The sequence below is a fragment of the Mycoplasma marinum genome, from assembly GCF_004335975.1.
In the GTDB taxonomy this organism is placed as follows: Bacteria; Bacillota_I; Bacilli_A; order Mycoplasmatales; family Metamycoplasmataceae; genus Mycoplasma_K; species Mycoplasma_K marinum.
In genome coordinates this window covers 1-91,812 of sequence record NZ_PSZO01000002.1, presented here as the reverse complement: position 1 = coordinate 91,812, position 91,812 = coordinate 1, and the positions used below count along the sequence as shown (strand labels likewise).

The 91,812-nt window shown below is 29.5% G+C and carries 77 protein-coding genes, 3 tRNA genes, 2 rRNA genes and 1 riboswitch; of the genes, 71 read left to right on the top strand and 11 right to left on the bottom strand.

The window, feature by feature from the left end; genetic code table 4:
- The first annotated feature begins 197 nt into the window (after window positions 1–197).
- Window positions 198–273, top strand: a tRNA-His gene (locus tag C4B24_RS00830).
- Between the two features lie 33 nt (window positions 274–306).
- Here the strand turns inward: C4B24_RS00830 and C4B24_RS00825 are convergent.
- Window positions 307–885, bottom strand: a complete 579-nt coding sequence (locus C4B24_RS00825) for a thymidine kinase (RefSeq protein ID WP_131598420.1) — start codon at window positions 883–885, stop codon at window positions 307–309.
- Window positions 886–1,194: 309 nt separating this feature from the next.
- On the opposite strand from C4B24_RS00825, the gene C4B24_RS00820 reads away from it, so the two are divergent.
- Both C4B24_RS00820 and ychF read left to right on the top strand, forming a co-directional pair.
- Window positions 1,195–1,437 carry a hypothetical protein gene (locus C4B24_RS00820; RefSeq protein WP_131598418.1) on the top strand — a complete coding sequence of 81 codons (243 nt, stop codon included), beginning with the start codon at window positions 1,195–1,197 and terminating at the stop codon, window positions 1,435–1,437.
- Between the two features lie 9 nt (window positions 1,438–1,446).
- Window positions 1,447–2,550, top strand: coding sequence for a redox-regulated ATPase YchF (gene ychF / locus C4B24_RS00815; RefSeq protein ID WP_131598416.1), 1,104 nt, complete (start codon window positions 1,447–1,449; stop codon window positions 2,548–2,550).
- 48 nt (window positions 2,551–2,598) lie between these two features.
- Here the strand turns inward: ychF and C4B24_RS00810 are convergent, their stop codons facing one another.
- Window positions 2,599–3,663 (bottom strand): endonuclease/exonuclease/phosphatase family protein, encoded by a 1,065-nt coding sequence (locus C4B24_RS00810; RefSeq protein WP_131598414.1) that lies wholly within the window; start codon window positions 3,661–3,663, stop codon window positions 2,599–2,601.
- A 64-nt stretch (window positions 3,664–3,727) separates the two neighbouring features.
- Between C4B24_RS00810 and C4B24_RS00805 the strand changes: the two genes are divergently transcribed.
- Window positions 3,728–4,684: a DHH family phosphoesterase gene (locus C4B24_RS00805; protein ID WP_131598412.1), complete on the top strand. Its 957-nt coding sequence runs from the start codon at window positions 3,728–3,730 to the stop codon at window positions 4,682–4,684.
- An 8-nt stretch (window positions 4,685–4,692) separates the two neighbouring features.
- Entirely contained in the window at window positions 4,693–5,658 is a 966-nt protein-coding gene (locus C4B24_RS00800) for a DHH family phosphoesterase (protein ID WP_131598410.1), read from the top strand.
- 34 nt (window positions 5,659–5,692) lie between these two features.
- Here the strand turns inward: C4B24_RS00800 and C4B24_RS00795 are convergent, their stop codons facing one another.
- Window positions 5,693–7,471 (bottom strand): M3 family metallopeptidase, encoded by a 1,779-nt coding sequence (locus C4B24_RS00795; protein WP_131598408.1) that lies wholly within the window; start codon window positions 7,469–7,471, stop codon window positions 5,693–5,695.
- Between the two features lie 247 nt (window positions 7,472–7,718).
- Here C4B24_RS00795 and C4B24_RS00790 point away from each other — a divergent pair, with 247 nt between their 5' ends.
- The 9 genes from C4B24_RS00790 to C4B24_RS00750 all read left to right on the top strand — a co-directional run bounded on the left by C4B24_RS00790 (window position 7,719) and on the right by C4B24_RS00750 (window position 19,305).
- Entirely contained in the window at window positions 7,719–9,701 is a 1,983-nt protein-coding gene (locus tag C4B24_RS00790; RefSeq protein WP_131598406.1) for an alpha-amylase family glycosyl hydrolase, read from the top strand.
- 28 nt (window positions 9,702–9,729) lie between these two features.
- The gene (locus tag C4B24_RS00785) at window positions 9,730–10,233 is read left to right on the top strand and encodes a hypothetical protein (protein ID WP_131598404.1); all 504 of its coding nucleotides are present in this window, start codon (window positions 9,730–9,732) and stop codon (window positions 10,231–10,233) included.
- Between the two features lie 2 nt (window positions 10,234–10,235).
- The gene (locus tag C4B24_RS00780; protein WP_131598402.1) at window positions 10,236–10,646 is read left to right on the top strand and encodes a hypothetical protein; all 411 of its coding nucleotides are present in this window, start codon (window positions 10,236–10,238) and stop codon (window positions 10,644–10,646) included.
- Between the two features lie 72 nt (window positions 10,647–10,718).
- Window positions 10,719–13,310, top strand: a complete 2,592-nt coding sequence (locus C4B24_RS00775; protein WP_131598400.1) for a carbohydrate ABC transporter permease — start codon at window positions 10,719–10,721, stop codon at window positions 13,308–13,310.
- Window positions 13,310–14,695 (top strand): sugar ABC transporter permease, encoded by a 1,386-nt coding sequence (locus C4B24_RS00770; RefSeq protein WP_131598398.1) that lies wholly within the window; start codon window positions 13,310–13,312, stop codon window positions 14,693–14,695. The genes C4B24_RS00775 and C4B24_RS00770 overlap by 1 nt, the downstream gene beginning before the upstream one ends.
- Before the next feature lie 2 nt (window positions 14,696–14,697).
- Window positions 14,698–15,789 carry an ABC transporter ATP-binding protein gene (locus tag C4B24_RS00765; protein ID WP_131598397.1) on the top strand — a complete coding sequence of 364 codons (1,092 nt, stop codon included), beginning with the start codon at window positions 14,698–14,700 and terminating at the stop codon, window positions 15,787–15,789.
- Between the two features lie 130 nt (window positions 15,790–15,919).
- Complete coding sequence (locus tag C4B24_RS00760; protein ID WP_131598395.1) at window positions 15,920–17,314, top strand: hypothetical protein; 1,395 nt, start codon at window positions 15,920–15,922, stop codon at window positions 17,312–17,314.
- Between the two features lie 888 nt (window positions 17,315–18,202).
- The gene (locus C4B24_RS00755) at window positions 18,203–18,937 is read left to right on the top strand and encodes a hypothetical protein (RefSeq protein WP_131598393.1); all 735 of its coding nucleotides are present in this window, start codon (window positions 18,203–18,205) and stop codon (window positions 18,935–18,937) included.
- Complete coding sequence (locus tag C4B24_RS00750; RefSeq protein ID WP_131598391.1) at window positions 18,937–19,305, top strand: hypothetical protein; 369 nt, start codon at window positions 18,937–18,939, stop codon at window positions 19,303–19,305. Before C4B24_RS00755 ends, C4B24_RS00750 begins: the two co-directional genes overlap by 1 nt.
- A 377-nt stretch (window positions 19,306–19,682) precedes the next feature.
- Here the strand turns inward: C4B24_RS00750 and typA are convergent, their stop codons facing one another.
- Window positions 19,683–21,488: a translational GTPase TypA gene (gene typA / locus C4B24_RS00745; protein WP_131598389.1), complete on the bottom strand. Its 1,806-nt coding sequence runs from the start codon at window positions 21,486–21,488 to the stop codon at window positions 19,683–19,685.
- A gap of 105 nt (window positions 21,489–21,593) precedes the next feature.
- Between typA and C4B24_RS00740 the strand changes: the two genes are divergently transcribed.
- From C4B24_RS00740 to lpdA, 14 genes are all read left to right on the top strand, one after another.
- Window positions 21,594–22,520 carry a DHH family phosphoesterase gene (locus C4B24_RS00740; protein WP_131598387.1) on the top strand — a complete coding sequence of 309 codons (927 nt, stop codon included), beginning with the start codon at window positions 21,594–21,596 and terminating at the stop codon, window positions 22,518–22,520.
- Window positions 22,521–22,620: 100 nt separating this feature from the next.
- A complete protein-coding gene (locus C4B24_RS00735; RefSeq protein ID WP_131598385.1) occupies window positions 22,621–23,061 on the top strand; it encodes an LSm family protein in 441 nt (146 codons plus the stop codon).
- Entirely contained in the window at window positions 23,061–24,461 is a 1,401-nt protein-coding gene (gene nusA / locus C4B24_RS00730) for a transcription termination factor NusA (RefSeq protein WP_131598383.1), read from the top strand. Before C4B24_RS00735 ends, nusA begins: the two co-directional genes overlap by 1 nt.
- Window positions 24,442–24,717, top strand: a complete 276-nt coding sequence (locus tag C4B24_RS00725; protein WP_131598381.1) for a YlxR family protein — start codon at window positions 24,442–24,444, stop codon at window positions 24,715–24,717. Before nusA ends, C4B24_RS00725 begins: the two co-directional genes overlap by 20 nt.
- Complete coding sequence (gene infB / locus C4B24_RS00720) at window positions 24,707–26,509, top strand: translation initiation factor IF-2 (RefSeq protein WP_131598379.1); 1,803 nt, start codon at window positions 24,707–24,709, stop codon at window positions 26,507–26,509. Before C4B24_RS00725 ends, infB begins: the two co-directional genes overlap by 11 nt.
- A complete protein-coding gene (rbfA, locus tag C4B24_RS00715) occupies window positions 26,509–26,850 on the top strand; it encodes a 30S ribosome-binding factor RbfA (RefSeq protein ID WP_131598376.1) in 342 nt (113 codons plus the stop codon). Before infB ends, rbfA begins: the two co-directional genes overlap by 1 nt.
- A 99-nt stretch (window positions 26,851–26,949) precedes the next feature.
- Window positions 26,950–27,771, top strand: a complete 822-nt coding sequence (gene truB / locus C4B24_RS00710; protein WP_131598374.1) for a tRNA pseudouridine(55) synthase TruB — start codon at window positions 26,950–26,952, stop codon at window positions 27,769–27,771.
- Window positions 27,771–28,595 (top strand): FAD synthase, encoded by an 825-nt coding sequence (locus C4B24_RS00705; protein WP_131598372.1) that lies wholly within the window; start codon window positions 27,771–27,773, stop codon window positions 28,593–28,595. The genes truB and C4B24_RS00705 overlap by 1 nt, the downstream gene beginning before the upstream one ends.
- Before the next feature lie 88 nt (window positions 28,596–28,683).
- Window positions 28,684–28,953 (top strand): 30S ribosomal protein S15, encoded by a 270-nt coding sequence (gene rpsO, locus C4B24_RS00700; protein WP_131598370.1) that lies wholly within the window; start codon window positions 28,684–28,686, stop codon window positions 28,951–28,953.
- Window positions 28,954–29,123: 170 nt separating this feature from the next.
- Complete coding sequence (locus C4B24_RS00695; RefSeq protein ID WP_131598368.1) at window positions 29,124–30,476, top strand: FAD-dependent oxidoreductase; 1,353 nt, start codon at window positions 29,124–29,126, stop codon at window positions 30,474–30,476.
- Window positions 30,477–31,583 carry a pyruvate dehydrogenase (acetyl-transferring) E1 component subunit alpha gene (pdhA, locus tag C4B24_RS00690; RefSeq protein ID WP_131598366.1) on the top strand — a complete coding sequence of 369 codons (1,107 nt, stop codon included), beginning with the start codon at window positions 30,477–30,479 and terminating at the stop codon, window positions 31,581–31,583.
- Window positions 31,576–32,565, top strand: a complete 990-nt coding sequence (locus C4B24_RS00685) for an alpha-ketoacid dehydrogenase subunit beta (protein WP_131598364.1) — start codon at window positions 31,576–31,578, stop codon at window positions 32,563–32,565. The genes pdhA and C4B24_RS00685 overlap by 8 nt, the downstream gene beginning before the upstream one ends.
- A gap of 7 nt (window positions 32,566–32,572) precedes the next feature.
- Window positions 32,573–33,472 (top strand): 2-oxo acid dehydrogenase subunit E2, encoded by a 900-nt coding sequence (locus C4B24_RS00680; protein ID WP_131598362.1) that lies wholly within the window; start codon window positions 32,573–32,575, stop codon window positions 33,470–33,472.
- 12 nt (window positions 33,473–33,484) lie between these two features.
- Window positions 33,485–35,323 carry a dihydrolipoyl dehydrogenase gene (lpdA, locus tag C4B24_RS00675; RefSeq protein WP_131598360.1) on the top strand — a complete coding sequence of 613 codons (1,839 nt, stop codon included), beginning with the start codon at window positions 33,485–33,487 and terminating at the stop codon, window positions 35,321–35,323.
- A gap of 583 nt (window positions 35,324–35,906) precedes the next feature.
- Here lpdA and C4B24_RS00670 read toward each other — a convergent pair.
- Both C4B24_RS00670 and C4B24_RS00665 read right to left on the bottom strand, forming a co-directional pair.
- Complete coding sequence (locus tag C4B24_RS00670) at window positions 35,907–36,662, bottom strand: alpha/beta fold hydrolase (RefSeq protein WP_168388302.1); 756 nt, start codon at window positions 36,660–36,662, stop codon at window positions 35,907–35,909.
- Between the two features lie 2 nt (window positions 36,663–36,664).
- Entirely contained in the window at window positions 36,665–37,645 is a 981-nt protein-coding gene (locus C4B24_RS00665) for a lipoate--protein ligase (protein WP_131598356.1), read from the bottom strand.
- A 145-nt stretch (window positions 37,646–37,790) separates the two neighbouring features.
- Here C4B24_RS00665 and C4B24_RS00660 point away from each other — a divergent pair, with 145 nt between their 5' ends.
- Window positions 37,791–38,948 carry a coiled-coil domain-containing protein gene (locus tag C4B24_RS00660; protein WP_131598354.1) on the top strand — a complete coding sequence of 386 codons (1,158 nt, stop codon included), beginning with the start codon at window positions 37,791–37,793 and terminating at the stop codon, window positions 38,946–38,948.
- Complete coding sequence (locus C4B24_RS00655; RefSeq protein ID WP_131598352.1) at window positions 38,917–39,318, top strand: coiled-coil domain-containing protein; 402 nt, start codon at window positions 38,917–38,919, stop codon at window positions 39,316–39,318. Before C4B24_RS00660 ends, C4B24_RS00655 begins: the two co-directional genes overlap by 32 nt.
- A gap of 117 nt (window positions 39,319–39,435) precedes the next feature.
- Here C4B24_RS00655 and C4B24_RS05230 read toward each other — a convergent pair whose 3' ends face one another.
- From C4B24_RS05230 to C4B24_RS00635, 4 genes are all read right to left on the bottom strand, one after another.
- Window positions 39,436–40,146, bottom strand: a complete 711-nt coding sequence (locus C4B24_RS05230) for a lysoplasmalogenase (protein ID WP_210725190.1) — start codon at window positions 40,144–40,146, stop codon at window positions 39,436–39,438.
- A gap of 62 nt (window positions 40,147–40,208) precedes the next feature.
- A complete protein-coding gene (locus C4B24_RS00645) occupies window positions 40,209–41,435 on the bottom strand; it encodes a hypothetical protein (protein WP_131598348.1) in 1,227 nt (408 codons plus the stop codon).
- Between the two features lie 221 nt (window positions 41,436–41,656).
- A complete protein-coding gene (locus tag C4B24_RS00640; RefSeq protein ID WP_131598346.1) occupies window positions 41,657–43,615 on the bottom strand; it encodes an ABC transporter permease in 1,959 nt (652 codons plus the stop codon).
- Window positions 43,608–44,339: an ATP-binding cassette domain-containing protein gene (locus C4B24_RS00635; protein ID WP_131598344.1), complete on the bottom strand. Its 732-nt coding sequence runs from the start codon at window positions 44,337–44,339 to the stop codon at window positions 43,608–43,610. Before C4B24_RS00635 ends, C4B24_RS00640 begins: the two co-directional genes overlap by 8 nt.
- Before the next feature lie 276 nt (window positions 44,340–44,615).
- Here C4B24_RS00635 and rpsP point away from each other — a divergent pair, with 276 nt between their 5' ends.
- The 31 genes from rpsP to C4B24_RS00480 all read left to right on the top strand — a co-directional run bounded on the left by rpsP (window position 44,616) and on the right by C4B24_RS00480 (window position 76,446).
- Complete coding sequence (gene rpsP / locus C4B24_RS00630; protein ID WP_131598342.1) at window positions 44,616–44,879, top strand: 30S ribosomal protein S16; 264 nt, start codon at window positions 44,616–44,618, stop codon at window positions 44,877–44,879.
- A 9-nt stretch (window positions 44,880–44,888) separates the two neighbouring features.
- Window positions 44,889–45,560: a tRNA (guanosine(37)-N1)-methyltransferase TrmD gene (gene trmD, locus C4B24_RS00625; RefSeq protein WP_131598340.1), complete on the top strand. Its 672-nt coding sequence runs from the start codon at window positions 44,889–44,891 to the stop codon at window positions 45,558–45,560.
- A complete protein-coding gene (rplS, locus tag C4B24_RS00620) occupies window positions 45,550–45,903 on the top strand; it encodes a 50S ribosomal protein L19 (protein WP_131598338.1) in 354 nt (117 codons plus the stop codon). The genes trmD and rplS overlap by 11 nt, the downstream gene beginning before the upstream one ends.
- A 99-nt stretch (window positions 45,904–46,002) precedes the next feature.
- Complete coding sequence (gene ffh / locus C4B24_RS00615) at window positions 46,003–47,352, top strand: signal recognition particle protein (protein WP_131598336.1); 1,350 nt, start codon at window positions 46,003–46,005, stop codon at window positions 47,350–47,352.
- Complete coding sequence (locus C4B24_RS00610; RefSeq protein ID WP_131598334.1) at window positions 47,353–48,183, top strand: hypothetical protein; 831 nt, start codon at window positions 47,353–47,355, stop codon at window positions 48,181–48,183.
- A gap of 35 nt (window positions 48,184–48,218) precedes the next feature.
- The gene (locus C4B24_RS00605) at window positions 48,219–49,055 is read left to right on the top strand and encodes a hypothetical protein (protein WP_131598332.1); all 837 of its coding nucleotides are present in this window, start codon (window positions 48,219–48,221) and stop codon (window positions 49,053–49,055) included.
- 56 nt (window positions 49,056–49,111) lie between these two features.
- Window positions 49,112–49,939 carry a ribosome biogenesis GTPase YlqF gene (gene ylqF, locus C4B24_RS00600; protein WP_168388300.1) on the top strand — a complete coding sequence of 276 codons (828 nt, stop codon included), beginning with the start codon at window positions 49,112–49,114 and terminating at the stop codon, window positions 49,937–49,939.
- A gap of 553 nt (window positions 49,940–50,492) precedes the next feature.
- Window positions 50,493–52,334: a tRNA uridine-5-carboxymethylaminomethyl(34) synthesis enzyme MnmG gene (gene mnmG, locus C4B24_RS00595; protein ID WP_131598328.1), complete on the top strand. Its 1,842-nt coding sequence runs from the start codon at window positions 50,493–50,495 to the stop codon at window positions 52,332–52,334.
- The gene (locus C4B24_RS00590) at window positions 52,324–52,758 is read left to right on the top strand and encodes a 23S rRNA (pseudouridine(1915)-N(3))-methyltransferase RlmH (RefSeq protein ID WP_131598326.1); all 435 of its coding nucleotides are present in this window, start codon (window positions 52,324–52,326) and stop codon (window positions 52,756–52,758) included. The genes mnmG and C4B24_RS00590 overlap by 11 nt, the downstream gene beginning before the upstream one ends.
- 106 nt (window positions 52,759–52,864) lie before the next feature.
- Entirely contained in the window at window positions 52,865–54,835 is a 1,971-nt protein-coding gene (cysS, locus tag C4B24_RS00585) for a cysteine--tRNA ligase (RefSeq protein WP_131598324.1), read from the top strand.
- A gap of 51 nt (window positions 54,836–54,886) precedes the next feature.
- Window positions 54,887–55,564 (top strand): 23S rRNA (guanosine(2251)-2'-O)-methyltransferase RlmB, encoded by a 678-nt coding sequence (gene rlmB / locus C4B24_RS00580; RefSeq protein WP_131598322.1) that lies wholly within the window; start codon window positions 54,887–54,889, stop codon window positions 55,562–55,564.
- A gap of 11 nt (window positions 55,565–55,575) precedes the next feature.
- On the top strand, window positions 55,576–56,112 hold the full coding sequence (locus C4B24_RS00575) for a hypothetical protein (protein ID WP_131598320.1): 537 nt from the start codon (window positions 55,576–55,578) through the stop codon (window positions 56,110–56,112).
- A gap of 27 nt (window positions 56,113–56,139) precedes the next feature.
- Window positions 56,140–56,283, top strand: coding sequence for a 50S ribosomal protein L33 (rpmG, locus tag C4B24_RS00570; RefSeq protein WP_131598317.1), 144 nt, complete (start codon window positions 56,140–56,142; stop codon window positions 56,281–56,283).
- Complete coding sequence (secE, locus tag C4B24_RS00565; RefSeq protein ID WP_131598316.1) at window positions 56,283–56,513, top strand: preprotein translocase subunit SecE; 231 nt, start codon at window positions 56,283–56,285, stop codon at window positions 56,511–56,513. Before rpmG ends, secE begins: the two co-directional genes overlap by 1 nt.
- Complete coding sequence (gene nusG / locus C4B24_RS00560) at window positions 56,514–57,065, top strand: transcription termination/antitermination protein NusG (RefSeq protein ID WP_131598314.1); 552 nt, start codon at window positions 56,514–56,516, stop codon at window positions 57,063–57,065. It begins immediately after the preceding gene.
- A 149-nt stretch (window positions 57,066–57,214) separates the two neighbouring features.
- Entirely contained in the window at window positions 57,215–58,912 is a 1,698-nt protein-coding gene (locus tag C4B24_RS00555) for a hypothetical protein (protein WP_131598312.1), read from the top strand.
- Window positions 58,913–58,915: 3 nt separating this feature from the next.
- On the top strand, window positions 58,916–60,322 hold the full coding sequence (locus C4B24_RS00550) for an endonuclease (protein ID WP_131598310.1): 1,407 nt from the start codon (window positions 58,916–58,918) through the stop codon (window positions 60,320–60,322).
- A 79-nt stretch (window positions 60,323–60,401) separates the two neighbouring features.
- Window positions 60,402–60,485: transfer RNA gene (locus C4B24_RS00545), tRNA-Tyr, on the top strand.
- Between the two features lie 3 nt (window positions 60,486–60,488).
- A tRNA-Gln gene (locus C4B24_RS00540) sits at window positions 60,489–60,563 on the top strand.
- Window positions 60,564–60,742: 179 nt separating this feature from the next.
- Window positions 60,743–61,969 (top strand): APC family permease, encoded by a 1,227-nt coding sequence (locus C4B24_RS00535; protein ID WP_131598308.1) that lies wholly within the window; start codon window positions 60,743–60,745, stop codon window positions 61,967–61,969.
- Window positions 61,947–62,255, top strand: coding sequence for a hypothetical protein (locus C4B24_RS00530; RefSeq protein WP_131598306.1), 309 nt, complete (start codon window positions 61,947–61,949; stop codon window positions 62,253–62,255). Before C4B24_RS00535 ends, C4B24_RS00530 begins: the two co-directional genes overlap by 23 nt.
- Before the next feature lie 165 nt (window positions 62,256–62,420).
- Window positions 62,421–63,005, top strand: a complete 585-nt coding sequence (gene rplK, locus C4B24_RS00525) for a 50S ribosomal protein L11 (protein WP_131598304.1) — start codon at window positions 62,421–62,423, stop codon at window positions 63,003–63,005.
- The gene (gene rplA / locus C4B24_RS00520) at window positions 63,005–63,694 is read left to right on the top strand and encodes a 50S ribosomal protein L1 (RefSeq protein WP_131598302.1); all 690 of its coding nucleotides are present in this window, start codon (window positions 63,005–63,007) and stop codon (window positions 63,692–63,694) included. The genes rplK and rplA overlap by 1 nt, the downstream gene beginning before the upstream one ends.
- A 54-nt stretch (window positions 63,695–63,748) precedes the next feature.
- Entirely contained in the window at window positions 63,749–64,258 is a 510-nt protein-coding gene (locus tag C4B24_RS00515; RefSeq protein WP_131598300.1) for an adenine phosphoribosyltransferase, read from the top strand.
- 782 nt (window positions 64,259–65,040) lie between these two features.
- Window positions 65,041–65,199, top strand: a riboswitch (Lysine riboswitch).
- A gap of 114 nt (window positions 65,200–65,313) precedes the next feature.
- Entirely contained in the window at window positions 65,314–67,146 is a 1,833-nt protein-coding gene (gene pepF, locus C4B24_RS00510) for an oligoendopeptidase F (protein WP_131598298.1), read from the top strand.
- A gap of 30 nt (window positions 67,147–67,176) precedes the next feature.
- A complete protein-coding gene (locus tag C4B24_RS00505; protein ID WP_131598296.1) occupies window positions 67,177–69,705 on the top strand; it encodes an OppA family ABC transporter substrate-binding lipoprotein in 2,529 nt (842 codons plus the stop codon).
- A 10-nt stretch (window positions 69,706–69,715) separates the two neighbouring features.
- On the top strand, window positions 69,716–70,828 hold the full coding sequence (locus C4B24_RS00500; protein WP_131598295.1) for an ABC transporter permease: 1,113 nt from the start codon (window positions 69,716–69,718) through the stop codon (window positions 70,826–70,828).
- Window positions 70,828–71,949, top strand: a complete 1,122-nt coding sequence (locus C4B24_RS00495) for an ABC transporter permease (protein WP_131598293.1) — start codon at window positions 70,828–70,830, stop codon at window positions 71,947–71,949. The genes C4B24_RS00500 and C4B24_RS00495 overlap by 1 nt, the downstream gene beginning before the upstream one ends.
- 8 nt (window positions 71,950–71,957) lie before the next feature.
- Window positions 71,958–73,196 carry an ABC transporter ATP-binding protein gene (locus tag C4B24_RS00490; RefSeq protein WP_131598291.1) on the top strand — a complete coding sequence of 413 codons (1,239 nt, stop codon included), beginning with the start codon at window positions 71,958–71,960 and terminating at the stop codon, window positions 73,194–73,196.
- The gene (locus tag C4B24_RS00485) at window positions 73,183–76,002 is read left to right on the top strand and encodes an ATP-binding cassette domain-containing protein (RefSeq protein WP_131598289.1); all 2,820 of its coding nucleotides are present in this window, start codon (window positions 73,183–73,185) and stop codon (window positions 76,000–76,002) included. Before C4B24_RS00490 ends, C4B24_RS00485 begins: the two co-directional genes overlap by 14 nt.
- A 6-nt stretch (window positions 76,003–76,008) precedes the next feature.
- Complete coding sequence (locus C4B24_RS00480; RefSeq protein WP_131598287.1) at window positions 76,009–76,446, top strand: DUF3899 domain-containing protein; 438 nt, start codon at window positions 76,009–76,011, stop codon at window positions 76,444–76,446.
- 157 nt (window positions 76,447–76,603) lie between these two features.
- Here the strand turns inward: C4B24_RS00480 and C4B24_RS00475 are convergent, their stop codons facing one another.
- Window positions 76,604–77,791 (bottom strand): acetate/propionate family kinase, encoded by a 1,188-nt coding sequence (locus tag C4B24_RS00475; RefSeq protein ID WP_131598285.1) that lies wholly within the window; start codon window positions 77,789–77,791, stop codon window positions 76,604–76,606.
- Between the two features lie 219 nt (window positions 77,792–78,010).
- Here C4B24_RS00475 and C4B24_RS00470 point away from each other — a divergent pair, with 219 nt between their 5' ends.
- From C4B24_RS00470 to C4B24_RS00425, 10 genes are all read left to right on the top strand, one after another.
- Window positions 78,011–78,739, top strand: a complete 729-nt coding sequence (locus C4B24_RS00470) for a type III pantothenate kinase (protein ID WP_131598283.1) — start codon at window positions 78,011–78,013, stop codon at window positions 78,737–78,739.
- The gene (locus tag C4B24_RS00465; protein WP_131598281.1) at window positions 78,729–79,352 is read left to right on the top strand and encodes an ECF transporter S component; all 624 of its coding nucleotides are present in this window, start codon (window positions 78,729–78,731) and stop codon (window positions 79,350–79,352) included. The genes C4B24_RS00470 and C4B24_RS00465 overlap by 11 nt, the downstream gene beginning before the upstream one ends.
- 513 nt (window positions 79,353–79,865) lie before the next feature.
- A complete protein-coding gene (locus tag C4B24_RS00460; protein ID WP_131598279.1) occupies window positions 79,866–80,669 on the top strand; it encodes an Hsp33 family molecular chaperone HslO in 804 nt (267 codons plus the stop codon).
- A gap of 191 nt (window positions 80,670–80,860) precedes the next feature.
- Window positions 80,861–81,808: a phenylalanine--tRNA ligase subunit alpha gene (gene pheS, locus C4B24_RS00455; protein WP_246005062.1), complete on the top strand. Its 948-nt coding sequence runs from the start codon at window positions 80,861–80,863 to the stop codon at window positions 81,806–81,808.
- The gene (locus C4B24_RS00450; RefSeq protein ID WP_131598275.1) at window positions 81,808–83,970 is read left to right on the top strand and encodes a phenylalanine--tRNA ligase subunit beta; all 2,163 of its coding nucleotides are present in this window, start codon (window positions 81,808–81,810) and stop codon (window positions 83,968–83,970) included. The genes pheS and C4B24_RS00450 overlap by 1 nt, the downstream gene beginning before the upstream one ends.
- 32 nt (window positions 83,971–84,002) lie before the next feature.
- Window positions 84,003–84,416, top strand: coding sequence for a CinA family protein (locus C4B24_RS00445; protein ID WP_131598273.1), 414 nt, complete (start codon window positions 84,003–84,005; stop codon window positions 84,414–84,416).
- A gap of 78 nt (window positions 84,417–84,494) precedes the next feature.
- The gene (gene recA, locus C4B24_RS00440) at window positions 84,495–85,463 is read left to right on the top strand and encodes a recombinase RecA (protein WP_131598271.1); all 969 of its coding nucleotides are present in this window, start codon (window positions 84,495–84,497) and stop codon (window positions 85,461–85,463) included.
- A gap of 157 nt (window positions 85,464–85,620) precedes the next feature.
- Window positions 85,621–86,406 (top strand): TIGR00282 family metallophosphoesterase, encoded by a 786-nt coding sequence (locus C4B24_RS00435; protein WP_131598269.1) that lies wholly within the window; start codon window positions 85,621–85,623, stop codon window positions 86,404–86,406.
- Window positions 86,407–86,715: 309 nt separating this feature from the next.
- Window positions 86,716–88,247 (top strand): 16S ribosomal RNA (locus C4B24_RS00430).
- Between the two features lie 523 nt (window positions 88,248–88,770).
- A 23S ribosomal RNA gene (locus C4B24_RS00425) occupies window positions 88,771–91,686 on the top strand.
- Together the 16S and 23S rRNA genes form the textbook arrangement of a ribosomal RNA operon.
- The last annotated feature ends 126 nt before the right edge of the window (window positions 91,687–91,812 follow it).

Below are 91,812 nucleotides of genomic sequence, written 5' to 3'. Positions count from 1 at the left end.
CAATTGTTTTAATGCCCACAATTTATCTTTAAATTTATAATGTTTCATAAAAGACACCACCCTTTCCGAGTTGTGTCTTAAATTTTTATCCTAATATACAAATAAATTAAGGTTTTTTTATTATTTTTTTGTAAAAAAATCAATGGTTTAATATTTTTTATGTATAATAATAAAGCAATTAGTTTGCAAATAAAATGGCGGATGTGGTGAAGTGGTTAACACATCGGTTTGTGGTACCGACATTCGCGGGTTCAATTCCCGTCATCCGCCCCATTTTTTTTACCCATTTTTTGAATATAAAAGACGCTATTGAGCGTCATTTTTTTTCTCATTTGTACCCTTGAAATGGCAACTTCTACATCTTGCTTCATATTCTTTATCACCAACAACAACAGTCTCTTGAGAGTCAGTCTTTCGATATGTCATAGATGCTGCGTACCCACATTGGAAGCATACTGCTTGTAATTTAGAAACAAACTCAGCAACTGATAATAATTGTGGCGAACTTGCAAAAGGTTTTCCTTGAAAATCGGTATCTAGACAAGAAACAATAACCCTAACTCCTTGGTTAGCAAGGTTAACTGCAATATCAACGATTTCTTTGCCGAAGAATTGAGCTTCGTCTATTGCTATGGCCTTATAGGATTCATCTCAATACTCTAAAATTTCTTTAGCTGTTTTGGCTTGTGTGGTATCAACAGATACTCCAGCTCTAGAAATAATTTTTCCCTTTTCCCATCTATCATCAATTGATGGTTTTATAACAAGTGTCTTAACTTTGGCAAATCCAAGAGTTTTAATTCTTTTAATTAACTCTTCTGATTTACCAGAAAACATTGGTCCTGTAATAACCTCTATATGGCCCTCTGCAAATACTCTATACATTTTCTCTCCTTTTAAATATCTCGATATTAATATCAAGATTAATCAAATATTTTTATGCTATTTTATATTTATTTTTTGATAATTAACAATATAACCAAAACATTATACATCATATAAAAATCTTGGAAATTTAAAAAAATATAGCATAAACATTGTTTAAAAACTAAAAAAATATGCATTACATTTTTTAGCCATTTTTTTATAAAAAAAAGTGCCTTTTCAACAATATTTTTTAATTGCAAAAATTAACGATGAAGTATCCATTATATTATAAAAATAATAATTAGTGCATTTTGCTATAATATGTTTATGAATGATAATGATACAAAATTAAACAAAAAACAAAAGAAAGAAAAATTATTAATAAGTAATAAAAAACATAAGATATATAAAATTATTTTGCCTATAGTTGTAATAGCAATTACTGCATCAATGGCAATAGGGATTTCTTTTGCAATAAAAAATGTAAAAAAACAAGATGATAAAACCGGTCAACTTGGAACAAGTGCAACTTATAGTAGAATTATCAAACCAAAAAATATTTATAAATAAGGAGAAAATATGGCATTAACAGCAGGAATTGTTGGACTACCAAACGTCGGTAAATCTACATTATTTAACGCAATTACAAATTCACAAGTTGAAGCAGCAAACTACCCATTCGCAACAATCGAACCAAACGTCGGAGTAGTAAATGTTCCGGATAAAAGATTAGAATCATTGGCAACATTTGTAAAACCAGAAAGAATTTTACCAGCGACATTTGAATTTACTGATATAGCAGGATTGGTTGAGGGAGCATCAAAGGGTGAAGGGCTCGGTAATAAATTTTTAGCAAATATTAGAGAAACAGATGCAATTGTGCAAGTGGTTAGATGCTTTAATGATGAAAATATTACTCATGTTTCTGGGAGTATTGATCCAGTTAGAGATATGGAAGTAATTAATTTAGAATTATTATTTGCGGATATGGATACAGTGCAAAATGTTTTAAAAAGAGTTGAAAAAAGAGCTTTAGCAACAAAAGATAAAGTTTTGATGCATGAACTTACAGTTGCAAAAAAACTAGAAGAAGCCTTTGTAAAAGAAATCCCAGCTCGTAAAGTAGAATTAACTGAAGAAGAATTTAAAACAGCTAAAGGCTATAATCTTCTTTCTTTAAAACCAATAATTTATGTTGGTAATGTACATGAATCATTTGTTGCAAATCCTGAAGATGCTCCATTATTTAAAGAATTAAAAATAGAAGCAAAAAAACAAGGTGCAGGAGCAATTGGTATATCAGCACAAATAGAACATGAGTTATCTCAACTTGAAGGTGAGGACAAGCAAATGTTTCTTGATGATTTAGGAGTTGTTGAATCTGGTTTAGATAGATTAATTCAAGCTACTTATGCTTTATTAAATCTTGCAACATACTTCACAGCTGGTGTTCTAGAAGTTAGGGCTTGAACATTCAAAAACGGAATGTCAGCACCAGCTTGTGCTGGAGTAATTCATACTGATTTTGAAAAAGGATTTATTAGAGCTGAAGTCATTGCTTATCAAGATTATATTGATAATGGTGGAGAACAAGGTGCAAAAGATGCAGGTAAAGCTAGATTAGAAGGTAAGGATTATATAATGAACGATGGTGATGTTTGTCATTTTAGAATTAATAAATAAAATAGAGTAAATAAAATAGAGCAACAAAGCTCTTTTTTTATTTGTTATTTATGAAAATTTGTAGTCTGCAAAAACTGGGCAATGATCAGATATACCTGAACTAATGATATTTTTATATTGAGTTTGTCTTGCAGCCATAATTTCTTTTCTAAATTCAGATTCAACTAATATTTTATCTTGAAATACATTGTATAGAGGATAATGATTTCCATTATGGGCATTTTTAATATTTGTAAATATTTTGTCATAGGTATTTGAATATTTATTTTTAGTTTTTCCTAATGAAGTTTCAAAACCTTTCCCTGTTTTTAAAAGCGGTTTATACCCACTTTTTATCAATGGTATAAATGGTTCATTATTATAAGATGTTTTTATGTTTGTATCACCCATAAAAATCATGTTTTTATTTTTTCCATCCAATGAATCAAATCATTCCATAACTTCTTTTGTTCTTTGTGCTTCTCAAACTTCTTGGTATCCATTCCCATGATGATCTTTTTTCTCATGTCTCTTATTATTTTTACCTGGGCCATCTAAATGAGTTATGACTGCAGTAAATTCAGATTTTTTAGTTTTGAATTTAACTCCATAAGGTGGTCTTTGATATTCCATTTTATTTGTTATTGGATTCGAATATATTTGACCAGGAGTTTGTGTATTTTCAAAATTCTCAGGGGTATATAAATCAGAACGATAAACAAAACCATAATCTTCTTTTACACTAGGTCCAGCATCAGAAGCGCCTGACTTTTTCTTTGTGTAAATAGCTTTCCAAGGGTTTTGGGTATATTCTGATAAATACTCTGCAATTGTTTTAACTGCGACAGTATCATCTATTTCTGCAAGACCTACCAATGTCATCTTGGTATATTTTATAACCTTCGCAATAGCTTTATTTTTAAAACCTTTGTCCTTTCCGTCATTTAAAACATTTCAAAATCCTATTTTATATTCTTTTGAATCATCTAAAGTTGGAGCTATTGTTGGCTGTGATATTACACCCTTATCTGGTGATTTTATTTCTTTTTTAGTAGTAGTTCCACAAGAAATCGCTACTATTGGCAATGCTAAAAAAGTAGTTGTAAGTACTGCTAATTTAATTTTATTTTTCATGCAAATATTATAACCATTTTAAATATATCTTTGGGGTATAATTTAATAGCATTTAAGGAGAAATATGATAAAAAAAATAATTACTGAAATTAAAGAATCTGAAAAGATTGCTTTATTTCATCACAAGTTCCCTGATGGAGATACGTTATCTTCTTCATATGGGCTTGCATTAGCTTTAAGAAAAGCCTTTCCTGAAAAAGAAATAAAAGTAGTTGCAAATAAGTTTGATTTATTTAGGAGATTTCCTTTTATAAATTTTAAAGAAGAGGTATTTATTGATGAAATTGATGAAACTTGGATTACTATAGTTGGAGATACTTCTGACATTTCAAGGATAGATCGCAATGAAGAATATTTAAAAGGTAAAACAAAAATTTGTTTTGACCATCACCAGAATAATCCAACTATGGAATATGATATTTTTTGAAAAGAATCTTCATGAATAGCTTCATCATTACAAGCGGTTGAAATTGCTAAAGTTTCAGGTGTTGAATTCGATAAGGAAATTGCCTTTCATTTAGCAATTGGGATTCTTACTGATTCTGGTAATTTTGCATTTTCACTAGGAGACCCAATGCCGTTGGAATCATATGGTTTCTTATTACAATTTATAGAGGATTCACAAATAGATCACTTGTTTAACTCAATGAGAAAAAGAACTAAAAAAGATATTGAGATTGAACAATTTATGTGAAACAACGTTCAGTATAAAGAAAATTTAACTTACTTAAAAGTTACAAAACAAAATTTAGAAGAACTTGGTATTGAAGAAAAAGATATTAAAATAAAAGTGAATAGATTGGGTAATATTGAAGGTTTTGATAGATGAGCAATCTTTACAGAAGTTGATGACGAAGAAGGGAATCCTTATATTAAAGGTTCTACAAGATCGCTTGGGTGCGATGTTTCTAAAGTTGCTATGAAATTTAATGGTGGCGGACACAAAAGAGCTGCTGGTGTTAGGGCAAGAGATTGAAATGAAGCAGAACAAATCATGGAAGCGCTAATTGCTGCTAAATAGGAGATAAAATGAAACAAGAAATTATAAAAAAACTTAAAGAAGCCGATAAGATTGCTTTATTCCACCATATTAATCCAGATGGTGATACACTTTCATCTTCGTATGGTCTAGCTAAAGCACTTAGGCAAGCATTCCCGGAAAAAGAAATTGCTTGAGTAATTAATAGAGAAGCAATTATTGATAGGTTTCCATGGATAGAACTAGATGAATCTTTAATTAAAGAAGAGATTGATGAAACATGAACAACAGTTATTGGGGATACTTCTGCCTTTAATAGAATTGACAGGAAAGAAGAATTTGCAAAAGGTAAAACAAAAATTTGTTTTGACCATCATAGAAATACACCAGATTATGATTATGATGTTACATGAATTGAATCTTCATGAATAGCTTCATCATTACAAGCTGTTGAAATTGCTGAAGAACTTGAAGTCGAATATAATGAAGATATTGCTTTCCATTTAGCAATTGGTATTCTTACAGATTCTGGGAACTTTGTTTATTCAAGGTCTAACCCACATCCAGTTTTATCATTTGGAAAACTACTACATTTTATTTCAAATGAAAAAATGGATTTCTTGTACCAACAGCTAAAAAGAAGAACACAAGATGATATTGAGATTGCACAATTTATCCTTAACAATATGCAATTTAAAGATAATTTAACATTTTTAAAAGCTGATAAAACTGCTTCTGAAAAATTTGGTGGTAAAAATCTTAAGATTAAAGTTAATCAAATGGCTAATATTGAAGGTTTTGATAGATGAGCAATCTTTGTAGAAATGTCTGATAAAGATCCAGAAGAAGGAATTATAGCTGAATTTAGATCGTTGGGATGCAATACATCAGAAGTTGCTATTTCCCATGGTGGCGGCGGACATGTTCGTGCTTCTGGTTGTCCTCCAAAATCTTGAGAAGAAGTAGATCAAATTATTGATGAATTAATTGCTTTACCTTCTAAATTTGAAGAGTAACAAATATAAAAAATAGGACATAAATCCTATTTTTTTATTTGTTGATAATGTATTCTGTAATTTCTTCAACAGTTTTTAAAACAACATCCTTAACTTCTTTTGATGTAATATCAATATTAACCATTTCCAATATATGATTTGTTGAATATTCTTCAGCACCCATATTTAGAATTTTAATAAATGTTGAAGTATCTCCTTTTCTAATTTGATCTGCTAAATAGATAGCCATAATGAATGAGATAGTATAACTTGAAAAAGTATAATGGCTTCCAACTGAGAAATATCTCATTGTTGATAATTTTTTTGTTATATTTTCACCATCGACAATGATAGGATTACCATCTGGTCTAAATTGCATTCTAAAGTCATATGCAAATTTTGCAATATCTTCTTTAAGGATTTCTTCACCTTTTCATCCTTTAACATATAGAGCATCTTCTGCTAATGTATTATATGAAAATGCACTTGTAACTTGCATTAGTCTTGCAAGTGCCTCATAAGCAATAGTTTTTGCATATGGAGCACCTTTATCCATTGAAGCAAAAGCAAACAACATTGAGAATGTATCTGCAATACCTTCACCAATTGCAAGTGAGAATCTAGCTTCTTCAACTTGTTTATTAAGTTTTGCTGCAACGATATGCATTGTATGACCAATTTCATGTGCCAGTGTTGAGGCTGAATAAGGAATGCTTGCAACATAACTTTGAGTTACATAGTAAGTATTATTTTTACCTGTTCAAGTTGCGGCAGCTCCATTATATTTGTGTTCACTCTCGATAATTGCAAGTGTTCCTTTTTTAGAAAAATTATCTATAATATATTGACTTTCTTTAGGGAATATATCCTTGATTTCATTTTGATAGAAATTAATTATTTCTTGATAAGGAATATCAACAATTTCTGAAGGATAAGATAATTCATCTCAAGGCATAATTGTATCTCAACCAAATTTTTGTTTTCTATAATCATTTAATCTTGAAATATATTTAGAGTGAATTTCTTTGAAAAGTTCCTTTGAAGAAAGCATTATATTTTTTGCAAACAAAGGTTCTTCATCTCTTGATATTCCAACAAATTGATCATATGAACTATATCCAAACATTTTTAGGTATTCTATTCTTTTATTTGCATATTCAGCAATCATCGTTTCGATTTCTTCCCTATTCTCTCTCTTATCTAAAGTGTTGTGCATGAATATTTTTTTTCTTAAATCCCTACTAGTATTCGGGTTTAGTGCAAGGACATTACTTTCGTCATCTGTGTATTTTTTACCTTCATGTTCAAAGTGATGAACAAGGGGTTTGTTACCAAGTTTTTCAGCTTCAATACTCATTTTTGTAAATTCTTTCTCTCTTTTTTCTTTTTCTTTAGTTTCATCTTTATTTAAAGATTTAACTTGCGATCTTAGTAACTGAGAAAATGTTTCTTTTCAAATTTTCAATTCTTCACACTCTTCAATTATTGCCATTGTTTTCTCTTTACCAAATTCAACTAATTTATCTGTAAATGTATCCACTTTAATTCCTAATGAATCGCTTAAATCTAATAATTCTTGTGCTTCATCCATTATTTCAGTTTTTCTTGTGTCTGAATGGAATTGTACAAAAAGATATGTAAATAAATACTCCATTTTTCCTCTTATTAAGTTTAAAGACTCATTAAAATCAATTAAATTAAGTTTATTAATTGGCAAGAAATCCTTTTTAGAAAACTCTTTGTACGCCTCTCTTAAAATTACTAAATCACTCTCATATTCTTTCTTATTCTTATAAGATAATTTCACATCTGCAACTAATACTGGTTCAATCATAATTACCACCTTTCAATATACTTTATTATATATGTAAAGTTCGCTTTTTAAAAGTATTAAACTTTATAAAGAAAACTTTTATAAAAGGTATATTCATTTGTCACTTCATTTGTGTTTACCAATATATAAGAAATAATAATTAAATCAAGTTTCACTTAATAGATACAATATTTTTTTCTTGTTATAACATGTATTAATAATTATTATCAAAGATATAATTTTATTAATACAAACCAAAGGAGTAGATATGAAAAAATGGGAACAATATGAAGAATTAGCAGATTTAAGTACTAAATATGGTGCTAATTTAATTGAGGGTACATGGAATGTTAATTTATGACATCCCTTTGCACAACAAGTTGATTTAATAATTTATGATAAAAATAATCAAGAAGAAATAATTGAAACAATTAAAGGTACCTTTGATAGTCCTAATTGAACTTGAAGAATTACAAAAGATATTGATGGCTATTTCTATCATTATAAAATTACTCAAGAAGATGGTTCTACTAATTTAGCGCTTGATCCATATGCAAAATCAATGTCTGCATTTGATTGAAAAGGTAAAAATACTGAAATTGGAAAAGCTGCATTTGTGAATTTTGAAAAAACCAATAAATTATTCAAACTTAATGAAATAACGAAACCACAACCAATAATATATGAAGCCCACATTAGAGATTTAACATCACTTAGAAAAGATGTTGCAATTCCTGGTTCATTTAATGCGCTTAAAGAAATTAAATTTGCAGAACACTTGAAGGAATTAAATATTACACATGTTCAATTTCTCCCTATTCATAATTGTTACGCATTAAATGAAAAAAATAAATCAATTTTATTAAAAGGGGATGGTAGTGGTTGAAACACTAACTATAATTGAGGGTACGATCCACATAATTATTTCTCTATAAATGGGTGGTATTCAACAAATCCAGAAAATCCTTATTCAAGAATGAAGGAATTTAAAAATTTGGTTGAATATATGCATGAAAACAATATTAAAGTTATAAATGATGTTGTTTACAATCACTTATTCCACAATTCAATACTTAACAATGTAATCCCTGGATACTACTTTAGAAAAGGTGGTGAAATTAAACCGGTTGATCAACCTGCATTTGCATCCGAAAGAAAAATGGCAAGAAGAATAATTGTTGATTCTCTTATTCACTTTGTCGAAACTTATGATGTTGATGGATTCAGATTTGATCTTTCATGTTTTACCGATCGAAAAACTATAGAAATATTAACGAAAAAATTAAGGAAAATCAAACCTAACATAATTCTTCACGGTGAAGCTTGACCTTGAAGTGATATCCCTTATGAAGATGGTTTAATAAAGGGTCATTCTGATAATGAATTTGACTTTGCATATTTTAATGATACAACTAGAAATTCTATTAAAGGAGAAGATGACGGTGATGGATTTGCATTAGGAGTTATTGGAGGTAATTTAAAAGAATTTCCTAATTATTTGGCCTCTATTATAGGTAATGTTAAGGATTTTAAAGAAGCACCATCAAATATCGCTACTGGAAAATATGAAAGATTCACTAACAATACAAGTGTTTTATTAAATTACACAGCGTGTCATGATGGGCATACAATGTGAGACAAAGTAAATTTAACTGTCAAAGGTGATAAAGTAACAAAATTTGAATATTATAGACAAGTAGTGATGATGCAACAATTCTTACAAGGCCGTTCTCTCTTTTTAGAAGGAACTGAGATGCTTTATACAAAACCAAATGATATTTCAGGACAAGATTATGAAAGAGTTCATAAAACCGATTTAGCAATAGATATTTTCAACTTAGGGACAACTGAGTTTAATGAAAATACCTATAAAACTACAGATTACGTAAATGGATTGAGATGGGAAAATTTAACAGAAGAAATCAAAAGAGATATATTTGCCTTTATATCTGAAATTAATAAATTTAAACTAAGAACATCATTCTTCAATTTAAGTAATTCAGAAGAAATCAACGAAAGCTATACTTTTAACTATGTATCAATGGAGAAAGGGGTTATTGATTTTAATATAAAAACATCTGAAGGGAAAATCCGTATAATTCATAATTTTAGAGAAGAGAAATATATTTATGAATCAAGTGGTCAAATTATTTTTGATAACAAACTTAAAAATAAAAATAAAATAGGCATTGCAGAGCCCAATTCAACAATTTTAATTAATACTAAAAAAAGTGATAGATCATTTTATTAAATAAATATTTTTTGACTATAATTGATATATGTCAATAATACTTAAAAAAGATACATATAAATTACACTTCGACAGAAAAATGGCTATTTTTACTATGATTTTAGTAGGTCTTACTATAACTATGCTAATAGTTGCTAATGTGTATTGAATAAATACTTATGATATTAAAGAAGTGGAAAAAATAGTTATAAGTTCCGGGAAGAAGCCAACGATTGATAATATGAATGCGTATGTCAAATTTAGAGCTATTTTTACAATTATTGGTAATACTCTTGTCATGGGTTTGTTTATGATTATTTTATGAATGGGGATATCTAAATTTAGATTAGGTCTAGGTTTTGGTGTTTTTTGAGTTATTTTATTTATAAGTAATGCTATTTCAACACCGTTTTATACTGTACAATCAGATGCCTTTGCAATTATTGTTGGTATCCTAAATGGTATTATTGGTATTTCAGTTCTTATATGATTATCTCAATTAATTTCTTATAGGCAAAGATTAAGACAAGAATTAGCTAACAAAAGAAGGTAAATGTGAAAAGAGTAGTCCCATATTCTAGAAAAAAATTTAGAGCAACATTATTTGTCTTGACATTAGTCACTATTTTTTCAGTATTCCAAATTATTATGACGTGGCTGCAACCTTTTATTTTTTCATGACACCTTATCCCAATTGAATCACTACCAGGAAATGAAAATACAAAAATTATTTCACTAAAAATTGTATCAATGGCAATAGAAATAATAGTCCTTTTAATAGTTGTTTTATTAGGAATTAAATCAAAGAAATCACTAGATAGAAAAGTATATATGAGTTCATGGATTAATGGATTAGTATTAGTTATTGCAACATTTATATTATTCTTTTTAATACCATCAGCAACACCAGTTAATTATTTATTACCTATAGTTGTTTTGTTTTGATATGTAGTTAGTTTATTTTAGGTGTATATACATCTATTTTTTTTATTCGAATATAATATAATTTGAATATATAAATTTGAGCAAAGGAGAAATATGAATAGAACACTTGTGAATGGTCTTGGTCAAGCTAAAGAGTCAAGAACTCTTGGTAATAGCCCTATTTCAGAACAAAAGTTTTTATGAAAACATAATTTTAAAAAAATTGATAATTTAAGAATCAAAAAAGAAATTAGTATTTATAAAGACAATGCTGAAAAATCTAAGGCTACAAATACGAATTATAAAATTTGGAAAAAAGGAAACTTAAAACTTAAAAAACTTTATTTCAATGCTTTCCATAAAGTAGAAGGTGAGTTAGTTTCAAAAGGGGTTTTAACTATTGCTCATGTTGGGGATGATGTAATTAAAAATATTTCTTCTTCAGATGCAAAAAAGAAAATCTCTGAATTCACTAATAAATTTAACTTAGTAAATGAGAAACTTGAGGTTATTTCAAATGAATTAGTTGCTTTATTGCTAATTCAAACTAAAAATTACGAAACTAATGAATTAGAAATACATAAAAATAAAATATCTCAGATAAAGTTAGATATTAATAATATTGTTGAAGAATTTAAAGCATATGCAAATGGATTTTGTAAAGATTTTATTTCTATACAATCTGTAAAATTAGATGAATCTTCTAAAGTAATAACTGATAGAGAGATATTAAAATCATTAAAAAAATCATTAAAAGAAAATGGCGAAAATATTAAGACTGAAATCATGAAAAGTATGGATGAATTTCAAGAAAACAAAAATCTAAATTGACTAGATAAATTAATATTAAAACCTAGAAAAAATGCTAAAAGAATGGCAAAAAGCAATATAGTTAAAGATACACTTAAAGACAATATTACAACTTCTTATGAAACTGAATATCAATATAATCAATCTCTTGTTTATCTTAAGTATGAAAATGAATTAATTGCCCAAAAACTTACTTTTAGTAAAGAACTAAATAAACTTATTGAGGAAAAAAATACAATTAAAGAACAAGGCTTCAATAAAGAAAAATATAAAAATAAAAAGGCTGAAATAGCCAAAATGAAAAAAGAAGCATGAAATGCTAAAAAGATTGAAATGAAAGCCGGTTCTTCTTCAAAAAGAGCAAAGACTGTTGAGAAAAAAAGTATTTTTAATCATTATGCAATTATGCAAAGGGATGCAAAAATCGAACTTAATCCAAAGTTCAAAATAAAAAACGCTATCGGTGCACTGAGAAGTAAGATCAAAAATGATTTAAAATTTCAAACCGAGGTTAGAGAAAATGAACTTAAGGATGTACTTCGCAAAACACCTGTTGAAACTTCAATAATTAAATATTGAATTGGTATTATTGCTGGAACAATATTCCCAGGTCTTGGAACCTTAATAATTGGAAAAAAAGTAAAGGGTGCTCTTCAATTAATGGGAACACTTTTGGTAATAATTATTTTAATGTGAATATTTGGTGCATTTCCATCAAGTTCTGGAAATGGATTATTTGGTCTTAGCAGTTTAGGGTATGATCCTAAAACAGCAACATCAAATTCTATTGGTATGTCTGGCGGAACTCCAAATGATGGTAGGTTTTATCTAGTTACAGGTACACTTGCTATTATTATGTTAGGTACTATTATTATGTATTGAATTATTTCTATTTTAGATAATATTAATCAACTTAATGCTGCAAGAATAGGGATGAGACCTTCAAATTGAAAAGAACAAAAGAAATTATTGAAAACACAAGGATTGCCTTATTTACTTTCTTTACCAGCAATGATATTTATTATTTTTATCGTTCTACTACCATTGATGGCTACAATTCTTATATCATTTACTGATTTTGGACAAAAAACATGAGAACCAGCTACAAAATCTTGAACAACATCAAATGGTGTTACTAATAAAATAAATTGAGTTGGTGGAGAACAATTTAAATTAATTTTCACTGTAATGGGTCCTGAAGTAAAATCAGTTCTTCTATGAACAATTATTTGAACTGTTGGCGCAACACTTACATTATTAATTATCGGTACTTTCTTTGCTTTGGTTGTTAACCAAAACAGAATAAAATTTAAAAATGTATTTAGAATTATTTATATTCTTCCATGGGCAGTGCCTGCATTCATCACAATTCTTTATTTCTCTATATTCTTTAGTCAAGATGGAGTATTCAATGAATTGTTTGGATCTAATATTAGGTGAGCGCACTCTGGAAGTAAAACGAAAATACTTATGATTTTTATGCAAGGTTGATTAGGTCATTCTTACATATTCTTATTAGTAACTGGTATGTTACAATCAATACCTAAGTCATTGTATGAAGCATCAAGAATTGATGGAGCTTCAAGTTTTAGACAATTTAGAACTATTACAGCCCCTATTATTGTTTCCAAGATCGCACCATTGCTAATTGGTCAATTTGTTTTTAACTTTAATAACTTTGGGTTGATTTACCTATTCAATGGTGGTGGAGATGTAATTGGAGCAGGAACAGCTGGACAACAAGATATATTCATTTCATGAATTTATAAACTTGTTTCTGGAACAGATTCTAGACCAGGTGCTGCAGCTGCAATGTCACTATTCATTTCAGTATTTACAGTTACCCCATCAGCATTTATGTTTGTACGAAGTAAAGCATTTAAAGGAGGTAGATAATGGCTGAACATAATTTTAAAGAAATAGCAACTCTTAATGAAGAATTAGACTATAAATATAAACCGTCATTAAATATCAAGCAAAATCAAGATGCTTTAATATCAAAAATTAAAAAAATAATTTTTTCTAAAATACTAGATTTCAGAAAAATTAATGATGAAAAATTAAAAGAAGAATTAAAAGTTGAATTGGAATTATTAGTTTCAAATCCTTTGAAAAAAATTACTTCATGAGAAGAAATTGAATTAAAAAAATTATATGTATCCTCAAAAGAGATTAAAGGGATTAAAGAAAGACTTAATTTCCCGGAAAAATCAAGAGAAATGCAGATATTATATAAGAAAGAATTAGTTGCAATTGAGGCAAAAAAAGCCAAAGTAATTGCTAAAAAAACCAAATGAGAAGATAAGACGGGATTTTTAGCTAAAAAAATGAATAAATCTTTTGAGATTAAATTAGCAAAAATAAACATTAGGGAGAAAGATTTAAAAAGTTTTATTAAAAACAAGTCTATTCTTAAAAAAGTTTATCTTTCAGATGAACCTCCTCTTACACCTGCTGGGTGAGTTAAATTATTTTTATCATATGGGTTTATGTTATTGTGAGCATTAATAATATTATGACCACTTGCAGAACTTGTTAAAGCAACATTAAATAACAATGCTATTAAGACATTGAATACATCAAGTTATGAATTTGGTTTTGATTCATTTTCTCGTTTATTTGGGAAAACTGATTTCGTTAACTGAATGACAAATACACTAATTATTGCTGGTATAACATCAGCTGCTACCGTATTCCTAGCATTGCTTATGGGATATGCATTCTCCAGATTTAGATTTAAAGGTAAAAAATCATCGCTAATATCAGTTATGTTATTACAAATGGTTCCTTCATTAGCTGCACTTACAGTTTTCTATGTTCTATATACAATATTGAATCAAAAATTTAACTTAAGTGGTTCAGTTGTCCTTATATTAATTTATGTTGGTGGTGGTGTGGCTGGTAATACCTTTATTATGAAAGGGTATATGGATTCAATTTCGACAGAAATTGATGAAGCTGCAAAAATTGATGGGTTGTCACAGTGAAGGATATTTACAAGAATTATTGTTCCATTAACTAAACCAATGATTGCTCTTGTAGGTCTATGATCATTTATCGGTCCATTTGGTGACTATATTTTGCCGGGATTATTATTATCAGATTCCAAAACATTTACTTTAGCTAAGGGTCTTCAAACATTAGCTTCTGATCCTAAAACAATGGATCAAGGTGCATTTGCTGCAGGTGCTATACTTGTTGCTGTGCCTGTATCATTACTATTCATCTCCTTAAGAAAATTCTTAGTAGGTGGAATAACAGCCGGGGGCGTGAAAGGATAATTATGGATATAAAATTTAAAAACATTGCAAAAAGATATGAGGGTAATATTGATTACACTTTGGAAGATATTAACTTAGATATAAAATCAGGAGAATTTGTCGCTCTTTTAGGGCCTTCTGGATGTGGTAAAACTACTCTTTTAAGAATGGTTGCCGGTTTAAATTCAATCACTAAGGGAGAATTAGTATTCGGTAATACGAAAGTAAATAACTTAGAACCAAAAGATAGGAATCTAGCTATGGTTTTCCAATCTTATGCACTCTATCCACATATGACTGTTTATAAAAATATGGCGTATTCACTCCAAATAAAAGGAGTTAGAAAAGAACAAATCGATAGAAGAGTTAAGGCTGTTGCTAAAATTTTAGAAATTGATCATTTACTTTTCAACAAACCATCAGAAATTTCTGGGGGACAAAGACAAAGGGTTGCCTTAGGTAGGGCAGTAGTTAGAAAACCAGCCATATTTTTAATGGATGAACCTTTATCTAACCTTGATGCTAAATTAAGAGAATCAATGCGTGTTGAATTGGTTAAAATTCATAAATTAGCAGGTTCAACAACTCTATATGTTACACATGATCAATTAGAAGCTATGACTATGGCTGATAAAATTGTACTATTTAATAATAGAAAGATTCAACAAGTGGGTTCTCCTTCAGAGTTATATAATAAACCAGCAAATTTATTTGTTGCAAACTTTATAGGATCACCTTCAATGAATTTTATAGATATTATTCAAAATGACGAAAAATTATCTATTGTTGCTACAAAACAAGCAATTACATTGCCTAAAAAACTTTCATCACTAATGGCACAAGATGAATGTGTATTAGGTATTAGACCAGAAAATTTAGAAATTCACAAGACAAAACCCGCAAAAGTTAAGAACGCTATTGAAGTTGTTGTTATAACTTCAGAGTTATTGGGTAAAGAAACTGTTGTGATAGGTGAATATTCAGCTAAAAAACAATTAAAAGTTGTTATTCCTCATCAAGAAAAATTTGTGATTGGTGATAGAATATGAGTTACTTGAGATGCAAACAGGTTACATTTATTTAACAAAGAAACAACTGAAAGAATGAATAAATAGGGTTTCCTATTTTTTTATTTTTTTAAAAGGTGTATATACATGTATAAGCGCATTGTTTGGAAGCGTAAAATATAATTAGACACAAATAAAGAGAAGTGTCGGTTTAAAACCAATTTAATTAGGAGAAAATATGACAAACACCAAAAAAATCGTATTAGGTGGACTTACAGCACTAGCAGCAGTGGCGGCGCCAATCGCTACAGTTGTTTCATGCGGTAGCTCTTCAGAGGGAGAGATGGATAGTACAATCGTAATACAAGCCGAGAAAGAATGAACATCTGCATATAAAACAATTATTTCTGACTTTGAAAAAAGTGATACAGGTAAAAAATTAATGAAAGATAACGGAATTGATAAAATTAAAGTACAAGAAATGGGTTCATTTGATGTAGAACCTCAGTTCCAAAATAAAGGTATAAATGATGCAACAACACCAGATATATTCTTATTCGCCAATGATAAATTTGATTTTTACAGATCAAATAAATACCTAAAAGCATTTAATGAAAAAACAGCTGATGAATTCCTAAATAACCATGCCAAAGGTGAAAAATTTGTTGCGGGTACATCAGCAAATATTTCACAATCAAAAATGTATGGAATTCCTGAAAATGTTGAAGCTATGATTAAACTTTATGATGAGAAAAATAAAGATGTTTCAAAACTTAAAACAGTTACAAAATATGGTAACTTATGAATGTCAGCTGGTTACTTTAACTTAACAGCAGAACAAGGTAAATCAAAAGATGCAAAAATATATGGTTCTGATGGTTTTAACTTAAGAGACATTGTTTACACAGGTGACAATGGCAAATTCTTATCAGTATTAAATGATGATAAATATAAAAAAGATACAATTGCAACTAAAGCTGAAGCTAAGGCTGCTATTGAATCTGGATTTAAGAACATTTTAACTAAAATTAAAGAATTGCCTAATGGATTGCCTGCTGATGCATTAGTTGGTAAAACTGAAAATGATGAAGTGAATAAATTCTTCACTAAAAACATTGATAAACTTTCTACATTTGATGGACCATGAGCAATTTCCGCTTTAGAAAAAGATTCAAAATCTACTATTAAAGCTGAAGCTCCTACAACTACTGATGCATGAACACAATGAGGTGGTGGATGATCTTATGGAATGAATGCAAGAGTTTCAGATGGTAAAGCAAAAGTTATGGAAGCATTAATTGGTCAATTTTACAATGACAAATATGCAGAATTACTATTTAAAGAAGCTGGAAAAGTTTCTCCAACTGAATCTGGTAAAGCTAAATTAACTACAAAAGACTATATAACTAAAACTTCTACAGTTCCTCAAGCTATTTACAAAACTAGTGTATTACCTAAACCTGTTGACGGTGCATTTAACTCAGCTGGTGTTTGAACAGTATATTCAAACTTAATGAGTGCTAAGGCTAGTCAAATTACCGCTGGTAAAATTACAAGCAAAGAATTATCCAATGAATTCATTAATAATTTAACAAAATCAATTGCAAATGCTAACGCTAAAAACGGTAGATAATATATTAAAATCAATTTATAATGCTATACTTAAACTTAAAATTTAAGTGCAGCATTTTTTTATTCCATTAAATTAAATTTTGATATCAGAGCATATACAAAATATTATTATAAATTTATTTATTTTTGTATCTTCAGGTTTATATCAAAATAAAAGTAACAAATTTAATACTTCATTAAAGGAGTGTGTATTTTATACCAAAACATATTCCAAAGTAATAAATAAAATTATTTGAAACTTATGAGTTACTAATGAAATAACAAAAGAGTATTTTAAATCTATAAATTTAAAGGAAACAAAAAGTTCAAATACAAAAAAGATGTCGCAATTATTTAATTATGAAATTAGATAAGGAAGTCTAGATTTATCTATATTATAAAAAAATGAAAAATGATTGATAACAACTTTTATAAAAGTAATCATATTTATCTGTCTGTTGCAATAAGTCCTAAAACAGAATACAACAATACCAAATTAGGGTTTTGATATGTTAAGGAATTTAAATAGATGACTTCGTTATTTGTGGCAAAAACATACCTCGATATTCCATGTATTTAGTTCAAAATATAAAAGTTATAGCTTTTATTGGTAGAATCGATAATTCTTTGAATAATAGATAATTCAAGAAATTATTTTGTCATTTAAAGGGAAAATACTTGGATTATATGGAAACTCAAAAATATATAAAGGAATAGAAAGCACATCTCTTAGTGCATCTAAAAAAAGCACAATGAAAAGTATCGACTCTCACCATTACTTATGAAATCTAAAAATTGTTTACAATAACATATTAACTTTTCTTAATTGTTAAGAACAATATTAAAAACAAGTATTTTATATAATTTAGTTGGGTACATATATGTACTGTAATTAGATTAAGGGGTAAAAATGAATAAAAATAAATTACGTTTGACACTTGGTGTGCTTTCAAGTTTTGCAATTATCACCATCCCTATAGCTACAGTCATTTCTTGTGGAGAAGATAAAAAAGAAATAACTACCTTGAATATAATGAGCGATGAAGGAATGAATGCTATTAAAAAGGAAAAAGAAATTGTTTTAGAGGTAGATAGTGTTTCAAAAGCTAGCGTAGATAAAGTTGTTGCACTAATATTAAATTCAGTTCCAGATGAAAATATGCAAAATGATGGCATCTTAGATGCTGATGGAAAAACTATAAATATATTAAGCGAAAAAGATCAAACTATATATTTTAATAGTTTGGCTACTTTCACAAAAAAAGATAATTCCAAAGGAAGAACAAGAGAACTTTATGAAGGTTCATATGCTTCCTTGACAAAAGACGCTTTAGGTATAAAGAATATTACTTTTAGCTGAACTAATGGTGAAACTTTTAAAATTGAAATAGACAATAAAATGAGTAATAAACTAAAAAACTTACATTCATTTATAGTTAGAAAAATGTCTACTATTGAATTCGCAAAGATGATTGAATATACTAAAATCATTAAAGAAACTTCTGATCAAGATATAAAAGATGAATATACCGAGAAATTAGATAAATTAAAAACAGTCGTTGAAAACGATCATAAAGAAATACAAGCAAGAAAGCAAGCTTTGTTTAACTTTATAAGTGCGCAAGTTAAAAAAGAGGTTGAATAATGACAAAAAACAATAAGTTTAAACTAAAAATAATCTATATATTTTTATACACAGCAACCCTTATCACTTTATTTGTAACGACAAAAAATAATGGCGGTATTTTAAAGGGGGATATGATACCGTGAATCTTAGGTATTGCAACTGGGTTATTTGGTATTGCTGTTTCCTTTCCATTTAATAAAAGAAAATGTAAATTAAATATGGATAAAATTATCTTACTTTCAATATTAATGATAATTAACTTATTGTCTATTATTTTCTCAATACTTGATATAGTGGGAATTAAGAATTATATTGTAACTGCAATTATTTTTGTGACTGCAACACCTATAACTATCTCCTCCCTTTTTAAACTAGATAAAAATTAGTTAACAAAAACTCATTCTTGAATATATGATATAAGAATTAAAATAAGTGATCTCTCCATGTAAATTGGTGAGATTTTTTTAATATGCTTTTCTTAAATAAAATGTATTTCGTAATATATCCACGTTTTCCTTTATTTTGTCGGCGGATATATTTACTACATATTTAAACTTTCCCTCAATTAAACTTAAATCATAATCCATAGAATAATAAATAATGGATACATTGAAAAATAGAAAGGGGTATTTCTTAACATGTCAATTGTTATAATATAAAAAAAGATTGTGATTAAAAATACCAGCTCTTGCCGGTACTTTTAAAATCTAACGTGTGTAATCTATTTGTTCCACTTTATTAACTATTGTAAGAATTTTTAATATTATTGAACTTTATGCTCTTTTCCTCTAAACCTTTTATCTAGAGTTTTTTTTCTTAATCTAATTGATTCAGGTGTAACTTCTACAAGTTCATCAATCTCAATGAATTCTAGTGCTTCTTCAAGCGAAAGTACAATTGGTTCAGGAACTCTGATTGACTCATCAGTACCTGAAGAACGAACGTTTGTTAGTTGTTTGTTTTTAATTGGGTTAACATCAAGGTCATTTGCTCTTGAGTTGACACCAATAATCATTCCTTCATAAACCTCTGTTTGGGTACCGACAAATAAGTCACCTCTTTCGGAAATTTTTCATAGTGAATAACCCATTGTTTTACCTTTAACATTTGAGACAAGAACACCATTTTTTCTTCCTTCAATCACACCAGCATATGGTCCATATTCATGGAAAGTTTTTTCAAGGATACCTGTACCTCTTGTTTTTGTAATAAATGATTGTCTAATTCCAATTAATCCTCTTGTAGGAATAATAAATTCCATGTTTGTTTGTCCATTATGTGAATGCATGTTTGTCAAATTACCTTTACGCTCAGCCATTAATTGAATTATTGTTCCTGAGAATTCATCGTCACAAGTAATTTGTGCCATTTCATAAGGTTCTAATTTTTTACCATTTTCTTCTTTGATAAGAACTTTAGGTTTTGAGACTGCAAGTTCAAATCCTTCACGTCTCATATTTTCAATTAGAACTGAAAGGTGTAATTCACCTCTACCTTGAACTTCAAATCCTTCAATTCCTTCAATTTTGTTAACTTTTAAAGCAACATTTGTTTCTAACTCTTTAGTAAGTCTTTTTTCAATTAAACTTGATGTAACATGTTTACCTTCTCTACCATTTAGTGGAGATTTATTAACAAGGAAGTTCATTGAAATTGTTGGTTCTTCAATTTCAATTTTTTCCATTGGTTCAGGATTTTCTATTGAAGAAATAGTATCCCCGATTGTAATATCAGCAACACCAGCAACTATACATAAATCACCAGGTTGAATTGTAGATACTTCTTTTCTATCAAGTCCATCATTAACAAATATTTTTGAAAATCCAACTGTTTTAATATCCCCATTTGAATTAATTAGTGAATATCTTCCTTTTTGAGTAAGTGTTCCTTTAACTAATCTTCCTAACCCTAATCTTCCTAAGTATTTATCATACTTCAGTGATGAAATTTGCATTTGAACATTTTCATCAGCAGTATGCGGATACTCTTCAACATGATTAATAAGCGTTTTAAATAAAGGCTCTAATGTTTCAGAATCATCATCCATTGAAGTTTTCATAATACCATCTCTAGCTGCACCATATAAAATTGGAAATTCCATTTGTTCATCTGTTGCATTCAGTTCCATAAAAAGTTCAAGAACCATGTCAACAACTTCCGCTGGTCTTGCGTCTTGCTTATCTATTTTATTAATAACTAGTATTGGTTTCAGTCCATTTTCAAGTGATTTTTTTAAAACAAATCTTGTTTGTGGCATTGGCCCCTCAGAAGAATCTACCAAAAGCATTACTGTATCAACATTTTTGATAATTCTTTCTACTTCACCTGAAAAGTCAGCATGACCTGGTGTATCGACAACATTAATCTTTGTATCTCCATATTTAATTGAGCAATTTTTAGAGTAAATTGTAATCCCTCTTTCTCTCTCAATATCATCACTATCCATGATTTGTTCAACTCTTTCATCTCTTTCGTTAAATGTTCCTGATTGTTCTAACAGTGCATCCACTAATGTTGATTTACCAGCATCAACATGAGCAATAACTGCGACGTTTAAAATTTTATTCATTATTTTCCCCTATTCCTTTTTCAAAAGTATTATAGAGAGTAAAGTGTCTAAAATTACAAAAACTATTTTTACTATTTTATAAAAACTTCAATATAATTTATTTATATGAAAATAGAAATACAAAAAATACAAAAAATTTGGGACTTTATAAGTTCACAAAAATACATAACAATTTGTACTCATGTTGATCCTGATGGGGATACAATTGGTACATCAATAGCTCTTAAAGAATTTATAGAAAATAACACTAGCGTTAAAGAGGTTAGAATATCAGGTGGGGATATGCCTGAAATGTTTAATTATATTACAAATGATATTGAAGATGATGTTGATGATGAATACTTCAATAAATCACAGGTAATAGTGGTCGATACTTCTAATAAGGCGCGTATTTGAGATGAAAGAGTTGTGACTAAAGATTCAATTAAAATTGATCACCATAAAGAACAAGAGGAATGATTAATGGGTATTGGTGGAGATTATTGACCTGCATGTGGGCAATTATTAGCTGAAATGGCTTTTATGTTGAATTTAAAATGGACTGAAAAAGCAAGAATTGGAATTACAACTGCAATTGTTACAGACACTGAGAATTTTACTCAAAGAAATATAGGTTTCAAAACATTTGATGTAATGACACAAATGTTAAAAGATGGTCATAATTATCTAGATGTTATTCCAAAATTATTACCTTCTGCAGAAGAAACAAAATTAATTAATTCATTTATGAAATATGTAACTTATGAAAAAGATATGATTATTTTTTACACTACTGAATATGTTCCTAGAAGTATTTATAGGACTTTAGTAGCAAGAGTTTCATCAGTTTCTGATGTTGAGGTTACACTATTTATTGGAGGAACACCAAAACCTGGTATGTTGCGTTGTGGATTAAGATCAAAAGGTAATGTTGATGTTTCTGTCATTGCAGAATCACTTGGTGGCGGTGGTCATCATGCTTCTTCAGGGTTCAAAGTTCCTAGTGATACTAAACTCGAAGATATAGTTAGAGTTGTTAAAAAATACATTTAATAATTTAATTTAAAAAGTGCTATAATTATTTAGTCAATAGAATATAAGTTTTAGAGATGCCTGAGGTATCTCTTTCTTATTACCAAGGAGGGATGATAAAATGTTAGAAAAATTACAAGCCAAATTTGGCGAAAAAATTATAAAAGCATCATGAGAAGAAGAAGCTGGTTCTAAATTTTTAAGAATAGCAGTCAGAGAACCAAATTTAGATAAATTAACATTAATTTCAAGGGAAATTTCTGATTATCTAGATACGATAGATAATTCTGATAGTGAATACTTTTTAGATATTGCATCTGAAGGAACTGAAAAAAATATTTCTTTTGAAGACCTTGGGGGCATGCAAAATGAAAATATATCTGTTATATTAAAAAGGCCTATTAAAGACAAGATTCAATTTGAGGGTGAGTTATTAGAAAAGTGTGAAGATAACTTAACAATTAGATGGAATGCAAAAGGTCAATTTAGAAAACAAAATATACATATTGAAAATATAGAAAAAATAAATCTATCAGCAAAAGTTAAAAAGGAGAAAAAATAATGCCAAAAACATTAAATAAAGAACAATTATTTATTGCAATTGATGAAATTGCTAAAACACAACAACTTTCAAGGGAAGAAATCGATGCTATCTTAGAAGAAGCTGTAACTAAGTCATTTCATTCAAAATTTGACCCAGATGCAGACTTAACACTAGTTATTAACAGAGAAGAAAATGAGTTTAAATTAATTAACAACGCTAAAGTTGTTGTTGAAGAAGAAGAATCAGAAATGGAACCTGAATTAAGAACTGTTGAGATTCCTTTGCATATTGCTAAGCAAATAAACCCTTCAATTAAAATTGATGATACTATAGCTGAGGAAGTTTCATTTGAAGTGTATTCAAGAACTATTGCTCAACAAATCAAACAACTTTTAATTCAAAAAATTAAAGAAACAAGAAAAGCTATGATTTATGCAAAACATAAAGGTTTAGTTGGGGAAATGGTTTCAGCTACGGTTACTACATCTGCTAGAACATTTGCTGCACTTAAATTAGATGATGGTACAGATGCATTTATGCCAGGACCTCTTAAAAACCCAAGAATTCAGATGAAACTTGGAGAAAGAGTTAACGTGTATGTTGAAGAAGTTCTTGAAGATTCTAAAGCTGCTCAAATTATCGTTTCAAATTCATCGCCAACAATGGTTAGAAGAGTTCTGGAACAAGAAGTTCCTGAAATTATGGATGGTACTGTAGAAATAGCAGGGATGTCACGTATAGTTGGTGAGAGAACTAAAGTTGCTGTTAAAGCTATGAATGAATCAGTTGATCCAGTTGGTGCCATTATTGGTGCTGGTGGTGAGAGAATTTCTAGAATTGTTGAAAAATTACAAGGTGAAAAACTTGATGTTATTAGATTTTCAGAAAATTTAAATGAATTTGTTGCTTCAGCTATATCACCTGCTAAAGTTGTTGGTATTTTAGATAAAGATGGTTTCGCAGATAAAAAAATCGTTATCGTTCCTAATGTTCATCACACACTTGCAATTGGTAGACGTGGTTCTAATGCTAGATTAGTTGCTGAACTTGCAAAAGTAAGAGTGGATATTACTTCAATTGATCAAGCTAGAGAAGCTGGTCTTGAGTTTACATTTAACGGTAATCTTACTGAAGATGAATTAAGAAGAATTGAATCTGGTGAAAAATTAAATAAAAGACCTAGAAATAATACTTCATTCTCAAAACCTACAAATATAAAACTTGATGATATTCAAGGAGAAATAGAAGATTTCAATGAAAATGTCGAGGATACACCATTCTTACCAGTTGAAGAAGAAGAGACAATCTTCTCAGATGCAGAACTTAAAGAAATGGAATCACAATTTGAACTTGATGATGAACTTGCGGATTTTGCAGATGTGGATTTTTCAGATTTAGATGAAATCGAAAATAAATAATCTAAGAACGTGCATCATTACTAATGGTAAATTTGACAAATCTAAATTAATAAGAGTTGTTAGATACCAAGGTGAATTTAAAATTGATAAGAATCATAACTTGCCCGGGCGTGGTGCTTATTTTCAAAAAAATAAGAACATCGTTGATGAAATAAGAAAGAAAAGATTACTTCATAGAGCATTTAAAGAAAATGTTCCTAATGAAGTTTATGAAGAATTAATTAAATATATAAGGGAGGAAGAAAATGGCAGATAAAAGACAAACCAATATAAAAGATGTTAAATCTCAAATGAAAGAGGTAAAGACAGAGCTTAAAGATGGTGTATTCATTTATACAGGACCAATGACAATTGCGGAATTTGCTAATAAAATTCAACAACCTGCAAACGAAATCATCAAACATTTCTTTATGCAAGGAAAAATGTACAACTTAAACATGACTCTTGATGAAGAACAAATTGGTGAATTATGTATGGAATATGAATATGATTTCCAACAAAAAACAGAAGTTAATGCTTCTAATTTCATGGAGGAAATGGAAGTTGAGGAAGATAGTAAAAATCTCCAAGACAAACCTCCAATTGTTACAATAATGGGGCACGTTGATCACGGTAAAACTACTCTAATTGATAATATTAGAAATGCAAATGTTGCCGAAGGAGAAGCTGGGGGAATTACTCAACATACAGGTGCATATCAAATTGAGCATGAAAATAAGAAAATTACTTTCTTGGATACTCCAGGACATGAGGCCTTTACAGCTATGCGTTCAAGAGGGGCAAAAGTAACTGATATTGTTGTTATTGTTGTGGCTGCAGAAGATGGTGTTATGCCTCAAACTAAAGAAGCTATCGATCATTCAAAAGCTGCTAAAGTTCCAATTATCGTTTTTGTTAATAAAATGGATAAACCTGGTGCTAATGCTGATAAAGTTAAAGCTGACTTATCTGCACATGATGTTATTGCTGATGATTGAGGTGGGGATGTACAATTTGTGTATGGTTCAGGCCTTACAGGGATGGGTATTCCAGAATTATTTAACGCCATTAATTTAGAAGCTGAGATGCTTGAATTAAAAGCTAATCCAGATAGATTACCAATGGGAACAGTTGTAGAAGCTCACTTAGACAAAGGTAGAGGTTCTGTTGCAACAATTATTGTTGAAACAGGAACTATTATGCCAAGAGACTTTATTGTTGCAGGTGCACACTATGGTAGAGTTAGAACACTTCAAGACACAACTAATGAAAAAATTGAATCTGCAGGACCTGGAACACCAGTTATTATTACTGGGCTAAATTATACTCCATCTGCTGGAGATAGATTTGTTGGTTTTAAAGATGAAAAATTTGCTAAGGCTCTTGCTCAGGAAAAAGCATTTGTTGATAAACAACAAGAACTTAAAGCTAGAAATGCTGTTCATATTGAGGATGGTGTTAAGGTTCTTAATATTATTGTTAAATCAGATGTTCAAGGTACTGCTGAAGCTGTTAAATATTCATTGGGTAGAATAGCTAATGAAGAAGTAGTTGTAAATATTGTTAGAGCATCTGTTGGTGCTATTACAAAATCTGATATCTTGCTTGCACAAGCTTCTAATTCAATTATTTATGGTTTCAATATTCGTCCAACGGGTGATGTTAAGCAATTTGCTGAACAAGAAAAAATAATTGTTAAAACTCATACAATTATTTATAAAATGATTGAAGAAGTTGAAGCAATTTTAAAAGGTATGCTTGCACCTAAATTTGAAGAAAAAGTTATTGGTCAAGCTAAAATTATTAAAGTTATTTTCTCATCAAAAGTTGGTAACATTGCTGGATCACTTGTTATTGATGGTGTTGTAAAATCAGGTTCAAAAATGCGTCTTATTCGTGATGGTAGAACAATTCATGAAGGTATTCTTGACTCTTTACAAAGAGGACCAGATCAAGCTAAAAAGGTTGAATTAGGTAAAGAATTCGGTACACATATCAAAAAATTCAATGATATTCGTGAAGAAGATGTTATCGAATGTTACGAAGATGTTGAAATTGAGGTTAAATAATGTCTACAGTAACACATCAAAAGAAAGAAAAAATGTTTTTGAGAGCAGTTTCGCAAATTATCTCAGAAGAGATTAAAAACGTCAATGTTTCTTACTCAACTGTAACTGATGTTAAACTTTCAAGAGATGGTTCACATTTAAATGTTTATTTAACATTTGAAAGTAGTAAAGAACGTTCGCTAGAGTCTTTGCAAAAAGCTAGAGGTTTTATTAGAACACAACTTTCAAAGAGAGTTTCTTTAAGGAAAGTTCCAGAAATCCACTTGAAACACGATAGTTCAATGGAAACTGGTAAAAGAATAGATGAGATTCTTGAAAATATTAAAAATAATGAAAAATAGTGCATTTGCACTTTTTTTAATCTGGAATAAATACTTTAATATTAAAGATTATCACTTTATTTATTGTGAATAACCTTAAATAAGTTAAAATATATTTATATGTTCATACTACTAGATAAAGAAAAAGGAATTTCTTCTTTTAAAGCTATTAATAATTTTAGAAGAGAAAATAATATAAAAAAAATTGGTCATACAGGAACACTTGACCCTCTTGCAACTGGTTTATTATTGGTGGCTTCTGATGAAGATACTAAATTAATAGATTTTATAGACAAAGGAGAAAAAACCTATATTGCAACTATGGAATTAGGTTGTACTTCTAATACATATGATTCCGAAGGTGAAATTAAGTATAGTAATAATGCATTACCTTCAAGTGAAAAACTAGAATATGAATTGCAAAATTTCATTGGAATTCAAGAACAAATGCCACCTATATTTTCAGCAAAAAAAGTTAATGGAACTTCAGCTTATAAATTAGCAAGAGAAGGTAAGGAAGTTAAATTAAAAGCGTCAACTATAAAAATTAATAAAATTAAGTTACTTTCATATAATCTTAAAATAGCTACATTTGAAGTTAATGTCTCAAGAGGTACTTATATTAGATCTATTATTCATGATTTGGGTCAAATATTAGGTTGCGGAGCAATAATGACAGAACTTAGAAGGACAACTATAGGACCTTTAAGTGAGTCGGACCTCGGAATTGATATAAATATTGATAAATTATTGACTTTACCAATAATTGAACTATCAAAACAGGAAATTAAAATTCTTGTTAATGGTATTTCAATTCCTAATACTAGTGAAAAAAAAGGTAAATTTATTGCAAAGGTAAATGGCATTATTTGCGGGATTGTTATTTTAGAAGAACGTATTAAATCACAAAAATTATTTGGTAAAAAGATTGGACAATTATAATGAAAGTATTTTATTTCCCTAAAAAAGTAGAGGTTCAGAACCCAGTAATAATAATGGGTTCTTTTGATGCAATTCATATTGGACATCTTGAATTGATTAAAGCGGCAAAAAGAACTGGGAAACCAATAATTTTAATGATGTTTGAAAAACCTTATGAATTACCAAAGAAAACAAAAGAGATGTTTGAGCAATTGGAAGTTAGATTACAAAAATTATCAAATATGGAAATTGATTATTCGATGTTATTGAAAAATGATTTACATACACTTTCTTTGCAACCTGAGGCCTTTATAAAAGAAATTAAGGAAAAGTATAACCCTTCACTTATAGTTTGCGGTAGAGACTTTAAATTTGGTAGAGCAGCAGCTGGCAATGTACAACTTCTAGAGAAGATATTTGGAAACGTAGAGATTGTAGAACTCAAGAAAATTTCAGATGTAAAAATATCAACTTCAATAATCAAGGAACAAATCCCCTTTGGTGAATTAGAGTTTGCAAATTCGCTACTAGTATCACCATGAACAACTAATGTTCAAATAAAAACTAAGAATGACTTTATTCTAGATAAACATTCTATAAAACCACACTCTGGTTTTTATGCAGCAACAGCAATAGAAAATAATATTATGTATCATTGTGTAATTCACGTTACAAGAAAAGGTGAGTATTTCATACATATGTTAAATAATAAGGAAAATTTACAAAATAAATTCTTTTCTTTATCATGGTGAAGACAATTAGAAATCACTATTAAGGATGAAAATGATGAAATTAGAGAAGAACATTTAAAAGCTGCTAATCTTTTCTTTAAAAATAGTTTATAATGTTTAAGCAATAAAGCGTTGTAATACTCGGTTTGGATATCAGTCCGAATTCTTGCTGGGGTTACATTAAAAAAACAAGGAGGACAAAATGGCAGTTTCAAAAGAAAGAAAACAAGAATTAATTATTAAATTTGGTGGAGATGCTAAAAATACAGGTTCAATAGAAGCTCAAATCGCAATCTTAACTGAAGATATCAATATTCTTACACCACACTTTAAAGCTAATCACAAAGATAACCACTCAAGAAGAGGTTTCTTAGCTAAAATTCAAAAACGTAAAGATTTAATTAAATATCTTAAATCACAAGATTTTGAGAAGTATCAAGCACTTATTAAAGAGCTTGGACTTAGAAAATAATGCACTTTGCATTATTTTTTTTAACTTTTTTTTGAATAATATTAGTGGTATTGCTCATTAAAATGAAAAAGTTGAATATTTGTATATACATTAGTAAAAATTGGGTTTATAATTTATACATGTGATATTAGATTTTTTTTACAGAATAACACATTTCAAAAGGAGAGAATATGAAAATTGTAGTTTTAGGAGCCAACCATGCAGGTACATCTTTTATTAGAACACTTGCAGTAAAAACACAAGAACACGAAATAATTGCTTATGACAAAAATAGCAACATTTCATTTTTAGGATGCGGTATTGCATTATGGGTTTCAGATGAATTTAAAGATCCAAAAGGATTATTTTATTCATCGCCAGAAGAATTAACATCAATGGGTGTAACAGTTAAAATGGAACACGAAATAATTGAAGTTAATACAGAAAAAAAACAAGTTAAGGTCAAAAACTTAAAAACAGGTGAAGAATTTTATGATACATACGACAAATTAGTTTATTCAGGGGGTACTTGACCTATTGTACCGCCTTTTAAAGGTATCAATTTGAATAATATTTATATTTCAAAATTATTCCAACATGCTCAAAAAATAAAAGAACTAGCAAAAGATAAAAACATTAAAAATGTTGTAGTTATTGGTGCAGGTTATATTGGTATTGAATTAGTTGAAGCATTTAATAAAGCAGGTAAAAATGTTACATTAGTTGACATGCAAGGAAGAGTTATTTCTAGATATTTTGATGAAGAATTTACATCAAAAATGGAAGAAAGAATGACAAAAGATGGAATTAAAATTCAAATGAATGAAAAAGTTAAAGAATTTATTGGTGATGGCAAAGGTAATGTTGCAAAAGTTGTTACTGATAAAGGTGAATATGATGCTGATATGGTTATATTATCAATTGGATTTAGAGCACAAACAAAAATGCTTGAAAACCAAATAGATTTAGATGAAAAAAATAAAACAGTTTTAGTTAACGAATTTATGCAAACATCTGATAAAGATGTATATGCATTGGGTGATTCAGTTTCTCTAATGCACAATTCATTAGATAGACCTATGCACGTTGCTTTGGCTACTAACGCTGTTAAAACAGGTCTTGTAGCAGCTCATCACGTTTTAGGTACTAACTTACCATTCCCTGGTGTACAAGGTACTAATGGTATAAATGTTTTTGGTTGTGTATTTGCATCAACAGGTATTTCAGCAGAAACAGCAAAAGCTATGAATGTTGATTTTAAAGAAACATATTGAGAAGATAAAGATAGACCAGAATGAATGCATAACGCTGAAGATGTTCAAATCAAGATTGTATTTGATCCTAAATCACTTAGAATTTTAGGTGCTCAAATTGGATCTTTTGGTAATGCAAATCATACAGAAGCAATCTTTATGCTTTCATTAGCAATTTCTAAAAAAATGACTTTACTAGATATTGCTTTAATGGACTTTTACTTCTTACCACACTATAACAAACCTTTCAATTATATACTTCAATCAGTTCTTAATGGTTTGGAAAAATAAATGAAAAAATATAAATATATAGATAAAAACAAAGTGTGACAAGATGAAAAAGAATTTTTTAGATTTTTAGATGTAGACGGAAAATTAATTAATAAAAATTTTAAAACAACAGTATCAAAAGAAGAACTTTTAAGAGCATATAAATATATGATTTTATCAAGACAACAAGATACATATATGTCTCAATTACAAAGACAAGGTAGAATGTTAACTTTTGCACCAAACTTTGGTGAAGAAGCACTACAGGTTGCTGCAGCATTATCACTAAAAAAAGAAGATTGATTAGTACCTTCTTTTAGAAATAATGCAGCAATGTTAATGAAGGGTGTTCCTTTGAAAAATCAATTTCTATATTGAAATGGAAATGAAAAAGGAAACTATATGCCTGAAGATGTAAATGTATTTCCAATAAATATAGTTATCGCTACTCAGTATTCACATACTGCAGGTATTGCATTTGCATTAAAACAACAAAAGAAAAAAGCTGTTGCTATGACATTTATTGGAGATGGTGGTACTTCTGAAGGTGAATTTTATGAAGCTATGAATATTGCCTCAGTGCACAACTGACCAGCGGTCTTTTGCGTTAATAATAACCAATGAGCAATTTCAACTCCAACACATTTAGAAACATCTGCTGCTACAATAGCTGCAAAAGCTGCAGCTGTTGGTATTCCAGCTATTCGTGTAGATGGTAATGACTTGATTGCTTCTGCTGAAATAATTAAGGAAGCTGTTGAATATTCAAGGGAAGGTAATGGCCCTATTTTAGTTGAATTCCTAACTTGAAGACAAGGACCTCATACTACTTCTGATAATCCAAGAGTGTATAGAACAAAAGAACGTGAAGAAAAAGAAGAAAAATGAGAACCAATTCATAGAATTAAAAACTATTTAATTGAAAAAAATATTTGGACTGAAGATGAAGATAAAAAACTTTGAGATGAATATTTAGAATTAGTTAAAAGTGCTTATCAAGAATCTTTAAAAGAAAATAATAGAGAAGTTGAAGATGTATTTAAACACACATTTGAAGAAATGACACCTGAATTAAAAGAACAACAAGAAGTTGCGATTCAGTTTGAAAAGGAGGGTTTTAATGATTAAGTTAAATAATATTGAGGCTCTTAATAATGCCTTAACAGTAGCTATGGAAAAAGATGAAAGAATAGTTCTTTTTGGTGAAGATGCCGGTTTTGAAGGTGGTGTTTTTAGAGCTACTCAAGGATTACAAGAAAAATTTGGTGAAGATAGAGTATTTGATGCACCAATTGCTGAATCTACAATCGCTGGTACAGGGGTTGGATTAGCTATTGCTGGTATGAAACCAATTGTGGAGATGCAATTTCAAGGATTTTCTTATGCATCATTCCAACAATTATTTACACATGCTGCAAGAATTAGAAATAGATCAAGAGGAAGATTTAGTTGTCCACTAATAGTTAGAATGCCAATGGGTGGAGGAGTTAGAGCGCTTGAACACCATTCAGAAGCTATTGAAGCTATGTTCGCTCATGTTCCTGGTATAAAAGTTGTTATGCCATCAAATCCATATGATACAAAAGGAATGATGCTTGCTGCTTTAAAATCAAATGATCCAGTAGTATTTTTAGAATCTAAGAAAATTTATAGATCATTTAAACAAGAAGTTCCTGAAGGTGAATATGAAGTTGAACTAGGAAAAGCAAATATTATTAAAGAAGGTGAGTCAATTACTTTGGTAACTTACGGTGCTCAAGTTCATGATTCTATTAAAGCTATTCAAAACCTTGGAAAAGAAGGATCAAATATTGACGTTGAATTAATTGACTTAAGAACAATTTCACCAATTGACACAGAAACAATTATTAATTCCGTTAAAAAAACAGGTAGATTACTAGTAGTTCATGAAGCTGTTAAATCATTTTCAGTTTCATCTGAAATTATAACTAGGGTTAATGAAAAAGCTTTTGAGTATTTAGAAGCTCCACTTTCAAGATTAACTGGATTTGATATAACAATACCACTTGCTACTAGTGAAAAAATTCACTCAATAACACCAGAAAAAATAGCAACTAAACTAAAAGAAATAATGGCCTTTAAGGCGTAGGAGAAATATGAAAAAAATATTGTCAACGCCAGTCGCAAGAGCGATGGCTAAAAAATTAAATATCGATATAACAAAAGTTATTGGAACTGGTCCAAATAATAGAGTTATGAAATCAGATATTGCAACTTGAAATAAGAGTGAAGTTATAGAAACTAAAAAACAACCTAAAGAAACAATTAATGTTTCAAAAGTTGAAACAACAATGGAAGATAAAAGAATTAAAGCTTCTCCTTTAAGAAAAGGTATTGCAAAAGCTCTTAAAAATTCTTGAAATCAAGTGGCTTATGTTAACTTAGTTAGTGAAGTTAATGTTACAAACCTTTGAGATTTAAGAAAGAAAATTAAGGATCCCGTTTTAGAAAAAACAGGTGTTAAATTAACTTTTTTACCATTCATTGTATTAGCAACAATCAAGGCTATTCAAAAATATCCTATATTTAACGCTAAATATGATTCTAAAACAGAAGAAATTGTCTATAAAAAAGAAATTAACATTGGTATTGCAGTTGATACTGACAAAGGTTTACTTGTTCCAGTAATCAAAAATGCTAACAATATGTCTGTTGTTGAAATTTCAAGAGAAATTATTAGATTAGCAAAAGCATGTAAAGACGGAACTATTAAACCAAGTGAAATGCGAGATTCAACATACACAATAACTAATTATGGTTCTGTTGATGCATTATTTGGAGTTCCAGTAATAAATCATCCAAACCTAGCAATAACAGGAATGGGTACTATTAAAGATAAAGTTTACATTGTTGGTGATGAAATGAAACCAGGTAAAGTTCTTTATTTAACAACAGCTGGAGATCATCAATGAGTTGATGGAGGAGACATTGGTAGATTTAATTATGAAATAAGAATATTGCTAGAAAACCCTGAAGTTTTACTAGCTTTACAATAAAGAGGAGAAGAAATGTATAAATTTAAATTCGCCGATATCGGAGAAGGATTACACGAAGGATTAGTTGGGGAAATTTACGTTAAAGTAGGAGATGAAGTCAAGGAAGGTGATTCATTATTTTCAGTTGAAACTGATAAGATGACATCTGATATTCCTTCACCTACATCTGGTAAAGTAACTAAAATTTTAATAAAAGAGGAAGAAACAGTACACGTTGGAGATGAAACTTTTTATATTGAAGATGGAGCGACATCTAACCAAAAAGAAGAAAAAGAAGTTGAAGAAGAAAAACCACAAGAAGCTGCAAGTGTTGTAGGTTCTATTGAAGTGTCTAATGATTTATTTTCATTTGATAGCTTTAAAAAGACGAAATCAAATAAAAAACCTGTAGAAAATAAAGAAGAAGTTACAAAATCAACTTCTTCATATAAAGGTGAAAAAGGTAAAGAATACAAAGGTAAAATTGAAGAAGAATTCGATGTTATTGTTGTTGGTTCTGGTCCTGGTGGTTATCTAGCTGCTGAAGAAGTTGCTAAACATGGTAAAAAAACTTTGATTGTAGAAAAAGAATTTTGAGGTGGAGTATGTTTAAATGTTGGATGTATACCAACAAAAACTTTACTTAAATCAATAGAAGTTTATGAATATGCACAACAATTAGAAAAATATGGAATCAAAGGTAATATTCACGATTTAGCACCTGATTGAGTTGCTATGCAAAAAAGAAAAATGGAAGTAGTTAAAAAATTAACAAGTGGTGTACAAATGTTAATGAAGGCAAATAATGCTAAAACAATTTTTGGTGAAGCTAAATTTGTTGGTGCTCACTCAATTGAAATTGATGGAAAAGTTTATAAAGGTGAAAACATAATAATTGCAACTGGTTCTGTTGCTAATAGGCTACCTCTTGAAGGTTTCGAAGAAGGGTATAAAAAAGGAAAAGTTATTACTTCAAAAGAAGCGATAAATCTTAAAAAATTACCTAAAACTATAACAATTATTGGTGGAGGAGTAATTGGTGTTGAATTTGCACAATTATTTGCAGCTAATGGTGTTAAAGTTACTATTTTGCAAAACTTAGATAAAATTCTAAACATACTTGATAAAGATATAATTAAAGAACTTACAAAAGAACTTAAAAAATCAGGTGTTGAAATATTAACTAATGTTAATGTTAAAAAATTCGCTGGTGGAAGTGTTGTATATGAATTAGATGGAAAAGAACAAAAAATCAGTTCTGATTTAGTTCTTGAATCTGTTGGTAGAAAACCTTTAACAAATGGTCTAGAAGAAGTTGGTATCAAATTAGGGGAAAGAAAAAATCTTGAAGTTGATTATAAAAGTAGAACAAATGTTGATAAAGTTTATGGAATTGGAGATGTAACTGGTCAAGCTATGTTGGCTCACGTTGCTTATAAACACGCGATTATTGCTGCAAGGCACATAGTTGGAAAACCTACATCACCAATTAATGCTAATACAATTCCTGCATGTATCTACACACACCCAGAAGTTGCTAGTGTTGGTTTAACAGAACAACAAGCAAAAGAGGGTAAAAGAGATTACTTTATTATTAAAGGATCTATGATGACAATAGGTAAAGCATTAGCTGATGGAGATTCACGAGGATTTATTAAAATGATAGTTGATAAAGAATATGGTGAAATCATTGGTGCTCACTTAGTTGGTAAACATTCTACTGATATGATTACTGAAATAACTGTTGCAATCGATTCTGAAATGACTGTGAATGAAATTGCTAATACAATTCACCCACATCCAACAGTATCAGAAATTATTTGAGAAACAGCTAGAAAAGCTGTTCTAGAATTAGAAAAAAGTAAAAAATAGATAAAAGTGTCAATATTTAATTGAACACAAAAGATAAAATGGACTCCAAAACAAAGGTGTTCATTTTTTTTGCATCTAAATAATTAACCATAAAGAAATGAATGACTACTTTTAAAAAACCTTAATTTATTTGAGTGTATTTTGATAATACATACAAAAATTGAGGGTGTAGTAATAACTTCAAAAGAGAAAAGAGATCAATAAAAGTGTAATTAAAAGCATATTATGTAAAAAACCAATAGTAGGTAAAAGAATAAAAAAGATTGCAAGGGACTCACAAGAGGCAAATTGACCTTAATTTACAAACTCTTAAAACCATCTTTTTTTGGTTTTCCAATCATCGTTACTATAAAAATAAGAAAATTACTTATAAATCTGAAAGGTGTTGGTTTTAGAAGAGAATATTACTAATGGGTAGGATAATATATTATCTTTAGACAATAGAGAAGATGAATATTTCTATTTAAACTTAAATCAATTATTGATAGAACAATTTTCAGTTGTACTAGCAAATACTTTGAATAATTAAAAACTCTTGCCGAAGCAAGAGTTTAAAAGTCTACTTTATATGTGATTAATGTTTTTATTCATTTGCAACTATTTTATTCAGTAATTCATTAATTTCAGTTGGTTTTTCATGTAATAGCGAATGCCCTGCGTTTTTTAATTCTAAGTAACCAAAATTAAATTCTCTTGAAGTATTTTTTGATGATTCATTTTTAATAAATAAATCCTTATCACCTTGTATTAGTAATGTTTTATTTTCATTATTCTTATAAGTTTCATAAAGATTTGATTTTATGTATAAAGGATTGCAAATTTCTTCTAAAACCATTTTTTGATATCAGCCTCTTTTAGTATTTATATCACGTAAAAATGTAGAAGAAATGAAATCTAAATTATTTGATAATTCTTTATTTAAACCATTAAAAAGAGAAGAAATAGATTCTAAAGATTGTTTCATGTCATTGGGTAATAACCAATCTTTGACTCTCTCAGTTTCAGAAAATGGATTTAATGGGCAAAGTAATATTTTATTTTTAATAAATTTACTTTTTAGACCCATCGCAATTGCTCCTCCTAATGAGTGGCCTACAATAGTGAATGGTTCATTAATTGTATCTATTATATTTTGTGCAAATAATGTAAATGATTCTATGGTTGCGTAATTATAATTAAATTCCTCTGTAGTTTTTGTTGGAAAATCAAAAGACAATATACTATATTCTCTATGCTTACTTACTAAAGGAAAAACAAATTTTTTATTTGAATTAAACCCATGTAAAAAAAGCACTTTGTGGCTTCCATTACCTTTAATTTCATTTAATTTATCATCCACAATTACTCTCCCATTAATAAATCTATAAATTCTTCTTGTGTAATTGTCCCTAAATAATCTGTTAAATTAATATTTTCTAGTATTGCTTCAACAGTATCTCTTGAGTATTCTTGATTTTCTAGTAAAGTCCCCACTTCTGTTATGTCTTTTTTAGAAAGGAAGTCCCCTCTAATTTCCATATTTTTTATATTACCCTTTATTACATCGAAAAATATTGAAATATTCCCACCTGGTAATTTTCTCTCATTTTTTAGTGAAGCACTTGGGGATTTATTAAATATCCATTCTTTTTTCATGATCTCTTGTGATAAATTAAGAGCTTTTTCATGTATTTCAGTTGGTATATCTAATATTTCACCTTCGTTATTTTCAACAAAGAATTCAATAAGTTTATTTATAAATTCTGTTGAATCCATTGGAGAAGATAAATGCTCTTTTATGTTTGTAACTCTCATTCTGTTGGATTTTATTCCTTTAGATTTTAATTTATGTTTATTGCTTAGCAGTGCTTTATTTAAAACACTTAAATCAGCATCAAACAATAAAGTTCCATGTGTTACTAATTGATCACCCAATAAAAATTGTGCGTTACCCGAAATCTTCATATCATCTATTAAAACATCATTTCTTCCCTGGAATTTTGCATTGATTCCTAGTGTTCTAAGGAATGAAATTATTGGTTCTAAGAATTTTTCATATGATTTTGTGTCATCCTTTTGACTAATATTTGAGAATAAAATATTTCCCAGATCATGATATACAGCTCCTCCGCCTGAATATCTTCTTGATATTTTTATTTCTTTCTCTTTTACAAACATTTCATTTACCTCGTTAAAAATGTTTTGATTTCTTCCAATAATGATTGCGTTTTTATTTAATCATAAGAATAAAATTTTATCCGCACCCTTATTATTTTTTGCTAATTCATATTCTAATGCTTGATTTAAATATGGATTATTTGATTTTGATAAATATATTTTCATATATAAATTATAGTTGTTTTATCATTTTTTTAATACAATAAATACTCTTTTTATTTTTTTGTGTTAAAATAATTTTATAAAGAATTAAAATGTAAAATACAAGTAAAAATACATAAAAGAAAAAAATGAATTGGAAGGTATAAAAATGAGAAACAAAAGTAAAGATATTTCAAAGACAATGCTTATAAGTTTAGCGTCATTAACTTCTGTTGCAGTTCCAGTTGTTGTTGTTGCTTCATGTGGTTCTAATAAGGATTCTGGAGAAACTCTAAAGTCTAATAGTTCTGAAAATATTAAGTCAAAAAAAGTTGATTCAAAACAACCTGAACCATCACAAATCAAAGAACAATTTGGTACTTTGAAGCAAAAACTTGAAAATGAAGTAAGAGCTAAAGAAATGCTGATTAAACTAAGAAAAAGCGTTGAGTTATTACAAGAATTTGAGGAAAGTTATAAAAATAAAGAAAGTATGCAAAAAATACTAAATTCATTGAATGAAAAGTTAGCGAAAATGAATACAGATAGATTGGCTATTGAGAAAGTTTTCAATAGCAAAAAAAATGATGTTAAAAATGATAGTGCAGATCTTTTGAAAGCTAAAATAAAATTTAGTGAAATGAATAAAAATATTGATAGTATTGAAAAGCAAATATCATTAGTTTTAGTTTCTATAAAAAATAATGCAACTAAAATTTCAAATCTAGAGTCTAAATTAAATACACTTGAAATTGATTTTACCAAATTAGATTCAAGTAAAAAAGATAAGATAAAAGAAGAAGAAAAATCTAGGGATAAAATAAAAGTGAAAAAAATATTCTTGGAAAAAGCAATGCTTGAACAAAAAAATGCAGAAATTATATTGAAAAAAAATGAGAAGACATTAAAAGAATTAAATGCTATGCTTAAAAAAATTAAAGCAGATAGAGATAAGTCTAAAGACAGTGTTATTTTCAATGAAATGACCAAAAAAATTATTGATTTTGAAAATAAAATTAAGTCTAAAAATAAAATTCAAGAAAAATTAAAAAATGAATGAGTTTTAAAGGGAATAATAGTTAGTGGTTTTTCAGGTAATGAAGGTGCAAAAGGTGAATACAAAAAGGCAATAGAAGATAGTGAAAAATTATCTAAATTAATTAAGGATATAATCGAAAAAATTAATGAAAAAAGTAAAAAAATTATAGAAACAAAAGAAAACATCAAGAAAATAAAAGACGATAAGATCATTTTACATGATGAATTTAAAAAATTAAGTAAATCTAAAGATGCGATTGAAATTAAAAAAACAACAGCAATTGATTAATTCAATAATTTCTAAGATAGTTGCTAGCAATAATAAAATTAAAGATTTGAATAATAAAATTAAATCATTAGATAGTAAACATTCCACAACACAAGGTGAGCTTCAGAGATTGAACAATGAAATAAAAATTATAAATGAGAAAAAAGAAAAAGAGATTAGCGATATTTCAAAGTTAATTGGTAAAAATGTAATAGATTTAAAGAAAATGAAAATTGAAGATATTACAAAATTAATTTCTAATAAGAATGATGATATCAAGAATAATAATGAAACATTAGAAAAGATAAAAGCAAGGAATGAAGAGTTTTTCAACAACCAACCTAATACTCCAAGAACTAAAAATAATACACAAGCAATTAAAATTTATTAATAACCCGGTGGGTTATTTTTAATATTATCCTTATCTCTTATTCTTAAAAATAAAAAAATACTGTATTAATGGATTAAAAAAATTATTCCAAGGTATAAATAAATTTAAAACTATCAGTTAATTTTTTGAAGATCTTAAATAAAATAAAGTTAAAAATACTTGAGCACATATATAAGTTCACATAACCGTTGTTGCTGGGAATTGTATATGTTTAAAAGTTTTTAAACCTAAAATCATGTCGCTAATTACAAATAATGATGAACCTATAATTGCTAATGTATAGACTATGCTTTCTTTGGTGAATATCAAAGTTAATGATAACCCTAATAAAGTACAAAGCATTAAAGAATAGAAGAATATTGCGATGGCTATTAAGACAGAATCTAATGTTGAGATTTGTCAAATAACAAAGGGCACAAATATAAAAGGTAATGTAACTATTCACTTATATTTATTCTTTTTAAAATTGCTATTCTTGAAAATATAAATTATAGAGAAAATATGACCTATTAAAAATGCAGCTAATCCACCTAAAAATAATGCATCACTTTGAGTCCATTCTATCAACAATACATCTCCAATAAATGCAAAAAGCAAAGCAAATATAATTAATCAATATTCTCTTTTTCACTTCTTAAAACGGTTAATAATAAAAATAGATAAAAGTACTGGCAATATAAGACTTTTGGTTGATCGAATTATATTTATTGTAAATGTGTGTCCATCATAGTTTTCTAGGTATCATAAATGTGAAATGCTTAAAACAGATAGTAAAATCCATAGTATGGTACTTATTCAAAATTGTCATGTAAAGTTTATTTTTGTCATTGAATTAGTTTCCTTATAAAACAATAATATCATATTTAAAAAGATAAAAAGAAAATAAGGGGTTACCTTACTTTCTTTTTGGATTTGGTATCTTTATCTTTCTTTTTAGGTTTATTAGCTTTATCTTTCTTTTTTGGTTTTGTATTATTTTTAACATTTTTTGTTTTTAATTTTATTGTTTTTGTATTATTTTTTTTATTAGTATCATCTACATATTTAGAGTGTGATTTCTTAACTTTAATTTCTTGTTTTTCTAAAGAAGCAATTAATTTTTCTTTTGATATTTTATATTTTAAAATTTTCAATTTTTGTCTTTTTATTATTGTCGGATTTTTAATTTCCTCTAAATTTTCTTCAATTTTTTCTATTTTAAAATCATATTTTTCTATTTTATGTTTTATCTCTAATGTTATTTCGTAATCTCGCTCATATCTATATTGTTTATTAAATTTGAATAAAAGATAATTATGTGAATAGGACATACCCATAATTCCAATGAATATTCCCATTAAACTTAGGAATGCAATTCATACATCTGCAAAACTTTCTTTCGATGAAATATTTGAAACTGGATATGGATCCTTTCAGACTGCGGCCATAATTATATAAAAGATAATATATATTATTGGATAAATCATTGCTGTAAAAACAAATTTTCTTTTAAGTCTTGATGCTTCAGATAAGAATAGAAGACTTATTAAAGAGTAGATTACCATAATTGCTGGTATTACAGCATGCACCAATATTGTGGAGGCACTTATCAAGAAGTTCATTAATTCATCACTAGAACCTCTATCAATTGAAAATGTTTTAGCTAAAGCACTCCAAAACACAATACATACAATAACATCGTACATTGTAACAAGTGATAGTGTTTTTTGTGAGTGAGTTCAGCTTAATCACTTAGGAATTTTATCATCATACATAAAGAATCTTAGAATGATTACAAATGTCACTATTAACGTTGTTTGTCATGTGAATTGAGTCAAAGATCAAAAGAAATATGGATGTGTTAACGCCCTTCTAGCTAACTCTTGTTTTATGTCTGGGCCAGAAATTCTATCGCTACCTCATTTAGATTTTTCAAGTATTTCCATAACGTCTTTATCTTTTCAATATCATAAATGTGTGTGTCCATTGTAATAACCAATATCCCATAAAATTGTAACTAGAACTTTCATAAGTATAGTTATGAAAATCAAACCAAGAAAAATACCTAAGAATACTTTATTCTTTTTATTCTTAGTTCATTTTTTCTCTTCTGATTTTGCAAATTTTATATTTTTCATAAAGAAATTATACATTTATGGGTTAAATTTTAAAAAAATAAATGTTTGATAAATTGGTAAATACCAATTAGTGATTTAAAATAATTGACAAGATAACATGAGTATAAGTCTAACTAACTATAAGAGTTACGCTTTCAATTTTGTTATAAGACTTGTGTACCAATAAAAGTTTTTTCATTCTAATTTATTTTATATTCCTTTGTAATTAAAACGTTGGTTTTTTAGTCCTTTATTTCTCTTTTTCTTGATATTGCAACTAATGATGCAAAACAAAGTAAAGATATTGAAAATAAGAATAGTCAACCATATCAAATAGGCGGATACGAATTTGTTAACTTATAAGAGTTTAGATCATGTAGTTTATTCAGTTGTTCTTTAGAAACAAGTGTTAAAGAAGGGTATGTGATAATTTTGGGTTCAGGACCCTGTGTTGTTTTAACCATTGGTTTATAGTTGGGCCCTTTAGTTTTTACATTTGAATTAATCGGACCTCCATCACCTGAAGTAAAGTGTTTATCTACTTTTGGATTTTTATCAATTATTTTTCCGGTTTTATAATCAAATTCTCTTGGGATTCGATTGATATTTGAAATTATTGGTAAATCTAATTTATTATAAGTAGTTTTGATTTTGTTTAATCCGTTTTTTCTATGACTTACGAAGTTAGAATAAATAAGTAAACTAAGTAGTTCTTCTGCGTTTGTAGTTCCCATTAGGGTATCCTCGTTGATGAGTAGTTTTTTATCATCATATTCCACAAATTTTATTTCTTTATTTGTTTCATTTGTTAAGATGAATTTTGTTTTACCGTTTGATTTAGTCTTTTTAAATGAAACTTTATTTCAATCTATATTTGGTTTTTCACTTGGATTAAAAATGCTATTTGCATAAAATTTAGTCATATATTTCTTTTTATCCTCAACGGTTTTTATAGCCAACATGAAGTTCGGTGACATATCTCCTTTTATAGGGGTCATAAGTAGATTAAATAAGATTGGCAAATTGCTTCAATCTAATTGATTAATCCCTTTAATTTTGGCAATAATACCAGACATTTTATTGACAAGTTCTTCGTTACTTAGGGCATTTGCAGGCATTTTTATTTCTTCGCCTAATTCTCTAAATTTATCGCCATAATTTTCTTGGTAAATAAGACTTTGACTAAGTGAAGAAAGAGAGGGAATCTCTTTGTTGTTTGTTAATAGTGCAAATTGTTCAGCTTTTGTTTGATTCTTTTTCAAAATATTAATATTGGCAAAATCAATAGGTTTCCCCACTTTCTCAAATGTAGAATGAGAGATAATATTATAAAAACCGTTAGTATATTTAATGCTATTTTTTGAATAAATAGAACTTGGTAACATTGTAGAGATGGTTGCACTCAATAAATCAGTGTATGAAAGTTTTACATTGGTTCTATATAGAGAAGAGTTCATCAATTTTTCGTAACTTCTTTTATCAGTTGTGATAATTTCTAAGTTCGAATCTTTCGTGTCTTTATTTAAGAATTTAAGACCAACGTATCTATTGTTACCAATAGAGTTAGCTGAAGTTCTATAATCTCCATTTAAGGCTTGAAATATAAAACTCACGCCAGGCAATAATACAAATATTAGAATAACAGGGAATACAGATTTAGCTAATCCTAATAAGTAAAATAATATAGAACATATTAACGTAAAGGTTAAAACAATAAAAAATAGTGTTGGCAATACTATAAAAGCAATTGAAATATCAAAATTTATTTTTTTGTTTGTTTCATTAAATAGAGAAGAAACAAATAAAGCAAGGAATATAGATAAAGCGAAAATTGCACATACAGTTATAATTGAAAAAATCTTACCCAGTATTATATCTTTCCGATTTTTAACTTTACTAATCAAAAGGATGTTGGATCAACCCCTTCCAAAAACTTTAAAAGCAACAATTATTGAAAAACAGGTTACTAATATAAATAATGCAATTATAAAAATCAACATCTTACTATCTGAAATATTATATGTAAAGCCTTGCACTAAATATGAATCGTAAACTGATTTAATTTCACCATTGTGTACTCTTGTTACCTTGTGTATTATTAAAATAATAGTTAATGCACATATAAAACTAAAAAGAGAAAGGAATCAAAAGAGCTTATCTTTTAATAATGACTTTGTATAAATCTTATAAATTTTACTCATATGTTAAATTCACCTCCTTGATACCTAATTCCTTGTTATATAATTCAGAAATTCTTTGTTCTTTTTTAATAAGTTTTTGAGTTATGAGCTTACCTTTTTTAAGAATTATCACACCATCAACAAAGTTATCCAACTCAGCCAAGATATGAGATGAAATCAGGATAGATATGGAATAATCTTTATTTATTTTTTTCAACATCTTGAAGTATTTATATCTTGTTTCTGGATCTAGGTTTGCAACTGGTTCATCCATTATTATTAATTTAGGATTAGAAAGTAAAGCTTGTATTAAGATAACCTTCTTTTGTTGCCCTGAAGAAAGCTTTCTAGGTTTCTTCTTAATCAAATCTTTTATCTCTAAGTATTCTAAATAATGTTCAATTCTCTTAATTGCTATTTTTTTATCTAACTTAGAAAGCAAGGCCACTTCCATTAAATATTGTTTGACATTATACCCAAGTGGAAATGTAGCCTTTTCTGGGATATAAGAAATTATTTCTTTTGCATGGCTAGTATTGTTCTTGTGCCCATCAATTAAGATAGTTCCTTCAAAATTTAGTCCACCTATTATTGATTTAATTAGTGTTGTTTTTCCAGCACCATTATTTCCTAATAAACCTCATATTTGGCCTTCTTCAATTTCAAAATTAATGTCATCAAGCGCTAAAAAACTTCTAAAATGAGTTTTATAAACTTTTTTCATATTTTCAATTGTTAATATCATACTTTTATCCCTCTTCCTATTGTCTGCTGTTTAAATTATAAGTATATTGAAGTCTTTGAATTCTAAAGAGTGAAAAAAATAACACGACTTCAATTATAAAAAAAGTATTGTAAATAAACATGGATATAGATAAACAAATTTATTATTCTTTTACATGCAAAGCGTTAGTAAATTAATATAAATACAAACTGTAAAGCAAAAGTGCTTGACACCTAGTTATTTTTATGTTAAGATAATATTACTTATTAAATGAAATAAGAATAAAAGGAGAACCATATGGTAAAAATGAGATTAAAACGTCAAGGTTCTAAGTTTAATGCATTCTACAAAATTGTAGTTGCAGATGCTAGAGCACCTAGAGACGGAAAATTCATCGAAGTTGTAGGTTACTATAACCCACATTCAAAAGAATTAAAATTAGATAAAGAATTAGTATTTAAATGATTAAATGACGGAGCTGTTCCAACTGACACTGTAAAAACATTGCTTAAAAAAGAAAATGTTAACGAAGAATTTGCTAAATCTAAACAAGCAAAATAATTAAACGTTATGAAAATAAACTTTATAACTCTATTCCCTAGATACTATGAACCATTTCAATCAGAATCAATTGTTAAAAGAGCTATTGAAAAAGAGCTTGTTGATGTTAATGTTATTGACTTTAGAAAATTTGCAACTGGCAAACACAATAAAGTAGATGATATTGTATATGGCGGTGGTCAAGGTATGTTATTAATGGTTGAACCCATTGATAAAGCTATGGAAAAAACTAAGGGTAAAAGAATTCTTCTTTCACCACAAGGTAATAAATTTACACAAGAAAAAGCACTGGAATTGTCTAAATTAGATGAAATAACATTTATCGCAGGTCATTACGAAGGTTTTGATGAAAGAGTGAGATTACTAGTTGATGAGGAATTATCAATTGGGGATTATGTTTTAACTGGAGGGGAACTTCCTTCAATGGTTATGGCTGACTCTATTATTAGATTAATACCTGGTGTAATTCGTGAGGCATCACACATAAATGATTCATTTCAAGGAAACTTATTAGATCACCCTCAATATACTCGTCCAAGAGAATATAAGGGGATGGGTGTTCCAGAAGTGTTGTTGAATGGAAATCATGCAAAAATAGAGAAATGAAGATATGAGAAGCAACTGGAAAAAACTCAAAGAGTTAGACCAGACTTATTAAAAGGAGAACATAATGAGAAATAAATTATTAACAGCAGTAGAAGCAAATCAAATCAAAAAAGACTTACCAAAATTTAGAGCTGGTGACAACGTTGTTGTTCACGTACACATTAAAGAGGGTAACAAAGAAAGAATTCAATTATTTGAAGGTTTAGTTATCAAACAACATGGTACAGGTACATCAGAAACATTCACAGTTAGAAAAATGTCATATGGAATAGGTGTTGAAAGAACATTTCCACTTCACTCTCCATTAGTAGTTAAAATCGAAGTTAAGCGTAAAAATAAAGTAAGAAGAGCTAAACTTTACTACATGAGAGATAGAAAAGGTAAATCAGCAAGACTTAAAGAAATCAGAAATAAATAATACTAAATCAGAAAATGCCCTAAGGGTATTTTTTTAAACTTTAAATTCTTTAATATTACAGAATGTTTCATTTAACAACTTTTTCTTTATAATTTAAATATGTTAAATATTTTAGGAAACAGACTACAAAAATCAATGAAAAAAATGCAAGCAAAAACTTCTTTAAAAGAGGAGGATATTTTAGAAGTTACAAGAGAGATTAGACTCGCTTTATTAGAAGCTGATGTTAATTTAATGGTTGTTAAGCAATTTATTAAGTCGGTTAAAGCAAAAGCTTTATCGGAAACAGTTCTTGCGCAATTAAATCCCGGGCAAAATGTTGTGAAAATTGTTAAGGATGAGTTAATAAATATTCTTGGTGGAACAACAAAAGAAATTAAATTTAAAAGCAAACCAACAATCATTATGATGGTTGGTCTACAAGGTTCTGGTAAAACAACAACAACTGGTAAATTAGTTAATCATTTTAGAAAAAAACAAGAAATTAAAAACCCTCTTTTAGTTGCGGCTGATGTATATCGTCCCGCTGCTGTTGAGCAACTTAAAACTCTAGCAAGCCAATTAGATGTTTCCATTTTTGAAAAAGGTGTTGAATCTAAACCTCAAGAGATTGTTGCTGATGCACTGGAATATGCCAAAGAAAATGATAATGATTTAATTATTATTGATACTGCCGGGCGTCTTTCAATCGATGAAGAACTAATGACTGAATTAGTAGATATCAAGAAAATTGCAAAACCTCAGGAGATTTTTTATGTAGCGGATGCTTTATCTGGACAGGATATTATTAATGTTGCTTCAACATTTAACGAAAGATTGGATTTAACTGGATCAATAATCACTAAGTTAGATTCTGATGCTCGTGGTGGTGCAGCTCTTTCAATAACAAAAATGCTTAATGTTCCAATTGTCTTTATTGGTACATCAGAAAAGATGTCAGGTCTTGATAAATTTCACCCAGACAGAATGGCAGAAAGAATATTGGGAATGGGAGATGTTCTTTCTTTAATCGAAAAAGCACAAGATGTTATTGATGAAGATAAGACTACAAGAATGGCTAATAGAATGGCTAATGGTCATTTTGATCTTGATGATTTAATGGAACAATTGCAACAAATGAAAAAACTAGGTAAATTAGGGGCAATTTTAAAAATGATCCCTGGTGCAGCCGATATTTCAAAAGAAAAAATTGCAGCAGCTGACGAAAAATCAAAACTATATGAGATATTAATTTCTTCAATGACAAAGAAAGAAAGAAAAAATCCTAAGTTGCTTAAAAATGGTAAGCGTAAACAAAGAATAATTGCTGGTTCTGGAAGATCTGCGCAAGAATATAATTCACTTGTTAATGAATTTGAAAGAATGGCAAAACAAATGAAACAAATGGCAAAACAAATGAAAAATGGTCAATTTAATCCAGCTATGATGCGTGGAATGGGTGGTATGTAAGTGTTTGATAAATTAAAAATAAACAAAGGAATATTAATATTTGCAACCTTTTCTTTTGTATTTTTAATATTAAGTATTATTAGCGATACAGTTCAATCTTTAAATTGGACTGTATTTAGTTATTATAAAAATAACGATATTTCTAAAATGCATGTCCCAATAGAACACGTTAGTTGAATTTCAATTTTTTATTTTACTTTCCAAACAAATCTAATTGTATTTATATTTCTACTATTAAGAGGTTTGGGAATTATAAAACCTAAGGAAAAATTATCTCATAAATTATTTCAACTGATTACCGTTGTAAATATAACAATAACAATGTGTGTTTATTGAACTGTTCTAGCACCATTTTCTTCAATTTGAACACATGGAGGATTTCCTGGAGTTTTTAAAAGAGTGGTTACAATACTAGTTCATTTTGTTGCACCTGTATTTATGATAATTACATATCATATTGATAAATTAAAAAAAGGTGAAAATGGAGTGATTTTAAATAAAAAACATATTTTCTATATTCTTATTTATCCAATATTATGAATTGTAATGGCAATTATTGTTTATTACGCTTCAAGAGAAGCGAATACTTATACTCTTATGCAAAATCCTGTTGATAATACTTGATTTTTATCAAAAGATGCAAATGGAACTATACATAGAAAAATCGGTGTTGCTATTTACTTCTTTTTGAATTTTGATGAGGTGAAAATATATATTACAATTTCAATAATAATTGGTATAACATTATTATTTTTAGCTTTTGGATCACTATTTATATCACTATCAAATCCCAATTCAAGAATAAACTCTTTAAAAATTAAACGCAAATAACAATAAAATTGTTATTTTATTTTATAATTTTATATATGAAACAAATAACAGGCAAAAACAATCAAACAAAAACAAGAATAGCCTTGTTCGCTCTATCGTTATTAATGGCTTATTTTATTATTTATAACGTTTGTTCAACATTGTACATTCCTTACAATAAAATATCAGGACCTTCAGGTGGAAGGATGAAGCCTGGAACAATTCCTGGTATTGCTCAAGTCTATACTTTTTGAGAACCTTGAGCGAAAGCTACTATTCCTTTTTACTTTACTGTTCAAAGTAATCTACTTGTTTTTATCTACCTATTTTTAAGAACGTTTAAATTAATTGATCCAAGAAAGAATAAACATGCAAAAAGATTTCAAATTATAGTGATGACAAATATTGCAACAACTTTTATAATTTATTGAACTATTTTATCACCAATAGATATTATTTGGCATACACCTCTTAAAATATTGGATACATGCCAAATACATCTGTTCTCTTTTATTATTGCTATTAGTGTATTCCTAAACGAAAGTCTAAAAAGCAACGAAAAAAATAAGGATAATATTAAATTAAGTAAAAAAGACTACTTCCTTGTTTTTATCTATCCAATTATTTGGTTGGTAATTGCAATTATTCTTTATTATTCAACTAGAACTGAATGAACAATGACTTTTACTTATAGTGATAATTCAAAAGCAAGTTATAACTATACTTTTGGTATTGCAATTTATCCATTCCTTGCATTTGACATTGCTCCAATTTGGTTACCTGTTGTTTCAGTACTTGGTATTGCGATATTACTTGGAATTATTGGATGAATAATATTTTATATTGCTAATAAGGATAAAAAAATACGGAAACAAAAAAACAAAAAAATATAGTTGAAAGTTAAAGCTCAAAGTTTAATGAGCTTTTTATTATGTATAATGAATGTATTATGATTCAATGATTCCCAGGACACATGGCTAAGGCCTTAAATCAAATAAAAGAAAAACAAGCGCTTGCAGATCTATTTATTATTGTTTTAGACTCAAGAGCCCCACTTTCTTCATATAATGCAGAATTCGATGAAATTGCACCTCAAAAACCCAGACTATTTGTTATTACTAAAAAAGATTTTGCTGATGAAAACAAACTTTCAAATATTGTAGAACACTATAGAAACGAAACGGATGATTGTATAGTTGTTAACCTTAAACAAAAATCAGCTTCTAAAAAAATTGTTGAAAAAGCTGAAAAAATGTTGGAAGCAAAAAGAGAAAAAGACAAATCAAAAGGTATTCTAAAACCAAGATTAAGGGCATTTGTTGTTGGAGTTCCAAATGCTGGGAAATCAACACTAATCAACACTTTAGCTAATAAACCATCTGCTAAAGTTGGTAACATGCCAGGTGTAACAAAAGGTCAACAATGAGTGAATACAGGCAAGATTCAATTACTAGATACACCAGGTATTTTATGACCTAAGTTTGATGATGAATTAACAGGTGTTAAACTCGCAATTATTGGTTCAATTAAAACGGATATAATTCCTCAGATGGAACTTGTTTATGCTGGGTATAGATTACTTTCAAAATACTACCCTCAAAAACTAGTTGCAATTCAATTAGTTCCTTCATATGAAGATGCTGAAATTTATTCGCAAATTATGAAACTTTGTGAAATTAAAAAATTCAAAAAACAAGGTGATAAACCAAACCTTGAAAAGGCTCAAAAGTGATTTATTAATTACCTAAGAGATCTAAAAGGTGTAACTTACGACTAGTTCGTGAGTTTTTTTAACAAGAGAATAGCATTTCATTCATTTTTTCCATTTAATGGCAAAAAGTAATGCTTAATTTAAACTAAGATAATAGACTCCTCATAGATTAATGAATCTAATATGAAGAATATTGTTAATTACCTTAATATTGATTTAGCAACTGAAATGAATCTTCTTCAAATGTTTAAAAGTACAAGATTGAAGCAGTATTATTGATCAGCAATAATCAATATATATTGTCTATTTTTTAGTTGTTATAAATACTTTTAATTTCAGAAAAAGTTGATATTAAAATTAATAAATTATTAGACCAAAATAGCAAAAATGATATCTTTAATCAACGTCATTTAAATTAATTATTTTTAAAAAAATTGAGTTATAAACTTATATATATTATTGAATGATAAATCTGTTGGGTGAGTTTTATTACACAAAAAATAAGATAATTATATATTCATCTAAAGGGAATTTCTTTTGGGTATGCTTATATTGGCTTGTTGATAAAGTTTTTTAATGATATAGCTTTATTTATAAAGCATGGTAAAATATTTACACTATGAATAAAAAACAATACGAAGCAATAGTAATCGGTGGTGGACATGCTGGTATGGAAGCTGCATTTGCACTTGCTAACAAACAACATAAAACGGCACTGATTTCACTAGATAAAACTAAATTAGCTATGATGCCGTGTAATCCTTCAATTGGGGGTCCTGCTAAAGGTATCATTACAAGAGAAATTGATGCGTTAGGTGGAATGCAAGGTTTACTTTCTGATAAAGCAATGATTCAAATTAAAATGCTTAATGAATCTAAGGGTCCTGCAGTTAGAGCCTTAAGAGCTCAAATTGATAAAGATCTTTATTCTGAATTGATGTTTGAAGAAACTGAAAAATTGGATAACTTAGATGTTATTGAGGATATGGTTTCAGAATTAATTATAAAAGAAAATAAAGTGGTTGGTGTTCAATTAGAAGATGGAGAAATAATTGAAGCAAAAGTTGTAATAATCACAACTGGAACTTATATGGATTCATATATTCTAAGGGGTGCAAATAAAGATGCAGGTGGACCAGATGGTCAACGTACAACAACTAAACTCTCTGAATCTCTAAAACAACATGGTTTTGATTTAATTAGACTTAAAACAGGTACTCCCCCAAGAGTTCTTACTTCTTCAATTGATTTTTCAGAAGTGGATGAAGAAATACTTCCTATCTCAGATTATACTTTCTCTTCTCGTTCAGGTGTTAAGTTAGAGAAGCAAATTCATTGTTGGATTACTTACACAAATGAAGAAACACATAAGTTAATTGATAAAAATGTTAATAAGTCATCAATGTATTCAGGTCTTATTAATGGTGTTGGTCCAAGATATTGTCCTTCAATAGAGGATAAAATTATTAGATTTAGAGATAAACCAAGGCACCAAATCTTTTTAGAACCAGAAACAAAAGAGGGTGATTGAATTTATGTTAATGGACTTTCAACTTCGATGCCTATTGATATTCAAGACAAGATGCTAAGAACTATTCCTGGTATGAAAAATGCAGAAGTTGTTAAATGAGCTTACGCAATTGAATATGATGCGATAAACTCACTTCAACTTAAACGTTCATTTGAAGCTAAACATATTCAAGGTCTTTATTTTGCCGGGCAAGTTAATGGAACTTCAGGTTATGAAGAAGCTGCTGGACAAGGTTTATATGCAGGTATTAATGCTGCTTTAAAACTAGAAGATAAGGAACCAATTGTTATTACACGTGATGCTGGTTATTTAGGTGTATTGATTGATGATTTGGTAACTAAAGGTACAAAAGAACCCTATAGAATGCTCACTTCAAGAGCTGAATATAGATTATTATTAAGAAATGATAATGCTGATAAAAGACTTTCTGGATTGGGTAATCAAGTTGGCTTAATTGATGATGAAACTTATAAATCTATTGTTAATAAATATGATGAGATAGATCAAGAAATTGAGAGATTATCAAAAACACATGTTTCATCTAATAGTGAATTAGCTCAAAAATATGAGATTACAAATGGGCCTTCATATTTACAAGTGATTTCAAGACCTGATGTAGAACCAACAGACGTTACTGATTTTAAATATATTTATGAGTTGACAACTCAGGTTAGATTAAAAGGATATATTAAAAAGCAAATTACGCAAGCAAAAAAAATGTTACGTTTAGAAAAACTGAAATTACCAGAGGATTTAGATTATAAAACAATTGCTAACTTAGCAACTGAAGCAAGGCAAAAACTTACCGCCGTTAGACCTGAAACAATTGGTCAAGCATCACGTATTTCCGGAATTAATCCAGCAGATATACAAATGCTTATGTTTCATTTAAATTTAAGATACAGAAAAGAGGAGCAAAATGAAGATTAATATTATAGCTGTTGGATCATTAAGTAAAGAATATAAAACTTTATATCAAGATTATGCTAAAAAATTAGGTTTTTATGCACACGTCAGACTTTCAGAGGTTAGACCAGTTAATGACAAAAATACGGATATAGTTAAGAAAAAAGAGACTATGATTATTCAATCATTGATCCCTAAGAATTCAAGGGTAATTCTTTGTTCTCTTCAAGGTAAACAATATTCTTCTGAAGAACTATCGGCAAAATTTACAGAAACTGATAATATAACTTTTGTTATTGGTGGTTCATATGGTGTAGATGAGGAAATGTTTAGTGAGAAAATACAATTCTCTAAGATGACATTTCCACACCAAATGTTTAGAGTTATATTGGTTGAACAATTATTTAGAGCTTTCTCAATTAAATCAGGTTCAAAGTATCATAAGTAAAATATATTAAATAAGACACTTTTATAATAAGTGTTTTTTAATTTCTTATTTAAATAGAATTATCAATATTTTGGACCTTTTTTTTAATTTTCTTTATAATTTATATATGTGAAAATGAAATAACAAAAAAATCGCTTATGTTTCAATATTGATTGCTGCCTCTGTAGTTTTTGTTATCATTGGTTCTAAGTTGTTTGCAATAACAACATTCCCTTCTTTTAAAGTGGCTTTTGGTGGATTGCCAATTAAGATTACTGGATTCTTATTTGGTCCTTTAATTGGTTCTATAACTGGAGTTATAGCTGATTTACTTTCCTTTGCATTGATGCCTACTTATTATCACCCTATTTATACTTTTATTATGGCAATGTCAGGTTTTGTTCCTGGAGTAGTTTATTTAATAATGGCTAAAAAAGAAAGATCGGTTAATTTTCATTTCTTTGTAACTCTATTTGTTTTAATAATTTGTGGTGTTGGATTATTTATTGGTATCCAAATGATTCCACAGTCCACATTAGCAGCTGTTAAATCCCCTATAAAAACAAAATGAATGCTACAACTTCTTGCTTGTGGTGGAATTGCATTGCTTGGTGTAGTACATATTGTTTTAAGATTTATTAATAAACCTAAACTGTTTAAAATGGTTGCTCCAATCATTTTGTTTACTGTTATTCTTGAAATTCATAACTCATTAATGACACCACTTGCAGATAGTCAATCATTAAATTTATCATATGGCGCTGCTTATGTAGGACATTTATTCACATCTCCAATTAAATTACTTTCAAATGTTACGATTATCAGTCTAACTTATAAAATCGTTGCTCCATTAATTAATAATAAACTTTCTAATACATATGATGATGAAAGTGGTAAAAGGGAAAGAAATATTTATGTTTGCGGACCAACTGTTTACAACACTCCTCATATTGGTAATTTAAGACCTATAATAACTTTTGATATTTATATTAGATCTTTGAGATCTAGAGGTATTAAAGTTAATTTTATGCATAATATAACTGACATTGATGATAAGATAATTAAAAAATCTATAGAGGAGAATGTCGCGGAAAGCGAAATATCCAAACGGTATACAAAAGTATATCTTGATTTATTGAAAAAGGCCAATGTTGAAAAACCAACAAATATGCCACTTGTCACGAAAAATATAAAAGGTATAGTTAGTTTCATAAAAGAATTGGAAAATAAAGGGGTTGCATATGAAGTAAACGGCAATGTTTATTTTAGTGTTACTTCTCAAAATAATTATGGGATTGTTTCAAATAGAAAATTAGATGAAATGAGAATGGAAAGTTCTAAAGATAAAAGAAATCCTGCGGATTTTGCATTATGGAAAAAAACAACAGAAGGGGTTTTGTTTGACTCTCCTTGAGGTAAAGGTAGACCAGGTTGGCATACTGAATGTGCATATTTTGTATATAAATCAGGTGGTAAAACATTAGATATGCATGGAGGAGGAATAGATTTAATATTTCCTCATCATGAAAATGAAAATGCACAATTCCAAGCTTTATTAGGTAAAAAAATTACCAACGAGTGAAAACATACAGGACATATTAATGTTGACGGTACAAAAATGTCTAAATCACTTGGTAATGTTATGGATGCAGATGATTTCTTTAAAAACTATAATCCATCAATATTGAGATTGCTATTTTTAACTACTAGCCCAACAGCACCAATAAATTTAAGTACTCAAATGATAGATGCTACAACTAAAAAATACGAGCAATTATTAAAAGCATATTCACAAGCTCAACTCAATGAGAAAATCGATATTAAAAATGAAACAATTTCATCGCATGTATCAAATTGAGAATTTTCAAAAGTTATGGAGATATTAAATGGGAATTTGAAGGCGTTCAATAGTGGAAAAAAGGAAGTCTCAAAAGAACTTCTAGCTAATTTATTATTGCTAGGATTAACTACTAAAAATGACAAAATTTCAAACGTGAATAAAAAAAATTATAAAAAATGAATAAATGCAAGAAAAAATAAAAATTACAAATTAGCGGACAAATTGAGAAAAGAATTGCAGAATACAAGGTTAATTTAATGTTTAATTCAATTATTTTTTAATGTTTAATTCAATTAAAAGGAGAACAAAATGGGAAAATTAATATGTGGGAAAAATTCAGTTCAAGATGCGATTAAAAATGAATTACCACTAGCAAAAGTATATTTGCTAAAGTCGCCAGTACTAAAAATAAATAAAAATATGAAGGTTCAAATCATTTCAAAAAAAGAAATGGATAAGTTAACAAGAGAAAATCACCAAGGTTTTGTAGCAGAGTTGAAAGAATTTAACTACTACACTCTTGAAGATATTCTTCGCGATAAACCAGAGAGATTTTTAATTTTAGACAGAGTCCAAGATCCTCATAACTTTGGGGCGATTTTAAGATCAGCAAATGCATTTGGAATTAAGCATGTGCTGATTGCTAAAGATCGTCAAGTAGAAGTTACTCCAACGGTACTTAAAGTATCATCTGGAGGATATGTAGGTATTAAGGTTGTTCGTGTAGACTCAATGCAAACCGCTATTAAGAAATTGAAAGATAGCGGCATTTGAATATATGCTACTTCTTTAGAGAAGGCTGCTCCAGTATCGCAAGTTACTTTCAATACACCTATGGCTCTTGTTATAGGTAATGAAGGAAAAGGTGTTTCCAAACCAATCCTGAAGCAATCTGACCAAAATGTTTATATACCGATGGAAGGAACTGTTCAATCATTAAATGTTTCTGTCGCAACAGGAATATTACTTTCAAACCTTTCTAAATAATCGAGGTCAAAATGACAAAGAATGAAATTAGACAATTGAAAGAAATGCCAACAGGCAAAATGATAAAAAGAGTTTTATATAATTTTGAGGAATCATTTAATTATGTAATTGTATCGAACAAGCAATATTTTTCAAGAACACCTCTTGAAAAAGAAGATATACACAATATTTTCTTAGCTAAGCTACCACTTTTTGTTACACAATATGATGAAAAGTTTCAATTTAGTTTCAAAACATATTTATGCATGAAATTAAAATACGTAATTTTTAATGAAGCAAGAAAAATGAGTACTAGAAAATATAAAGTTTTAAATAATTACAGAGAAATGAGTGACAGAAAATATCAAATAAAATTTATTGCTCATGAAAAACCAGAGAGTGATTTAGATATATCTGTCCTAGATGCATTCGAAGAAAAAGTATACCTAACAATTTTTGAAGCATGTAGAAGTGTTACTTGTGCAGCTTGTGAATTGGGTGTCTCAAAATATATAATAAATCAGACAATTAGAAAAATAATGTTTAAAATGAAGAAACAACTACAATAAATTCATTAATTATTGTATAATTACCCCATGAATAGAAAAAAAGTTATACTAGCATGTGAAATTTGTCAATCGCGTAATTACTCGACTCCAAAGTCGATAACTGCAAGATTAACAAAAAATAAATTTTGTAAAAAATGCAATCAAAAAACGTTGCATAAAGAGGAAAAGTAATGCAATCAAAAAATAAAACACCTAAGAAAGTCAAAAAACAAAAGACTGGAATTTTAAATGAAATTAAAGGTTTTTTTAAAGAATTAAAAAGAGTTAGATGACCAAATGGATCTGAATCTTTTAAAATTTTCTGGACTTCGCTAATATTTATAATTATTGCAGCAATAGTATTATTTTTAATTACACTAGGATTCACAACATTGTGAGAAAAATGAGGAGTTGGTTTATAAATGGAAAATGAAATGAAATGATATATGGTTACAACTATTTCTGGAAAAGAAGAAAAAGTTGTTGAATCATTAAAAAATAGAGTTGTTTCTGAGTCACTTGAAGGTGTAATATCAGAATTTAAAATAGCGATGGTGCCACATATTACACCTTCTGGTAAATATAAAGAAAAAAATATGTTCCCAGGTTATATATTTATTAAAATGGTTATGACTAATGAAGCGTGATTCATAGTTCGTAATACACAATATGTTACAGGACTTGTTGGTTCTTCAGGTCAAAGAACTAAACCAACACCTGTGTCTAATCTTGAAATTAGACGTATTGATAAATCAGTTGTTAAAGCTTTCGAAGATTATAAAGCTGGAAAATTAACAAAACCTAAGTATGAAATTGGTACAATTATAGAAGTTGTTGAGGGAGCTACAAAAGGTCTTAAAGGTCCTATCCTCAATTATGACGAAGAAAAAAAGGTTGTTATTGTTGAATTAACACTATTTGATAGAGCAACACCTACAGAAATATCAATTGAACACATTGAAATATTAAATTAACATTAATAAAGTAAGCACCAATAGGTGCTTTTTATTTGTTTATTATTAAAATTTAACATAGTAAATTTTTTAAAACAGTATTTTATAATTTATATGAAGAAAGTATTAGTACTTTCTTTTAAAAAATAAAAAGGATTTAGGAGAAACAAATGAGTCAAGTCAAGACAAAAAGAGTTTTATTTGGAGCAGTGGCTTCAACGCTTGCAATTGCAACACCGTTAGCAGTGGTTATTTCATGTGGGGAAGATAAAAAAACACCCAAGGAAAACAATACCCAAGGGAACAATGCTCAAGGAAATAACACCCAAGGAAGCACTGATAAAGCAAAAGAAAGCAAAAGTTATGAAGAAATAGTTAAAGAAGCATTATCTGATGCTAAAGCACATTATAGAATGGAAATTATTAGTCCTGTTACAAGTGCAAATTCAAAAAATAAAAAGGCAGCACCAAAAGGGGCATTAGCAACAGCTAGAAGAAAAAGTGGTAGTCAAGAAAAGTGATATGAAAATTCAATATTTGCTAGTGATTTTTCTGGAACACTAGGTCAATATGATTATAAAATTCTTGATGCTAATGGAGACAAGACATTAAAAGAATCTCTAAAGCAGCATAAAAGAATAGTTATAACAGATATGACTAAGAAAAAGGATGGTATAAGAACAATACCTGGAAAAATATTTATATTAAAAAGCGCTGCAGGATACATTAGATATGCAATTGTAATTGATAATGTTGTAGCTAAAGATCAACCAAAAACAGACAAAGATAAAACTAAGGATGATACAAAATCAGGGAAAACAGATAAAAAACAACCTGACAAGACGGAAGTAACACCTAAAATTACTGCACCCGAAATTATTTCATCTGAGTATAAAGTTGAATTAAAAGAAAGAAAAGCAGCATTGGAAAAACTTGCTCAAGATACTAAGAGAACAAAAATATTTATTTTTGATAACGGACATGAAATTAAACCTGTTTTTGGAAATACTAAGAGTGAGTATATTGCTTTAATAAAAGGTAAACTTGCAAAATATGGTTTTTCAAACACTTCTTCAAAAAGAGGGAGTATTTATAAGCAAGGTTACGCTTCCAAAACTGGTTTTAAACTTTATACTTCAAAAAAAGTTTTCAAAACAATCGAAGACGCTGCTAATGAATGAGAGGCAAGTGCTACTCCTTTCATTAAGGAAGTTGAAGTAAATAAAGTTATCATACAAATGATTAGTGATTTAAGAGCTGAGTTTAAATCAAATAATTTAAAAGCGGACTTTTCTATTTTAGATAAACGGGAAAAAGCAATTGCATCAACTAAAGTAATTCCAGTTACTGTTAAAGCTACTTCTGACGCATTAATTGCTAAGTATATTACTAATCCAGCAACTAATAAAGATACAGTTATTTTTGATAAAGGTGAATTTATAAATGGTTCAAAAAATTATGCTTTAAGTGTAAAAGCTACCAAAGAAATTTCTGGCAAGAAATTTGGTTACTTTGTTACTGTTGGAATGATGTTAGGTAAGAAAGAAAAAGTTGATTCTAAAATTAATTTTAGTACATTGGTTAACGGTGTGGAAAGTATCGCGTTTATTAAGACTGGTTCAGGCCACTACAAATCATTTGGATTTACATTTGTTAAAGTTGGTGGTGTATGATACTTTGCACCCGATTATATAAAAAGCATTTTTTCTGGAATGACATTCAAAAATAATTCTTATTGAGGATATGATTTAAGTACAATTGACACTAAATATAGTGATTTATTATCATACACAAAACAAATTTTAAATGTGCCAAAACCAACGCCAGCACCTCCAACTCCAACTACTAGTGTAAATTCAATTTATTAATATATGAAAATAAATAAAAAATATTTATTATCCCTTGGTGCAACATTTGCAATAGTTTCAATGCCAATTTTTTCTGCTGTATCATGCGGAAAAACCAAAGACTTGCAAGGTGGAAATACAAAAAAAGATTCTGTTAAAATTGATGATAAAAAAACAAAGAAAACCGCAATTTTTACAAATGAAGAAATAGAAAAAATTTTAAACGATCGATTTACAACAAAAATTATTAGAGCAACTAAGGAAGGCGCAATAGCTAAAACTACTGGTAAATATACAAATTATGTATTTCCAGTTGGTTATACTGGAAAAAAAGACTCTCACGATATTATTTTAGAGACGCAAGAAGCAGAGGATATAATTAAAAAATCTTTAAAAGAAAACAATTCTGCTTATATAGGAAGTAGTGATGCAATCAAGGAGGTTAAAGGTATCTCTGCTAAAGCATACTTGAAGTTATCAAGATATCAATATTATGCTATTGCAAGTTATGCATTAGAAAAAGATGAAAATACACAAACTGAAAAAACTCCCCAAGATAGTGGAACTATAACTATAACTCCTAAAAAAGTAGGAAATATAACTTATAATAAATCGAATAATTATTATATGGAAGCTAATAATTTAAAAGGTAAGAAGTTATTTGCTAAGTTGCATGAAATCCAAGGTCAACACCTAAATAAGATTAAAGGTGGTTCTAGCGGATATGGTGAACTATATAACACATACAAGACGGCATTTAAAGATAATATCTTTGAACATGATAATACTGTTATAGATATTTACTCTGAAAATCCTAATGGCTCTGATCCATATAACTATATAATCGGAAACAATGGTAGAAGTTATAAACATGAGGGTGATATGTATAATAGAGAACATTTGATTCCACAATCCTGGTTTGATAAAAAAACTCCTATGAGAAATGATGCTCAATTTGTTTGACCTAGTGATGGTAAAGTAAATGGTGTGCGTTCTAATTATCCTCACGCACCTGTTTTAAGTGCATCTTGAACATCTAAAAACCATTCAAAACTTGGAACTAACCCTAAGTATGGTGGAACAGTATTTGAACCTATTGATAGATTTAAAGGTGATATTGCTAGATCTTATCTTTATTTTGCATTAACTTATTATCAATCAATTGATAAAACCAAAGGTGGAGCTAATATATTTTCTAATTCATTTCCATATATGAAAGATAATTTCTTGAAATTATATATAAAGTGAGCTAAAGAAGATCCTGTGGATGAATTTGATATACAAAGAAACAATGGCGTTTCAAAAGCACAAGGTAATAGAAACCCATTCATTGATTACCCTGGATTAATAGATAATATATGAGGTTCAAAGGGAACGGGTAATGCTTCAAAATCCTTTGAAAATAATGGTATTGCAATATCTATAAATTAAAGTAAAGAGAAATCTTTATTTTTTTTGCATATTTTTATTTTTTTTAGATATAATAATAAAGCAACACACCAAGCAGTATGGAGGGGTAGCAAAGTGGCCAAATGCATCCGGCTGTAACCCGGCTCCGAAAGGTTCGGGGGTTCGAATCCCTCCCCCTCCACCATACTGCCCCTTAGCCAAGCGGTAAGGCATCGGTTTTTGGTATCGACATGCGTTGGTTCGAATCCAACAGGGGCAACCATATCATCCTACTTAGGGTGTTTTTTTTATGCCCTTTATTACTAAAGTGCTCTTTGTTAATATTTATTAATATGTTATAAATATATAAGTTGATATTTATTCTTTATGCAAAGTATAAAAAACTAACTCACTTTCAAATACTTAAATTAATTTTATAAAATCAAAAATATAAGGAGGACTATGTCAATTAAAACAGGAAGAAAATTAGGATTCTGAGCTGCTATTTCAATGTTAATTGGTTCTGTTGTCGGTATTGGTATATTCTTTAAAAACGGTTCAATTTCAAAAATGACAAATGGTAATGGTGCTACATGATTGATGGCATGAATAATTGGTGGGGTACTCGCCCTTTCACTTGCTATTTCATTTTCGGAAATAGGTACATTTAAAAAAGAATCGAAAACCGAGGGGTTAGCTAAGTGGTGTTCTGCTGTCGGAGGTAAAAAGTATGGATATTTTGCACAATTTCAATTTTCATTCTTTTATACTGGTTTATTCGTTTTTGTTCTTGGGTTCTTTGCTTCAGAGGCAACATTGCAAGGTATTGTTGTTGCAGGATTAATGAATCAATATACTGTGCCCATTTGAGGACATGCTCTAATAGGGATTGGAATAACAACTATATTAGTTATACTAAATATTATTTCTACTAAAGTATCTGGAATTTTTCAGCAAATAACTGTTGTTTTAAAGTTTATACCCTTAATAATGGCTGCATTAATAGGTATTATAATGTCAACAACTCATAATGCTATTGGTACAAATGCTAATTATCCTTTATTGGGAACTAACGCTTTTGGTCATGGTTCATTTGATGCAAAAGCAATTGTGGTTGCCTTACCTGCAGTTTTGTTTGCTTATGATGGATTCTTAAATGTTGCAACGATGCAAAAAAAAGTTAAGAATGGAGAGAAACAAATCCCTAAAATTTTATTTATAGGTATGATTATGGTTATTATTATAAATTCTATGATTTCTTTAGCTTCAATACTTCACTCTGCACCATCTGTTGATGAACTATTTTCAGATACATTTAAAAAGACTGCTTCAAAAGTAATTACAATAATCGTTTATGTATTCATATGTATTTCAGCATGAGGAGTTGTAAATGGATATGCAGCTGGATTTTGAACTTCGATGGAACAAGCTACACAAACAAATTTATTCTTTGGAATGAAAACTATTAAAAAGAAGAAGTCAGAATTTTTTGTTACTTTGCTTTATTCATTTTTAATAATCGCATTTTGAGCATGTATTTTATTAATACCAAGTATTATTCTAAAAACTGACTCATTAATTGACTCATTTTCAAACTGACCAACATTCTTTATATTTGCTATCTTAGCAATAACAATTTTGTTTTACACAATTAAAAAGGAAAAAAATGCAAACAATAAAAATGAATAAATTCATTTACTGGCCATTTGCCATTATTGCAATTGTGGGTATTTTTGGAACTTTATTATTCTCTATTGGATATTCAACAATTTATGTTGGTTTCATATTAAATCCTAATGGTGAATCAAGTTATGGGTTATTTCAACCTGCAATACCAGGAGTATCTAAACGTGTTTCTAATTTAATTGGATCAATTATGTTTTTTGTACAGTTTGGGATATTTTTATTGATGCCGCTGATAAATCACTTATTAAGATCAAAAATTGAAAAAGTCAAGATAGAAAAGGAAAATTAAAACATTCAAAGAGATTTGAATTTTTTTTATAAAAAACTACCTATATTTAAAATATTTGGTATAATTTTTTTAGCACTTTGAGTGCGTTCTTTATAGTGAGTGGAAGACGAAAGTCGTTATACCACACAGAGAACTTTAAATTAAAAATAAGAAAAGAGGTAGCTCGTGGCTAAAGAAATCGTACGTATCGCTAAATTAGAATTTAACGCAGGTCAAGCAAAACCTGGACCAGAACTTGCTGGACTTGGAATTGTAATGCCTGAATTTACAAGAGCATTTAACGATCAAACTAAAGACAGAAATGGAGAACCAGTTCCTGTAGTAATTACAATTTACAAGGACAAATCATTCACATTTGAAACAAAAACAGCTCCTGCAGCTTTCAAAATTAAGCAAGCAGCTGGAATTAAATCTGGAGCAGCAAATTCAAAAACAGATATTGCTGGGAAAATTACATTAGAGCAATTAAGAGAAATTGCTGAATATAAATTAACAGACTTAAATACAAACAAAATTGATTCAGCAATGAAACAAATCGCTGGTACAGCTAAAAATATGGGTGTAGTAGTTGAAGGACTTGTTGATATGGCTGAAGCAGAAGCAGCAGCGAAAGCAGCAGCACAAGCAGCATCAGCAGCATCAGCAAAAGATGCAGCACTTGCAGAAGCACAAGCAACAGCAATTGAAACAAAAGGACAAGCAATCGAAGTTAACGCGACTGCACAATCATCAGAAGAAGGTGACAAATAATGGCTAAAATTTCAAAAAATATTAAGGCAATTCACGCTAAAGTGGATGCAACACAGATTTTAGAACTTAAAGAAGCAATTAAATTAGCAAAAGAAGCATCATTTGCAAAATTTGATGAATCAGTAGAACTAGTATTTAATCTAAATCTTGATACAAGAAAAGCAGATCAACAATTAAGAGGATCAGTTTCTCTTCCAAATGGAACAGGTAAAAAAATCTCAATTCTTGCAGCATCAGATGATGTTAAACAATTAGAAGCAGCAAAAGAAGCTGGAGCTGAATTTGCAGTTGATCCTCAAGAATTAGAAGCAATCCTTAAAAAAGGTGAATTTAACTTTGATATCATCGTTGCAACACCAAAAATGATGATGACACTTGGAAAATTCGGTAAAGTTCTTGGACCTAAAGGTCTTATGCCTAACCCAAAAACTGGTACAGTTACTCCTAACCTAGGTAAAATTGTTACAGAATTAAAAGCTGGTAAAGCTAATTATAGAACAGATAAGCAAGGTAATGTTCATACAATGATTGGTAAAAAATCATTTGACGATTCTAAACTTGTTGAAAATGCTGAAACAGTTATTGAATTAATTAAAAAACTAAAACCTTCAGTAGTAAAAGGTGCATATATTAAAAACATTGTTGTTAAAACATCAATGGGTGCATCAGTTAAAATTAAAATTGATTAATTTTATAAAATAAAATACTCTTCGGGGTATTTTTTTCTTTATAATATTTTAGTTATGGAATTAAAAAAATATATAAGAGAAATTAGTGACTTTCCCAAAAAAGGGATTGGTTTTAAAGATATTTCTACATTACTTGCTAATGGAGAAGTGTTTCACGAAGTAATTGATAAAATGGCAAAAGCTTGTAAGGAAGCAGATGTTATAGTTGGCGCAGATGCAAGAGGATTTTTATTTGGAGCACCAGTTGCTGCATTATTGAAAAAACCTTTTGTTATGGTTAGAAAGCCTGGTAAATTACCATATGATGTGATTAAAAGAGAGTATTCATTAGAATACGGAACAAATGAATTGCAAATTCATACTGATTCAATTCAAAAAGGTCAGAAAGTTGCTATTGTAGATGATTTATTAGCAACTGGCGGAACTACAAAAGCTATTATTGAATTAGTTGAAGAATTAGGTGGGGAAGTTATTGATTTAGTATTCCTTATCGATTTATTATTTGTTAAACATGAACCAAAAGTTTCTGAATACAGAACAACAACATTAATTAAGTACGAGTAGTACTTTTTTTATTTTAATTAAAATTCTATATCAAGTTTTTTTGGTATAGTGTTTTATATTCATATCAAAAAGTAATTATGAAATGGGTGCAATAAGATCTAGCGTAGTAATTTGTGTGGGAAAACCTTATTTAAGTTAAGTGCTACAACTTATAAAAAATATTTTATATAAATTAAGTCAGTTAGTTTAAATTGATGTTAATATTGGAAATTATCTAGTAATTAATATATTAAAGTAGATATCAAGTTTTAAAAAGAGTATCAAAAGATATAATAATACGTATTTCAAAGTATAACATTGGATATATGAAACGAATATAAAAAGCAGAAAATAACTGCTTGTTTTTTAACTAATTATATGATTTAAAAATGAAACTTTCTAAGATAAAAAACTTATTAATTTTCCAAAAATTACTTGTATTAATTTTATGCATGTAACAATAGTTTGCTAGAGGTGGTAATCATAGTTTAAATACCTTCCTTGCAGTTTGCGATAATAAAGAATAATTTATCATGAAAATAACTTATTTAAAAATGTTCTTTTTAGCAATTTATCTATTGCATATAAAACTAAAAACTACTAATAAAATGGTACTATTGGGTGATTTTTTTATAACACTTTCATTATTTTGAAAATATTATCAACGACTTCAACTTATTTTTTGGCTAATACCACTAAAATTAGGTTAAAGTTTTTTAATTATATAATAAAAAATATAGAAATATTCACAGTAAATTTCTTTTATTAAAAAAACTTCATAAATATTATATAATTAGTATTGTAAAAAGAATAGAAGTGCTGAAAGCATTATTAAATCATTGAGGAGTCATCCTAGGAAATGATTGAAAGGGCCTAAGCCGAATCAATAATCTGAAAAATTATTGATGCCTTTTAAGGGAATACCTTAATTGCTTCACAAATGTGAGGGCACTATGATAATAACTATTGATTAATGCATTGACATTAGATAAAGAATGAAATAGTTGTTTATTAACATCATTTCATTCTTTTTATTATGTCATTAATTAATTATTTGATGAAAAAAGGAGAAAAAGATGTCGCAAGCAAAAGAATATAAAAAATACGAAGATGTAGAAAAAAAATATACATGAGATTTAGAAACAATTTTAGAAGGTAAAACATATGAATGTTGATTTGAATTAGCTGTTGAAAAATTTAAAAATATTATTAAAAATAAAGATGTAAAATTCAAAACAGAAAAAAAATACTTAAGTTCACTTAAAGATGATGATGAATTTGGTATGATAATGAATAAAATTCAAAACTATTTAATGAATAATTTTAATAAAAATATTTCCGATCCAAAATCAAAACAAATGTTAGAAAAATTTGAATTTGAAATGTTTAAACTTGAAAAAGAATTCGGTTCTGAAGTCAATAGAATGTTCCAAAATGAGAAAAATTTATTAAAGTGAGCTGAAAAACCAGCTTTTGCTAATTATAAAAAATCAATTCTTGGTACATTAGAACAAAAGAAACACAAACTTTCAAATGAAGTAGAAACTTTCTTAACTGAGTCTTCAAGAGCTAAAATTTCTGCAGCGTCAACATTTGCAATAATTACAGATTCTGAGCTTGATTATGGATATGCTACTTCTTCTAAAGGTAAAAAAATCAAAATAACTTCTGCCAATAGAGCAAAACTAATGAAGCATAGTGATGAAAAGGTTCGTAAATCAACAATGAAGAATTATAGCAAGGGTTATTTAAATCATAAACAATCACTTTCTAACCTACTATTTCAACACTTTAAAGAAGTAACTGTAATGTCTAAAATGAGAAAATATGATTCAGCTGTTCTATCACAAATATCAGGTGATAAAGCAGATGAAAAACTACTAGAAACACTTTATGGTGCAGTTCAAGAAAATAAAGATGTATTTAAAAAATACAATGCTGCTAAGAAAAGATTTTTTAAAGCTAAATTTAATAAAACATATAAAAAATGAGATACTTCTCTTCCGCTTGTTAAAGTTAAATCAGAATACACAGTTGAGGAAGCTAAAGAAATGATACTTGAAGCATTAAAACCTATGGGAGAAAAGTATAATGCAGTAGTTAAAGAAGCATTTAACGACAGATGAATTGATTACATGTCTGTTAAGAACAAACGTTCAGGTGCTTATTCAATTGGTGGTTCATATGGACTTAGCAAGAAATATATTTTAATGAACTGAAATGGTGAATTAAGATCAGTTTCAACTCTTGCTCATGAAATGGGACACTCAATGCATTCTTATTTATCTGATGAAAAGCAACCTTATTCATTATCAGCATATCCAATATTTTTAGCTGAAATTGCATCCATATTTAATGAATTAATGCTTAAAGATCACTTATTAAAAACTTCAACAAATGATGAATTGAAATTTGATTTACTTGAATCTGCAATAACTTCATTTGACGGAACAATTATGAGACAAGCAATGTGATCAAACTATGAATTTGATCTATTAAGAGCTATTGAAGAAGGTAAACCAATGTCTTCATATGAAAGCATTTCTAAACTATATTACGAAAATGCTAGAAAATACTCAACAAAATCAAACGAAAAATTTAAAGCTGATGAACAATGAGCTTCAATTATGGTACCACATTATTACTATGGATTCTATATGTATAAATATGCAATTGGATACACAGTAGCAACTGTATTTTTCCAAAGATACAAAAAAGATGGTGTTGTAGCGCTTCAAAATTATATAGATGAATTTTTATCTGCTGGGGCAAGAGATTGACCTATTCAAATTCTTAAAGATGCAGGTATTGATTTATATGATAAAAATATTTACAAAGAAGCATTTAATTCATTAGAAACATTTATTGATGAGTACATAAAAATAGGAAATAAAATTTTTAAAAAATAATATTTATTTAAATTAAAATAAGGAGAAAAAATGACAAAAAAACAAAAAAATAAATTTTTACTAGGTGCAATGACTGCTACAGCTGTTGTTGCTGCTCCTATTGCAACTGTAGTTTCATGTGGTTTTGAAGGTGATTATTCAACTAATTATTTACATGATAGAAGAGAAATTCATGTGTATGGAACACTAAGTGATTCAAAAGAAAGATCATTTGATCAACAATATAATACCGGAAATTTATTTGGTAGTGGTTCTGAAACTGATGCAGCGAGAGCACTTCCGCTTTTAGTAATTAAAGCAACTGGCGAAAATGTTGGAAAAATTTCTAATGGTTTTGTTAATGGTGTTTATCACCAGGATAAAATTGGTATGAAATGAGTAGAAACAACAAAAGAGGAGATGTCGTTTTCGGGTGCTCAAAAACTTTTTGGTACTATTGACGGAAAAACATGAGAACCAATTGATATTAAAAAAATAGATGAAAAATCTGTTAAAGACAAACTTGCTAAATACACAAAGTATAAGTTTTTTATAAATGAAGATAAAAAAGCTAAATGAATGAATTCAAAAGGTGAAGCAACAAAATACCCTCTAGATGCAAAGGATTATTTTTATGGTTTCATGAGATCATTATATTCTTCAAGACAAACTAGACAAACTGGAAAAATTGCGGGTGTTTCAGTAAAAGGAGTTGTACCTTTTGATAAGGCGTGAACAACAAATGAAATTGATCTTTCTAGTGATAATCCAAATAATTATATATTTAATTTATTTGGGATGGATATTGATAAAACAATCGCTGACGGTGAAAAATTAAAAAATGGTAATCAAGAATTTGTGATAACTCTTAAAACACCTAATGATAAATTTCTTAGTTCAGTTATTTGTAATTTCACTGGAATTACACCGGCCCCTTCAAAATATATTTCTGAAATGGCGAAAGGGTCAACTAAGCCTTGAATTAAATATGGGATTGCGAACTATGGGAATGATTTAAAAACTTTCCTACATGTTGCACCGTATTATTATTCTAAATATGATCTTCTTACTGGTTTCATACTTAAAAAGAATGAAGGGTTTATTGATCAAGATTGAGCAAACGATAGGGATTTACCTAAAGGTCAAGCTAGAATTAATAAGTATGTTTATCATGCAACTCAAAAACAAGATGCAATTGCTGAAATAATACAAAGAAAAGCAGGTTATGAAGAAGGTAAAGAACCTATTTTAGACACTAGTGTTATAAATGATAATACAGAGTTGAATAAAATTAAAAATAATGCTGAAAAATATGGTGTTAAATTATCAAGAGTTATAAATTCAGGAATGCAACAAAAAATGTTTTGGAATCCACTTCCTAATGATAAATTTTTAAATGAATATAATGATAAAGCAAGGGAATTGATGTATGGCTTTTCAAAAATAGAAGATATTAAAAATAAACCAAGTGCTTTTAAACACTTTATGATTGGTGATGCTGCTAAATTAAGACACACTATAGATTTGGCTTATAATTGATATGCAGGTGTTCAGCAAGTCACAGGTAATTCAACTAAAATGCCTTTATTATCACCTTTTGCACCAGAACAAGTGACTCCTGTAGATACAACCAATGTTTTTGATGATCCTAAAAATGCAACTCCATTTGCTACACCGGCAGATTTGATCGCCGCTGAAACAAGGGAACCCTCAAAAATCACTGAGGCTCAAAAAATTTATGTAAGACCATCAGGAGTTCCATCATACGCTGATTTAAAAAATAGTTATGCAAAAGCGAATAATAAGCTAGATGCAGCTATTTCACCCTCAATGCAAGAAGCAAAAGATTTGATAAAATCAATTGCTGATAAGTATGCAGGTGCAGTAATTCCATTGGAGACTTGAAACGATAAAAATAAAAATCCAGCAAGTCAACAAACATTGAGTCAAGTTAAGACGATGATTAAAGTTTTAAATAAAATAGCTCCTGGTAAAATTACGTTTAAAACATTTGTACCCGAGGATTGAAATACACATGTTCATGATATCCAATATCATGACGCTCAATTACAATATAGAGGGTGAAGTAAAGATTATGATGCTGCTTCATCAGTATTGCAAGGTATTATGGATCCTAGACCAACGGCCGCATTAATAGGTCAATACTTAGATGACAAAAATAATACAGAACTTAAAAAATTAATAAGCAATTCACCAAAAGGTAAATATGATACTTTTGCAAAAATAGTTGATAAAATATCACTTAAAGAATGAAAACAATATGCTTTAAGTAGTTATGCAAATCTTGACAAAGAAAAAGTTAAAGGATTACTTGAAGGGAGTGCGTTGACTTCCGGAGGATATTTAAAAGAATCTTCTAACAGTAAATTTATAGGGGAAGCGGTTTCATTTCTACAAAATAATGCCCTATACTTTCACACGGCAGTTACTTACAGAAGTATTATTATAACTGATAGATTACAAGGGTCATTTTCAATAGTGGTTCAAAAAAAATGATTACATACAAGAACACAGAGAAGCGGGCAAAATTTACTAAGAGATTATTCCGTGGATTTATAAAAGGAGAATTATGACAAAATATATACTAAAACGTTTAGGTTTAATATTAATTTCATTATTCATTATTTTGATTTTAACTTTCTTCTTAATGGATTTAATGAAGGGGTATCCAACAGCCTTGTCTGGATTAACAGGGGAAGCTGATTCGGGTGGTCCAAAAAATGCGAGTTCAGCTGATAATTGAAAAGCATTTTTAGATATGCCAGTTTTTACAAGGTTTGTAGACTTTATTAAAGGTATTTTTATAGGTAAACATGATGTTACTGTAATTTTAAAGGATGGTTCATCTACTAAACTTGCCATTGGTCGTTTCGGGGTAATTTTTGACCCAACACACAAAGACAACTCTCTTAATATATCGAAAGTATTCTTTGGACCACTGAAATATTCAATTATGATTACTTTACCTGCTTTTGTTCTTTCGACAATTTTAGGTATTACATTAGGATTTATTGCTGGTTATAAACGTGGTAAGTGACAGGATACATTAATTAATGTATTTGTAATGTTTTTCGTTGCTGTACCATCATTTGTATTAGCCATTCTATTCTTAATCCTAGGTAAATTAGGTAAAATGCCAATTGCTTTTGATGAATCGCTTGGTACAGCATATTTAATCAAGTCATTAATAATCCCAGTTTTAGTACTAACACTAGGTGGGATTGCTACATTAACTTATTACACAAGAAATGAAGTTGTAGAAATTTTAAAAAGTGATTTCGTTTCTATAGCAAGAGCTAAAGGACTTAATGAAATGCAAGTATTAAAGCGTCATATTTTTAGAAATGCTTCAATTCCACTTGTATCAATAATAATACCTTCATTTATTACATTATTAATGGGTTCATTTATTATTGAAATATTCTTTGCAGTTCCTGGTACTTCAAGCCTTATTGTTAATTCCGTATCTGCAAAAGAAATTTATGTTATTGAATTCTCAATATTATTCTTTACAACACTTTCTTTGCTTGCTTCATTACTTGTTGATGTTCTTTATGTGGTTATTGATCCTCGTATCAAAATTGCACAATCGCAAAAAATGTCAATTTATAAAAAAATGAAACTTTCATTAAAAAGAAGAAATAAATACAAAAATGCTACATTAGCGAAAGGAGATTCATAATGACTTCAAAAGAATTTAATATAAGATATAATCTTTCTGAAATTAATGAAAAATGATTTTCTGCTGATGATGGTATTAAAAAAGAGGAAATTCAAGTTGCGGGTAAACCCTCAACAGTTGCAAAAGACATTTTTAAAAGGTTTTTTTCAAGTAAGACAAATATTGTTTTTCTATTAATTGTCCTTACTATAATTTTATTATCTATTATAGTTCCACATGTTTCTAGATATCATGAAACAGAAGCTATTTCAGGTTCTAAAACTACAGACATTAAACTATTAAAACCAACTTGACAAGGAACTCAAACTAATGTATTGTTTCTATCGCCTCAAGAATGAAATAATGGTAATAATAAATTTGTAACGAATCCAGTTTCTCATGAATGGATTCCAAGTGTCGGTCAATGAAAGATTATTGTTAAAAATACTTCTGCTGACGGCCATAACCTTATATTAGGTACTGATTCAGTTGGTCGTGATATTTGAACTAGATTATGAATAGGTACTGCATGATCACTTAAATTAGCTATTACTGCAGCAGTTATAGAAACATTTATCGGTGTTTCAATTGGTGTTTATATTGGTTTCCACATTGGTAAAGCTCTAGATACAATCGTTATGCGTTTTGTAGAGATATTTACTTCTGTTCCATCATTATTATGATTAATTTTATTAACAACAATAGCAGGAACAGGATTTGGTTCAATATTACTTGCACTTGTTATAGTTGGGTGAGCTGGTCCAGTATGATCTGCTAGAATGTTTACAATAAAAGTTAAAGACCAAGATTTCATCTTGGCTGCAGAAGCAACAGGTGTTTCAAAAGCTGGTAGAATTTACAAACATATTTTGCCAAATATTTTAGGTAGATTACTTGTTTCATTTGTATTAAGAATTCCATCCGTTATTTTCTTTGAAGTAACATTAATCTTTTTAGGATTATCGGTTGGTGGTGCAGAATCCGCAACACTTGGTAGATTGATTAATCTATCTAGAGCATATATATTTGTTCAGCCATTTTATATTTTAGGACCTACAATAGTTATTTTATTACTAACGGTTTCACTTCAAATTTTAGCAAATGGTATGAGGGATGCATTCGACCCTAAAATAACAGGATAGGAGATAATATGGAAGAAAATATAATTAGTGTAAGAGGTCTTGAAGTTTCTTTCAAGAGCTCCACAAAGAAAAAAGAAATAACACGTATTATACGTGGAGTTAATTTTGATATACCAAAAGCTAAAATTGTAGGGTTTATCGGTGAATCAGGTTCAGGAAAATCAGTTACTGCAAAAACTTTACTTAATATGAATAATAACTCAATTACTAATGCTAATAAAATTGAAATTGATGGTATTTCTTTATTGGAAGGTAAGGCAAAACCGGTTTCTTCAACTCAAATTCAGGAATTAGAAACTAAATTAAGTAAAGCGAAGAAAAAAGAAAAACAAAAAGAATTAAGAATGAAGATTAATAGATTGAAAAATGATGAAAAATCTCAGCAACCTATTGGTGAAAAACAATCAATCACAAAATCAAGAAGTAAATGGAAGAAAATTAGGGGTAAAAAGGTAGCTTATATCCCTCAAGATTCATTAACTTCGTTAAATCCAACTAAAAAAATTGGTATACAAATTATGGAATCTTTAGAATTGCATTCCGACCTCAAAACTTCAAAAGAACGTAAAGAAAAAGCAATTGAACTACTTGAACGTTTTGGTGTTAAGGGTGCAAAAGAAAGAATTAATTCTTATCCTCACGAATTTTCAGGAGGAATGAGACAAAGGGTTATTATTGCTATGACTGTAGCGTGTATGCCTGATATTATTATTGCTGATGAACCAACAACTGCTCTTGATCCTACAGTTCAAGCATCAGTTCTTGAATTATTTGAAGAAATAAGACGCGAATTCGGAATATCAATAATATTTATTTCTCATGATATTGCTGTTATAGCAACATTATGTGATTATATTTATGTATTTTATGCTGGTAGGGTAATTGAAAAAGCTTATACAACAGAATTATTTTCAAATCCTAAACATCCATATACTTGATCACTAATGGCTGCTATGCCAGATACAAATATTAAAGCTGAAAGGTTATTTACTATTCCAGGTACACCTCCAAACTTTAGTAACTTACCTGATGGAGACCCTTTTTCTGTACGTAATCCATTTGCACTTAAAGTTGATTATATTAAAGAACCTCCTTTATTTGAGGTTTCAAAAGATCATTGAGCTGCAACATGATTATTACATCCTTCTTCACCTAAGATGAATCCACCAAAAGAAGTTATTGATATTATCAAAAACTCTAAAAAGATATTAGAAAGTAATAGAGGTGTTAAAAATGAACAAAAATAATAAAGTTGTTGAAGTTTCAAATCTAAATAAAACCTTTATGTCTAAAAATGGCGTTGTTAAGGCCATAGATGATGTCTCTTTCTCAATTAGAAAAGGTGAAATTGTTGGTTTGATTGGTGAGTCTGGTTCAGGTAAAACTACAATTGGTAGAACTTTGTTAAGGCTACATGTTCCGAATTCTGGCTCAATTAAAATAGATGGAAATGAATACGCAAGTAAAAAAATTTCAAAGAAAAATAATAGGAAACTTAGAAATAATGCTCAAATGATTTTCCAAGATCCATATTCTTCTTTAAATGGTCAAAAGAATGTTTTGAATATTGTTTCTGAACCTTTAATTGTTAATAAAACTGATAAAAAAATGGTTAAGAATTATCTTGATGAAAGAAGAGGGATGCTCTTATTCTTTAAATATACTTTAAATTCATTTTATTGAGAAAAAGAATGGAAAGATAAAAAAGAATCATTGCTAAAAAGAATTGAAATTGCTAATAAAAATATTAATGATATGAATTCTATAGAATTAAATGTTAAGGATCCAAAAGTTTCTTTATACAGAGCTTTAATAAATGCCTTTTATAAAGATAAAATTAGTTTTAACTCTAAATTAGTTTCAAAAGTATCTGATGATCTTGAAGAATACTTGAATAAGTGAAATGAACTTAAAAGTAAACTTTCAGAGGAACAAATTGACGAATTAGATGAAAAAAATCTATTAGAAGCTAAGGATAATTTTGAAAAAGCCAAAGAGGAACTTAAAGGTTCTAAAAAACTTCATTTATTAAGAGAAAAAAATCAAGAATTAGATGAAAGGATTTTAGAGATTAATGATGAAATCGAATCAATGAATGATTCATCTATTTCCCTTTTTGATGCTTTAATTGAAAAAATTAAACAAGATAATAAAGAGTGTAAGATTAGTATTAATCTATCAAAAACTTATGGAGAACAAAATTTTATTTTACTTACAATGGCTAAAAATAGAATCATTCTTGATAAAGTTGCTAAGATTCGTGATGCATTCAGTTCTATTCTTTTAAGTGTAAATTCTAATGAATTAAATGATAAAATTTCAATAATTACTAAAGAATTATATGGAGAATTATTTGATAAATATAAAAGAGAGAGTGTAGATTTATCTACTCCACTTAAAAAGTTCTCTGATATTTATGAAGAAATTTCATCAATTGAATGAGATGATAATAATTCTTTTGAAAGATTTATAGCTAATCAAGCTGTTAATGATGCAAATAAATTAAGCGATATGAAATCTGTAATAAATAAAATTAATGCTGAGAAAAATGCAATTGATATTGAAATTAATGCATTAATGGAAAAAGATTCTTTAAGAGATCAAGAAAAGTTACAAGAAAATATTGCAAATGCTAAAAAAGAACTTGATAATGCCAAAGAAATTAATGAAAACGAAATAAAAAAATGTTCAAAAGAATATATTTTGGAATTCGCAGAATTAAAAGCAAAAAATGAACAAGAAATTAATGAATTAGAGTTTCAAGTTAAAGAGATAGAAGCAAAAGCTCATCAATTTTATGAAGCAAAAATGGAAGAAATTAAAGAATTTGAAACAGAATTCTTAATGGAAGAAAATGAAACTGATGTTTCGTGAAAACTTTTAAATTCAACCATAAAAGCTTCATTAAATGATAAAAAACAAAAAAATCAAGCATTAGTAGGTGAATGAAAGCGTCTTGTTAATAGTAAAAAAATTATTAGACAACTTTATGGTATTAGTAAATCTATAAGATTACCTTATCTTCTTAGAAAATTCTTGGTAAAAATGGAAGTATTTAAAACGTTGAAACATGCTGGATTACAGCCTTCGCATGCATTTAGATATCCTCATGAATTTTCAGGAGGAATGAGACAGCGTGTAGGTATTGCAAGAGCAATTATTAATAAACCTAAATTTATTATTGCTGATGAACCTATTGCTGCACTTGACCTTTCGATTCAAGCTCAAGTTGTAAATATGTTGTTAGAACAAAAAGAAAGATTGGGTCTTGCAATGTTGTTTATTGCTCATGACCTTTCAATGGTTAGGTTTAATTCTGATAGAATTTTAATTATGCATTTAGGTAAATTGGTTGAATATGGGGAAACAGAAACTATTTTCTCAAACCCTAAACACCCTTATACTAAAAATTTAATTAAAACAATGCCTTCATTAGATAATCTTTCACAAGGATTTAAAGATTCTACATTTATCGCTGATTACTTAAAACCTTATTCAATTACAAACAAGCCGGAATATGTTCAAGTTGGTAACGAAGATCACTTTGTTCTTGCTGATGCTCAACAGGCTATTGAATGAGTTGGTAAAGGTGCTAAAAAGGCGACTGAAATAGAAAATGCTGACGAATATACAAATAATAAAAAACAAAATTCAAAAGATAAAAAGGTAAATACTGCAGAAACTTCAATTAAAGCTGCTAAAAATAATACAAGTAATGAATCTTCAACTAAAGAAGAAATTATTACTGAAAATAAAATAGTTAAAATACCTAAAAAATATAATGCTACTCCAATGCAAAAAAGAGAAAAAAGATTTGGCGGAACTAAAACTAACAGGTCTTTTGCTTCTAAAGAAAATACACCTTCAAAAATAGTTAAAACTAATAAAAAACCAAAAGCAGTTGTTCGTAAAGAAGAATCTTCTACAACAGAACAACAGGAAAATATTTCTCCAATTGCTCCTGGTAGACGTTTGAAAGATAAGTATAAACCAGTTGCATCAAGACGTGGTGGTAAGAAAAGCTTAAGAACAAAGAAATTTACATTGAAATAAAATACTATGAATAAAAATAAAAAACAAAATGTATTAAAAAAAATATTTAGTGATTCTGAATCTAGGAAACAAATAGCAATAGCGTTAATAATGACATTATTAATTGCAATATTTATAATTGTTGTTGGATACTTTATGAAGAAAGACACCGGAACTGTTATGGCAATTCTTGGTGTTGTGGAAATGTGTTTTGGTTTATTATGACTTCTATTTCGTTCAGGACTTGCTTCAACATCTCGTTATGCTATGAGAAATACTGCCAGTTCTGCATTGAATAAAAAATCAAATAAAAAAAATATTGAAAAAAAATATCATATTAAAAGATCTAGTTCTCCTTATGATTTGGAACAAAAAGAATCTAAGAAGAAAAAGATTGGCATTTATTTAATGATTGCCATTGGTATTACTTTTACATTAATTTCTATATGTATACTTTATATTTAATAGACTTTAAGTATTCACTAATTATAATTTAATTGAATACTTCACAAAAAAACTTGAGTTTTCATAACTCGAGTTTTTTTTGAATAATTTTGGAATACTATTATTTAAATAATAATTTGGAATTTAAAAATCTACCTAAGTAGATTTTTTTATCATTTTATTTAATGAAAGTTAGTAAATCATTAGCAATCATTATTTCTTCATTAGTTCTAACTGCGAATAAAGGTATTTTTGAAGAGTCATCAGAAATTAATAAAATGTCTTCGTATTTCTCTCCATTTCTTTCATCGCACAATTCAAGTCCTAGTATTTTAACTTCACTTATAATTGCTTCTCTTATTTCCTTAGAATTTTCACCAATACCTGCGGTAAAAACTATTCCATCAAGTTTTTCTCCTATTTGGTTTGCATAATCAACAATATAAGTTGCTATTCTTCTTGAAAATGATCTAATTGTAAATTGTGCTCTTTCGTCACCTTTGTCAGCAGCATCTCTAATATCTCGCATATCAGAAGAAATTCCTGAAAGTGCCTTAAGACCTGATTCGTGATTTAATAAATCAACAACATAATTTGCGTCTTTATTTAGTTGTCCACTCATATAACTAACGATTGCAGGATCCAAATCACCTGAACGTGTTCCCATTATTAAACCAGCTAAAGGTGTTAATCCCATTGATGTGTTTATAACTCTTGAATTTCTAATTGCTGATAATGATGAACCATTACCTAAATGACACACTATTAGATTTACACTATCTTTTTTTAAGTGTTCTTCCATGTGTTTAGTTATATATTTGTGAGATGTTCCGTGCATTCCATAACGTCTAACTCCGTATTTTGTATACCATTCATTTGGAACTGCATACATAAATTCTTCTTTTTCCATTGTTTGATGGAATGAAGTATCAAATACTGCAACATTCGGCACATTTGGTAATAATGACATAAATGCTTCAATAATATCTGCTTCTCCTGGGTTATGTAGAGGAGCCAATTTAGCTAATTCTCTAATTTCTTTTAATTCTTTTTTTGTAATTAATGAAGATTTTTTAAAAAATTCTCCACCTTGAACTATTCTGTGTCCAACACCAACGAGTTCTTTTCAATCCTTAATAATTTCTTTATTTTTTAATTCTTCCATCAAAAGAGCAATTGCATCTTTGTGATTATTTAGGGTTTTATCTATTCTAAATTTTTCGCCATTTACCTTAATTGTGAAAATTCCATCTACTTCAATTCTTTCAGCCATACCTGAAGCAATTAAATCTTTATTGTGTGCTTTCAATACTTGAAATTTCAATGAAGATGAACCACCGTTAACTATCAAAATTTTTCTATCCATATTTTCTCTCCTTTAAGTGAGTACTATAATTATAACTAATTTCGTAATATCATAAATGATAATAAAGTAAAAAATATTTCATTTAATTTTTTACCAATTCAAGTTTTAAGTTTTAAATTTAGAATATAATTTTAAAGTAGATTTAATGAGCTCTACTTTTTATAGAGGGTATCATAACTATATTCATCACTTTTGTGATGTCTTATTACAGGAGAAAAAATGAAATTATATTTTGATATAGGTAATACTAATATCAAGTTGAATTTTCGCGAAAAAGAAGAAGAAAAATACTTCTCTTTTAAAACGAAAGATGAAAACATAACGATAGACTCTTTTTTTAATATGTTGCCAGAAAATATTATCCAAAATAATGTGGAAAAAGTTTTTATAACATCAGTTGTACCAAGATTAACATCTTTGATGACAAGGATGGTTAAAAAGTACTTTCAAATAGAACCTAAGATACTAGCATTTCCAATTAAGACAGGTTTGAAAATAAACGCTACAGATCCTAAAACTATTGGTGCGGATCTTATTGCTTTATCTGTATTTGCAGCAAGTAAATCTAATAATTCAATAATTATAAATCTTGGAACATCAACAACTATTACTCATATAGAAAATAAAGATGTTAAAGGTTTTATAATAGCGCCTGGAATTCAGGGTTCTTTTGAATCGTTAATAGATAATGCTGCTAAACTTCCTGAAATAAATTTAAATCCAATTGATAAAGTACTTGGTAATAATACAAGCGAATGTTTATCGATTGGCGTATTGAAGGGTCATTCACACATGTTGAAAGGATTTATTAGGGAAATTGATAGAAATGCAGATATTTTTATTTCTGGAGGTCATTCTTATTTAGTTGAAAAATATATACCAGGAATTTTTATTGAGGAAGCGACAATTAAAGGTATGAAAGTATTGGAAGAATTAAATGGTTTTTAAAAAAATAAAAGTTAGAACAATAACCTTTTTAGGTTTATACGTAGCTATATTTTTACTAATGACCTTTGTTCCTCAAATTGGTTATATTAAAATTGGACCAATAAATGCTACAATGATGGCTATACCAGTCGCGCTTTCAACAATACATTATGGATGAAAAGGTGCAATTTTTGGTTTAACTTGTTTTGCGTTAAGCTCTTTACTTGGGTGTATAGTTTTCCAACCGCCTATCGTTGCACTAGGATGAGGGAAATTGATAGTAATATTTGTAATTGGTAGGATGCTTATTTTTATACCATTAATATTAGTTATTTGAATTGGTAAAATTATTAAAAATAAAAATAAAGAAGCGACCGATAAGAAAAAACACATTGCAAAATATATATACGCATTAATTATTGGTTTAACAATTTCAATTTTTAATACAATTTTTTGTGGTTTATTAATTTATGCATTCTATAAAGATTCATACACATTTGTTGCATTTGTAAGTTTAATCGCAATTAATATTTCTATTGAGTGGACAGTTCCACCAACAATAGCTATGGCTTTGGCAACACTTGGCTTTTATTTAGAACATAAAGAAAAAGTAAATAAAGATATAACATATTAATAATTAATCACTATTTATTTAGTGATTTTTTATATGGTATTTTCAGTGTTTTCTTAAGTTTTGCTTTTAATATATTTTATCTTGTGAATTCTACCATCACATTATTTAGTTCTTAATGCTTCAACTATCTTTCTTTCTTAATCACCTCGTTGTTCTTGATGTGTAATTAGTGTTATTATTTTTAAGTTTATATTACTTGGAAAAACTATAGATATTTTAATTTGTGTTTGTAACTATAATTTCAATAATTATTAAATAAATTTAATTTATAATCAACTCTCAATATTAATGATTAAATAATTTAGAACAAACAAAATTTTGTGATGATAAAAAAATCGTTAAATAATTCTTATGTGATTATGTGATTTAAATTACAATAACAAAAAAAGTTTTTTTGCAAAGACAATTTTACTTTGCTGCAACTTTAAAGAATAAAATTTAAGTTTTAAAATAAAAAGTTGATTTTAAAATAGCTATTTATTAATGGTGTTTTTTGTATATAATAAATAAACTATGGGAAAAGTACATTTATTAACAAAAAATAATATAAGAATTTATATATCAGATATGACAGATATTGCTAATGTTGCAGTTAAAAAACATAAAGCCTTACCACTTGGTGCTTTAATACTTGCGACTTCTATTGCGATATTTGGTCCACTTACAACAATGAAGAGAAATACAAAAACATCAGCAATATTAAATGGAGATGGTTCAACAGGGACTGTAATCGTTGAATCTACTGAACAAGGTTATGTTAGGGCATCAATTGCAAATCCAAGAGTTGCTACGGAATATGATAAAACAAACCCTAATCTTTTACCACTTGGAGTTGGAATTGGTCCGGTTGGAACATTGAAGATTTTACAAACTGTTGATAAGTTAACATTTGGTGGAGAAGTTAAATTAGCCAAGGGTGATGTTGTAACAGATATGGCTTATTATTTTGAAGCATCAGAACAAACTAAATCAGCTGTTCTTTCTTCTATATTATTGGGAGATAATTCACATGTTAAAAGAGCTTATGGAGTTATAATGCAAATGCTTCCTGGATATACTGAAGAAGATGTTTTATGAGTTGAAAAATTTACAAAAAATCAAAAATTAAAAGATCACTCAATAGAATCATTCATAAAAGCTATTGATGGAATTGAATTAGAAGAAAAACATCTTGAATGAAAATGTTCATGTTCAAAAGAAAAATTTCAAGAGCTTCTTGGAACTATACCAAAAGCAGAACAAGAAGAAATTATTAAAGAACATGGCTTTATAGAAATTAAGTGTAATTTTTGTAATGAAAAAGAAGTATTTAAATAATAAAAATAATTATGTATAATTAATACAAATATATAATCAAAGATGTCGGAGCTAGTATGGAAAGTTTGAATTCGCCGACTAAGAGATGTTAATAACATCCGTTTGTTGCGTTAAAACATAAGAGAGTCCTAGAATGGGGTGGTACGTTAGTCCCCAATCTTGGGCTTTTTATATTAAAAATGGAGGTTGATATGGATTTATCACACGTAAAAACACTAGAAGATTTGAAAAAAGCTAAGGCTGAAGTATTTGGTAAGGATGGAGAAATCAAAAAACTTCAAATGCAAATTAGAGCTGCAGAGCCATCTGAAAAAGGTAAAATCGGTAAACAAATTACTGAATTAAAAACTGCTGCTGAAATTGCATTTGCAAATAAATTAAAAGAAATTGAGTTTAATGCTATTGCGGATAAAGTTAATGGAGAATGAGTTGATGTTACTGAACCTATGAAACAATCTGGTTCATTGCATCCTTTAACTATTATTTCTAATAGAGCAAGAAATTGACTTAATCAAAATGGTTATTTTGAATCAACAGGTACAGAAATTGAAACTGATGAATATAATTTCGAACGTTTGAACATTCCTAAAGATCACCCAGCAAGAGATATGCAAGATTCACTTTATATAAATAAAGAAACTTTAATGCGTACTCATAATACTGGATTTACAGCTAGAACATTGGAAAAACATGCTAATGAATCTTTTGCCGAATTTGCAATTGGTAGAGTTTATAGAAATGATGACGATGATCAAACACACTCACATCAGTTTACACAAATAGATCTTGCAAACATTGGTTGTGTTTCATTCCCTAACTTAATATGAACTCTTAAATCACTAGTTTCATATATCTTAGAAGAAAATGTTGACATTAGACTTCGTCCTTCATTTTTCCCATTTACTGAACCTTCTGTAGAAGTTGATATTTTCTATAAAGGAAGATGAATAGAAGTTCTTGGTGCCGGTATTTTAAATGATAAAGTTCTAAAGATGGCTGGTTATACAAATAATATGAATGGTTTTGCTGCTGGAATTGGTGTTGAAAGAATGGCTATGATTAAATATGGTATTAATGATATTAGAGAATTTTATCAAAATGATTTAAGATTCTTGAATCAATTCAAGGAGGTGGAATAATGTTATTTTCATTTAATTTACTTAAAAAATTATCTAAAGCTCCAAAAAACTGAAGCGTTGAAGAAATGACTATTGCATTTAATAAACTTGGTTTTGAAGTTGAACAACACGAACCTTTTATTGATGCTGAAGGCGTTAAATACGGAAAGATTATTTCAGTTTCAAAAAATCCTGAAGGTGATAAATTAAATGTTTGTCAAATTCAGTTCGAAGATAAAATTAGAACTATTCAAACAACCGATAATTCTGTAATAGGTAATGAAGGAAAAGTTGTTATGGCTTTTGTACCCGGTTCAAGACTTGGAGAAATGATATTTTCTAATAGAAAAATGAAGGGTATTGATTCTGAAGGGATGCTTTGTGCCTATGAAGAATTGGTTAAGAATTCTACAAAGGATTTATTACCAGCAGAATGAAAAGGAAAATTACAAATTTTCGATGAAAATACTGATCTCTCATCTGATCCTTTAGAAACTCAAGGTTTTAACGATCATATAATAGAAATTGATATTCTTTCAAATAGATCCGATTCAAATTCATATTTAGTAATGGCTCAAGAATTAAAAGCATATTTAGATATAGAAGAATCACCAAAATTTGCAAATATTATAGAGGGAAGTTTTGAAACAACAATTAATGTTGAAAATGGTGAAGCTGACTTATTAACAATGGCTGAAACAAAAGTAGAGGGTATTGAGTTATCATTAGAAGAAAAACTTATACTTCTAAAATCTGATATTAAATTGATATCACCAATTGTTGATATGACAAACTTAACACTTTTAATGACAGGACAACCAGTTCATGTTTACGATAAAAAAAGTATTTCGGGTAATATAACTGCAAAAACAATGGACTCAAAATCTATTATTTTAGGTGGAACAGAAATAAATTTTGAGGATGCTTTATTAATTAAAGATGAAAATAAGGCTATATCCGCAGCTGGAGTTATGGGATTTGAAGAAACTGGAGTAAATAATTCTACTCAAGATGTTATTATTGAAGTCGGTAATTTTAACATTAAAAAAGTTAGACATACTGCTAAACAAACAAAACTTAACTCTTTATCTTCAAGACAGTCTTCAAAAAGACTTGGTATCGGTACTCAAGAATTAGCTTGGACTTATTTAACTAATAGACTACCAAACATATCTAAAGTTAAAAATTTAGGTAAGTATGAACAAAAAGTTATTGGATTTAATAAAAAAGAAATAGATAAATTAATTGGTCATGAAATTTCAAATGTTGATTTTGTAAAATTATGTAAAAAAATGAATACACTTGGATTTACTGTTAATCAGTCAACAATAACTATTCCCAACTATAGACATGATATTGAAGCGCAACAAGATATTAATGAAGAATTCATTAGACTATTTGGATATGATAACTTAGAACCAAGTGCACCTTTTGTGAATCCTTCTTATGTACAATTTGTTCAACATAAACATAGTGATATCGCTGCAATGGGTTATCAAGAAGTATGAACTTATTCTTTAATTTCAAAAGAAAAAAATATATTCAATCCATTTTCTTTTGAAAAAACAATTGAATTAGAAACGTTTGTTTCAAAAGAAAGAGAAGTTATTAGAAATTCAATGGCAATTTCTTTATTGGGAGTTATTGAATATAATTCTAAAAGAAAGATGGATAAACTCTCGATATTTGATATTGGTAGAATTAATAATGGTGTTCATGTTGCAGCAATTGCTTCAACAATAAAATCATTTACAGAAATAAAACAAGATATTATTAATATTATTAAAAAACCTGTTACCTTTGTAAGAGCAAAAGGAGAAACTTTCCATGAAGGAGTTTCTGCATTTATTCAATATGAAGGCAAAACAATTGGTTGAATAGGTAAAATTCATCCTTCAATTAATTCGATTGATGCATTTATTGCTGAAGTCCAAATTGATTCTGAAGTTGAACAAGTTAGTTTTAAAGAATATGATGAAAATCAGCTTAAATCAAGAAACATCACTTTTGAACTTGAGGAAAAAGAAGAAATCTCTAAATACTCAAGCAAAATAGAAAATATTCAAGGTATCTTTTCAGTGGAAGTATCTGATATTTATATAAAAGATAATATTAAGAAAGTAACTTTACTTATTAAAGGTGATAATAAATCAATTGAAATATTTGATAAGAATTTTAATTAAGAGCAATGCTCTTTTTTTAATATAATTATTCTATGAAAAAAATAATTACTTTAGGTTCAGTTGAATCATTTACTGGTGGAGCATATGCTGCATATATAACTTCTATTCCAGGATCTAGCAAATATTATAGAGGTACAGTTGTAACTTATGCAACAGATTTAAAGAAAAAATTAGGTGTAAATGTTTCAAAAGGAGTTGTGAATAAAGAAGTTGCTTTAGAAATGGCACAAAAAGGAAGAGAATTTCTTGGTGTTGATATTTGTGTTTCGTTTACAGGTAATGCAGGGCCAGAGGCTATGGAAAACAAACCTGTTGGTTTGGTATATATCGCTGTTAATGATAATGTTCTAGAATTAAAATTAAACGGAGATAGAGATTCTATAAGAAAACAAGCTATCCAAATAGCTATTAAAGAAGTGGAAAAATATAAACGCAATAACTATTAGACTAATATAGGAATAAAAAATATTTTATATTTATTTTTATCTTTTTATGTAAATGTAGCTACATATATATGGAGGTGAATGATGAATAAAAAAGAAATAAAAGATGCCATGGAAAAAATAAAAGTTGCATTTGGCAAGGAATCGGTCATGTTATTGGGACAAAGACCACCTGTTGATGTTGATGTTATTTCCACCGGTTCATTAATGATAAATAAGGCATTAGGTATTAATGGATATCCAAAAGGGAGAGTTTTGGAAATATATGGACCTGAATCTTCAGGTAAAACTACACTTGCACTACATGCAATTGCAGAAACACAAAAATCTGGCGGCGTTTGTGCTTTTGTGGATGCAGAACATGCAATAGATCCACTATATGCAAAAGCCCTTGGGGTAAATATAGATGAACTTATACTTTCTCAACCTGATTCTGGAGAACAAGCTCTTGAAATTGTTGATATATTAACCAAAACTGGAACAATTGATTTAATTATCGTTGATTCGGTTGCTGCGTTAGTTCCTGAAGCAGAGTTAAATGGAGAAATGAAAGATCAAACCATTGGTTCACAAGCGAGGTTAATGTCGAAAGCATTAAGGAAAATCACTGGGTCTTTAAATAAGAATGGTACAACAATAATTTTCTTGAATCAAATAAGAGAAAAAGTTGGTATTATTTTCGGTAATCCAGAAACCACTCCTGGAGGAAGAGCTTTAAAATTCTATGCTTCAATAAGAATGGAAGTAAGAAGAATTTCTTCTTTAGGTAGTGGGGATAATATAACGGGAAATAATATTCGAATTAAAATCTTAAAAAATAAACTTGCACCTCCATTTAAAGTAACTAATACTGAAATACATTTTGGTAAAGGTATCTCTCTTGAATCAGAAGTTGTAAGTTTAGCGGAAGAGCAGGGCATTTTTGAAAGAAAAGGTGCTTGATATAAGTATCAAGACAAAAATATTGCTCAAGGTAAAGCTAACTTAAGAGTTCTTCTTGAAAAAGATGAGAAATTTAAAAAAGAAATAATACAAAAACTTAAAATATAAGTTATTTATTATTTTATTGACAATAAATTTGCAAATATCAAATAAATATTAATTTACTATTTTAATTGCATTTTTTTATCTTAAACATTGGAGTTAACCACTCTGATGTTTTTGTTTTGTATTGTGTATAATATAACTATATTAGAAAGCGGGAAAAATGAAAGTTCTATTTGTAGGGGATGTTTTTGGTAAACCAGGTTTAAAGACTCTTGTTAGTGAATTACCAAAATTAAAAGCAAAATATGATATTGATTTTGTAATAGTTCAAGGGGAAAATATTTCTGGTCGTAAAGGTTTGATATTTCCAGATTATGAAAAATTAAAAAATGCTGGTGTTGATGCTTTTACAATGGGTAATCACATTTGAGCCAAAAAAGAAATAAATAAATTATTTAAATATAATGATATTATCAGACCATTAAATGTAAGTAATAAATATCCAGGAAAAGGTTCTATTGTATTTGATGTTAAAGGGAAGAAATTAAGAGTTACATCATTAATGGGGATAACTTTTAATGAATTGAGGAAACCTTGAAAAGAGTCGCATGCTTCTAATTTCTTTGATGCGTATGATGATATTGAAGAACATGGAGAAAAAGCGGATTATCATTTTATTGATTTTCATGCAGAAACAACTTCAGAAAAAGGAGTTCTATCAATTTATCTTGATGGAAAGATTAATGCATTGGTAGGAACTCATACTCATGTTCAAACTGCAGATGATAAAACTTTACCAAATGGAACAGCATTTATTACAGATGTTGGTATGACAGGTCCTAAAAATTCGGCAATTGGAGCTGATTACGAATCTGTATATTTAAAAATGCGTTATGATGAAATGTCAAGATTCACAGTTTCTAAAAATGATTGTCAAGTTAATGCTGTTGTAGTAACTCTTGATGATAATGAAAATAAAATTGAAAGAATCAATTATGAAATTTAACCTAAGGGAAACCTTATTTTTTATTTCCTTTTTTATTTATGGAATATAGTTATTAATATTTATTATAAAAATCAAATAATCATTGTAGCATTAATTAATAATATAAACATCTCTATCCCTTAATAATAAAATTTCTCCATTGCAAACCTAAATATGCACTTTTTATAAGAATGGTAGATAATAATTAATATTTTTTAAATAATTGGTTCAATTTTTATACTTATAAGGCACCAACTATTGCAACAGCATATATTTGACTGCAAAATAGATCTTTGAAAACTAGATACAAGAACCATAAGCCCGGAATCAATTAATGAGAGTTTGATCCTGGCTCAGGATGAACGCTGGCTGTGTGCCTAATACATGCATGTTGAACGAAGCTAAAAGTGCTTGCACTTTAAGACTTAGTAGCGAATGGGTGAGTAACACGTACTTAACCTACCCCCAAGTTTGGGATAACGTTTGGAAACGAACGCTAATACCGAATACGTATTTGAATCGCATGATTTAAATATAAAAGGAGCTTCGGCTTCGCTAGGGGATGGGAGTGCGCTACATTAGTTAGTTGGTAGGGTAATGGCCTACCAAGACTATGATGTATAGCGGGGCCGAGAGGCTGATCCGCCACACTGGGACTGAGATACGGCCCAGACTCCTACGGGAGGCAGCAGTAGGGAATTTTCCACAATGAACGAAAGTTTGATGGAGCGACACAGCGTGCAGGATGAAGGTCTTCGGATCGTAAACTGCTGTTATAAGGGAAGAAAAACTCTAGTAGGTAATGACTAGAACTTGACGGTACCTTATCAGAAAGCGACGGCTAACTATGTGCCAGCAGCCGCGGTAATACATAGGTCGCAAGCGTTATCCGGAATTATTGGGCGTAAAGAGTTCGTAGGTGGTCTTGTCAGTCTGAAGTTAAAGCCCGGGGCTCAACCCCGGCCCGCTTTGGATACTGCAAGACTAGAGTATTAGAGAGGTTAGTGGAACTCCAAGTGAAGCGGTGGAATGCGTAGATATTTGGAAGAACACCAATGGCGAAGGCAACTAACTGGCTAATAACTGACACTGAGGAACGAAAGCGTGGGTAGCAAACAGGATTAGATACCCTGGTAGTCCACGCTGTAAACGATGATCACTAGACGGTAGAGGATTTACTGTCACAGCTAACGCATTAAGTGATCCGCCTGAGTAGTATGCTCGCAAGAGTGAAACTTAAAGGAATTGACGGGGACCCGCACAAGCGGTGGAGCATGTGGTTTAATTTGAAGATACGCGGAGAACCTTACCCACTCTTGACATCTTCCGCAAAGCTATGGAGACATAGTGGAGGTTAACGGAATGACAGATGGTGCATGGTTGTCGTCAGCTCGTGTCGTGAGATGTTCGGTTAAGTCCGGCAACGAGCGCAACCCCTGTCCTTAGTTACCAGCACGTAGTGGTGGGGACTCTAGGGAGACTGCCTGGGTAACCAGGAGGAAGGTGGGGACGACGTCAAATCATCATGCCTCTTACGAGTGGGGCAACACACGTGCTACAATGGGAGATACAGAATGACGCAATATGGTGACATGGAGCAAATCACAAAAATCTCTCTCAGTTCGGATCGAAGTCTGCAACTCGACTTCGTGAAGTTGGAATCGCTAGTAATCGTAGGTCAGCTATACTACGGTGAATACGTTCTCGGGTCTTGTACACACCGCCCGTCACACCACGGGAGCTGGTAATGCCCGAAGCTGGTTTATTAACTTCGGAGATGACTGTCTAAGGCAGGACCGGTGACTGGGGTGAAGTCGTAACAAGGTATCCCTACGAGAACGTGGGGATGGATCACCTCCTTTCTATGGAGTACACATCACTTTTTAGGTCAGTACAAGTCTTAATAATGTAGTAATTTAATTACAATATATGGTTAAGCAAAAATCCTATCTTTCCCAAGGCAACGAGTAATTCGTATGCTGAATGATAGGCGAGTTTATGGGGTATTTTGACCAATACTATCTTGTATCTAGTTTTGAGAGTTTTATTCTCTCTATATAGTTCTTTGAAAACTGAATAGCAGACATTTATGTAATAATGTTGAACATCTTTTTAAGATATTTAATGTAATTACATCGTCATGTTTACTTTTGCTTATTTTAAGCTTAAGTAAATATAACAAAAACCAATAAAACAACAATATTCATGTATTTATATATGAATATAACAACAACAGAATTCGTGTATATTAATATACTAGAATTTGATCTCAATAAAAAAATAAAATTAAAACTTTTAAAGTTTTAACAATTTTCGTTTTAAATAAAATAGATAACCTTAAGATATAAATCATAGGTCTGACATTAAGTCAGATCGTTACAAACTTATTAAATAAGTAAGAGTGAGTGGTGAATGCCTTGGGTCTGGAAGTCGATGAAGGACGTGATTACCTGCGATAAGCATTGTGGAGCTGGATATACGCTATGAAACAATGATTTCCGAATGGGGAAACCCAGCTGGATTAATCTCCAGTTACTCCCAACTGAATACATAGGTTGGGTAGAGATATACCTTGTGAACTGAAACATCTTAGTAGCAAGAGGAAAAGAAAATAAATAATGATTCCGTCAGTAGCGGCGAGCGAACGCGGAAGAGGCCAAACCAGCTTTTAGCTGGGGTTGTAGGACAGCTTTTATGAGTTACAAAACTTATGTATAGAAGAATTACCTGGAAAGGTAAGCCAAAGAGGGTGATAGCCCCGTACTTGAAATGCATAAGACTCTTAGCTGTATCCTGAGTAGGGCGGGGCACGTGAAACCCTGTTTGAATCCGCCGGGACCACCCGGTAAGCCTAAATACTAACCAGACACCGATAGTGAACAAGTACCGTGAGGGAAAGGTGAAAAGAACCCCGTGAGGGGAGTGAAATAGATTCTGAAACCGCTTACTTACAAGTAGTCAGAGCCCGTTAATGGGTGATGGCGTACATTTTGCAGTATGGTCCGGCGAGTTATGTTTGCGTGCAAGGTTAAGTGGAAAAAAGCGGAGCCGTAGAGAAATCGAGTCTTAATAGGGCGCCCAGTACGTAGATATAGACCCGAAACCAGGTGATCTATCCATGAGCAGGCTGAACGTTAGGTAATACTAACTGGAGGGCCGAACCAGAGTACGCTGAAAAGTGCTTGGATGACTTGTGGATAGCGGTGAAATTCCAATCGAACCTGGATATAGCTGGTTCTCTTCGAAATAGCTTTACGGCTAGCGTTGTGTGTTAAGTAGTGGAGGTAGAGCACTGAATGTGGGATGGCCGCGCCTAGCGGTACTGACTACAATTAAACTCCGAATGCCATTATGTATTGCACAGCAGTCAGAACATGGGTGATAACGTCCATGCTCGCGAGGGAAACAACCCAGATCGTCAGCTAAGGTCCCTAAATTGTGTTAAGTGAGAAAGGTTGTGGGGTTTCACAAACAGCTAGTATGTTGGCTTAGAAGCAGCCATCATTTAAAGAGTGCGTAACAGCTCACTAGTCAAGAGACCCTGCGCCAATAATGTAACGGGACTAAACACAATACCGAAGCTACGGACTTCCATTTATGGGAGTGGTAGGAGAGCGTTCTTGTCAGCACTGAAGTCAGACCGTGAGGACTGGTGGAGCGGCAAGAAGTGAGAATGCCGGAATGAGTAACGATTGAAGGTGAGAATCCTTCACGCCTATTGGGGAAGGTTTCCTGGGCAAGGTTCGTCCACCCAGGGTTAGTCGGGACCTAAGGCGAGGCCGAAAGGCGTAGTCGATGGACAACAGGTTGATATTCCTGTACTTCCGCTAGAGTGATGGAGTGACGGAGAAGGATAATACTACCACTTAATGGATTGTGGGGTAAGCAGTAAGAGGGTCAAGTAGGCAAATCCGCTTGATTTTAACCTTGAGCTGTGACGCATAGGGAAAGCTTCGGCGATTACCGAATTGTATGATTTCATGCTTCCAAGAAAAGCTTCTAACATTTAATCTAGTTGGAACCCGTACCGAGAACGGACACACGTCCCCAAGATGAGTATTCTAAGGCGAGCGAGATAACCATTGTTAAGGAACTCTGCAAAATGACCCCGTAAGTTAGCGAGAAGGGGTGCTCATATAAGACAATTTATTGTAATAAAGTGAGCCGCAGTGAAAAGTGAGGGGCGACTGTTTACCAAAAACACAGCTTTGTGCTAAATCGCAAGATGAAGTATACGAGGTGACGCCTGCCCAGTGCCCGAAGGTTAAGTTGAAGTGTTAGCATTAGCGAAGCTCTGATATGAAGCCCGGGTGAACGGCGGCCGTAACTATAACGGTCCTAAGGTAGCGAAATTCCTTGTCGGCTAATTACCGACCTGCACGAAAGGCGTAACGATCTCTCAGCTGTCTCAACAATGGACTCGGTGAAATTATGGTACCAGTGAAAACGCTGGTTACCCGCATCAAGACGAAAAGACCCCGTGGAGCTTTACTACAGGTTTGTATTGTTATTTGGCTAAACATGTGTAGGATAGGTGGGAGACTTTGAAACTTGGACGCTAGTCTAAGTGGAGTCATCCTTGAAATACCACCCTTGTTTAGTTGAATAACTAACTTGCCACCATTATCTGGTGGGAGGACAGTGCATGCTGGGTAGTTTGACTGGGGCGGTCGCCTCCTAAAATGTAGCGGAGGCGCTCAAAGATACCCTCAGTACGGTCAGAAACCGTACGTAGAGCGCAAAGGTAAAAGGGTGTTTGACTGTGAGACCTACAAGTCGAGCAGGTGCGAAAGCAGGACTTAGTGATCCGGCGGTTCCTTGTGGAAGGGCCGTCGCTCAACGGATAAAAGCTACCCCGGGGATAACAGGCTTATCTTCCCCAAGAGATCACATCGACGGGAAGGTTTGGCACCTCGATGTCGGCTCATCGCATCCTGGAGCTGGAGTCGGTTCCAAGGGTTGGGCTGTTCGCCCATTAAAGCGGTACGCGAGCTGGGTTCAGAACGTCGTGAGACAGTTCGGTCCCTATCTGATGTGGGCGTTGGATTATTGATGAGAGCTGCTCTTAGTACGAGAGGACCGGAGTGGACATACCACTGGTGTTCCAGTTGTCCCGCCAGGGGCATAGCTGGGTAGCCAAGTATGGAAAGGATAACCGCTGAAAGCATCTAAGCGGGAAGCCTCCTCAGAGATGAATAATCCCTTGAAATTCCTTGTAGACGACGAGGTTGATAGGCTGGAAGTGTACGTGTAGCGATACATTTAGCTGACCAGTACTAATAAATTGAACGGTTTAATAAGTGATCTATATTTTAGGTTATCTATTTAAACGGTACGTCACAAAACATACCCAAACAAACAATCTGCTATTCAGTTTTGAGAGAACTAGGATAAATCGACCAGAAGGTCATTTTTTTTCGCCTTTTT